Origin of the sequence: Pseudomonas sp. GD03903, assembly GCF_029840045.1 — a bacterium.
In the GTDB taxonomy this organism is placed as follows: Bacteria; Pseudomonadota; Gammaproteobacteria; order Pseudomonadales; family Pseudomonadaceae; genus Pseudomonas; species Pseudomonas pseudonitroreducens.
The window spans coordinates 55,918-153,779 of sequence record NZ_JAOCBT010000014.1; the positions used below are offsets into that span (position 1 = coordinate 55,918).

Annotated in this window: 81 protein-coding genes and 2 pseudogenes (1 of these 83 running past the window's edge); 35 read left to right on the forward strand and 48 right to left on the reverse strand. The window is 64.5% G+C overall.

Going from position 1 to position 97,862, the window contains the following annotated elements:
- A protein-coding gene (gene gcvA, locus N5C91_RS20930; protein WP_279831838.1) for a transcriptional regulator GcvA crosses the window boundary here: on the forward strand, positions 1 to 649 show its 3' portion. Its footprint begins 269 nt before the window's first position; 649 of the gene's 918 nt are visible here — the last part of the coding sequence; its start codon lies beyond the left edge, outside the window; it ends in the stop codon at positions 647 to 649.
- A gap of 218 nt (positions 650 to 867) precedes the next feature.
- Here gcvA and N5C91_RS20935 read toward each other — a convergent pair whose 3' ends face one another.
- The 3 genes from N5C91_RS20935 to N5C91_RS20945 all read right to left on the reverse strand — a co-directional run bounded on the left by N5C91_RS20935 (position 868) and on the right by N5C91_RS20945 (position 2,422).
- Positions 868 to 1,212 (reverse strand): bleomycin resistance family protein, encoded by a 345-nt coding sequence (locus N5C91_RS20935; RefSeq protein WP_279831738.1) that lies wholly within the window; start codon positions 1,210 to 1,212, stop codon positions 868 to 870.
- Positions 1,213 to 1,257: 45 nt separating this feature from the next.
- Complete coding sequence (locus N5C91_RS20940) at positions 1,258 to 1,668, reverse strand: hypothetical protein (RefSeq protein WP_236170674.1); 411 nt, start codon at positions 1,666 to 1,668, stop codon at positions 1,258 to 1,260.
- 94 nt (positions 1,669 to 1,762) lie between these two features.
- Positions 1,763 to 2,422 (reverse strand): hypothetical protein, encoded by a 660-nt coding sequence (locus tag N5C91_RS20945; RefSeq protein ID WP_279831742.1) that lies wholly within the window; start codon positions 2,420 to 2,422, stop codon positions 1,763 to 1,765.
- 274 nt (positions 2,423 to 2,696) lie between these two features.
- Between N5C91_RS20945 and N5C91_RS20950 the strand changes: the two genes are divergently transcribed.
- From N5C91_RS20950 to N5C91_RS20990, 9 genes and pseudogenes are all read left to right on the forward strand, one after another.
- On the forward strand, positions 2,697 to 4,625 hold the full coding sequence (locus tag N5C91_RS20950) for an LTA synthase family protein (protein WP_279831744.1): 1,929 nt from the start codon (positions 2,697 to 2,699) through the stop codon (positions 4,623 to 4,625).
- A gap of 91 nt (positions 4,626 to 4,716) precedes the next feature.
- Positions 4,717 to 5,295, forward strand: coding sequence for an NAD(P)H-dependent oxidoreductase (locus N5C91_RS20955; protein ID WP_279831745.1), 579 nt, complete (start codon positions 4,717 to 4,719; stop codon positions 5,293 to 5,295).
- A gap of 65 nt (positions 5,296 to 5,360) precedes the next feature.
- Positions 5,361 to 5,741 (forward strand): MerR family transcriptional regulator, encoded by a 381-nt coding sequence (locus tag N5C91_RS20960; RefSeq protein WP_279831747.1) that lies wholly within the window; start codon positions 5,361 to 5,363, stop codon positions 5,739 to 5,741.
- A gap of 84 nt (positions 5,742 to 5,825) precedes the next feature.
- Positions 5,826 to 6,170: a cupin gene (locus tag N5C91_RS20965; RefSeq protein WP_236170669.1), complete on the forward strand. Its 345-nt coding sequence runs from the start codon at positions 5,826 to 5,828 to the stop codon at positions 6,168 to 6,170.
- A gap of 219 nt (positions 6,171 to 6,389) precedes the next feature.
- Positions 6,390 to 7,484, forward strand: coding sequence for an NAD(P)-dependent alcohol dehydrogenase (locus N5C91_RS20970; RefSeq protein WP_236170668.1), 1,095 nt, complete (start codon positions 6,390 to 6,392; stop codon positions 7,482 to 7,484).
- 129 nt (positions 7,485 to 7,613) lie between these two features.
- A pseudogene (locus N5C91_RS20975) lies at positions 7,614 to 7,751 on the forward strand (sigma factor); the annotation flags it as partial.
- A gap of 18 nt (positions 7,752 to 7,769) precedes the next feature.
- A pseudogene (locus N5C91_RS20980) lies at positions 7,770 to 7,997 on the forward strand (hypothetical protein); the annotation flags it as partial.
- Between the two features lie 104 nt (positions 7,998 to 8,101).
- Positions 8,102 to 8,587: a DUF2165 family protein gene (locus N5C91_RS20985; RefSeq protein ID WP_279831749.1), complete on the forward strand. Its 486-nt coding sequence runs from the start codon at positions 8,102 to 8,104 to the stop codon at positions 8,585 to 8,587.
- 27 nt (positions 8,588 to 8,614) lie between these two features.
- Positions 8,615 to 9,331: an SDR family NAD(P)-dependent oxidoreductase gene (locus N5C91_RS20990; RefSeq protein WP_279831751.1), complete on the forward strand. Its 717-nt coding sequence runs from the start codon at positions 8,615 to 8,617 to the stop codon at positions 9,329 to 9,331.
- Between the two features lie 122 nt (positions 9,332 to 9,453).
- Here the strand turns inward: N5C91_RS20990 and N5C91_RS20995 are convergent, their stop codons facing one another.
- Positions 9,454 to 10,197, reverse strand: coding sequence for a class I SAM-dependent methyltransferase (locus tag N5C91_RS20995; protein WP_279831840.1), 744 nt, complete (start codon positions 10,195 to 10,197; stop codon positions 9,454 to 9,456).
- A gap of 619 nt (positions 10,198 to 10,816) precedes the next feature.
- Here N5C91_RS20995 and N5C91_RS21000 point away from each other — a divergent pair.
- Positions 10,817 to 12,202, forward strand: a complete 1,386-nt coding sequence (locus N5C91_RS21000) for an APC family permease (protein WP_236170665.1) — start codon at positions 10,817 to 10,819, stop codon at positions 12,200 to 12,202.
- Positions 12,203 to 12,384: 182 nt separating this feature from the next.
- Here N5C91_RS21000 and N5C91_RS21005 read toward each other — a convergent pair whose 3' ends face one another.
- Positions 12,385 to 13,287 (reverse strand): LysR substrate-binding domain-containing protein, encoded by a 903-nt coding sequence (locus N5C91_RS21005; RefSeq protein ID WP_236170664.1) that lies wholly within the window; start codon positions 13,285 to 13,287, stop codon positions 12,385 to 12,387.
- Between the two features lie 158 nt (positions 13,288 to 13,445).
- Here N5C91_RS21005 and N5C91_RS21010 point away from each other — a divergent pair, with 158 nt between their 5' ends.
- The 5 genes from N5C91_RS21010 to mrdA all read left to right on the forward strand — a co-directional run bounded on the left by N5C91_RS21010 (position 13,446) and on the right by mrdA (position 20,503).
- Entirely contained in the window at positions 13,446 to 14,744 is a 1,299-nt protein-coding gene (locus N5C91_RS21010; RefSeq protein ID WP_279831755.1) for an FAD-binding oxidoreductase, read from the forward strand.
- Positions 14,745 to 14,811: 67 nt separating this feature from the next.
- The gene (locus N5C91_RS21015) at positions 14,812 to 15,903 is read left to right on the forward strand and encodes a polyamine ABC transporter substrate-binding protein (protein ID WP_236170662.1); all 1,092 of its coding nucleotides are present in this window, start codon (positions 14,812 to 14,814) and stop codon (positions 15,901 to 15,903) included.
- Positions 15,900 to 17,168, forward strand: a complete 1,269-nt coding sequence (locus tag N5C91_RS21020; RefSeq protein ID WP_279831756.1) for an FAD-dependent oxidoreductase — start codon at positions 15,900 to 15,902, stop codon at positions 17,166 to 17,168. Before N5C91_RS21015 ends, N5C91_RS21020 begins: the two co-directional genes overlap by 4 nt.
- A 46-nt stretch (positions 17,169 to 17,214) precedes the next feature.
- On the forward strand, positions 17,215 to 18,114 hold the full coding sequence (locus N5C91_RS21025; protein ID WP_236170660.1) for a DMT family transporter: 900 nt from the start codon (positions 17,215 to 17,217) through the stop codon (positions 18,112 to 18,114).
- 496 nt (positions 18,115 to 18,610) lie between these two features.
- A complete protein-coding gene (gene mrdA / locus N5C91_RS21030) occupies positions 18,611 to 20,503 on the forward strand; it encodes a penicillin-binding protein 2 (RefSeq protein ID WP_279831757.1) in 1,893 nt (630 codons plus the stop codon).
- A gap of 48 nt (positions 20,504 to 20,551) precedes the next feature.
- Here mrdA and N5C91_RS21035 read toward each other — a convergent pair whose 3' ends face one another.
- Genes N5C91_RS21035 through N5C91_RS21050 form a run of 4 tightly spaced genes read right to left on the reverse strand, consistent with a single transcriptional unit; the run spans position 20,552 to position 25,699 of the window.
- A complete protein-coding gene (locus tag N5C91_RS21035; RefSeq protein ID WP_236198781.1) occupies positions 20,552 to 20,767 on the reverse strand; it encodes a formate dehydrogenase subunit delta in 216 nt (71 codons plus the stop codon).
- On the reverse strand, positions 20,764 to 23,667 hold the full coding sequence (gene fdhF, locus N5C91_RS21040; protein WP_279831759.1) for a formate dehydrogenase subunit alpha: 2,904 nt from the start codon (positions 23,665 to 23,667) through the stop codon (positions 20,764 to 20,766). The genes N5C91_RS21035 and fdhF overlap by 4 nt, the downstream gene beginning before the upstream one ends.
- Positions 23,664 to 25,223, reverse strand: coding sequence for an NADH-quinone oxidoreductase subunit NuoF (locus tag N5C91_RS21045; RefSeq protein ID WP_279831761.1), 1,560 nt, complete (start codon positions 25,221 to 25,223; stop codon positions 23,664 to 23,666). Before N5C91_RS21045 ends, fdhF begins: the two co-directional genes overlap by 4 nt.
- A complete protein-coding gene (locus tag N5C91_RS21050; protein ID WP_279831842.1) occupies positions 25,217 to 25,699 on the reverse strand; it encodes a formate dehydrogenase subunit gamma in 483 nt (160 codons plus the stop codon). Before N5C91_RS21050 ends, N5C91_RS21045 begins: the two co-directional genes overlap by 7 nt.
- 387 nt (positions 25,700 to 26,086) lie before the next feature.
- On the opposite strand from N5C91_RS21050, the gene N5C91_RS21055 reads away from it, so the two are divergent.
- The 4 genes from N5C91_RS21055 to N5C91_RS21070 all read left to right on the forward strand — a co-directional run bounded on the left by N5C91_RS21055 (position 26,087) and on the right by N5C91_RS21070 (position 30,917).
- On the forward strand, positions 26,087 to 26,455 hold the full coding sequence (locus N5C91_RS21055) for a c-type cytochrome (protein WP_279831762.1): 369 nt from the start codon (positions 26,087 to 26,089) through the stop codon (positions 26,453 to 26,455).
- 97 nt (positions 26,456 to 26,552) lie between these two features.
- Positions 26,553 to 27,866, forward strand: a complete 1,314-nt coding sequence (locus N5C91_RS21060) for a D-arabinono-1,4-lactone oxidase (protein WP_236171056.1) — start codon at positions 26,553 to 26,555, stop codon at positions 27,864 to 27,866.
- Between the two features lie 16 nt (positions 27,867 to 27,882).
- Positions 27,883 to 29,160 carry a DSD1 family PLP-dependent enzyme gene (locus N5C91_RS21065; RefSeq protein WP_279831763.1) on the forward strand — a complete coding sequence of 426 codons (1,278 nt, stop codon included), beginning with the start codon at positions 27,883 to 27,885 and terminating at the stop codon, positions 29,158 to 29,160.
- Positions 29,161 to 29,429: 269 nt separating this feature from the next.
- Positions 29,430 to 30,917 (forward strand): lytic transglycosylase F, encoded by a 1,488-nt coding sequence (locus N5C91_RS21070; protein WP_279831764.1) that lies wholly within the window; start codon positions 29,430 to 29,432, stop codon positions 30,915 to 30,917.
- Positions 30,918 to 31,504: 587 nt separating this feature from the next.
- On the opposite strand, the gene N5C91_RS21075 is transcribed toward N5C91_RS21070, so the two are convergent.
- The 13 genes from N5C91_RS21075 to N5C91_RS21135 form a co-directional block, all read right to left on the reverse strand.
- Positions 31,505 to 32,164: a hypothetical protein gene (locus tag N5C91_RS21075; protein WP_279831765.1), complete on the reverse strand. Its 660-nt coding sequence runs from the start codon at positions 32,162 to 32,164 to the stop codon at positions 31,505 to 31,507.
- Between the two features lie 118 nt (positions 32,165 to 32,282).
- Positions 32,283 to 33,392 (reverse strand): alpha/beta fold hydrolase, encoded by a 1,110-nt coding sequence (locus N5C91_RS21080; protein ID WP_279831766.1) that lies wholly within the window; start codon positions 33,390 to 33,392, stop codon positions 32,283 to 32,285.
- Positions 33,393 to 33,618: 226 nt separating this feature from the next.
- Entirely contained in the window at positions 33,619 to 34,899 is a 1,281-nt protein-coding gene (locus N5C91_RS21085) for an outer membrane protein transport protein (RefSeq protein ID WP_279831843.1), read from the reverse strand.
- 146 nt (positions 34,900 to 35,045) lie between these two features.
- Positions 35,046 to 35,939: an SDR family oxidoreductase gene (locus N5C91_RS21090; RefSeq protein ID WP_236225439.1), complete on the reverse strand. Its 894-nt coding sequence runs from the start codon at positions 35,937 to 35,939 to the stop codon at positions 35,046 to 35,048.
- Between the two features lie 25 nt (positions 35,940 to 35,964).
- On the reverse strand, positions 35,965 to 36,975 hold the full coding sequence (gene mhpE / locus N5C91_RS21095; RefSeq protein WP_279831767.1) for a 4-hydroxy-2-oxovalerate aldolase: 1,011 nt from the start codon (positions 36,973 to 36,975) through the stop codon (positions 35,965 to 35,967).
- Positions 36,972 to 37,913 carry an acetaldehyde dehydrogenase (acetylating) gene (locus N5C91_RS21100; RefSeq protein ID WP_279831768.1) on the reverse strand — a complete coding sequence of 314 codons (942 nt, stop codon included), beginning with the start codon at positions 37,911 to 37,913 and terminating at the stop codon, positions 36,972 to 36,974. Before N5C91_RS21100 ends, mhpE begins: the two co-directional genes overlap by 4 nt.
- 9 nt (positions 37,914 to 37,922) lie before the next feature.
- On the reverse strand, positions 37,923 to 38,744 hold the full coding sequence (gene mhpD, locus N5C91_RS21105) for a 2-keto-4-pentenoate hydratase (protein ID WP_279831770.1): 822 nt from the start codon (positions 38,742 to 38,744) through the stop codon (positions 37,923 to 37,925).
- Positions 38,741 to 40,495, reverse strand: a complete 1,755-nt coding sequence (locus N5C91_RS21110; protein WP_279831772.1) for a bifunctional 3-(3-hydroxy-phenyl)propionate/3-hydroxycinnamic acid hydroxylase — start codon at positions 40,493 to 40,495, stop codon at positions 38,741 to 38,743. Before N5C91_RS21110 ends, mhpD begins: the two co-directional genes overlap by 4 nt.
- Positions 40,496 to 40,510: 15 nt before the next feature.
- Positions 40,511 to 41,494: a VOC family protein gene (locus N5C91_RS21115; protein ID WP_279831774.1), complete on the reverse strand. Its 984-nt coding sequence runs from the start codon at positions 41,492 to 41,494 to the stop codon at positions 40,511 to 40,513.
- 13 nt (positions 41,495 to 41,507) lie between these two features.
- Positions 41,508 to 42,374, reverse strand: coding sequence for an alpha/beta fold hydrolase (locus N5C91_RS21120; protein WP_279831844.1), 867 nt, complete (start codon positions 42,372 to 42,374; stop codon positions 41,508 to 41,510).
- 151 nt (positions 42,375 to 42,525) lie between these two features.
- Complete coding sequence (locus tag N5C91_RS21125) at positions 42,526 to 43,887, reverse strand: DUF1329 domain-containing protein (RefSeq protein ID WP_279831777.1); 1,362 nt, start codon at positions 43,885 to 43,887, stop codon at positions 42,526 to 42,528.
- 12 nt (positions 43,888 to 43,899) lie between these two features.
- Entirely contained in the window at positions 43,900 to 45,759 is a 1,860-nt protein-coding gene (locus tag N5C91_RS21130) for a DUF1302 domain-containing protein (protein WP_279831779.1), read from the reverse strand.
- 261 nt (positions 45,760 to 46,020) lie between these two features.
- A complete protein-coding gene (locus N5C91_RS21135; RefSeq protein WP_236170643.1) occupies positions 46,021 to 46,626 on the reverse strand; it encodes a TetR/AcrR family transcriptional regulator in 606 nt (201 codons plus the stop codon).
- A 220-nt stretch (positions 46,627 to 46,846) separates the two neighbouring features.
- Between N5C91_RS21135 and N5C91_RS21140 the strand changes: the two genes are divergently transcribed.
- The gene (locus tag N5C91_RS21140; protein WP_236198796.1) at positions 46,847 to 47,920 is read left to right on the forward strand and encodes an amidohydrolase family protein; all 1,074 of its coding nucleotides are present in this window, start codon (positions 46,847 to 46,849) and stop codon (positions 47,918 to 47,920) included.
- Between the two features lie 38 nt (positions 47,921 to 47,958).
- Positions 47,959 to 49,161, forward strand: coding sequence for an amidohydrolase family protein (locus N5C91_RS21145; RefSeq protein WP_279831783.1), 1,203 nt, complete (start codon positions 47,959 to 47,961; stop codon positions 49,159 to 49,161).
- Positions 49,162 to 49,429: 268 nt separating this feature from the next.
- On the opposite strand, the gene N5C91_RS21150 is transcribed toward N5C91_RS21145, so the two are convergent.
- The 6 genes from N5C91_RS21150 to N5C91_RS21175 all read right to left on the reverse strand — a co-directional run bounded on the left by N5C91_RS21150 (position 49,430) and on the right by N5C91_RS21175 (position 56,234).
- Positions 49,430 to 51,901, reverse strand: coding sequence for a TonB-dependent siderophore receptor (locus N5C91_RS21150; protein WP_279831785.1), 2,472 nt, complete (start codon positions 51,899 to 51,901; stop codon positions 49,430 to 49,432).
- Between the two features lie 113 nt (positions 51,902 to 52,014).
- Complete coding sequence (locus N5C91_RS21155) at positions 52,015 to 52,971, reverse strand: FecR domain-containing protein (RefSeq protein ID WP_279831786.1); 957 nt, start codon at positions 52,969 to 52,971, stop codon at positions 52,015 to 52,017.
- Complete coding sequence (locus tag N5C91_RS21160) at positions 52,968 to 53,477, reverse strand: sigma-70 family RNA polymerase sigma factor (RefSeq protein WP_236170638.1); 510 nt, start codon at positions 53,475 to 53,477, stop codon at positions 52,968 to 52,970. Before N5C91_RS21160 ends, N5C91_RS21155 begins: the two co-directional genes overlap by 4 nt.
- A gap of 216 nt (positions 53,478 to 53,693) precedes the next feature.
- Positions 53,694 to 54,332, reverse strand: a complete 639-nt coding sequence (locus N5C91_RS21165) for an SDR family oxidoreductase (RefSeq protein ID WP_236200901.1) — start codon at positions 54,330 to 54,332, stop codon at positions 53,694 to 53,696.
- A gap of 30 nt (positions 54,333 to 54,362) precedes the next feature.
- Positions 54,363 to 55,292: an alpha/beta hydrolase gene (locus N5C91_RS21170; RefSeq protein WP_279831790.1), complete on the reverse strand. Its 930-nt coding sequence runs from the start codon at positions 55,290 to 55,292 to the stop codon at positions 54,363 to 54,365.
- A 27-nt stretch (positions 55,293 to 55,319) separates the two neighbouring features.
- Positions 55,320 to 56,234 (reverse strand): alpha/beta hydrolase, encoded by a 915-nt coding sequence (locus tag N5C91_RS21175; protein ID WP_279831792.1) that lies wholly within the window; start codon positions 56,232 to 56,234, stop codon positions 55,320 to 55,322.
- Between the two features lie 117 nt (positions 56,235 to 56,351).
- On the opposite strand from N5C91_RS21175, the gene N5C91_RS21180 reads away from it, so the two are divergent.
- Both N5C91_RS21180 and N5C91_RS21185 read left to right on the forward strand, forming a co-directional pair.
- Positions 56,352 to 57,272, forward strand: a complete 921-nt coding sequence (locus tag N5C91_RS21180) for a LysR family transcriptional regulator (protein ID WP_279831794.1) — start codon at positions 56,352 to 56,354, stop codon at positions 57,270 to 57,272.
- Positions 57,273 to 57,623: 351 nt separating this feature from the next.
- On the forward strand, positions 57,624 to 59,195 hold the full coding sequence (locus tag N5C91_RS21185; RefSeq protein ID WP_279831796.1) for a sensor domain-containing diguanylate cyclase: 1,572 nt from the start codon (positions 57,624 to 57,626) through the stop codon (positions 59,193 to 59,195).
- Positions 59,196 to 59,436: 241 nt separating this feature from the next.
- On the opposite strand, the gene N5C91_RS21190 is transcribed toward N5C91_RS21185, so the two are convergent.
- From N5C91_RS21190 to N5C91_RS21240, 11 genes are all read right to left on the reverse strand, one after another.
- On the reverse strand, positions 59,437 to 61,170 hold the full coding sequence (locus tag N5C91_RS21190; protein WP_279831798.1) for a ShlB/FhaC/HecB family hemolysin secretion/activation protein: 1,734 nt from the start codon (positions 61,168 to 61,170) through the stop codon (positions 59,437 to 59,439).
- 2 nt (positions 61,171 to 61,172) lie between these two features.
- Positions 61,173 to 65,216: an MBG domain-containing protein gene (locus tag N5C91_RS21195; RefSeq protein WP_279831799.1), complete on the reverse strand. Its 4,044-nt coding sequence runs from the start codon at positions 65,214 to 65,216 to the stop codon at positions 61,173 to 61,175.
- Positions 65,217 to 65,572: 356 nt separating this feature from the next.
- Positions 65,573 to 67,474, reverse strand: a complete 1,902-nt coding sequence (locus N5C91_RS21200; protein WP_279831800.1) for an acyl-CoA synthetase — start codon at positions 67,472 to 67,474, stop codon at positions 65,573 to 65,575.
- Positions 67,474 to 68,427: a fumarylacetoacetate hydrolase family protein gene (locus N5C91_RS21205; RefSeq protein ID WP_279831802.1), complete on the reverse strand. Its 954-nt coding sequence runs from the start codon at positions 68,425 to 68,427 to the stop codon at positions 67,474 to 67,476. The genes N5C91_RS21200 and N5C91_RS21205 overlap by 1 nt, the downstream gene beginning before the upstream one ends.
- Positions 68,428 to 68,493: 66 nt before the next feature.
- Complete coding sequence (locus tag N5C91_RS21210) at positions 68,494 to 69,585, reverse strand: VOC family protein (RefSeq protein WP_279831803.1); 1,092 nt, start codon at positions 69,583 to 69,585, stop codon at positions 68,494 to 68,496.
- Between the two features lie 96 nt (positions 69,586 to 69,681).
- Positions 69,682 to 70,296, reverse strand: a complete 615-nt coding sequence (locus N5C91_RS21215) for a helix-turn-helix domain containing protein (protein WP_279831804.1) — start codon at positions 70,294 to 70,296, stop codon at positions 69,682 to 69,684.
- A 496-nt stretch (positions 70,297 to 70,792) separates the two neighbouring features.
- Positions 70,793 to 71,338: an arsinothricin resistance N-acetyltransferase ArsN1 family B gene (locus tag N5C91_RS21220; RefSeq protein ID WP_279831805.1), complete on the reverse strand. Its 546-nt coding sequence runs from the start codon at positions 71,336 to 71,338 to the stop codon at positions 70,793 to 70,795.
- A gap of 7 nt (positions 71,339 to 71,345) precedes the next feature.
- Positions 71,346 to 72,047, reverse strand: coding sequence for an arsenical resistance protein ArsH (arsH, locus tag N5C91_RS21225; RefSeq protein ID WP_279831808.1), 702 nt, complete (start codon positions 72,045 to 72,047; stop codon positions 71,346 to 71,348).
- 13 nt (positions 72,048 to 72,060) lie between these two features.
- The gene (locus tag N5C91_RS21230) at positions 72,061 to 72,531 is read right to left on the reverse strand and encodes an arsenate reductase ArsC (RefSeq protein ID WP_279831810.1); all 471 of its coding nucleotides are present in this window, start codon (positions 72,529 to 72,531) and stop codon (positions 72,061 to 72,063) included.
- A gap of 27 nt (positions 72,532 to 72,558) precedes the next feature.
- Positions 72,559 to 73,842, reverse strand: coding sequence for an arsenic transporter (locus N5C91_RS21235; protein WP_279831811.1), 1,284 nt, complete (start codon positions 73,840 to 73,842; stop codon positions 72,559 to 72,561).
- 21 nt (positions 73,843 to 73,863) lie between these two features.
- A complete protein-coding gene (locus N5C91_RS21240) occupies positions 73,864 to 74,211 on the reverse strand; it encodes a metalloregulator ArsR/SmtB family transcription factor (RefSeq protein ID WP_279831812.1) in 348 nt (115 codons plus the stop codon).
- A gap of 201 nt (positions 74,212 to 74,412) precedes the next feature.
- Here N5C91_RS21240 and N5C91_RS21245 point away from each other — a divergent pair, with 201 nt between their 5' ends.
- Both N5C91_RS21245 and N5C91_RS21250 read left to right on the forward strand, forming a co-directional pair.
- Positions 74,413 to 75,078, forward strand: coding sequence for a TetR/AcrR family transcriptional regulator (locus N5C91_RS21245; RefSeq protein WP_279831815.1), 666 nt, complete (start codon positions 74,413 to 74,415; stop codon positions 75,076 to 75,078).
- A gap of 56 nt (positions 75,079 to 75,134) precedes the next feature.
- Positions 75,135 to 76,661, forward strand: a complete 1,527-nt coding sequence (locus tag N5C91_RS21250; RefSeq protein ID WP_236170620.1) for an MDR family MFS transporter — start codon at positions 75,135 to 75,137, stop codon at positions 76,659 to 76,661.
- Between the two features lie 49 nt (positions 76,662 to 76,710).
- On the opposite strand, the gene N5C91_RS21255 is transcribed toward N5C91_RS21250, so the two are convergent.
- The 9 genes from N5C91_RS21255 to N5C91_RS21295 form a co-directional block, all read right to left on the reverse strand.
- Positions 76,711 to 78,057, reverse strand: a complete 1,347-nt coding sequence (locus tag N5C91_RS21255; protein WP_279831818.1) for an ATP-binding protein — start codon at positions 78,055 to 78,057, stop codon at positions 76,711 to 76,713.
- Positions 78,033 to 78,698, reverse strand: coding sequence for a response regulator transcription factor (locus N5C91_RS21260; protein WP_279831819.1), 666 nt, complete (start codon positions 78,696 to 78,698; stop codon positions 78,033 to 78,035). Before N5C91_RS21260 ends, N5C91_RS21255 begins: the two co-directional genes overlap by 25 nt.
- A 102-nt stretch (positions 78,699 to 78,800) precedes the next feature.
- Positions 78,801 to 79,232: a hypothetical protein gene (locus N5C91_RS21265; protein ID WP_236170617.1), complete on the reverse strand. Its 432-nt coding sequence runs from the start codon at positions 79,230 to 79,232 to the stop codon at positions 78,801 to 78,803.
- 26 nt (positions 79,233 to 79,258) lie between these two features.
- Positions 79,259 to 80,026 carry a hypothetical protein gene (locus N5C91_RS21270; RefSeq protein WP_236198817.1) on the reverse strand — a complete coding sequence of 256 codons (768 nt, stop codon included), beginning with the start codon at positions 80,024 to 80,026 and terminating at the stop codon, positions 79,259 to 79,261.
- 396 nt (positions 80,027 to 80,422) lie between these two features.
- Positions 80,423 to 81,505: an ABC transporter ATP-binding protein gene (locus N5C91_RS21275; RefSeq protein ID WP_279831822.1), complete on the reverse strand. Its 1,083-nt coding sequence runs from the start codon at positions 81,503 to 81,505 to the stop codon at positions 80,423 to 80,425.
- Entirely contained in the window at positions 81,502 to 83,040 is a 1,539-nt protein-coding gene (locus N5C91_RS21280; protein ID WP_279831845.1) for an iron ABC transporter permease, read from the reverse strand. Before N5C91_RS21280 ends, N5C91_RS21275 begins: the two co-directional genes overlap by 4 nt.
- 78 nt (positions 83,041 to 83,118) lie before the next feature.
- The gene (locus tag N5C91_RS21285; protein ID WP_279831846.1) at positions 83,119 to 84,138 is read right to left on the reverse strand and encodes an iron ABC transporter substrate-binding protein; all 1,020 of its coding nucleotides are present in this window, start codon (positions 84,136 to 84,138) and stop codon (positions 83,119 to 83,121) included.
- 275 nt (positions 84,139 to 84,413) lie between these two features.
- A complete protein-coding gene (locus N5C91_RS21290; protein ID WP_236170614.1) occupies positions 84,414 to 85,079 on the reverse strand; it encodes a DUF3313 domain-containing protein in 666 nt (221 codons plus the stop codon).
- A 76-nt stretch (positions 85,080 to 85,155) separates the two neighbouring features.
- Complete coding sequence (locus tag N5C91_RS21295) at positions 85,156 to 86,457, reverse strand: OmpP1/FadL family transporter (protein WP_279831825.1); 1,302 nt, start codon at positions 86,455 to 86,457, stop codon at positions 85,156 to 85,158.
- A 627-nt stretch (positions 86,458 to 87,084) separates the two neighbouring features.
- Between N5C91_RS21295 and N5C91_RS21300 the strand changes: the two genes are divergently transcribed.
- The 9 genes from N5C91_RS21300 to N5C91_RS21340 form a co-directional block, all read left to right on the forward strand.
- Positions 87,085 to 88,578: an arylsulfatase gene (locus tag N5C91_RS21300; protein ID WP_279831826.1), complete on the forward strand. Its 1,494-nt coding sequence runs from the start codon at positions 87,085 to 87,087 to the stop codon at positions 88,576 to 88,578.
- Positions 88,579 to 88,851: 273 nt separating this feature from the next.
- Positions 88,852 to 89,832, forward strand: a complete 981-nt coding sequence (locus N5C91_RS21305; RefSeq protein WP_279831827.1) for a MoxR family ATPase — start codon at positions 88,852 to 88,854, stop codon at positions 89,830 to 89,832.
- A 13-nt stretch (positions 89,833 to 89,845) separates the two neighbouring features.
- Positions 89,846 to 90,787: a DUF58 domain-containing protein gene (locus tag N5C91_RS21310; protein WP_279831829.1), complete on the forward strand. Its 942-nt coding sequence runs from the start codon at positions 89,846 to 89,848 to the stop codon at positions 90,785 to 90,787.
- The gene (locus N5C91_RS21315) at positions 90,784 to 91,281 is read left to right on the forward strand and encodes a DUF4381 domain-containing protein (protein WP_279831830.1); all 498 of its coding nucleotides are present in this window, start codon (positions 90,784 to 90,786) and stop codon (positions 91,279 to 91,281) included. Before N5C91_RS21310 ends, N5C91_RS21315 begins: the two co-directional genes overlap by 4 nt.
- Entirely contained in the window at positions 91,268 to 92,272 is a 1,005-nt protein-coding gene (locus N5C91_RS21320; protein WP_279831831.1) for a VWA domain-containing protein, read from the forward strand. Before N5C91_RS21315 ends, N5C91_RS21320 begins: the two co-directional genes overlap by 14 nt.
- Complete coding sequence (locus tag N5C91_RS21325; RefSeq protein WP_279831833.1) at positions 92,272 to 93,846, forward strand: VWA domain-containing protein; 1,575 nt, start codon at positions 92,272 to 92,274, stop codon at positions 93,844 to 93,846. The genes N5C91_RS21320 and N5C91_RS21325 overlap by 1 nt, the downstream gene beginning before the upstream one ends.
- Positions 93,843 to 95,165 (forward strand): hypothetical protein, encoded by a 1,323-nt coding sequence (locus N5C91_RS21330; RefSeq protein ID WP_279831835.1) that lies wholly within the window; start codon positions 93,843 to 93,845, stop codon positions 95,163 to 95,165. Before N5C91_RS21325 ends, N5C91_RS21330 begins: the two co-directional genes overlap by 4 nt.
- Positions 95,166 to 95,179: 14 nt before the next feature.
- Entirely contained in the window at positions 95,180 to 96,175 is a 996-nt protein-coding gene (locus N5C91_RS21335) for an HAD family hydrolase (protein ID WP_279831836.1), read from the forward strand.
- A gap of 111 nt (positions 96,176 to 96,286) precedes the next feature.
- On the forward strand, positions 96,287 to 97,862 hold a 1,576-nt coding region (locus N5C91_RS21340; protein ID WP_236198828.1), incomplete at its 3' end, for an arylsulfatase.

The window sequence follows — 97,862 nt, forward strand, 5'->3', positions numbered from 1 at the left end:
CGACGCCAGTGTCAACACAGGACTGACGGTCGCTGTGAGCCCGGCCTTCGCGTCGAAATGGCTGCTGCCGCGAATCGAGGGTTTTCAGCAGGCGCATCCCGAACTGGACGTACTGCTGGACACCAATGCTCGAGCTGTCGACTTCCAGGTAGATCGCATCGACGTCGGCGTGCGCTACGGGCGCGGGCGATGGCCAGGGCTGACGGCAACGCGGCTGATGGAGGAGACGATCTTCCCGGTGTGCGCGCCGGACTTCGCGTTGCTCAGGAATGGCAAGCTGTCGGCTCTTGCGCTGGAGCGAGCCACGCTGATCCACGATCTGTCGATGGCCCACGACCCGGATTTCCCGACCTGGCGCCGCTGGCTGGATGCGGCGGGCTATGCGCAGGTGCAGGCGAGCCATGGCCTGCGCATCAACAATTCGGCGGCGGTGCTGCAGGCGGCGATGGAGGGGCAGGGGCTGGCGCTGGCGCGCAGCGTGATGGTGCGCGACGACCTGGCGGCCGGGCGGCTGATCCGCCCCTTCGCCGACCGGGGCCCGGCTTGCCCGCTGACCCAGGCGTATTACGTGGTCTATCGCCCGGAGTGTGCCGAATTGCCCAAGGTGAGGGCGTTCCGCGACTGGTTGCTGGCCGAGGCGGGGCAGTGAGGCGGAGCGGCCAGCTGGTGCCAGACTCCCCGGGCGCGCCAGCGACGAACTGCGCTTCGATCCAGGCCTTGAACACTTCGCTGGTGGCCGGGCTGTAGCGCGCCGACAGCAGGAGACGACACCACGCATGAGGCCGGATGGTACCGACTGTGACGACCAGCAGGACGTCCTGCACGCGCTGCTGGTGCTCCTCGGCGGTACTCGTATGCGCGCCCCGCTCAGTTGGTGGTGCGCTGGGCGAAGGCCAGGTGATAGCCGTTGCAGTCGCGCACGCCGAATTCCCTCGAGCCGTAGGGCATGTCCTGCAGGGGCCAGGCGATCTGTGCCCGGTCCTGCACGGCGGCGAAGTAGCCGGCAACGTCCGCGAGTTGCAGGTAGACCGTCCCCGAGCACGCCACTTCGCCGCCCCACAGATCCTGGGCGGTGAACAGCAGGCGGCAGTCCTCCAGTTGCACGCTGAGCGTACCCTGTGCGGAGTCGGTCACGCTGAAGCCGAGCGTGTCGCGGTAGTGCTCGCGGGTGAGATCGAGGTCGTGGCAGCGCAGCAGCAGGGTCAGCGGCATGGGAGCTCCGGAGTGGGCGGCGGAGCGGCGATCATGTCACAGGGTTCAGCGCAGAATCACCCGCAACAGCGAAACCAGCGCTGCGCCGATCACGGGCGACATCCAGATGCCGAAGGTCTGCAGGATGAATTGCCGGGCGTAGGTCAGCAGTCCCATGTCCGCAGAGGGTACTCCGAGCCGGTGCCGACAATAGCCGAGGACGGCCACGATGAAGCAGGCGCCCGCGAGTACCCCGAGCGCTCGCCAGAGCGGCCCGCGCTCGCTGGCATAGGAGAGCAGCGCGCCACAGAGCGCGCCGCTGAGTGCCACCAGAATCTCGAAGATGAACTCGGGTTCGACAAACCAGCGTTTGCCGTGCAGCCCGATCGCATCGCCGAGCTGCCAGCCGGCGACACTGCCCAGAACCAGCGCCAGGGTGAGCCACGGAAAGCGGCGCGAAGCCTTGCTGTTCTGCATCGGGGAGAACCCCTGAGAATCATCGGTGAAGGCGAACGAGCAGTATAGCGAGCGTGCCCGCGCCCACTGCTTCAGCGACGGATGGTGCAAGCGGTCACTTGCGCAGGATATAGACCCGCACCCCGTCCGCGCCGGGGATCACGTTGTAGTGGCGGATCTGCGCGAAGCCCAGGCGCTGGAACTCGCGCTCCAGGGTGTGGGCGCTCGGGAAGTCCGGGCCGTCGGAATGCGGCTCGGAGCCGCAGGGGCAGGGACCGGAGGCTGGGACGGTGGGGCTGCCCTGGCCGACTCGGGCGAAGAGGATCACGCTGTCGCGGGTGACCGGGATCCATTGGTTCAGCAGCCGGATGTTCTGTCTGTTGCAGGCAGTCTGGGGGATTTCCGGAAGCAGCAGGCAGTCGACCGAGCCCTTGCGCAGTTCGGCCTGCTCCTGCGGGGCGGGCAGGTCCCTGATCCGCCGCTTCATGGCCTCGGGCAACTTGTTGTGGGCTTGCTCCAGCGAGTCGACGGACGGGCAGGTCGCCACGATGATGCGATTGCTGTGCTCCAGCAGCACCGGCCAGGCGGCGCCCGGCGACCGCGATACCTCCAGCATCAGGATCGGCTCCTCGGCCATGCGCAGCGCCAGGCGCAGCAGGCGCTTCTGCCGCCACTGGCGAATCCGCTGGCAAAGACCGCCGCCGAGCGATCGGCCGGCAAGGGCATCGCGCTCGTGAGCGGGAGAGGGGGCGAACAGGCGTTGGGGTTCGTTCATGGGGTGCGGACTCGTCAGTTACCGCCATTGTCGAATCGCACGATCAAGGTCTCGTCAAGGACATGTGAAAAAGTCGTGGAGCGGGACTTTTCGTGCGCCAGTATCGTCGCCTGAACGTGATCGCCAGCGGATCATCGGCAATTCACGAAACCGGCAGCTCCATTTGACGATTTCTTTTCCTTTCGCCTTGTACTGTCACGCCCCGGTTGCCGGCACCGGCGCTGACCTGCGCCGCATCGTGTAGCGCAGGAAGAACCACTACAAGGGACACCCCATGCAACTTTTCCGCTCGGCACCGACGCGCTTCCTGGCGCTGGTCGCCTTGCTCTGGCTGACCGTCTTCTTCCTCACCCGATCGGCCCTGCTGATTGGCCACCTGCCCGAGGTGGGCTCGGCGCACCTGGCGGTCTTTGCCATCGGCCTGCTGTATGACCTGAGTTTCCTGGTCTATGCCCTGCTGCCGATGGGCCTGGTCCTGCTGCTGATGCCGGCGCGGGTCTGGCGCAGTGCTGCCTGGCGCTGGCTGCTGACGGCCACGCTGTTCGTCAGCGTCTACGTAATGCTCTTCACGGCGGTGGCCGAGTGGCTGTTCTGGGATGAGTTCGGCGTGCGCTTCAACTTCATCGCGGTCGATTACCTGGTGTACTCGGACGAGGTGCTCAACAACATCCTCGAGTCCTATCCCATCGGCCTGCTGCTGAGCATCCTGGCAGCGCTTTCCCTGGCCGTGACCCTCGTGCTGTTCAAGCCCCTGCGCCGCCTCGCTACGGCCGAAGTGCCGTCCCTGCCGCGGCGCCTGCTGGGCTGTGCCGCGTTGCTGGCACTGGCGCTGGTGGCCGGCCTGCTGGTCGACCAGGATTCCCCGCGCGGCCAGGACGGCAACACCTATGCCCGCGAGCTGGCGAGCAACGGGCCGTACCAGTTCTTCGCCGCATTCCGTAACAACGAGCTGGACTACCCGCAGTTCTACGCGACCCTGCCGGCCGGGGAAGTCACCCAGCAGATTCGCGCGGAGCTGGCCGAACCGGGCGTCCGTTTCACCGGCAGCGAACCGATGGATATTCGCCGCAGCATCGTCAGCGCCGGCGCGGCCAAGCGCTACAACATCGTCCTGGTGACCATCGAGAGCCTGAGCGCCAAGTACCTGGGCAGCAACGGCGACGAGCGCGACCTCACGCCGAACCTCGACGAGCTGCGCCGCAACAGCCTCTATTTCAACAACTTCTACGCCACCGGCACCCGCACCGACCGTGGCCTGGAAGCCATCACCCTGTCGATCCCGCCAACGCCGGGGCGCTCCATCGTCAAGCGCGTCGGCCGCGAAAGCGGCTTCGCCAGCCTGGGCCAGCAATTGAAGAACGTCGGCTACGACGCCGTGTTCCTGTATGGCGGCCGTGGCTACTTCGACAACATGAATGCCTTCTTCGGTGGCAACGGCTACCGCATCGTCGACCAGTCCAGCGTCCAGGAAGCGGATATCCACTTCAAGAACGCCTGGGGCATGAGCGACGAGGACCTCTACGCCCAGGCCATCAAGCTGGCGGATGAGGACCACGCTCGCCAGCAGCCGTTCCTGCTGCAACTGATGACCACCTCGAACCACCGCCCGTACACCTACCCGGACGGCCGCATCGACATCCCTTCGGGCGAGGGTCGCGACGGCGCGGTGAAGTACACCGACTACGCCATCGGCCAGTTCCTCAAGGCGGCCAGGAGCAAGCCCTGGTTCGACAACACCCTGTTCGTGTTCGTCGCCGACCACACCGCGGGCAGCGCCGGCAAGGAAGACCTGCCGGTGGCGAACTACCAGATCCCGCTGTTCATCTACGCGCCCAAGCTGCTGCCGAGCGGGGAGCGCGCGGAACTGGCCAGCCAGCTGGACCTGGCCCCCAGCCTGCTGTCGATCCTCAACCTGAGCTACACCTCGACCTTCTACGGTCGCAACCTGATGGCGCCGAGCGCTCTGCCACCGCGAGTGGTGATCGGCAACTACCAGCACCTGGGCCTGTTCGATGGCCAGGACCTGGCGATCCTCAGCCCGCGTGGCGAACTGCGCCGGCACAACCAGGCACTGGGGGCGAGCACGGAGGTGACGGCGAACACCGGCGACCCGCTGGTGGACCGGGCGATCAGCTACTACCAGTCGGCAAGCTACGGTTTCACCCATCACCTGCTGGACTGGCAGCCGACGAAGGGGCAGTGACTGCCCCCAGCCGATCAACGCTCGGCATGGTTGACTCTCCCCCCAGGGGGAGGCTTTAGGCTCGGCTCGCTTTCACCAGGAGTTGAGCACCATGCGACAAAAACGGATTCTGCTGATCCTCGGGCACCCCAGTGGCGACAGCTTCTGTGCCGCCCTCGCCGAACGCTACCGCGAGGCGGCCAGCGGAGCCGGGCATGAGGTGAGGTTGTTGTGCCTGGGCGAGCTGGCCTTCGACCCACTATTGCGCCACGGCTACAACGGCGCGCAAGCGCTGGAGCCGGACCTGCTCCAGGCGCAGCAGGCGATTGCCTGGGCCGATCACCTGGCCCTGGTGTTCCCTGTCTGGTGGGGCGGGGTACCCGCGCTGCTCAAGGGCTTTCTCGACCGGGTGTTACTGCCCGGTTTTGCCTTCCGTTATCGGAAGGGCTCGCCCTTCCCGGAAAAACTGCTCAAGGGCCGCACCGCGCACCTGCTGGTGACCATGGACACGCCGCCCTGGTACTTCCGCTGGTTGCAGCGCATGCCGGCGCTGCAGCAGATGCGCAGGGCTACCCTGGAGTTCTGCGGCATCCGGCCGACCCATACGCTGATGCTCGGTCCGCTCCTCCACTCACCGCCACAGCGGCGCGAGAGCTGGCTGCGACAAGTACAGGCGCTTGCCGCCGGATGAATCGCGGGCTGGGTTTTTCCCCGCCACTGCAGCATCCTTGCCGCGGTCTGCAGGGAGTGGCTCACATGTATATCGGGAAGGTCGCCGAGCTGTCCGGCACCACGGTCAAGTGCATTCGTCATTACGAGGACATCGGCCTGCTGCCCACGCCGCAGCGGCTGGGCAAGTACCGGGTCTACACGCAGGAGACGGTCGAGCTGCTGCTGTTCATCAAGTGCGCCCAGCAATTGGGCTTCCGCCTCAGGGAGATGCAGGAGATCTTCCGGCGCGGCGATGAGCTGTCGCGTGCGGACCTGGTGCGCCAGGCGATTGCCGCGAAGAAGGAGGAGTTGAGCTGTCGCATCGAGGAACTGCAGCGCCATTACAACGGCCTGGAAGACTTCGAGCAGAGCCTGCTGGGCTCCACCGCTCTCTGCGACCTGCAGCGTCTGCCGGCGGTGGGCTGACGACCCTCTGTCGCCTCGATTCGAGCAGCCCATGCCAGGGTCTTTACTGGCTCAGAGAGACTCTCGATCAGCGAGGCCGGCGCGATGAACAGCGAAGAGGTGGTGCCCGAGACCCGGGGTGTGACGGTGGAGCTGCTGTCCGCGGTCGACCTTGGTCCGGAGATCGAAGGCATGGCGGGCCGCCAGTTGCGGATGCGCCGGGTGACCATCGAGCCTGGCGGCGTCTTCGGGCCAGTGCATGACCACGTGGACCGACCTGGCACGGTGTTCATCCTGCAGGGCAGCATCACCGACCATCGCAACGGCGTCGCCACGGATTACGGACCAGGCCTCGGCTGGCCCGAAGACCACACCACCACGCACTGGCTGGAGAATCGCGGCAGCGTGACGGCCGTGGAAATCTCGGTTGATATCGTCCGGCATCGCTGAGTGCCACCTCGTAGCTGCGCTCCGTGGTGTCGGCCAGCCTGCGCTCGGCGCCGAGCGGTTGGTTGCCGCTGATTTCGCCCCTGGGCTGCCGGGTGGCTGCCCGCAGCGACAAGTCCTTCCCGACGATGACTCGCCCGGGCTTTCCCCCTGCTTGATATGCATCAACGGGATTTCACAGCGGCCAAGCACACTGGACCTTCCAAGCAAGGAGAAAGAACGATGGCAATGATGAAAGCGGCGATCTTCGTGGAGCCGGGTCGAATCGAACTGGCGGACAAACCCATTCCGGAGATAGGCCCCAACGACGCGCTGATCCGCATTACCACGACCACCATCTGTGGTACCGACGTGCACATCCTCAAGGGTGAATACCCGGTCGCCAGGGGGCTGACCGTCGGCCATGAGCCTGTTGGCGTCATCGAGAAACTCGGCAGTGCGGTCAAGGGCTACCGCGAAGGCCAGCGGGTCATCGCCGGGGCGATCTGCCCGAATTTCAATTCCTATGCCGCGCAGGATGGCGTGCCTTCGCAGGATGGCAGTTACCTGATCGAGAGTGGCCGCTGCGCCTGCCACGGCTACAAGGCCACCGCCGGCTGGCGCTTCGGCAACCTGATCGACGGCACCCAGGCTGAATACGTGCTGGTGCCGGACGCCGAAGGCAACCTCGCACCGATCCCGGACAGCCTCACCGACGAGCAGGTGCTGATGTGCCCCGACATCATGTCGACCGGCTTCAAGGGCGCCGAGAACGCCAATATCCGCATCGGCGATACCGTGGTCATCTTCGCCCAGGGGCCGATCGGCCTGTGCGCCACCGCCGGTGCCCGCCTGCTGGGTGCCTCGACCATCATCGCGGTGGACGGCAATGAGCACCGGCTGGACATCTCCCGCAGCATGGGCGCCGATGTCACGCTGGACTTCACGAAGTGCGACGTGGTGGAAGAGGTGATGAAGCTCACCGGCGGGCGCGGCGCCGATTCGTCCATCGAATGCCTGGGCCTGCCGAGTACCTTCGAGCAGGCGATGAAAGTGCTCAAGCCGGGCGGGACCTTGTCGAGCCTGGGCGTGTACTCCAAGGATGTGCAGATACCGCTTTCCGCCTTCGCGGCCGGCCTGGGTGACCACCGCATCAATACCGCCCTGTGCCCCGGCGGCAAGGAACGCATGCGCCGGCTGATGAGCATCATCGAATCGAACCGTGCCGACTTCGGCTCGCTGGTAACGCACCACTACGCACTCGATGACATCGTCAGCGCCTATGACCTGTTCGCCCATCAGCGCGACGGTGTGCTGAAGATCGCCATCAAGCCGTGAGGCAGGGCAGGGAATGATCTTGCGTCTCCGGAGGAAGGTCATTCCCTGCAGCGTTCGCCCAATTGCGCAGGGCAGGGCAAGTCCAGCATTGCTGAGAACGATTGTCATATTTAACAAGACTGGGCGTTCATGGACAGCGAGCGGGCATTCGAACGGGATGTCGAGTGGCTTTACCTTGCCCACCACGGCTGGCTGAAGGGCTGGCTGCGTCGCCGCCCGGGCGAACACGCCGATGCCGAGGACCTGGCGCAGGACACCTCCGTGCGCAGCCGCAACCTGACCTCGGAGCAGTCCGACTACGCCATCTACAGCGGCCGCGTGGGCTAGCGCATCGACGACCACTGGAGCCTTGCGCTGAACGGCAACAACCTGTTCGACAAGAAGTACTACCAGAGCGTCGGCGCCGTTTCCTGGGGCAACTTCTACGGTGAGCCACGCAACTTCATGGCCACCCTGCAGGAGCGTTCTGAGCGCGCGTTTCGGGAAGCAGTTTCCGCTTCTGCTGTGTGTTGACCTCAACCTAGGTTGAGGTCCTAGAGTCCGTCCGGGCCTGCCTGACGCCGCCGTTTCCGGCGGCGGGCGGGCGCATTCGGAACATGACCGCACAAGGACCCGGTATGGACACCCACGCTTCACTGATGATTTTCCAGGCCATCTGTTTCCTCGGTTTCAGCCTCTGGCTGAGCATCGCGCTGATCAACAATCTGCACGCCTTCTCCAGTTCGGTCGCGGCGGTCGGCGCGACCATGGCGATGGCGCCGCTGCGCCAGCCACCGGTGATCGACTTCCCCTTGCTCGCGCGCGCACTGTCCTCGCCGACGCTGCATCGCCTGGTGCTGGTCGTCATTGTCCTGCTGCAGGCCATGGCAGCGCTCGCGGCCTGGGCCGGCTGCTACGAGCTGCTGCTGGGCGGCGACCCCGACACGGCGCGCGCCTGGCTGAACCTGGCGCTGAGCGCGGCGCTGGCCTTCCTCTTCGGCATGCTCCTGGGCGGGCTCTGGTTCGGTTACTGGATTCGCCAGGAAGGGCTGCAGCTGACGCACCTGGTGCTGGTCATCTGGGTGTTGCTGAACTTCCTCGTCCTCAACCTTCGCTGGGATTGACGCGCCATGAATGCAGGGAGAGAACCGATGAACATGCTGATCGTGGGAGCGGGCAGGGGGCTGGGACGGGCCCTGCTCGAAGGGCTTGGCCGTCCGGGGGATTCGCTGATCGGCGTGTCGCGGCGGCGGCCGCAGTCCCTGGCGATGGCGCCGGGCGTCGATCTGCAGTGGATCGAAGCGGACCTCGCCCAGCCGGCTCCGGCGGTGGCGCAGATCGCGGCGCAGACGCCTGCCGCACTCGATGTGCTGATCTGCAACGTCGGTATCTGGGAGGAGCACGCCTTCAGCGAGCAGTACGCGTTCCTCGAGGAGAGCGACGCATCCATCGGCACGCTGGTCGAGGTCAACATCACGGCCACCTTGCTGCTGCTCAAGCACCTGGTCCCGCGCTTGCTTGGCTCGGCGCGGCCGCAACTGATCCTCACCGGCTCGACCTCGGCGCTGCGCCAGAGCGGCCGTCCGGAAGTGGCATTCGGCGCCAGCAAGTTCGCCCTCAATGGCATGGCCGATGCGCTGCGTGAAAGCTTTCGCGACGAGCGCCTGGCGGTGACCGTGCTGCAACTGGGCAACCTGAACACCGACGACCTGCTTTCCACGCCGCTCGACGATGCGGCGGCGCGTGGGGAAGGGCAACTGATCCCGGTGCACGACGTGGTTACCCTGGTCGATGCGCTGCTGCGCTTGTCCAGCGCCTCGTTCGTGCGCGAGCTGACGTTGCCTGCCATCGCCGACGCGCGCTTCTGAGCGCGACCAGGCTGCCCCGGCGCGGCCGCGGTGGTCGCTCGAGCGAAAGGGGCCGCGTGGTTACCCGAGCGTCCTGTCAGGGCGGCGCCGGTGCCGCCGGCCCGGGCCGTCGCCCAGTGCGCTCAGCGCTTCACGCAGACGAACAGGGCATTGCCCGAGCTGCCGGTCCAGGGCGTGATCCGCTGGTAGTCATGCTCGAAAATCTGCACCTCGAAGCGTGGCTCGAGCAGGCGCTGCAGCTCGACGAAGCTCAGGGCGACCATCGCGTGTTCGTCCTGCCAGGCCTGGGTCTCGCCAGCTGTGGTCTTCTCGATGCTCAGGCGCAGTGCCTGCTGCTCGCCCGTGCCGCTGTAGTACCAGCCCGAGCCGAAGGTGAACTGGCTGCCCTGGTGTTGCACCGAGTGGCGCACGAAGGAGCGGTTGTCGATCAGCCCCTTGTCCACGCTGTTGAAGCAGAACACACCGCCGTCGGCGAGTGCATCGTGCACGCTCGCCAGGCATGCCTGCAGCTGTTCCACGCCAGGGTTGTAGTGGATCGAGTAGAGGAAGCAGGTGATCAGGTCCAGCGGTTCCTCGACACCGAAGTTCGCCATGTCCTGCCGGCTGAAGTGCGCCTCCGGGCAGCGCTGGCGGGCGATGTCCAGCATTGGCTGATTGATGTCCAGGCCGGCGCTTTGATAGCCGAAGTCGAGGAAGTGGCGCACGTGCGGCCCGGTCCCGCAGGCCAGGTCCAGGTGCCGCCGTCCCGGGTTGCCGAACAACTGGTGCAGACGGCGCACACAGTGACTCTGCGCCTGGTAGTCGATGTCGGCGCACATCAGGTCGTAGTAGGAGGACAGGTCGGTGTACAGCGCGTTGGAGGACATAGGCAGCCAGACAGAGGTTCGCCGGAGGTTGAGGCGCGGCATGGTACATCAGCCCAGGTGATTTTCCGCTGGAATCGGACTGGCGCACAGGCTCCCCGAGGGCGCATCGAGCGCTGCGCCGGTACGCTCGGATGCAAGCCCGCGCAGCCACTCTCGACAGCGAAGCGCGGCCGGCAGTGCACCGTGCAGGGCCATTTTTTTCTTTGGCCGCGAAGATATTTTTACTAATTTTCCTCGGCGTCGAGCTGAAGCACCATGCGCCCCCATTCGAACAACAACGTCCTTCGAGGCGGCCCAGCAGGAGTGCCCAGGTGCAAGCGTTCAACGAGTGGCGGCAGTGTTTTGCAGCGCAGGTTTTCTTCGGTGACGCCATGAACGGCGGCCTTCGGGTCGCCGCGTGGGAGGGTGCGCTCTTCGCGCAACGCCTCCCTGCTCCTGCGGCCACGCCAGCGTGGCGGGCCGTCCCGATCGAGCTCCGCTGAATTCCCCCGACAGCGGCTGCCCGACACTTCGCCCCGGCTGAAAGCTCCGGGCATCCGACCGCTGCGCAGGAAGCCTCGACCGGCATCACGCCGTTCCAGTCCAACGAGCCCAGAGGCTCGCAGTCCAAGAGTCAGCCATGAAAAAAACAACAAGCGTGTCCGATACCTCCTTGCCTGCCCATCAACCCCATGAGCCGTCCGCGTCCTCACGGTCCTTCCGCAAATCGCTGGGCATCCCGGCGCTGGTGCTGTTCGGCCTGGCCTACATGGTTCCGCTGGCGGTCTTCACCACCTACGGCCTGGTCACCCGCATGAGCAAGGGCCACCTGCCGGCGGCTTACCTGTTCACCCTCGCGGCCATGCTGCTGACCGCCTACAGCTATGGGCGCATGGTGCAGGCACACCCGTTTTCGGGCTCCGTCTACAGCTACACACGCAAGACCTTCGGCGCCGCTTTCGGCTTCATGGCGGGCTGGACGCTGCTGCTGGACTACATCTTCCTGCCACTGCTGAGCTACCTGCTGATCGGCATCTACATGACCGACTACTTCCCTTCGGTCCCGCTGTCGGTGTGGATCCTCGGCTCCATTGCGCTGGTGACCCTGCTCAACCTCGTCGGCATCGAATCGATCACCCGGGTCAACTGGGTGCTGATCGTCGCGCAGATGGTGTTCGTGGTGGTGTTCATCGCCCTCTCGCTCAGCCACCTGGGCGCCCAGGCGGAGCCGGTGGCACTGGTCCAGCCCTTCTATGACGAGCATTTCAGCCTGCCGCTGGTGATGTCCGGCGCGGCGGTGCTGTGCCTGTCGTTCCTCGGCTTCGATGCCGTGTCGACCATGGCCGAGGAAACCCCGGAGCCGCGTCGGCAGATTCCTGCGGCGATCATGCTGGTGACCCTGATCGGCGGCCTGCTGTTCATCGTCATGGCCTACTTCGGCCAGCTGGTGTTCCCCGAGTGGCAGGCGCTCACCGATGCCGATTCCGCGTCGCTCGATGTGCTGCGCCGCATTGGCGGCGAGTGGCTGGTGACCTTCTTCACCGCGACCTATGTGGCGGGGTGCTTTGCCTCGGCAATGGTGTCCCAGGCGAGCGTCTCCCGCGTGCTCTTCGCCATGGGCCGCGACGGCGCGTTGCCTCGCGTGTTCGGCAAGCTGGTGACGAAGAAGCGCGTGCCGGCCACCGCGATCATGCTGATCAGCCTACTCTCGCTGATCGCGCTGTTCGTCACCCTGGATACCGTCGCCAACATGATCAGTTTCGGCGCGCTGTTCGCCTTCTCCGCGGTGAACCTGGCGGTGATCAAGCACTACCTGGTCGATGAGCGCCTGCGCGGCCGCGGCAACTACCTGCGCTACGGCGCGCTGCCGGCGGTGGGCTTCCTCAGCACCATCTGGCTCTGGTCGAGCCTGTCGGGGATGTCCTTCATGATCGGCTTCGCCTGGATGTGCCTGGGCTTCGTCTGCCTGGCCAGCGCGACGCGGATGTTCCAGCAGAAACTGCCGGACCTCAACATGGCCGAATGATCGCCGGCCGCGAGGGGTTCCCGCGCCGGGCGCGGGAACCCCTCGTCGTCAGTAGGTGCCGCGCGAGGTCGGCATTACATTGCGTGGCTCACCTTGGACGTTCGAGCCCCTGGCGATCCAGACGCCGAGCGTCGGCAAAGGGCGGCGAGCGTGGCGGATCCGGCTCTGCGAGGGACCGCCGATCAGAGCTCCAGCCGCTGCTCCTCGAACCAGTCGAGCACCGCCTGGCAGGCCGGGTGGGCGGCGCCGCTGTCGCGCAGCCACAGGGCGTAGCGGCCGCCGGTTTTCAGCGCTTCGCCGAAAGGCACGATGAGGTCGCCGCGCTGCAGGGCGTCGTGGGCCAGCAGGCGGTCGGTCATCGCCACGCCCAGGCCACGGGTGGCGGCGTCCAGCGCCAGGTCGTCGAGGTTGAACAGCATGTGCTTGAACTGCGTGGGCGGTGGCGCGGCCTGGGCGCGCAGCCACTGCGGCCATTCCAGGCCGCCGCTGGAGGCGTGGATCAGCGGGTGCCGGGCCAGCTCCTCCAGTGAGCGCGGCGGTTCCTGGCCGTCGTCCAGGCGCGGGGCGCACACGGGGATCAGGTATTCGTCGTACAGCGGCGTCAGTGCGCGGCCCTGCGGGTCGCTGCCGCTGGGCAGGTAGAGCACGTAGGCGTCGCAGTCGCCGCCATCGTCCACCACTTCGCCGCCCACCGTCTCGATGGACAGGCACAGCTCCGGGTGTCGCGAGTAGAAGGAGCTCAGGCGCGGCAACAGCCAGCGTACCGCCAGCGAGACGAAGATGCGGATGCGGAAGGGCCGCTCCGCCGAGGCCGGGGCCAGGCGCTCCTCCAGGCGCAGCAGTTGCTGCAGCATGCCCTCGGCCACCGTGTACACCTCGCGGCCGGCGTCGGTCAGCGCCACCTTGCGGCTGGTACGGTCGAACAGCGGCACGCGGTAGTACTCCTCCAACTGTTGGACCTGGCGGCTGATGGCGCTCTGGGTCAGGTGCAGCTGTTGCGCGGCCGCTGTGAAGCTGCCGGACTCGGCGACCTGCACCAGGGCCTGCAGTGCCTGCAGGGAGGGAACGCGCAGCAGTCTGTCCATCGGGCTTCTCTCTGCAATCTATGCGTTTTGCGAATACAAGGATGAAAAATGAGCGTTGGTGCGTCCAGCGCTACTGCCCGTAGATTCTGGCCATTACGCGCCATCGGGGAAATCGCTTGGATACGCCCGGCGCATGGATTGTGAAGGAGTGCCGGGCAATGAACAATCACTGCGGCTGGATCGCCCTGGCGGGCGAGTTGCCCGCGCGGCCGATGCTGAGCGGCACCCAGCAAGCGGACTGGCTGATCATCGGCGGCGGCATCACCGGGCTGTCCGCCGCCCACACGCTGGCAGCGCGTTTGCCGCAGCAGCGCGTGGTGTTGCTGGAGCGTCAGCGCATCGCCCAGGGGGCCTCCGCGCGCAACTCCGGCTTCGTCGTCGCCCACGAGTTGCCGGGGGCCAGCGAACGCCTCGGGCAACCCGGTCATGCTGCCTACCAGGTGGCCTCGCGTATCGGCATCGCGGCTGCGCAGGAGGTTCGCCAGCGCATCGCCGAACTGGCCATCGACTGCGAGCTGTACAACGACGGCTACCACTTCGCCGCGCACCGCGCCGAGCACCTGGGTGATGTCGACGGCATCCTCGCCACGCTGGCTTCGGTCGGCGCCAACGCTCGCTACTACGAAGGCGCAGCGCTGGAGCAACGGCTCGGCAGCGCTTTCTACGCGCGGGCCATTCACTGCGCGGGCGGCAACGCGCTGCTGCAACCGGCGCGTTATGTGAAGGGCTTGGCCGAGAGCCTGCCGGCATCGGTCGATGTCTTCGAGCAGAGTGGCGTGACCGACTTGCGCCGCACGGGCCAGGGCTGGGTCGCGCGTACCGCCCAGGGCGAAGTCCATGCGCCACAGGTGCTGGTCTGCCTGGGCGCTTTCATCGCCCGCGCCGGTCTGCACGAGAGCGGCGCCTTCCCGCTGGAACTCAGTGCCAGCATCACCCGCCCGCTGGAGGAGCCGCGCTGGCAGTCGCTGTTCAGCGAGAACCAATGGGGCGTGCTTGCGCCATTGCCCGGCGGCGGCACCGTGCGCCTGCTGCCAGGGCGTCGGCTGCTCATTCGCAACACCGTCGAGTACCGCCATCGCGACCTCGACAACAACGCGCTGGCCGAGCGTCGCCGCCGTCATCTGGTCGGCTTGCAGAAGCGCTTCCCCGGCATCGTCGACGCCGACATTGCCTACAGCTGGACCGGCCACCTGAGTGGCACGCGCTCCGGCGAGCCGTATTTCGCCCGCGTCGATCAGGGCCTGCATGCCGTGGCCGGCTGCAACGGCTCGGGCGTGGCGCGCGGCACCCTGTGGGGCCGCCTGCTGGTGGAGATGGCGATGGGGGACAGCTCGCCGGTGCTGGCCGATGTGCTGGCGCAGTCCACTCCAGGCTACCTGCCGCCCAGCCCGTTCTTCGATATCGGCGCTTCGCTGCGCATGGCCTGGGAAGTGCGCCGCGCCCGCGCCGAGGCCTGATCCAGCGCTTTACCCACGCATGACCATCCATACCGACCATCTCCAAAAACAAAAAACCGAGGGCAGCATGATCAACCGTCCCATGACCCTGGCAGGCCTGGCCCTGTCGCTGTTGGCTGGCACCACCCAGGCGGCGCCGACCGTCACCATCGCCAACTGGAGCAGCTACATCGCCGACGACACCCTGGCGAACTTCACGAAGCAGACCGGCATCCAGACCACCTACGACCTGGTGGACAGCAACGAGACCACCGAAGCCAAGCTGATGACCGGCGCCAGCGGCTACGACCTGGCCAGCCCGTCCAACCACTTCCTGCCGCGGCTGATCAAGGCCGGCGCCATCCAGGAGCTGGACAAGAGCAAGCTGCCCAACTGGAACAACCTCGACCCCAAGCTGATGAAGATCCTCGAGGTCAGCGATCCGGGTAACCGCTACGCCATTCCCTACCTCTGGGTGACCGTGGGCATCGGCTACAACGAGGACAAGATCAAGGCCATCTTCGGCAACACCGACGTCACCCGCAGCTGGCAGCTGCTGTTCGATCCGAAGAACGCGGAGAAGCTCGCCCAGTGCGGCATCGCAGTGATCGACAACGCTACCCAGATGGTGCCCATCACCCTCAAGGTGCTCGGCCGCGACCCGGCCAGCCAGAACCCGGACGACTTCAAGGCGGCCGAGGCGGCGCTGCAGGCGATCCGTCCGTCGATCCGCTACTTCCACCAGTCCAAGTACGTCAGCGACCTGGCCAACGGCAACATCTGCGTCGCCATCGGCTTCAGCGGCGACGTGCTGCAGGCCATGACCACTGCCCAGCAGGCCGGCAACGGCGTGAAGATCGGCTACAGCCTGCCGCGCGAAGGCAGCACCATCGCGGTGGACACCGTGGTGATTCCCAAGGGCGCGCCGCACCTGGACAACGCCTACGCCTACATGAACTACCTGCTGCAGCCCGAGGTGATCGCCAATATCACCAACGCCGTGCAGTACCCCAACGGCAACGCCGCCGCGAGCCAGTATGTGAAGCCGGAACTGCGCGCCAACCCGGCCGTCTACCCGCCGCAGGAAGTGCTCGATACCCTGTTCCCGATCAAGACCCTGTCGCCCTCCGGGATGCGCATGAGCACCCGCCTGTGGACCCGAGTGATGAGCGGCAAATGACCCAGCCCAACGACCTGCGCCGCCACGCCCTGGTGGTCGGCGCCGGCGTGGTCGGCCTGGCCACCGCGCTGCAACTGCAACGCCGCGACTTCCGCGTGACCTTGCTGGACCGCAATCCGCCGGGCCTGGCCACCTCGTTCGGCAACGCCTGCACCTTCGCCACCTATTCGGTGGAGCCGGTGGCCACGCCCGGCATCTGGCGCAAGGCGCCGGGCATGCTGCTGCGCCCGGACAGCCCGCTGGCGATCCGCCCGGCCTACCTGCCGCGCATCGCGCCGTGGCTGCTACGGTTCCTGGCGGCTTCGCGGCGTGATCGCGTCGAGGCCATCGGCCACGATCTCAATACCCTGCTGCGACCGTGCATGGAGGCGTGGCAGGGGTTGTTCGATGCGGCCGGCGCCAATGACCTGATCCGCCACGATGGCGCGCTGTACATCTTCGAACAGCACGAACGCGGCGACGCCCAGGCCATGGTGGATTACCACCGGCGCTTCGAGGTACCGATCCGCTTCGTCGACGGCGGTGAATTACGCGAGCTGGAACCGGCGCTCAATGCCCGGGCGAGCTGCGCCGTGGAGCTGCCGGGGGTGAGCCGCACGCTCGACCCGTATGCGCTGAGCCTGCGCCTGTTCGAGCGCTTCCAGGCCATGGGCGGCGAATTCCGCCGTGGCGAGTTGCTGGGCATCGAACCGGCCGGGCAGGGCAGGGACGCGGTGCAGGCGCAACTGGCGAGCGGCGAGCGGCTGGCCGCCGACCGCGTGGCGCTGTGCACCGGCGCCTGGTCGCGGACCCTGGTGGAGCAGTTGGGCGATGCCGTGCCGCAGGACACCGAACGTGGTTACCACGTGCTCTTCGGCCATGCCGGCGAGGTGCTCAATCGCCCGGTGTGCTGGGGTGCTGGCGGCTTCTACATGACGCCCATGGCCCAGGGCCTGCGGGTTGCCGGCACGGTGGAGTTCGCCGGGCTGGAGGCGCTGCCGAGCCCGGCGCGCTACCGCTACCTGACCCGTGGCGCGCGGCGCTTCCTGCGCTTGCAGCACGAGCCGGTATCGCAGTGGATGGGCTTCCGCTCCTCGGTGCCGGACAGCATGCCGGTGCTCGGTCCGTCGCGACGCTTGCCGCAGGTGTTCTACAACTTCGGCCACGGTCATATCGGCCTGACCCTGGGCGCCATCACCGGCCAGCTGCTCGCCGAACAGGCCAGCGACGTGGTCACCAGCGTGCCGGTGTCGCCCTTCCTCGCCAACCGCTTCAGCTCGCGCTGAAGCCTTGACGGCGCATCCACCCACCCACGAAACAGGAGAACACGACATGCCCCAGCTGACCCTCGTCGCCCCACGCAGCCATGCCATGCGCAGCGTGGGCCTGATGCTGATGTCGATGTTCTGCTTCGCCGTGGTGGATGCGCTGGCCAAGGTGGTGGCGCTGAAATACCCGGCCAACGAGGTGACCTTCTTCCGCATGGCCTTCGGCGTGCTGCCGGCGTTCCTGCTCTGCCTGCGCGGCCGACCGCTGGCTGAGCGCTGGCGGCAGCTGGACGTGCGCGGGCAGAGCATCCGCGCGGTGACGCTGCTGGGTTCCTCGGCGCTGTTCTTCGCCGGGTTGCCCTACGTGCCGCTGAGCGAAGCCATCTCCATCGCCTATTCCGAGGCGCTGCTGGTGATCGTGCTGGCGCCGCTGCTGCTGGGGGAGCGCCTGCTGCCGCGCAACGCCCTGGCGGCGGTGCTGGGCTTCATCGGTGTGCTGATGGTGGTCAAGCCGGACAACGCCGAGGCCAGCCTGCTCGGGCCGGGCCTGCTGGTGGCCAGCGCGTTCTTCGGCGCGTTGTCGATGATCCAGATTCGTCGCATCCGCGCGACCGACGACTCCACCACCACGGTGCTGTATTTCACCGTGCTCGGCACGCTGGTCACCGGCGCCACGCTGCCGTTTTCCTGGAGCACGCCGAGCCTGCCGGACCTTGGCTTCATGCTCGCGCTCGGGCTGCTCGCGACCCTCGGGCAACTGCTCTTCACCATCGCCGTGCGCCGTGCCCACGCCGCCACGCTGGCGCCGTACACCTACACCAGCATCATATGGGCAAGCCTGCTGGGCTACCTGATCTGGGGCGAGGTGCTCAGCCTGCTGTCGCTGGTCGGCATCGTGCTGATCGTCGGCAGCGCGGTGGTCGTGGCGGTACTGGAACAGCCGCCGGAAGGCTCGGTGGTCTGACTTTTCAGCAACGAACACACTCCGTAGCGTCCGGCGCCATGGCTTCAGGTGCCGCGAATCCTGTCCGCAATCCTGGGTAGGCCGGGTGCGAGGGTAGGCCAATCGCGGACGGAGTCCGCTCCTACGCGAGGGCATGCTGTTGGCGTTTTCCGCAGGGTCGGCAGATATCGCGGGCAAGGCCCTTTCCTGCAAAGGCGTCAGGCTTCGTAGGAGCGGACTCCGTCCGCGATTGGCATCGCCCGGCAGAGGACTACCGGAAACTGCAGGGAGGCCTGGCAAGAGGGCGATGCCGCGACTACCGGTCAGAATCCGGCCTGTCGGTCTGGTACCATGCCGCGCCGGTATGCCATGTGACGCGTGAATACGCCGCGCTGGGCGGTGCCGGCTTCTTCCGTCCAACTGCGCTGCAAACAGGCCGCATCGATCGGAAAGCCCCCACGCGAGGCGTGGCTGAATCGCTTTTCCGCAGGATCGATGGGGACCTTCTGGAATCCCGATGCACGATCCGATCAAACTCAAGGACCACCAGCAGGAGTCGACCCTGGTCAACCGCCGCCTGATTGCCTGCGGCGCGCTGGTGGCCCTGATGAGCGTTACCCTGGTGGCGCGGATGTACTTCCTCCAGGTCACCGACTACGCGACCAACGCCACCGTCTCCGAGAGCAACCGCATCCATGTGCTGCCGATTCCTCCGGAACGCGGGCTGATCTTTGACCGCAACGGCAAGGTGCTGGCCGAGAACCTGCCCAGCTTCAACCTCACCCTGACCCGCGAGCGCGCCGGCAATTCCCAGGCGGTGCTCGATCAGGTCAGCGATATTCTTCACCTGAGTCCCGAACAGCGCCTGCAGTGCGACAAGGCCCTGAAGAAGAGTCGTCATCCCTTCGAGCCGGTGACCCTGCTGCATGAGTTGAGCGAGGAGCAGATCGCCCTCATCGAGGTTAATCGCTACAAGCTGCCGGGCATCGACGTGGACGCCGAGTTCGTCCGCCATTATCCGTATGGCGAGCATTTCGCCCATTCGGTCGGCTTCGTCGGGCGGATCAACGAGCGCGAGGCCGCGCGCCTGGACAACACCGAGTACCGCGGCACCGAGTACGTCGGCAAGACCGGCGTCGAGCACTTCTACGAGCCGCAACTGCACGGCCACGTCGGCTACGAGGAAGTCGAAACCAACGCCCAGGGCCGCGTCATGCGGGTGCTGAAGAAGGTGCCGCCGGTGGCCGGCGAGAACATCGTGCTGGGCCTGGACGTGGACCTGCAGGTCGCCGCCGAGAAGGCCCTGGGCGATCGCCGCGGCTCGGTGGTGGCGCTGGACCCGAACACCGGCCAGGTACTGGCGATGGTCAGCAACCCGAGCTTCGACCCGAACCTGTTCGTCAACGGCATCAGCTCGACGCAGTACGCCGAGTTGCGCGACTCCATCGACCGGCCGCTGTTCAACCGGGCCCTGCGCGGACTGTACTCGCCGGGCTCGACCATCAAGCCGGTGGTGGCCATCGCCGGGCTGGATACCGGCACCATCACGCCGGCGTCGCGGGTTTTCGATCCGGGCTACTTCCAGTTGCCCAACTACGACCACAAGTACCGCAACTGGAACCACAGCGGCGATGGCTGGGTCGACCTGGACACGGCCATCAAGCGCTCCAACGACACCTACTTCTACGACGTCGCGCACAAGCTCGGCATCGACCGCATGCATGACTACCTGAGCCGCTTCGGGCTCGGCAGCAAGGTCTCCATCGACATGGCGGAGGAATCCCCGGGGCTGATGCCGTCCCGCGAGTGGAAGCGTGCCACCCGGCGCCAGGCCTGGTTCCCCGGCGAGACGGTGATCCTCGGCATCGGCCAGGGCTATATGCAGGTCACGCCGCTGCAGCTCGCCGAAGCGACCTCGCTGATCGCCAGCAAGGGTGCCTGGCATCGGCCGCGCCTGGCCGAGTCGGTGGGCGGCGAGGACGTCGTCGACAGCCACCCGATGCCCGACATCCACCTGAGCAATCCCCACGACTGGGATGCAGTGAACTACGGCATGCAGCTGGTCATGCACGACCCGGGCGGTGGCGCGCGGGCCGCGGGGCAGGGCGCGCAGTACCGTATCGCCGGCAAGAGCGGTACCGCGCAGATCGTCGCGATTCGCCAGGGCGAGCGCTACAACCGCCTGAAGACCCAGGAACGCCACCGCGACAATGCACTGTTCGTTGGATTCGCCCCGGCCAGCGCGCCTTCCATCGTGGTCTCGGTGACCATCGAGAACGGTGAGGCCGGCGGCCGCGTGGCCGGGCCGGTGGTGCGCGAGATCATGGACGCCTGGCTGCTCGACCAGGACGGCAAGCTCAAGCCGCAGTACGCCGCGCCGGCCGAGACGGCATCGGGCAAGCACGCCTGAGGCCTGCCAGTGCCCGGCCCGCCTGTCGGGCTGGGCACTGGCAGCCGGCTAGGCCATCTGCTCCAGCAGCGCCGCCCGCACCAGGGTATGCAATTCGTCGCCCTGATTCTGCTCCTGCCAGTCCTTCAGCTCGCGGCGCATGGCCGGCGTCCAGAAGTTCTGCAGGTGCTGCTGCACGCCATGCACCGCCAGCTCGTGGTCCGATTCGGTGGCGAAGTACTGGCCGATCTGGTTGGCCATTTTGATCAGGTTCTCGACGCTCATCGACGCACCTCGGCTTTCTCGGCTTTCTCGGCTTTGGCGTGGCGCCGTTCCTTGAGCAAACGCCGTTGTTCGTCGCTGAACGCCTGGTAGCGCTTCTGCCATTCCGAGGGCTGGAACACGCGCACCACTTCCACCGCCGTGACCTTGTATTCCGGGCAGTTGGTGGCCCAGTCGGAGTTGTCGGTGGTGATCACGTTGGCGCCCGATTCGGGGAAGTGGAAGGTGGTGTAGACCACCCCCGGCGCCACCCGCTCGCTGACCTTGGCGCGCAGCACGGTCTGCCCGGCGCGGCTGCCGACGCCGACCCAGTCGCCGTCGTTGATGCCCCGGCTTTCGGCATCGCTGGCGTGGATTTCCAGGCGATCCTCCTCGTGCCAGGCGACGTTGTCGGTGCGCCGGGTCTGCGCGCCGACGTTGTACTGGCTGAGGATGCGCCCGGTGGTGAGCAGCAGTGGGTAGCGAGAGTTGACCTTCTCCTCGGTGGGTACGTAGCCGGTGAGCATGAAGCGCCCCTTGCCGCGCACGAACTGCTCGATGTGCATGGTCGGCGTGCCGTCCGGCGCGGCGTCGTTGCACGGCCACTGCAGGCTGCCGTGGCGGTCCAGTTCGGCGTAGCTGACGCGGGTGAAGGTCGGTGTCAGGCGGGCGATCTCGTCCATGATCTGCGACGGGTGCTGGTAGCCCATCGGGTAACCCAGGGCGTTGGCCAGGGCGACCGTGGCTTCCCAGTCGGCCTTGCCGCCCAGCGGTTCCATCACCTTGCGCACCCGCGAGATGCGTCGCTCGGCGTTGGTGAAGGTGCCGTCCTTCTCCAGGAAGGAGCTGCCCGGCAGGAACACGTGGGCGAACTTGGCGGTTTCGTTGAGGAAGATGTCCTGCACCACCACGCATTCCATGGCGGAAAGGGCGGCGGTGACGTGCTGGGTATTCGGGTCGCTCTGGGCGATGTCCTCGCCCTGGCAGTACAGCGCCTTGAAGGTGCCGCCCAGCGCCGCTTCGAACATGTTGGGAATGCGCAGGCCGGGATCGGGCTGCAGGGTCACGCCCCAGGCCTGTTCGAACTGGCTGCGCACCGTTGCGTTGGAAATGTGCCGGTAGCCGGGCAGCTCGTGGGGGAAGGAGCCCATGTCGCAGGAGCCCTGCACATTGTTCTGGCCGCGCAGCGGGTTGACCCCGACGCCCTCGCGGCCGACGTTGCCGGTGGCCATGGCGAGGTTGGCGATGCCCATCACTGCGGTGCTGCCCTGGCTGTGTTCGGTGACGCCCAGGCCGTAGTAGATCGCCGCGTTGCCGCCGGTGGCGTAGAGGCGGGCGGCGGCGCGGATTTCCTCGGCGGGCACGCCGCACACCGGGCCGAGTACTTCCGGTGAGTTCTCCGGCAGGCTGACGAAATCACGCCAGCGGATGAAGTCGCTGGCCTCGCAGCGTGCGTCGACGAAGTCCTGCTTGACCAGCCCCTCGCTGACGATGACGTGGGCCAGCGCGTTGAGCATGGCGACGTTGGTGCCGGGGCGCAGCTGCAGGTGCAGCTCGGCGCGGGCGTGGGGCGAATCGACCAGGTCGATGCGCCGCGGGTCGATGACGATCAACTGCGCGCCCTGGCGCAGGCGGCGCTTGAGCTGCGAGCCGAATACCGGGTGTGCGTCGGTGGGGTTGGCGCCCATCACCAGTACCACGTCGGAGTGCATGACCGAGTCGAAGCTCTGGGTGCCCGCAGACTCGCCCAGGGTCTGCTTCAGGCCGTAGCCGGTGGGCGAGTGGCAGACCCGCGCGCAGGTGTCGACGTTGTTGTTGCCGAAGGCCGCGCGCACCAGCTTCTGTACCAGGTAGGTCTCTTCGTTGGTGCAGCGGCTGGAGGTGATGCCGCCGATGGAGTCGCGCCCGTATTTCGCCTGGATGCGCCTGAATTCGCTGGCGGCGTAGGTGACGGCCTCGTCCCAGCTGACCTCCTGCCATGGGTCGCTGATGTGCTTGCGGATCATCGGTTTGCTGATGCGGTCCGGGTGCGTGGCATAGCCCCAGGCGAAGCGGCCCTTGACGCAGGAGTGGCCGTGGTTGGCCTGGCCGTTCTTGTCCGGGACCATGCGTACCAGCTGGTTGCCCTTCATTTCCGCGCGGAAGGAGCAGCCCACGCCGCAGTAGGCGCAGGTGGTGATGACCGCGCGCTCCGGCTGGCCGATCTCGACCACGCTCTTTTCCATCAGTGTGGCGGTGGGGCAGGCCTGCACGCAGGCACCGCAGGAGACGCATTCGGAATCGAGGAAATTCTCCCCGCCGGCCGCTGCCACGCGGGACTCGAAGCCGCGCCCCTCGATGGTCAGGGCGAAGGTGCCCTGGGTTTCCTCGCAGGCGCGCACGCAGCGGTTGCAGACGATGCACTTGCTCGGGTCGTAGTCGAAGTAGGGGTTGGAGACGTCTTTCGCATCACTCAGGTGGTTGGCGCCGTCGTAGCCGTAGCGCACCTCGCGCAGGCCGACCTGGCCGGCCACGGTCTGCAGTTCGCAGTTGCCATTGGCCGAGCAGGTCAGGCAGTCCAGCGGGTGGTCGGAGATGTACAGTTCCATCACGTTGCGCCGCAGGCCCGCCAGCTTCGGCGTCTGCGTGCGCACCACCATGCCCTCGCTGACCGGCGTGGTGCAGGAGGCCGGGTAGCCGCGCATGCCGTCGATCTCCACCAGGCACATGCGGCAGGAGCCGAAGGCTTCCAGGCTGTCGGTGGCGCAGAGTCTGGGAATGCTGGTGCCCAGCAGCGCAGCGGCGCGCATCACCGAAGTACCGGCAGGGACGCTGATTTCGCGGCTGTCGATGCTCAGACTGACCTGCACGTCGCTCTCGCGGGCGGGGGTGCCGAGGTCGATCTCACTCGTGCTGGACGTGGCAGGGTCGAAGAAATTGATCACGAGTCGGCCTCCGAAGTCGCCAGACCGAAGTCGGCGGGGAAGTGCTTGAGGGCGCTGGCCACGGGGAAGGCGGTCATCCCGCCGAGGGCGCAGAGCGAGCCGTATTGCATCGTGTCGCAGAGGTCGGTGAGCAGCCGCGCCTGTTCCTCGCGGGCGCCCAGGTCGGTGGCGGCGATCAGCCGGTCGACCACTTCGACGCCACGGGTTGAACCGATGCGGCAGGGCGTGCACTTGCCGCAGGATTCCTCGGCACAGAACTGCAGGGCGAAGCGCGCCATGTGGGCCATGTCCAGGCTGTCGTCGGCGACCACCACGCCGCCGTGGCCGAGCATCGCGCCAACGGCGGCGAAGGCTTCGTAGTCCAGCGGGGTGTCGAACTGCGACGGCGGCAGCCAGGCGCCCAGCGGTCCGCCAACCTGTGCGGCTTTCAGCGGGCGGCCGCTGGCAGTGCCGCCGCCATAGCCCTCCACCAGCTCGCGCAGGGTCAGGCCGAAGGCGCGTTCCACCAGGCCGCCGTGGCGAATGTTGCCGGCCAGCTGGAAGGGCATGGTGCCCAGCGAGCGGCCCATGCCGAAGTCGCGGTAGTACTGCGCGCCCCTGGCCAGGATGATCGGCACCGAGGCCAGGGTGAGCACGTTGTGCACCAGCGTCGGCTGGCCGAAAAGCCCCTGCAGCGCCGGTAGCGGCGGCTTGGCGCGGACCACGCCGCGCTTGCCTTCCAGCGACTCGAGCAGGGCGGTTTCCTCGCCGCAGATGTAGGCGCCGGCGCCGACTCGCACTTCCAGGTCGAAGGCGCGGCCACTGCCGCAGACGTCGTCGCCGAGATAACCGGCTTCGCGGGCGATCGTCAGGGCCAGGTTGAGCGTGACGATGGCGTCCGGGTACTCCGAGCGCACGTAGAGGTAACCCATGCTCGCACCGACCGCGAGGCCGGCGATGGCCATGCCCTCGATCAGCAGGAAGGGGTCGCCTTCCATCAGCATGCGGTCGGCGAAGGTGCCGGAGTCGCCTTCGTCGGCGTTGCACACCACGTACTTCTGGCTGCCGGCTGCGTCGCGTACGGTGCGCCACTTGATGCCGGCGGGGAAGGCTGCGCCGCCTCGCCCGCGCAGCCCGGAGTCGAGCACGGCGGCGACGACATCGGCGCCGTCCATGCCGATGGCGCGGCTCAGCCCTGCGAAGCCGCCATGGGCGCGATAGTCGTCCAGCGACAGCGGCCGGGTGATGCCGGCGCGGGCGAAGAGCAGGCGCTGCTGGGTCTTCAGGTAGGCGATCTGTTCCACCAGCCCCAGGGCCAGCGGGTGGCGTGCAGGGTCGTCGGCGAGCGCGTCGAAGAGGGCAGGGACATCGGTTGCCGCCAGCGGGCCGAAGCCCAGCCGGCCTTCGTCGCTGTCCACTTCCACCAGCGGTTCCAGCCAGTACAGGCCGCGCGAGCTGGTGCGCTGGATCTCCAGCGGAATCTGCCGTCGCTCGGCTTCGGCGACCAGCGCATCGGTCAACTCATCGGCACCCACCGCGCGGGCCAGCGAGTCGCAGGGGATGAACAGCTTCAACATGCGGCGTCCTCCCGGCAACCGTTCACCAGCTCGCGCAGGCGTTCGGCGGTGAGGCGGGCGTGTACGCGGCCGTCCAGTTCCAGTGCCGGCGAACAGGCGCAGGCGCCCAGGCAATAGACCGGGCGCAGGGCGATGCGGCCGTCGGCGCTGGTGCCGTGATCGTCCAGCCCGAGCTGCTCGCGCAGTTGCGCAGCAAGTGCCTCGGCGCCGCGGCTCTGGCACGACTCGGCCCGACACAGGCGCAGCGTATGGCGGGCCGGCGGCGCGGTACGGAAGTCGTGGTAGAAGCTGATTACCCCGCGCACCTCGGCAACGCTGAGATTCAGGGCGTGGGCGATTTCCGGCAGGGCCGCGTCGGGGATGTAGCCGACACAGTCCTGGATGCCGTGTAGCACCGGCAGCAGGGCGCCGGGCGTGGCTTTCAGGCGTTCCAGCAGCGCGTGGATCAGGGGCAGGTGAAGCGAATCATCAGGCATACAGCGCACCTCGATATCGCGGATGCCCGCCAGGGGCGGCGCTCCGGAATCCTTCGGCTGCGGCGTACCGGCCACGTCACGGTTGGCGTGGCTGTTCGGGGCGCCATTGTTATTATCCGGCCAGGCATCTGGGCGCACCTGGTCCTCGACAGTATGGAAGCTTGCCATTGCTGCTGCCCAAGGATTGCACCGCAGCGACCCTCCGCATCCTGAAACCGACAGGCCCTTAAACCGACAGACTGCCGAAACGGCCACGCTGTCCGCTCAAAGCCCCCTTGTTGGCCGGCAAAGCCCTCGGGGACGAACGGTCAGCGACTTAACCTGCCCGCTACCCATGACAACAAGAATCCGCGCTGCCGGTCCGCGCGGGAAGAATAGGGGAGCACCATGCACAAACCCGCAACACCCTGGCTGCAGATTGCCTTGCTGGCCCTGGCTGGCCTGCTCGGCGGCTGTGGTGACGACGCCGCGCCGACACCCTCCCGCAACGCCGCCGCCCTGGCGCCTGCCGACCCCGCCCTGGCGAAGATCTACGACAGCAGCTGCAAGCTCTGCCACGCCAACCCGGCCTCCGGGGCGCCGCAGAGTGGTGACGGGAAAGCCTGGCAACCGCGCGTCGCCCAGGGTTCCGACAGCCTGCTGGACCACAGCATCAACGGCTACAAGGGCATGCCGCCGATGGGCATGTGCATGCAGTGCTCGGAGGAGCAGTTCCTTGCGCTGATCTCATTCATGTCCGGCCAGCAAGTCCAATAGGCGAGGGGAGCATTCGATGACCATTCATCTCACCCGGCGCCAGCTGCTGCGCAGCGCAGGCGTTGCCGGCGCGTTCGCGGCGCTTTCCAGCAGCCCGATGGCCGCCGAGCTGGCCCGTGCGCCGCGACTGATTCCCTGGCGCAACTGGTCCGGCGGGCAGAGCTGCCTGCCGGCGGCACGCCTGGCGCCGCAGAGCCTGGACGAACTGGTGCAGGTCATTCGCCAGGCCCAGGGCAAGGTACGCCCGGTAGGCTCGGCGCATTCCTTCAGCGCCCTGGTACCCACCGATGGCACGCTGGTGTCGCTGGCCTACTTCAACGGCCTGCTCGGCCATGACGCCGACACGCTGCAGGCAGAATTCGCCGCAGGTACGCCCATGTCGCTCATGGGACCGGCGTTGAAGGAGATCGGCCAGGCCCTGCCGAACATGTCGGATATCGACTACCAGACACTGGCCGGGGCGATCTCCACCTCGACCCATGGCACCGGCGTCGGCTTCGGCTCCTACTCCACCGGCGTGACCGGCCTGCAACTGGTGACCGCCAGCGGCGACGTGCTGGACTGCGACGCCCAGCGCCATCCCGAGGTGTTCAACGCCGCGCGGGTATCCCTTGGCGCCTTCGGCATCGCCACCCGCGTGCGCCTGCAGAATCGCCAGGCGTTCCGCCTGCACGAACGGCAGTGGATCGCCAGCACCGAGGAGCTGCTGGAGGACGTGGAGAAGAACACACGCGAGAACCAGCACTGGGAAATGCAGGTGCTGACCCACTCCGACTACGCGCTGTCCATCGCCCTCAACGAGACCAGCGACCCGGCCACGCCGCCGCTGGACCCGGCCAAGGAGGGTGGCAACGAGTACGTCAGCATCATCGAGAACCTCGACAAGTACGGCAGCGACTTCCCCGCCGCGCGGCGCTTCCTGCTCAACAGCCTGCGCCATGTCGCCAGCTTCGACGACCGCATCGGCGACTCCTACGACATCTTCGCCAACGTGCGTAACGTGCGTTTCAACGAGATGGAGTATTCGGTCCCCGCCGAGCACGGCCCGGCCTGCCTGCGCGAGATACTCAAGCTGATCAACGACAAGGACCTGCGCACCTGGTTCCCCATCGAGTACCGCTACGTGAAGGCCGACGACATTCCCCTGAGCATGTTCGAGGGGCGCGACAGCTGCTCGATCTCCGTGCACCAGCACTACAGCATGGACCACCACAACTTCTTCGCCGCCGTCGAACCGATCTTCTGGAAGTACGCCGGCCGCCCGCACTGGGGCAAGCTGCACACGCTGAATGCGCGCACGCTGCAACCGCTGTATCCGCGCTGGAAGGAATTCACCGAGGTGCGCCGCGAGCTGGACCCGCAGGGCAAGTTCCTCAATGCCCACCTGTCATCGATCCTGGGCGTGGCCTGACAAGGAAGAACAACCCATGAAACGACGCAATTTCATCGTCGGCGCGGCGGGCGCGGGCGTTCTGCTCGCCGGTGCCGGCGCCTGGCTGCGACCGGGTGACCACGGCGCCCCCTACGACGACTACTTTGCCCGGCTGAACCGCGAGTTGCGCGAGCACGGGCCGATGCGCCCGGTGATGCTGATCGATCTCGACCGGCTGGACCACAACGTCGATGCAGTGATGCAGTCGGTGGCGCGCACCGGCAAGCACTTGCGCGTGGTGGAGAAGTCCCTGCCGTCGCCGCACCTGCTCGACTACATCGCCAAGCGCGCCGGCACGCGGCGGATGATGTCGTTCCACCAGCCTTTCCTCAATCATGATGCCGAGCGCTTCCCCGACTCCGACCTGCTGCTGGGCAAGCCGCTGCCGGTCGGTTCGGCGCAGCAGTTCTACGAGAATCTGCGTGGTCCCTTCGACCCGACCAGCCAACTGCAGTGGCTGCTCGATACTCCCGAGCGCCTGCAGCAGTACCTGGCGCTGGCACAAGGGCGCAATACCCGGCTGCGGATCAACATCGAGCTGGACGTCGGCTTGCACCGGGGCGGGGTGGCCGACCATGAGACCCTGGACAGGATGCTCACGATCATCGGCGCCAACCCGCAACACCTGGAGTTCGCCGGCTTCATGGGTTACGACCCCTTCGTCGGCATGGGCGTGCCCGAGATCCTCGGCTCGCCGGAGGATCTGTTCGCCAAGGTGATGACCCTGTATGACGGCTTCGTCGACTACGCCCGTACCCGCCATGCGCCGCTGTGGAAGCCGGGCCTGACGCTGAACACCGCCGGCAGCCCGAGCTTCCGCATGCACGAGAACGAACGCACCAGCAGCGAAGTGTCGGTGGGCTCGGCGCTGGTCAAGCCCACGCACTACGACCTGCCGTCGCTGGTGGAGCACCAGCCGGCCGCCTTTATCGCCACACCGGTTATCAAGAGCACCGGCCCGGTGCGGATTCCGGCGCTGGACGACAAGTCGAAACTGTTCTCCTGGTGGGACCCGAACCAGCGCGAGACCTTCTTCGTCTACGGCGGCAACTGGCTGGCCGAGCCCGAGTCACCCAGGGGATTGCAGTTCAACGGCCTGTACGGACGCAGCTCGAACCAGGAAATGCTCAACGGCTCCAGCGCCGTCGGGCTGAAGGTGGACGACCAGATATTCCTGCGCCCGACCCAGTCCGAGTCGATCCTCCTGCAGTTCGGTGACCTCCTGGCTGTGCGTGGGGGGCGTATCGTCGAGCAGTGGCCGGTTTACAGCTGAACCTGGCTAGCGGCGGAGAAACCCCCAGGCCAGCGGCCTGAGGTTTTTTCGCTGCGCGGTCGGAGCGTGAGCAGCCGGCCCTCCTGTCGTCGCCAGGCGTGCATGCGCAGACGCCGAGCGGCACTGCACCCGGCCGGGTTTGAACTAGTCTTGGAAAACGGCGGGACAGCCCCGGTCCCGCCCGTGGCTTTCGCCTGCGACGCGCACCGGCAGCGCGCCACGGGCTTGTCCGTCAGCCGGTCATCCAGCTCAGCAGGAAGGTTCGCATCATGGGACGCCGCACTCTCGCTTCCGTGTGCCTGTTGTTCGCGTTTCTGTTCTCCCTGGCTGCCCATGCCGCGCAGCCCGCATTGCCCGAGGCCAGGTTGACCCAGCAGGAAGAGGCGGAGGTCCGGGCGATGGTGCTGCCGGTGCCGCCAGCCTGGAAAGGCGATCTGGACGGCATGCGCGAGCGCCGCCTGGTGCGCATCCTCGTTCCCTACAGCCGGACCTTCTTTGCCGTGGACCGCGGCCGCCAAGGCGGCATCAGCTACGAGCTGGGCAAGGCCCTGGAGGCCTGGCTGAACAAGCAGTACCCCTACGCGGAGAAATCCCTGCAATGGCGCGTCCTGTTCATTCCCACCCCCCGGGACCAGTTGATGCCGCAGTTGCAGGCCGGCGTCGGCGACATTGCCGCCGGGGGCCTGACCATCACCGATAGCCGCCTGCAGTCGGTGGACTTCGCCGCGCCGTTCGCCATCGGCGTCAAGGAGGTGGTGGTGACCGCGCCGGGCCACAAGCCGCTGGGCAGCCTGGAGGAACTGGCCGGGCAGGAGCTCATGGTGCGCCCATCGAGCAGCTACTACGAACACCTGCAGTCGCTCAACGAGTCCTTCAACGGGAAAGGCCTGGCACCGATAGCGGTCAAGGCGGCCGACGAAAACCTCGAGTCTGAAGACCTGCTGGAGATGGTCAATGCCGGGCTGATTCCCGCTACAGTGGTGGACCTGTACATCGCCCGGGCCTGGAGCGCGTTGTACCAGCAGATGCAGGTGCACCAGGACCTCGTGATCAATGCCCAGGGCTCCGAGTTCGCCTGGGCGGTTCGCAAGAACAGCCCGCAGCTGCTGAAGGCGCTGGACGCCTTCGTGCAGACCCACAAGGTCGGCACGACCTTCGGCAACTCCCTGCGCAACAAGTACGTGAAGAACAGCAAGCGCCTGTTCGACGCGACCTCGGAAGCCGAGATGAAGAACTTCCGCGACATGGTCGGGCTGTTCCAGAAACACGCCGGGACCTACGACTTCGACTACCTGATGCTGGTCGCCCAGGGCTTCCAGGAGTCGCAGCTGAACCAGAAGGCGCGCAGCTCGCGTGGCGCGGTCGGGGTCATGCAGATGAAACCCAGTACCGCGGCGGACCGCTCGGTGGCCATCCGCGGCATCGACAAGAGTGCGGACAAGAACATCGAGGCCGGCACCAAGTACATGCGCCTGTTGGCCGACAAATACCTCAACGACCCGCAGCTGACGCCGCTGAACAAGACGCTGATGACATTCGCCGCCTACAACGCCGGGCCCGGCAACCTGATGAAGTTCCGCCGCCTGGCTCAGGAATCCGGGCTCGACCCGAACATCTGGTTCGGCAACGTCGAGCACGCCGCCGCACGCGTGGTAGGGCGTGAAACCGTCGACTACGTCGGCAACATCTACAAGTACTACGTGGCTTACAAACTGGCGGAAGACAACAATCAACGGCGACAGGCAGAGCAGCAGTAAGCGTCCGGCAGGAAAGCTGAGGAACGCTCGCCATTGCCGGCGCCTGGTGGTTGTGTTGCTGAGAAGATGTTAGCTCCGGCCGATTGCAACGCCCGGCTAGGGGCGGAGAGTGGAGCGGAGGGGACCTACGATGGACGGCTCCCCAGATTCGACATTGAATAACTGACTGCTACATCATCACTTGTCACCAGATTGGCTGCTGCTCTAGTGCATGGATCTTCAGCATCTTTACTCGACAGGTCTGTCGGCCAGAGCTTTTCACCTGGCCCCCTGTTGCTCCGCCTACTTGTTATTGAGAGCAGCTTGCATAGCTGGCACAGCTTCCTTTTTGTAAAGGAGCTTTGCGAGCTAATTTATTTCTGCAGCGTAGCTATTGATATGGTCGTTTTGTACGCCCATGGCAGTAGAGAGAAATTCTCTTGTGGCGTCAGCTGACTCAAGATTGAATCCAATACTGATTGATGCGTACCCTGCGTTATCGTAATGTGCTTCCGTCTTGTATTCCCGGCAAAATGCAAGAGTCTAGCAGTGTAATCCTTGTATTGCTCCTTGCTTATTGGCGTAGCTTTCATGACTGAGACCCTTGTTTAGATTATTTTAATTGTGCAAATCTCGCCTGCTCCCAGAGGTATAATCTTGGGTGCTTCATTAAGTGGCACTGGTTTGTATATTGCAATGGATGTCAGAAGCGTTGAGCTAGTCGCGGACTCGAAGCGATAATCTAGCTGATAGGTTTGATTATGATAAATTACACTCCTTCCATTTATAATTATCGGCCGCCCGAGTTCGTCGCTGAATTCAGTGTCAGGGAGGTGATTTGCATCAACTACATAAGCTGATTCGTCATTGAACGGATACTCACCATTGTATATTATCACTTGCTCTTTTTGCTTATCATTATTTATGTCTAATTCCGAGATTCTAAATTTTATTTTCCCTGCATAAATCGCATCTATTACTGGCTTTAGCGTTTCCCATGTTATCTTTCTTAACTTGCCTCCTTTTCCGTATGTTGCAAGATATAATCCGGCAGAGAGTTCTGGAGATAATGGTTCACCTGTAGGTCTTGTCATCCTTGCAAGGTTCTCTTGGAACCTGCTTTTTGGTACTCCATGCTGATTTCCATTGATTTGGAATTCTTTGCAAAGCTCTATGCCGTCGTCACTCGCTGGAGCTGCTATCAATGTTGTTGATATGAGGGTTGTATATATTCCGCAAAGTATCCGACTTGCTTTTTGTTTGGTCATTTTGACTTATTCTCTTTTCAGCTCGGTTTGTCAGCGTTCCGATATGCTTTCGTCTGCATGCTTCTTGAGTGGGCTCATGCGGGTGTTGATTGAGCGTATCCAGTGCCGACGTGTGGAGCTATTCCGGGGAGGACTCAAGGTGCACAGCTTGCAGAAATTCGGCCGCCAGCTCATGTGCCCAGGAACGTCCATTCAGACCTGAGAGATAGGCGCAATGGCTGCCGCGTGCGGTAACCACCAGCAGGGTTCTTGGCATACGCGCCATAGCCTGTTGGTGATCTCTGACGTTGCCTACCACGCACACCGGGTCATCTTCAGCGTTGAGAACCAGCAGCGGAATGCTCACGTTCGCCATCACGCCCATCGGGTTGCAGTTGTCGAGGAATGACTGCTGGCTGGGATAACCCGCGCACTCATACAAGTGCCGATGAAATTCGTCCAGGCTCTGCGCGCCTTCCAGCGATTCGAGGCTGGGCAAATGCGCCAATGCCTCTCGATGGGGGGTAACGAACTGGCGCACAAGTTTCCTTGCCATCAGACGGGTGTATGGGGCTTTGGCCCGCGCGAAGGCCACCCGAATGTCGTAACCCGGACAGTAAGCGAAAGCGCCGCGCAGGGGAGTATTCACTCCCATCTCGCCCAGATAGCGAGTTAGCAGGCCGGAGCCGGCCGAGATGCCCGCCGCGTAGAGGGGGGATTGCGGATAGCGTTCGCTGATCAGCTGGAGTTGTTCACGCAGATCGCCGGTATCGCCCATGGTATTGAACCTCGGGGTGGTCAGCGGTAATCCGCCGTGGCCACGACGCTCGCACAGCACGACTCGCCATCCCGTCAGACGCTGCAGGTCGCGAACGAAGGCCCGCATACTCTGGGGTGATCCGGTGATCGTGTGCAGTACTACCAGAGTCGGCTTCTGCTTCGGCAATTCACTCCCCATCCAGTGAAGTGCCGTCGTGCCTCCGTCGGCCATGCGCAAGGTATCGACCCGATCGTAGTTCAGCCTGGGCGCGAAAGCCTTCTTCAGGCCCAGCCCGAGGAGTTGCAGATGCCCGTTGAACAGCCAGGGGGTGGCCCAGAATCTCCTGGTGAGACGCGGTATCCGGGCGACCAGATTCTGGTTCTCGATGTTGGCCTGATAGATCAGCTGTGGCTTGCGCGCCGCCGTGCGGAAATAGTGAGTGGCAAAGCCAGCGGCGAGCAAAGCTGGGATAGCGAACCAGATATTCATTAGGTGTCCTCAGGCAACCAACAGGCTATTCGATATCCGCAGAGGCTGATCGCAGCTGCGGATATCGAATAGCCCCCACATCGCGGGCAGTCCACGCGTAGTTTGCCGGCGCCTTGCCGTGGATGGCCATGCCCCAGCAGACGGAATCACGCATTTTTCCGGCCTGGCCCTGGATGCAGAGCGGCCCGACCCGTTGGAGTAGCGGTCAGGCCGGGTAAAGCTTGAATCAGTACCGATAAGTGAACTGGGTAACCAGGCCCTGCCCGGAGTTTTTGTAGCTCGCGCTGTACGAAGGCTTCAGAGCGCTCTCATCCGATTGGGAAACCGATGCCCTCGACTCCCGGATATAGCCGTAGGCCAGGTCCACGGTGAAGTCTGCCGAGGGGCTATAGCCCACGCCCAAGGCGATGCTCTTCCGATTTCCGGTCGGGATCCGCACGTTCCTGTTCTGGTTATCGGTCGGGGAAGGGTCGTACGCAAAGCCGGCACGCAGCGTCACCTCAGGTGACATCTGGTAGGCACCGCCCACGGCGAACGACCAGGTGTTGTGCCAATTCAGCGGTTCGGTGATCTGCGCAAGCCGCGAGCCCACTGCGGAGGACGGCACGCCGCTGTTATTGACCTCGATTTTCTCCAGACGCTCCCAGCGACTCCAGACGGTGCCGAGATAGCCCGTCCAGCGATCATCGAAGTGGTGAGTAATGGAGGTGTCGATTGTTTCGGGGAGCGTGATATCCAGACGCCCATCGTACTTGCCGTTGACCCCAAGAAAGGCGGGGGCGTCGGTGACTTTCGTGGTGCCTTCAAGGTGGTAATCCACCTTCGAGTGATAGGTCAGCCCCCAGGTGGTGTTATCAGTGATATCCGCCAGAATGCCAACGTTGTAGCCGATAGCAGTGTCGTCGCCGGACACTGAAATCCGCGTGTCGGTGCCGTTGTTCAGCGCTCCGGTGGCCAGGTAGTTCTGCAGCTTTCCATCGATGCGGTTGAAGGTAGGGCCCGCGCCAATCGAAATGCGATCGTTGATCCGCAGGGCAAGGGTTGGCTGTAGCGTGATGACCTTGGCCGCACTGTAGGAACCGAAGTAGCGACCCTGGTAACTGTCCTCATAGTCGTTGGTCAGGCCCGCCGGGACATAGAGACCGATGCCTGCAGTGAACCTGTCATTCACCGGGGTGGAGAAAAAGCCAAACGGTATGGCAGCCGAAGGCACCGAATCTCCCTTGTTGGTGCCATTCGCGGCGCCATGGGCATCGTTGATATCGACATTGGCCTCTACCAACGCGAAGCCACCGCTTATCTCGGTCCGGGAGATTTTGCTCAGCCCGGCCGGATTGCTGTAAAGGGTGCTGGCATCCAGCGCAGAGGACGAGCGCCCCGCGTAGGCAGTGCCTGCGGCGCTCGCACTTTGTTCGTTGAGATAGACGCCATTGGCAAGAGCCGAGGTTGACAGCCCGAGCGAGCAGGCAATGAGACGGCGAATGGCGAGAAGGGCACAGGAGGGCATATGGCGCGCAGGCGCCGACAACTGAAGCAATTTCATCGATAAACCTTGTTCTTGTAATCTGGCTGCGCGGGCAACTGTCCTGTTCATTCGCGCAGCAGGCACGGGGCACGTAGCTGTCGAGCGGCGCCGGGCTGGCGCCGAGTTGGCTAGATCGCGAGTTGTTGCTCGCTGAAATCCCATAGCGCCCGGGATAGCGAGTCGTTTTGAGCAAGCGGGGAAGGAGACTGGGTTCGGCAGTTTTCGTAGTACAGCCCCGATTGAGTGGAGGCTTCGAATGACGTCGCGCAGTACAGGCTGGTTTTTGCCCCCTCTTCGGGCGACTTGAACACTCGCTTCAACAACCACTGCAAGGGGCGGGGCAGGGTGCGCCATACGTCGGTGCCAACCACGCCTGGATGCAATGAGTAAGTCGTCACACCAGTCCCTTCCAGGCGTTTGCCGAGTTCTCTTGCAAACAGCAGGTTGGCCAGCTTGGCGACCCCATACTCCCTCAGCCCATTGCTGGAAACGGTTGGCCTGCGGACTGCTTCGAAGTCGATGGATTTCACATGTCGGTGAGCTTTGCTGGAGACGACTACGACCCGTGCCGGTGCCGACTCCTGCAGGCGTGGCAACAGCAACCTGGTCAGCAGGAAATGGCCCATGTGGCAGGTGCCGAAAGCCAGTTCGAAGCCGTCTCGAGTCTGCCCTTTCTGGCCGGCCAGGCCTGCGTTTGCGACGAGCAGATGCAGCGGCAGATTTCGCTCCAGGAATGACTGGGCGCAGCGTCGTACCGACGCCAGATCAGCAAGGTCCAACTCCAGGAATTCAACTTGCGCTCGCCCGGCGCAAGCAGCCTCGATTTCCCGTAGCACCGGTTCGGTTCGCTCCCTGGAGCGGCACGCCAGGAAAACCTGGTAGCCGTTCTTCGCCAAGGCACTGGCGGTCGCTTTTCCGATGCCAGTATTGGCACCTGTTACCAACGCGACCCTTGTGGCCGGAGACACTGATTGCATGGCAGCCTCGTCACGATGAAGGTTGGGCGCAGAACGCTGCACCATTGCTCTGGTATTCCGTTTGCGCGGGTTAATGGCGCTTGAGCAGGTCCAGCGCGACGTCGACGATCATGTCTTCCTGGCCGCCGACCATGCGGCGCTTGCCCAGCTCGACGAGGATGTCCACGGCCTTGATGCCGTACTTGGCCGAGGCCACTTCGGCATGGCGCAGGAAGCTGGAGTAGACCCCGGCGTAGCCCAGGGCGAGGGTTTCGCGATCCACGCGCACTGGTCGATCCTGCAGCGGACGCACCAGGTCATCGGCCGCATCCATCAGCGCATAGAGATCCGTGCCGTGGTTCCAGCCCAGCTTGTCCGCGGCAGCGATGAACACCTCCAGCGGTGCATTGCCCGCCCCGGCGCCCATGCCGGCCAGGCTGGCATCGATGCGATCACAGCCTTCCTCGACGGCAGCGATGGAGTTGGCCACGCCAAGGCTGAGGTTGTGGTGGGCGTGGATGCCGGTCTCGGTTTCGGGTTTGAGTACGGCCTTCACCGCTCGGAAGCGCGCACGGATGTCGTCCATGTTCATCGCCCCGCCGGAGTCGACGACGTAGATGCAGGTGGCGCCGTAGCTTTCCATCAGCCTGGCCTGGCCAGCCAGGTCCTCGGGAGTCTGCATGTGGCTCATCATCAGGAAGCCCACGGTGTCCATGCCCAGTTCGCGGGCGTACTCGATGTGCTGCCTGGAGACGTCCGCCTCGGTGCAGTGAGTCGCGACGCGGACCACTCGGGCGCCGGCGTCATAGGCCGCCTTCAGGTCGTGAAGGGTGCCAATCCCTGGCAGTAGCAGCGTGGCGATCCTGGCGTGGTTGACCACATCCGCTGCCGCTTCAATCCATTCCAGATCGGTGTGTGCGCCGAAGCCGTAGTTGAACGAGGAGCCCTGCAGGCCATCGCCGTGGGCCACTTCGATGGAGTCGACCTTGGCCTTGTCGAGGGCGGCGGCAATCGCGCGAACATCGTCCAGCGAATACTGGTGACGGATCGCGTGCATGCCGTCACGCAGGGTTACATCGGAGATATAGAGTTTCTTGCTCATGCCGAAGCTCCCAGCGCCTGGGCCATGCGCTCGGCGGTGGCCAGCGCGGCGGAGGTCATGATGTCGAGGTTGCCGGCATAGGCCGGGAGGTAATGGGCAGCGCCTTCGACTTCGAGGAACACCGAAGTCTTCAGGCCGGAGAACTTGCCGTGGCCGGGGATGTGCAGCGGCGCGGACTCGGGAATGACGTCGAACTGCACCTTCTGCTTGAGGCGGTAACCCGGCACGTAGGCCTGCACTGCCGCCGCCATCTCCTCGATGCTCGCCTCGACCTTTGCCTGGTCAACCGCCTCGCTGAGCACATACACGGTGTCGCGCATGATCAGCGGCGGTTCGGCCGGGTTCATGATGATGATCGCCTTGCCCCTGGCAGCGCCGCCGATGACTTCGATGGCCTTGCTGGTGGTCTCGGTGAATTCGTCGATGTTGGCGCGGGTGCCGGGGCCTGCGGACTTCGAAGCGATGGAGGCGATGATCTCGGCGTAGTGCACCTTCGCCACACGCGATACCGCGGCAACCATCGGGATGGTCGCCTGGCCACCGCAGGTCACCATGTTCACGTTCAGAGCCTTGAGGTGTTGCTCCAGATTGACCACCGGCACGCAGTAGGAACCTATTGCGGCCGGGGTCAGGTCGATCACGCGAAGATCGGGCTTGTGGCCCCGAAGGAATGCATCGTTCTTCACGTGGGCGCCGGCGGAGGTGGCATCGAAGACGAAGTCGATCTCCTTGAAGATCGGCAGGTGGATCAGTCCTTCTACGCCTGCGTGGGTGGTTGCGACGCCCAGTCGTGCTGCGCGTGCCAATCCATCGGAAGCCTGGTCGATACCGACCATGGCAGCCATTTCCAGGTGCTGCGCATTGCGCAGGATCTTGATCATCAGATCGGTGCCGATGTTGCCCGAGCCGATAATCGCGGCTTTGCGTTTAGTGGCCATGGTCTGCTCTCAAGTGGGAAGAAATACGCCGTCGGGCGTCGAACTGAAGAAGTGTGTCGAGACGCTGCCGACTCCCTCGATGGTGGCGGTAAAGCGGTCCCCGACCTTGACGGGCACCATGGGGCCGAGAGCGCCGGTCAGAATCAGATCCCCCGCCAGCAGCGGCGTCCCCAGCGAAGCCATCTTGCGGGCTAACCAGACCGCAGCATTGAGCGGGTGGCCAAGGCACTCGCGGCCACGGCCGCTTGAGACTTCCTGGCCGTTCAGCGTCATCCGCATCTGACAGTCGAGCAGGTCCAGCCCCTCCAGCCGTCGAAGCGGCCCGCCCAGCACATAGGCGCCACAGGAGGCGTTGTCAGCGACCGTGTCGACGTAGCGAATGTCCCAGTTGCGAATGCGGCTGCCGACGATCTCCAGAGCAGGAAGTACCCATTGCACTGCGGCGCAGAGCTCATCGAACGTGGTATCTGCCTGTGGCAGGTCGTGCCCCAGCACCAGAGCGATCTCTGCCTCGATCTTCGGTTGCATGACTCGCTCGATTGCGACCCCCTGTTGTTCGCCGTAGCACATGTCGGCAAACAGGGTTCCAAAGTCAGGCTGATCCACACCCAACTGGGCTTGCACCTTGGGGTTGGTCAGGCCGATTTTCCGCCCCACGATGCGGCGGCCGGTGCTTTGCCAGTGCTCCACGTTGATGCGCTGGATGGCGTATGCCGCGTCACCATTGTCCAGGCCCAGTTCGGTTCGCAGCGGTGCAAGGGCTTCTCCCTGCTGCTCTGCATGGCGCAGGTCGGCGGCAAGCCGTTCGAGCATTTCGCAGGTCAGGCTCATGCGGACTTCCTCATGGGCCGTGGTTCGGTGGTGGAGCCGATAAGCGCGGCAGACCAGCCGATCTGGCGACCGAGTTCTTCGATGGCGGCATTCAGCTTGTCGCCCGAGACGACGGCAAAGGCGAACTTGTCCGGCCGGATGATGGCGACCGCATTGTGTTTCGCGCCGGAGCGCTTGAACCACTTGAGCATTTCCTCGCCGACTTCCTCGACTTCAACCAGGCCGGCGGGAGTGCGGCATTGAATGTCCTTGCCCTGAGGCCGGCCACCGAAGGGGAACAGGCTCAGGTAGTTGACCCCCTGTGCCGCGAGCACCGCGCGGGACTGTCCGTTGAGGAAGTCCTGGGGGTTCACGCCAAGGCCAATCAGCGCAAAGTCGTCACCCAGGAGGCTGTCGAGCAGCACTCTCTTGCCCTTGAAGGTTCGGACATGAGGCTGGGGGATCATCTTGCCTTCGACGGATCGACGATTACGGCGCGCAATCCCCAGGTAGGTATCGCTCTTGTAGGTCGGCGTCGGCTTGAATCCGCCTTCGCGGATCCACTTGCCAATGATCGGTGTGGCCTGGAGCGTCCTGGCCGTAAAGTTTCTCAGCGTGGCCTTCAGCGGGTGGGCCATCGACACGAAGTCCTTCATCACAACCGAGATGTCGATCATCGCTTTGGCATGGTGGTAGCGCTCCCGCCCATAGGTATCCAGAAGCGCTTCTGCCGCTCTGCCTCTGAGGACCGAATCGAGCTTCCAGGCCAGGTTGTAAGCGTCTCGAACGCCAGAGCTCATGCCTTGCCCCATGAACTGCGGGGTCATGTGCGCCGCGTCACCCGCGAGCAGTACTCGCCCTCGGCGCCACTCCTGTGCGACCAGGGCATTGAAGGTATAAACGAGGCGACGTTTGATTTCGAACTTGTCCGGGTCGACGTGTCGACTGATCAGTTTGCGGACGGTCGCCGGGTCCTCCATGTACTCCTTGGTCTGGCCGGGCATGAGCATGAACTCGAAGCGGTGGAACCGGCCTGGCTGCGGACAACTGACGGTCGGACAAACCGGATCACAGACGAAGTTGAAGTAGGGGATGTGGCGCAGCGCTTCCTCGCCATCCTTCAGCTCTAGGTCAACCACCAGCCAAGGTTCCGGGAAGTTCTTGCCGTCCATCTTGATACCGAGCGATTCGCGGACGGTGCTCCGGCCACCGTCCGCGCCGACCAGGTAACGGGCGCGAATTGCCTGAGGATCGAGGTCGATATCGTGCTCGCTACGCGCGTCGCTGCTTTCGCTGAAGCGGAAGGTGCGGGTGGCCTGGTGAGTAATGGTCACCCAATCGCTGTTCTGCTCGAAGGCGATGAGCTCGCGCCCCCGACGAATCTGGACGTTGGGATAGCGCTGGAGCAGTTCCGTCAGGCGGGTTTCCAGCCAGGGTTGGTAGAGGAAGTTGATCACCGGCCAGCCGAACGGACGTTTCAGTTGCCAGTACTGGCCCAGCACGCGGCCGTCTGCGAAGGTCCACTGTGCCGGCGTGTCGATCTGCATGTCGGCCGCAAGTTCGTCGGCGACGCCGGCGGACTGCATGATTCGCATGCATTCATCGTCGGTGTATACGGCACGAGCGTTCCCGTAGAAGGTGGGCTCGCGCTCCAGCACGATGACCGACAGGCCGCGCTTCCCTAGCAGGTGCGCCAGAGTGGCACCGGTTGGACCCAGGCCCGAAATCACGACATCAACGGTTTCGCTGTGCAGCTTGTTGTTATTGTCCATCTCCAGCGTGTCTCCCTAGAGCGGTGAAAATTCAGTGTTGAAAAGCGAGCGGATGCCGCGGCCGAAGTTGCCCAGGTTGGTCGTCAGCTTTTTCCAGCGGGTTTGCTTTTCAGGCTTGTGTCCCCACAGGCTGATGCCTTTGTAGGACGTCGTGAGCCAGGTTTCTTCAACGACTTCCAGGGCATTCCAGCCGAGCTCCATCTCGAAGCCCGACGGGGTCATGACGTAGAAGGACTGCTCGCGATCATTGGGGTGCTCGCCGATCTCATGGGCCATTTCGAAGCCCAGCTTGCGGCAGCGAAGGAAGGCATCGGTGAGCCCGCTGACAGATGTCGTCAGCAGATTCATGTGCTGGACTCGAGTGCGAATCGGATCCATGGGCAGGTCTTTGACGACAGCGATCGCAATCGAGTGATGACGCGGATTGACTCGGAAGAAATCAATGTCCAGCGTGACGCCGGCAATGCGCTCAACGATGTGATCGCTATGCCGTGCATCGAACACCTCCTGCCAGAAGCGGCGCATCTGCTCGGGCTTTCGCGAGGTAATGGCCAGGTGTCCCATGCCCATTTCCCCGGTTATGAATCCGGGGCTGAGCATCTCGAGAGGGCGGTCGTCAGTGAGTGGCTCGGTAAATAGCTCGATCGCGAGCCGTTTCGGCCCAATGACCCTCCAGAACTCACGGACACCCCGCTCGGCGGCCTGGTGTGGCGACCCTTTGGTTGCCACGATCCCAAGCTTCTTCAGCCGTTGAAGCACCTCATCCAGGGTGCTCCGGTCACGCAGCTGCCAACCAACAGCAACCAGGTCCTCGGTTGCGCCGCGCTTAACAATGATCCGCCGCTGGTGTTCATCCATGCGGTAGGCCAATACCTCCGAGTCGGCCTGCGCTTCGTGCAAGCCGATGCCAGCCTTGAGCAATGCACGCCAGCGATCCATCCGTTCGGATTCGATAACCGCGTACCCCATGCTACTGGCGCCGAAGATGTCCCGAGCCATATCGATATCCTCCTCAGGACTTGGGCGTATTTACCGCCAGGAAGGAGGCGCTGATGGCGTTGAACTGCTCGGCACGCTCCCATTGCACCCAGTGGCCGGTCTTGGCGAACAGGTACAAATCGCAGTTGGGCATGCGCTTGAGGAGGGTGGTGCCACCGCTCGGGCGGTTCACCAGGTCTTCCGTTCCCCAGAGAACCAGGGTGGGGACCTGGCAGAGCTTCAGGCGATGATCGCGAGTGAAGTCCATGCGGATCGCCGCACCGAGGCTTGGTGGGCGCCGCAGCGGAGGTTGTTTCACGACTTCCGGATCGATGCTTGAGCGATAGCGCTCCTCGATCATGGCGTCCGATACCTGGCTGCCGTCGTAAACCAGATAGTCACGGATGAAGTGCGTGAGCTTTTCCAGGGATGGACCATCGCCGTTGTAATAGTCCAGCAACAGCTTGAGCCCGGGAGTAGGGAGGCCTCGCGTGGTGTTGATACCACCAGGCCCCATGAGAATCAGCCCCGATACTCGGCCAGGTGCCTCCAGAGCCATCCGCAGGCCACAGGCGCCGCCCAGCGAGTTGCCGATGATGTGCGCGCTCTTGATGCCAAGCACGTCCAGCAGAGCAAGCATGGAGCTGGCAAGGTCGCCAAACGGATCGTCACGGTTCACGCCCTTGGACGACTTGCCGTATCCGGGCATATCCACGACCAGCACGCGGAATTGCTCGGCCAGTGCGTCGATGTTGCGCGAGTAGTTGGAGAGGCCGGAGGCACCCGGGCCGCCACCGTGAAGCATGAGCAGCGGATGCCCGGTGCCCTTCTCCGCGACGAAGATCTGACGCTTGCCGACCACGACACTGCGGGTCTGCAGCTCGGAAATGGTTTCTTTCATGTTCACTGCGTTGCTCCTGTTGTTATGGGGCCTGGCGGCGCGTGCGAAGCATGGAGCTACTTTAAGTCATTATTGTCTCCATGTGAACAGTAGTGTTCACATGGAGGGCGAATTAATGCCACGCGCCGGGTGTTCAGAGCGAAAGGGAGGGTTAGCGGACGCCGGCGTTGCGCAGGGCGGTGGGGGTGTAGTCGGCCCCGCTGGCCTTGAATCCGAACTCCACCGCGGATTTCTCTTCGTTGGTCATGCCGGAGACGAGGTAGCGTCCGTTGATCAGGTCGTAGAGCGCCTCGACGCCCAGCCAGGGAATCTGCCTGTCATACAGCGGCGTCATGAAGCTTTCGCCAACTCGCCAGAGGGTGCCACGACCGTCGTAATGCTCGGCGACCATCGCCTGCCAGGTGTCTTCATCAATGAACAGGACGCGCTTGGCATAGATGTGCCGTTCGCCAGGCTTGAGCGATGCCTCCAAGGCCCAGACCCTGTGCTTTTCATAGCGAACCAGGTCCTGGTTCATGTGGCCGGGTTGAAGGATTTCGGCGTATTTGTGCGCCGGCGATTCCAGTTCGAAATTGTTGTAGGGAATGTAGAGCTCGCGCTTGCCAAGCAGCTTCCACTCGTAGCGATCCGGGGCGCCGTTGAACATGTCGAGGTTGTCTGCGACGCGCTGCCCATCGGAGGCGGGGTAGGGACCGTCATAGGCGATCTGCGGGGCACGGCGGACGCGACGCTGCCCGGCGTTATAGATCCATGCCATGCGAGGCTCTTTCACCTGATCCAGCGTCTCGTGAACGAGCACAACGTCGCCGGCCAGGCGGGCAGGCGCGGTTACCAGTTGCTTGTAGTAGAAGAGTACGTTGCTCTCCTTGCCCGGGTCGAAGTCACTGAGCTGATCCCGATAGGTGAATTGCTGCTTGAAGTAAACCGGAGTGAAGGTGCCGTTGGAGGTGGGGACAGCCTGCACATGGTTGCGCTGCGCACTGCCTCCGCGGTACCGGGTGATGTGGTTCCAGAGAACCTCGATGCCACTCTGTGGAATAGGGAAGGGGATTGCGGTCTGGAAATCCTGCAGACCGTTACCGCCGCCTACCAGGCTTGCCTTGCGGGCGTTGGCTGCCACAGCCTTGAAGACCGCTTCGGGATAGGTCGCTGAACGATGGCTCGGATAGATGTTCATGCGGTAATCCGGGTAGCGCTTGAACATTGCCTGCTGCCCGCTGGAGAGATTGGCGGCGTACTGCGCCAGGTTCTGCGCCGTGATGGTGAAAAGCGGCTTCTCGCCGGCAAAGGGGTTGCTGAGGCGGCCATCGGCGCCACGTTGCCCCGCATTGGTCGGCAGCCCGCCAGTCCACGGCGGAATGCTTGCGTCGGCGTTGCCGGCTTTCTCTGCTCCCATGGGCGTCAGGCTGGTGCCGAGCTTCTGGGCTTCCACTTCAGAGACTGCAGCGAAGGCATGCAGCGGGACAGTCAAGGCTGCGCCGAGCAGCGCGATACGCAAGGAGGAATTTTTCATTGTTGTTCTCCGTTAGAAGGAAACGCCGACGCTGAGCGCGACGAAGTCTCTGTCGACGTTGACGTTGTAATCACCGCCAAAGAAGTTGGTGTACGAAAGGCTCGCGTTATAGGTGTTGAGGTAGGTGGCATCGAGTCCGACGCTGGCGGCCTTGGAGCCCTCGTTGAATCCTGGTTCGGGGCCGTATCCGTCTACGTCGTGCGACCAGGCCAGGTTCGGTTTGAGCTCCAGCCCCTGGATGACGTTGGAGTACTCCCAGATGGCGCGCGCGCGGTATCCCCACGCATCCGACGTGGTGAATCCATCGTTGCTGCAGTACTCCGGCGTTGCGCTGGTGGAGGTGCACACGCTGTTATCCGGATAGATCGCGCCACCGCCATAGGCCGTGCTGCGTCCATATCGCAGGCCACCTCTACCTTCGAGTCCGCCAACGTGCACGTATCCGACTTCGCCGATCAGAGTCAGGCGATCGGCCCCCATGACCTGGTCAAAGAAATGCGTGGCAGTGACCTGGGCCTGGGTAACCTCTTTGCGCCGATAGCCAGCGATGGCGGTTGAGTTCTGAAGGTCGATTGCGCCTGAGGACAGCAGTGGCGAGAGCGCTGTGATCCCCGTTCCTGCTGTGATCAGGTCGTACGGGTTGATCTGCAGCGGCATGTTGGGGCGATAGCTGACCTCCCCGGCGAGCGTGGTTCCGGTGGGCAGGCTGGTGCTGAAGCTCAGGCCGTACAGGCGGACATCTTCGGGGTAGTCGACGTAGTACTTTGAGGTTCCGAGCCGGTAGGCCTGCGCCAGGCTCTGGCCAGCCGCCGAACCCAGCACTGCCGAGCAGGCTGCAGCCGGAACGCCCAGGTTTCCGCAGAGTTCCGGGGCGAAACCCATATCCGCGGCATGCGGGCTGGTCACAGCGCTGATGTAAGGCATGCGGCTGTGATAGTTCATGAAGTAGGCGCCGAATTCGCTGTCCCACTGCGGGGCGAACCAGCGCAACGCCATGCCCCATTGGCCGCTATCACGCGGGTCGTTGTCATGCGCCCGCGGAATCTCGATCCCTTCGCTGGTCAACTTGATCCCGAACGGAGACAGCGCCTGCTGGGCAAGCGGGTTCTGGTAGATCACCGGCCCTACGGGCAAGCCACCACAGCCATCGGCAACGACATCGTTACCGGAGAAGAAGGTCCCGCAGTTATCGATGACGGTCTTGTCCCATCCGAACTGGTAGAACATCTCCGTGGAGAAGCTCTCGCTCAGGCTTTGAGAGAGATAAAACATGTTGACCGGCACCAGGCCTTCCTTGATCTCGGAGCCGGGGCGGCGGAAGGAAGAGACGTCTACCGGGTTGATGGCGTTGATGCCGCCCTGGATGAAGGTGCTTTCCCCCCAGTTCACGACTTGCTTGCCGAGCTTCACGACGCCGGGCAGTTCGTGAATCTCGTAGTTGTGGTAGACGAACGCGTCGAGAAACTCCGCGCCAGCGGATTTCGCTGCCTCCTCGCGCCCGCTGTCGCTGATGTTTTTGTAGCGCCGGTCTTCATCCTTGAGGACGAAGTCATACCAGTACTTGCCGCGGACAAACACGCCGCTGTCCGCATACTTCAGCTCAAGGTCGTGGATGCCTTTGAAGACCCTCGAGATGCTGTCGCCCTCGCGGAAGTTGAGCTTCCCGTCATCAACGCTGCGGCTGTGCAGCAACTTGGCCTTGGGGTTCTGAGTTGACCAGGATGAGCCTATGGACAGTGAGGAGTCGAACTGCCCCTCGATCTCTCCAATATTGAAGGTCACCGCATGAGTGGCCGGGATGTACAGGGCGTACAGGCTGAGTGCAGCGGTAATGCGCAAGGGTCGGAAGAGCGAGGGACTTGCCCGTTTCATGTCAAAGCCTCTTTTTGTTGTTTTCGACTTTCCAGGGGGTGCACGCTGCCCCTGCGCCCTTGACGGGGCACAGCGGGATCGATCGGTGGTGTTAGCGGCGTGTCGCCGCGACTGTCAGGGGCTCGGCGCTCGGCAGGAAAGCGCCCGGAGGGGGAGGGGGTGAAGGAGGTCTTTCATTGTTGTTCTCTCCTTTTTTTGGCAATAAGCGTCCCCGCGGCGCGCAATCGCGCGCCGTTCAGGCAGTGGGACGTTCTGCGGGTTTCAGTCGATGCTGGGCAAGGCCGGTAGTGGCGTGTTGGCAAAGGCGCGCGCCTGTTCAGCCTCGACGCCCAAGGCGCGCAGCACCAGTTCGGCCGTATCGGCGCTGACGTCTCTCCAGGTCTTGTGACCTTCAAGAACCAGCGTGATGGCAATCAATACCGAGCCGGCAATCATGCCGATGACCGAGATCATCTGCTCCGGACGGAAGCTGTAGCGGTGTTTGGCCAAGCCATCGAGAACGTCACGAACGGGAGGGCCGTCCCACATTTTCTGCAGCGAGACGCTGGTCGCCGAGTAGCGCACCAGGAACGCTCCCCAATGGGGCTCTTCGTGAGCGCGACGAATGTAGAAACGAATGCCATTGGCCAGACGCTGCGCGGGATCCAGATCGGGTGCAGCACTCTGCCCGACGCGTTCGTTCATCTCTGCTGCCAGCTGGCTCGCGACATCCTCGAGCAGCGTGTCGATCGACTCGAGTTTCTTGTAGATCGTGCCGCGCGCTACCCCGGCTGTCTGGGCCAGCTCGCTCACGTTGATATCGTCCATGCGGCGTTCAGCGAAGATGCGAATGGCCGCTTCATGGATGCGTTTTTCGATCGAACTCATAGTGGAATCCTGTCTTTGCTGGTCACGAGTGAACAATTGTGTTCACGGGGAGTCAAGGGATTTTTTGAAGCTTCGCCATGCTTATGGGCCATTATGCGCTCGATGATCGATATTGACACTCTGTGAACAGTGGTGTTCATATCGATATGGTTGTGTTCTCACTGCCTGCCGTGCAGGAGCCTCCCGCTCCGCTAACCCAAATTCCCGCAAGAGGATCCACATGTCCATTCAGCAAGGGCGCATAGACGTCCACCACCACATCATCCCGCCGGCTTTTGTGGCCACCATGGACAAGATGGGGCTGACCAAGGTGGCCGGTGCTCCGCTGCCGAAATGGTCTCCCGAGAAATCCATAGAAGTCATGGATCTCAACGGCATTCAAACTGCGATCACCTCACTGTCCGCTCCCGGTGTGCATTTCGGCGGAGGGGTCGAGCAAGCGACTGACCTGGCCAGGCGCTGTAACGATTTCGCGGCTCAGATGGCGCATGATTACCCGGGCCGGTTCGGCAATTTTGCAGTGCTCCCCACGCCTTTTACCGAAGCGGCGTGCAAGGAGGCCATTCGCGCGCTCGACGAGCTGAAGGCTAATGGCGTGGTGCTGCTGGGCAGCACCGACGGCCACTTCCTGGGTGACCCGCGATTTGAAGAACTGATGGCAGAGCTCGATCGTCGCCAAGCCATAGTTTTTGTCCACCCGAACATCCACAAGACCAGCGATGAGATCGGCCTTCAGACCCCCGGTTTCCTGCTGGAATTTCTCTGCGATACCACGCGCGCCTCGGTAAATCTGATTCTGACCGGGACAATGGAGCGATATCCGCGCATCCGCTGGATTCTCTCGCATGCCGGTGGCTTCCTGCCTTACGTAGCGTGGCGCATCTCGTTGGCGAATGCCCTTCCCGAATTCCAGGAGAAGGCGCCGCAGGGCGTCCTTACCTACGTAAAGCGCTTCTATTTCGATACGGCGCTTTCGCCGTCCCGCTACTCGATGGTTGCCCTGAAGGAGCTCGTGGAGCCATCGCACATTCTGTTTGGCAGCGACTTCCCGTTTGCTCCTGCTCCTGTCACGACCCTGGTGTGCCAGACACTGGCAGAGAACAGCCCGTGGAATGAGGAGCAGCAATACGGAATCAACCGTGGCCACGCGTTGAGCCTGTTCCCACAGTACCGGTTGGCCAATGAGCAGGTGACTCCTGCGCCGATTTATGAAGGCGAGACCTTCTCCAATCGCATGCGGCGGCGGATGACAAAACCTGTGGCGGCGTTCGCGGAGCGCATTCGCAATCGCTGATCAGCCCACATTACGCAGAAGAACAATAAGAGGGTGTCATGAAACGTCGTGAGTTTGTCGCGGCGTCCGGGGTTGTTCTGGGCGCCTCTATCCTTTCCGCCACAGACAGCATCGCCGCCACGGGCGCATCTGGTTTGCCATCGGAAGCTCCACCTCCAGTCGACATGGGTTCGGAGTTCCGTCGCAGTGAAGGTGTGGTCGATGTCCATCAGCATGTGATCCCGGACTTCTACGCAGCCGAGTTGACGCGTCGCGGGCTGAATGTTTTCGCAGGTGAGTCGTTGCCCACCTGGAGCGCTCAGTCTGCATTGGCGTACATGGACGACCAGGGAATCTCCTCGGCAATCCTGTCCCTGCCGGCGCCCGCCGTTTGCTTTGACGAACCCAGGGAGGCGTCTTTACTGGCCAGGCGCTGCAATGAGTTCATGGCCAGGGCGAAGGCGTCCGAACCTGGGCGTTTCGGCAGTTTCGCAGCCATTCCCCAGCGGGAGCCGGGGAGTGCCTGTGCGGAGGCCATCCATGCCCTGGATCAACTCGGCGCGGATGGCGTCCAACTGCTTGCCAGTGATGGGCAGCACTTCCTTGGAGAGCCCCGATTCGAAGAGCTGATGGCGGAGCTCGACAAGCGCCAGGCGAAGGTATTCGTGCATCCCAATATGCACGCCACTAGCCAGTCACTCGCTCTCGGGACGCCCGGCTACCTGGTGGAGTTTGCCTGTGACACCACCCGCGCGGCCGTCAACCTGATCCTCAGCGGCACCATGGAGCGATACCCGAATATCTCCTGGATTCTCGCGGAGGGGGGAGGGTGCCTGCCTTACGTTGCCTGGCGAATCTCTTTGGCAAACGCACTTCCCGAGTTCGATGATGCTGCTCCCCAAGGGGTACTGCACTATCTCCGGCGCTTCTACTTCGATACGGCGTTGTGCGCCTCGCCCAGCGTTCTTGCAACGCTCAATGAACTTGTTGAACCGTCTCGTCTTCTGTACGGCTCCGACTGGCCCTATCTGCCCCATGTTGGGGAAAGAGATTTCCAGTTCATCCAGACCACAGACCTGCTCACCTCAACCGGGCGGGGTCAGCTTCAACGGGGGAATGCCTTGAGCCTTTTCCCGCGGCTGGCGCGGCAGGGCGAGGCGGTTGCAGCGCTGCCGGTCTATGACGTCGAAAGCAGTTCCCATTGGGCGTTGCGCCAGATGAAAAAGCCGCTATCGGCGCTTGCACAGTCGCTCAAGGACTAGCGCCTGAAAGACCTTCGGGCGTGTGGCAGTAGTGATTCATCTCACCCCCGTGGTGCTCCACTGGTAACTCGCTTCGGTGGTTTTCTGGGGGACTGCAACCTATTGGAGGTTAGCTGCCGACCTTTCGCAGACTGTGGTTACGGTCGCCTGGGTCGGGTGGATATTCGCGCTGGATACGGCGTTGTTCGATCTGATCGTGCCGGGCGCCAGGTGAGCGGCAATCCTCTTGAGCAGAGTCGTCAGGAGGGACTGCCGCCACCCACTCACCTCAGAAGTCGGCCTTCAGGGTGACGGTGTAGTTGCGTGGGTCGCCATACTGGTTGCTCGCGTTCAACCAGCCGATGGAGGAGTAGTACTTCTTGTCGAACAGGTTGTTGCCGTTCAGTGCGACGCTGAAGTTCTTGTTGATCTGGTAGGCCAGGCGGGCGTTCCAGATGGCATAGCCGGACTGCTTGATATCGCCGACGCCGCCGGTCCCTCCGAAGTTGCTGTTGTAGTTTTCGCTCTGGATGCTGGCGCCCGCGCCTGCGGTCCACTGGCTCAGTTCACCGGGCAGGTTGTAGTCACCCCAGAATCGCAGCAGGTGGCGCGGCGTGTAGCTGTTGAAAGTGGAGCCGGATGATGAGGTGCCGTCGCCCGGATCGTTGAGGAACTTGGTCGAGGTGTAGGTATAGCCGGCGAACAGTTGCAGGCCCTTGAGTACTTCGCCGCTGATCTCCGCATCGAAACCTTCGGCGCGAACCTTGCCGCCATCCACGTAGCAGTTGTCTTCGCCGTTCTGCCCGCACTCCGAGGCGTAGTCATACTGCGCTCGGTTCTCCTGGTCCACGCGGAAGATCGCGAAGCTGGTGTTCACGCGGCCATCCATCAGTTCGCCCTTCAGGCCGATCTCGTAGTTCGAGCCTTCGATGGGCTTGAGCGGGGCGCTGTCCTGGGTCAGCTCGGTCTGCGGCTTGAAGATGTCGGTGTAGCTGGCATAGACCGACCACTGGTTGTTCAGCTCGTAGATGAGGCCGCCATAGGGGGTGAACTCACCGGTCTCCCGCGAATGGGCGGGGGCGGGCGACGAGGTAGTGAAGCGGCGCAGCTCATAGTCGTACTGGTAGTTGCTGGTTCGCCCGCCGACGACCAGGGTCAGCGGCTCGGCCAGCTTGTAGCGCACGACACCGTAGAGCCCGTTCTGGCGGATCCTGCCTTCGGAGGCGCCGGCGTAGGTCGTGCTCAGCATCTCTTCTTCGGTCGGTTTGCGCGGGGAGACCGGGTCGTAGATGTTGATCGGCCCGAGATTGAGCAGACCTCCCTGCACATCGTCGGTCTTCAGGTCGCTGGCGTTGGCGCCGACCACTACCTGGTGTTCCAGGTCGAAGGCGCGCCACTTGCCGGCGAGGTTGATGTCGGCGCCCTTGTTGACGTTCTCGAAGTCGTAGAGGTAGGCGCGCGACTGCATGCCGTCGCCGGTGGCGGGGTCGACCGCACCGCGGCCGAAGCTGTAGAGGATGTCGTTGGTCTCGCGGATGTAGCTGCCCGAGGCATTCAGGCGCCAGTCTTCGTTGAAGTCATGGGTGACGTCGGCGAACCAGGTGGTCTGCTTGTTGTTCCACTTGTTCCAGTCCGCGCCGGTGAAGGTGGAGCGGCCCGCTTGCACCGCGCTGCCATCCTTGTTGCGCGGCAGGCCGCCGAAGGACGGTGTCGAGTGCAGGTCCTCGACACTGGCGCCCGCGGCTACCCGGGTGTCGTCGGTCAGGTCGTACTCGAGAATCCCGTAGAGCACGTTCTTGCGGCTATCCGCCGTGTCGTAGAAGTAATCCCGATCCTCGTGGGCGGCGACCACGCGCCCGCGCAGCCTGCCGTCGGCAGTGAGCGGAGCGCTGCCATCGAGTGTCTGCCGGTAGGTGTCCCAGGAGCCGGCGCTGGCGGTGAGCGAGAGCGAGGGCTCGGCCTTCGGGCGCTTGCGCACGAGGTTGATCGCCGCGCCGGGGTTGCCGCTGCCCTGCAGCAGGCCGTTGGCGCCACGCAGCACTTCCACGCGGTCGTACAGCAGCGTGTCGGAGGTGAAGCTGCTGCCGATGGCGTAGTAGCGGCGGTCGAGCGGGACGCCATCGTACTGGATGGTTTCCACCTCGAAGCCGCGCGAGTAGATGTACTTGCCGCCGGATGGGCTCTGGTAGGTGGTGATGCCGGTGGTCTTCTCCAGCACCTGGTCCAGAGTGTCGAGACGCTGGTCGTCCATCGCCTTGCGTGTGATGACGGTAACCGACTGCGGGATGTCCTTCAGGCGCTGGGTCGATTTGCCGATGGTGGCTTCGTTGGAGGTGTACGAGCCGGAGCCCTCCGTCGTTGGCCCCAGCCCCTGGCCGGTAACGACCGTATCGCTCATTTCCAGGGCCGCCGGGATTTCCTCCAGCACGTAGCTGCCACCCTGGTCGATCGCACGCAGGCCGGTGCCGGAGAGGAGGGCGGCGAAGCCGGCCTCCCTCGAATAGCTGCCGTGCAGGCCACTCGACTGGCGGTTGGCGGTCTTGCTGGCATCGAACGAGAGCGCAACCCCTGCCTCGCTGGCAAAGCGGCTGAGCACTTCGGTCAGCGAGCCGGCGGCGATGTCGTACTGACGGATGCTTTGCACCGCGCCGGACGGTACCGACTCTGCGGCCTGTACGGCAGGTACACCGACGACGGCGACGCTGAAGAGGGCGGCCTGCACATGGATGGCGAGCCGATGGCGAACGAACGGATACAGCATGGTCTCTCCCCGGTAATGGTGACCAAGTGGGTCACTGATGCCGGGAAAGCCGAACCAGGGACGAAGAAAGTGCACGGTGGTCAGAATTTTTTTTCGGCGGCATCCGCAAGGCGTCAGCTGCGCGGAATCACAGTCACCCAATACCCTGTTCGATACACCGCCGTGACCGCGAAGCTGCGCTCCAGGGCTCGCAGCGCAAGGTCCGTGTCATCCAGTGGGAAGGCCCCGGAAATGCGCAGGCCGCTGATGCGTGGATCGCACCTCAGCCAGCCATGGCGGTAACGACCGAGCTCCTCCAGCAACTCGCCGAGTGGGCGGTCAATCGCGATCAGGCTGCCCTGTTCCCAGGCGCCCACAGAGGCATCGTTGGCTCGCGCGGGGCCGATGATTCCAGAGGCGATGCGGGCGTATTGGCCCGCCTCCAGGCGCAGGGCCGTGCGCTGGCCCGGCACGCTCACTTCGACGGCTTTCTCCAGTACCGCTACCTCGGTGCCGCCAGTCCAGCTGCGCACAGTGAAGCGAGTCCCCAGTGCGTGCACGCTGGCATCGGGGCTCTGTACGCGGAATGGCCTGCCGAGCGCATCGCTGGCGGTGCTTACCAGTACCTCCCCGGCACGCAGAATGATCAGGCGCTGGTTCGCGTCGAAACGCACATCCACCGCGCTGTCGGTGTTGAGCAGCAACTGGCTGCCGTCGGCCAGGGTGAAGCTACGGCGCTCGCCCACGGCAGTCCTGTAACCGGCAGTGAGGCGTTGGCGTGCATCGCTGCGCCAACCCAGGGTGGCCAGTCCGCCCAGCGAGGCCAGCACCACGACGCTACGCAGTACCTGGCGTCGAGATTCTCCGGCCGAGGCCAGGGTTGCCGCAGCCAGCCGACCCGGTACCCGGGCCATCTGCAGGTTCACCGATTCGATACGCTGCCAGGCGCGCTGATTGATCGGATCGGCCGCCAGCCAGCGCTGCCAGGCCTGCTGGTCGCTGGCGGCAGGCGATTCATTGGCGAGCCGCGCATACCATTGCGCCGCTTCGCTGATGGCCTCGCGTTCACTCGGCTTGAGGACATCGTTCACGAGATGCCCGCCATGGCCAGGCAGCAGTGCTCCATGGCCTTGGCCATGTACTTGTTGACGGTGCGGATCGAGATACCCAGCCGCTCGGCAATCTGGCTGTAGGTCAGCCCTTCGAGCTGGGACAGGATGAAGGCCTGCCGGGTCTTCTGCCCGAGGCCATCCAGCATCCGGTCGATCTCTGTCAGCGCCTCGAGGAGCAGGGCCTGCTCTTCGAGGGACGGCTGGACAGCCTCGGGAAGCAGGGCGAGCGCGTCCAGATAGGCGCGCTCCAGTGAGCGCCGCCGGTACAGGTCGATCACCAGTCCGCGGGCGATGGTTTGCAGGTAGTGCCTGGGTTCGCGAATGCTCCCGGCGCTCTTCGCCATGAGGACGCGCACGAAGGTGTCCTGCGCCAGATCGGCCGCATCGGCAGAGTCGTTGAGGCGTTTGCGCAGCCAGCCACGAAGCCAGCCGTGATGGTCGCGGTAAAGCATCCCTACCGCCTGCAGCGACGAATCTCCCTGCATTGCAATCCCCTAAGAACAATTTGCAAACGACAATCGTTATCAAATATACGGGATGTTGCAATGCTTGAAAACTGCTGGCTGGCGAGCGTCCGGTCCTGGCCGATTTCGCCGCTGGTGAGAGGCAGCTACCGACCCAAATCGGACGTTCAGGTAGGACGCCATCCGGGCTCCATGTCGTCCCCACCACTTGGCTGGCGGGAACGCTCCCGTCAGGGACTACATGAAGTAGGGCTTGTCGCCATCGCTCCCGGGTTTATTCACGCCCAGATTCGCGCCAATATGCAGGCCGGGGTTTCGGATCAGATGAATGATCAGGTCACCCACGCTCCTGCGCGACACCACCGTGCCCTTGAATGGCTCACCCTTGCCGGTGGTTTCGTAGTCCACTTCGTCCTCGTCGGTCAGCCACGCTGGGCGCAGGATGGTGAAATCCAGCCCTGAGGCTTCGATGGCATCGGCGGCGCGCCGGTAGTACTTGAGCGGCTCGCCGATGACTTCGTGATTCCACTGGCCAAACTTGCCGGGGATTTCGTCGTAGATGCCCAGTGAAAGGACAAAGATCAGGCGCTTGACCTTACTGGTCTGCATGGCATCGATCACGCTGCGTGCCTGCTCTTCCAGATCGTCGCCGCTGAGGTTCGCGTAGACGATGTCCTGGCCATCCATGACCTCGCGCAGCAGTTCCTGATCCAGAACGTTGCCGATAACCACTCGAGCATTATCAGGCTCCGCTCCGGAAAGCTTCCTGGGGTCGCGCAGCAGTAAGGTCTGCTGCACTCCGCTCAGTTGCCCAAGCCCTCGTACGACCCACGAGGCGATCTGCCCAGTGGCGCCGAGGATGAGTACATTTTTCATGAGGCGCTCCGTGTCTGCGATTTGTGCGGGCTACAGGTATTCCTTGAAGAAGGGCGCGACCTGAGCCATGGCCAGGGCCACCGGCTCCGGCTTGTCGTAGAGGTCGTAGTGCGACCAGCCTTCGGCGACGAAAATCTGCTTGGCTGCGGACGCCGCCCGGCCATAAATCTCCCAGCCGTCGCGGTAGGCGCCAAAGGCGCCGGGCTTGTCGCCGATCACCACCAGCAGCGGTTGGGTCAGCAGCGTTTCGGCATGGGCGAATGCATCCCAGGCCATCGCTGCACTGTTGAAGGAGAACAGGCCACTGGTGGCACCATTGGGTTGCTGGCCGCGTGCGGATTTGTAGTACTCGGTGGCCTCCAGTACGTCGATGTCCGTCAGGCCGGCCTGTTTCCCGGCTTCCACCGACTCCGGCAGGTAGTTGATCACATGGCGTGCCGCGCCCTGGGCTTCGGCGGTGCGCTGGGCGGCCATCGCTTTCAGGGCGCCGAGCGGATCGAACTGGCTGAAACCTTCGCGGATCAGCCGTCCAAAGTTGACGCCGGTAATCGAGGCGAGGGCTTTGATGCGGTGATCAGTGATCGCTGCGTTGATGGTGTAGGCACCGCCACCGCAGATGCCGATGGCGCCAATGCGTTGCGCATCCACATAGGGCTGGGCGACCAGAAAGTCGATAGCGAAGCGGATGTCGGAAACTCGGATGGCCGGGTCTTCGATGAAGCGCGGTTCTCCACCGCTGGCGCCCTGGAAGCTGGCATCGAAGGCGAGCACCACGAAGCCCTGTTCGGCCAGTTGCTGGCCGTAGATGTTGCCTGATGTCTGCTCCTTGCAGCTGCCAATGGGATGGGTGCTGACAATCGCGGGGTATTTCCTGCTCTCATCGAAGCCCGGCGGCAGGTACAGGTCGGCGGCCGAGTCCCAGCCCAGGTTGCGGTAGGTGACGTGCTGGATGGTGGTCATGCTGCTTGCTCCGAGTAGATGAAGGGCTTACAGGCGGCTCTGGAAGAACCCGGCCAACACCGACACGGCTTCGTCGACATAGGGTTGCTTGTCATAGAGCGACATGTGGTTGGCGCCCTCGATCAGGTGCAGGTGCTTGTCGCCGGAGGCCGCACGGGCGAGCAGGTCATCACTCATCCATTTGCTGCCGGCCTGGGTGCCCGCGACGATCTGCAAAGGTTGAGTCAGGAAGGCTTCGGCCTTGTGGTAGGCGTCGTAGGTGATGATCTGCGGCAGGCTGCGGGCAGTCATGAAGCCCGGTGCATTGGGGTGTTCGCAGCGTGGGGTGTGGTAGTACTCCCAGGCTTCGCGCAGTTCTTCGTTGGGGGCATCTTCTTCGCGCATCGGAGCCAGGGGCAGGGTGGCCAGCTCCTTGCCTTGTGCATCCTGGGTGCGGGCCTGGGAGCCGTGCTCGATGTACGGCAGGGCCTCGGCGTCCTTGACGGTGTTCTCCCAGCCGTTGCGGAACATCTGGCCGATGTTTACGGCGCTGACCGTACCGACTGCCTTGATGCGGCGGTCATTGATTGCGGCATTGGCGGTGTAGCCGGCGCCTGCGCAGATGCCCATCGCGCCGATTCGGTTGACGTCGACATACGAAAGGGTCGTCAGGTAGTCGATTACGGCGCTGATGTCTTCGGTACGGATGTAGGGGTTCTCCAGCTGGCGCGGCAAGCCGGTGCTTTCACCCTGGAAGGACGCATCGAAGGCGATTGCCAGGAAGCCCTGTTCGGCCAGCTTGCGGGCATACAGGCCGGAAGCCTGTTCCTTGACGCCACCGCCCGGGTGGGCAACGACGATGGTGGGGTACTGTTTGTTCTGGTCGAAACCGGCAGGCAGATGGAGATCAGCGGCGAGTGTGATGCCATGACCATCGAGGGTTTGAATGCGGATGTGTTGCATGAGCCTGGCTCCTGGGAGTGAGCAACAAGGCGTTGCTCGATGGATTCATGCTAGGCCCAGTTTTGTTTTGGAAAAACGTGCCAAAATCGACATGACTCGTAAGCAAGGCTAAACAATATGTCGATCAATCCTGCGCTGCTTCCCGGCCTGGCCTGGTTTGTCCACATCGCCCGCCATCGCAGTTTCACCAAGGCCGCGACGGAGATGGAAATTTCCCGGGCGGCACTCTCACAGCACCTCAAAGGCCTTGAGCAGCAGCTCAACGTCCGGTTGTTGCATCGCACGACACGGGACATGTCGCTGACTGAGGAGGGGCGGCGCCTGTTCGAGGCGGTAGCGCCCGTGTTGAAGATGATCGACACAGCCGTTGCCGAGCTCAGTGAGGTGACGTCTGCGCCAACGGGTCTGATTCGAGTCAACTCCTCTCGCATCGCCGCACGAACACTGCTGGAGCCTCACCTGGGGGAATTCCTTTCCCGCTATCCCGGATTGCGGCTGGAACTAGTGCTCAACGATGGCTTCGCCAACATCATTGCCGACGGAGCCGATGTCGGGATTCGGCTGGGCGAGAGCCTGGACGAGCACATGGTGGCCGTGCCGATCACACCGCGAATCGAGATGGCGATCGTCGGATCACCGGCGTATTTCAAGCGCCATGGCATCCCGCAGACACCGGCCGATCTGGTCCAGCACAATTGCCTCGCCTACCGCTTCACCAGCAGTGGGACGCTGGATCGCTGGGCTTTCACGTCGCCGGAGGATGAGACAATCACTCAGGTGTTCGAGCCAAGGGGCAGCGTCGTCTTCAACGACGACGAGAGCATGCTCAAGGCCGCCGTCCAGGGCGTCGGGCTGATCAAGTACCTGGACGTCTGCGTCCGCAAGCAACTCGCATCCGGAGAACTGGTGCGCGTGTTGCAGCCCTGGTGCCAGTCCTTCCCCGGCTTCTACCTTTATGCCCCAACGCGCGCCCAGATGCCGGCCAAGGTTCGGGCGCTGATCGACTTCCTCGTGGAAAAGCGTGGGGCCTTGGGCTGAATCGGGCAGGGCTGCTCAATGTCCGCTAATGGCCGCTTGCTGCCGTTCCTGCGAGGCAACTACCGAGCCATGGCGAGCTTGCCAACGCTTGCCGCGGGCCAAGCTGCGGGGCGTGAGAGTCAGCCATGCTGATCTTCGTGTAATCACTTTCCTACAAAGTCCGACTGCTTTTCATATCCCTTGCTTCACGACATACGAAGAGAATGCCTTTGTCGGTAGCTTTTTGTCGTGCGGCGGAGGCTGATTCACTGAACTCGTGTCCTCCTGGTTCCGGGACGCTCCGGCCCGGTAAGCACGAGGCTCGTGGCGACGTCGGGGCGCTTGTCGATGCGTTGGAGCAAGGTGATTCGCATGAAGCAGAAAACTGCCTGGCCACTGGATCTGCGTTGGCTGATTCTCGGGCTGGTCCTGCTGTCAGTTCTGGCCACGCTGGCCAATAGTCTGACGATGGCATACAGAGTCCAGCGTGATGCGCTGATCGAGCATGCACTGGCGGCCAACAGCGCCTATGCATCAAAGGTCGCTTCGAGCATCAGTGAGTTCCTGCGTTCGACTCAAAGCCACCTGCGCTTCAGCGCTGGCGAGCTGAGCAAGCATTGGGGCGATGCTTCACGCCTGCGAGACGAAGCGGTGCGCTTGCAGACGCAGGACATCGACTTCAACTCCATCGCCATTGTCGATGCTGACGGCAAGGTCTTGCAGGCCTATCCGGATGCATTGCAGATCATTGGCACCACGCTGCGCTCGGAAAGTATCCAGCAAGCGCTGCAGACTCGTCGCCCGCAAATCAGCCCAGCCTATGTTTCCGTGGCCGGCAACCTGGTGGTGTTCATCTCGCAGCCGATCTTCGATTCCTCCGGAAACTTCCTCGGAACCGTTGGCGGGTCTGTCTATCTGCGCAAGCAGAGTGCGCTGCATACCGTGATCAGCAGTCATTTCCACCATGAAGGGACTTTTGCTTTCGTTGCCGACGGAAACCGTCGTCTGCTATTCTACCCGGAGCAGAATCGCATCGGCGAAAAACTCGGCTGGAGCAAGACCGTCGATGCTGCGTTGCGAGGTGCGAGCGGGTCGATGGAAGTACCGAACTACCTGGGGATCCCGATGCTCGCCGGGTACGCCTACGTGGAAAGCGCCAACTGGGCGGTAGTCGCTCAGCAACCCCGTGAGATCGCGCTGGCACCGCTCGGGCGGCTGATGCGCGACATGATCCTGGAGATGGTTCCGGCTGGACTCGTCGGGCTGATCCTGGTCTGGTACGGTACTGCGCTGATTGCCCGTCCGCTGCATGAGCTCGCGTCGATCGCCGAGCAATTGTCGGCGTCGCAGACAGCGGAGCGGTTAAAGGCGGTGAATGCCTGGTACCCCGATGCTTCGGCGATTCGCCAGGCCATGCTGGCTGGCGTGCAGTTGCTGCAGCAGAAACTGGGACGGCTGAGCCATGAGGCGCAAAGTGACTGCCTGACCGGTCTTGCCAATCGCCGTGCCATGGGCGAGCTCCTTCAGTTGCTGGAGCAAACAGGCCAGGAATTCTCGGTGCTGGCGCTGGATATCGACTACTTCAAGCGTGTCAACGACACCTATGGCCATGATGCGGGAGACGTAGCGCTGCAACAGGTAGCGGTAGTGCTCCAGGAATACACCCGCGCTGGTGACCTGGCATGCCGGGCTGGTGGGGAGGAGTTCACCCTGATCTTGCCGGACGCGTCGTTGGCGACGGCGCAAGCGATTGCCGAGCGCATTCGCGAAACAATCGCTGCTCGTGAGATTCCACCGATCGGTCACGTCACCGTGTCCATTGGAGTGGCGAGTTGCGGCAGTGAAGGTGAGTCGGCAGAGGCAATACTCAAGCGGGCAGATCAGTGTCTGTATCAGGCCAAAAAAGGTGGGCGCAATCGAGTTGAATCGATCAGCGCAGGGTAGCCACTATCCTGCGCGGCCATCGCGTTGATGGACGCCTCCAGCCCGCAAGAGCGAACCTTGGCAGGCGCTTCTTACGGGGCAGCTGCCAACTCAGGGTGACCGATTTCAGTTGCCTGGGCGGCACCGGCCCGGCGACAGCCTGGAGTCAGCATAAGGCGAACCCGGAAGCAGCCTGCTCAGCACCGGCCGGAATCGCTCGAAGAACAGGCGATGCTGGGGCCGCGAGGCCCCAGCTGCGGGGTCAGAACAGCTTGAGGAAATTGATGTAGAGCCTTGGCGCTTTCCCATTGTCGTCATCGAGCTCTTTCGCCGAAACGGAGCGGGTGAGCGGGAAGGCGACTTCCGGCGAAACATAGGTGTCCTTGAAGATGTTCAGGTGCGCGCCAATGCCGGTGGAGGAGAGGCTTTCCCTGCTCACCCAGCTGGGGTCTTCGCTCCAGACCTTGCCGAAATCCCAGAACGCGTAGTACTGCGTCGGCACGGCATAGCTCTTGAAGGTATGGATGCGGTTGTACTGCAGCTCGGTCTTCAGTGCGAAGCCGCTATCGCCGGTAATCTCCGACGGGTCGTAGCCGCGGCCGAACTCGCTGCCGCCCACGCCGAACTGCTCGGGGCTGAGCAGTGCCTGGCCGAACGATGTCTGTGCCGTGGCGGCGAGGTACAGGTTGAGCCCATCCATCAGCTTCGACAGGTCCTGCAGGCGCTGTGCGTCCATCTGCAGCTTGCTGAAGTCGGTCTGGCCGCCTGCGCGCGAGGGGTTGGGGCGACTCTCGTTGCTCGCCCCCATGATGGCCAGGCCTTTGCTGATCTCGGCTTTTACCAGGTTCTTGCCGCCGTAGGCGTCGAACCAGTCGTAGCTGGCGCCCAGGCGAACAGCGCGGATTCGGTCCTCGCTCGAGGGCGGCAACTTCTTGTCGTCCAGGTACTCGGAGGTACCGTTGTAGTAGGTGAAGGCGGCGGAGGTCTTGAGTGTCTCGTCGCGCTGGCGAATCCAGGGACGGGTGATGCGTACGGCGAAGGTGTCCCCCGAGCTGTTGGCGTTGAGGAAGGAGTAGGTGTCGGCGTGGCCGTCGTTGTGCTGGGCGAGGAAGCTGACGACGTCCCCTTGGCTGCCGACTGGCACTTCGTACTGCCCTTCGAAGAAGGTCATCTTGTTGCCTTCGACCGACTTGCCGGCGCGGATGCCAAGGTGGTCTCCATGGCCGCTGAGGTCGTTCACGCCGACCCCGCCATACACCTGCCAGGGGCCGAAGTAGCGGCTGTCGCGGTTGTCGAAGCCAAAGAAACCTTCGTACTTGCGCAAGGCGTTCTCGACCAGCAGATCAGTACCGCTTTCCACCGGCGATGCCTGCAGGGTGCCGCGGCTGTCGTTGCCGGATACGTCGTTCATCAGCAGCAGGTTGCGTTCGATGGTCTTGCTGGTCGGCGGGGTTTCCTGGCGGATGTTGTCCGCGTAGCGCTCCAGTGCCTTGTTGCTGGGGCCGGTGAAGCTGACCTGATTGACCTTGCCTTCGAAGACCTGGAGCACCAGGTTGCCTCCCTCCAGCCGTTGCGCCGGCACAATGGTCCTGGCCAGCAGGAAGCCGGCCTGGCGATAGCGAGCGGTGATGGTGTCGGCAACGGCATGCACCTCGGCCAGGTTGACCGTGTGGCCTTCCAGGCGTTTGAGCACTGCGTCGAAGGTGCCGGGTGGGTAACTGCTGGCACCGACCAGGGTCACTCTGCCCACCGGGAAGCGCGTACTGGGCAAGGCTTCCAGCTCCGGCGGTGTGGGTTCGGGCGTGACCACGCTATCAGGCAACTCGAGGGTGCCGGGCATCTCGGTGGGCAAGGTGCGCGCACCAGCCTTGTCCGGCATCTCCACCCGACCGGGGTTGAGTTGCCCCAGGGGGGCAGCTTGCACCTGAGCGGCCAGCAGGAAGGCCGAGACCACCGCTACGGCCAGATGGCTGAGAGAAGAGGGATGCGATTTCATGATCATTTACCTCCCTTGCCGGGTGCCGGCAGGTCATGCGGGATCACGCTGCGGTTCCAGTCGGGAACGATCAGCTTGCCGTCCTTGAACAGGCTGTTGGCGTAGGTGAGGACGTCGCGCAGGTCCGCCGTGGTGCTCTGTTGGTTGCCGTAGGAACGCGGCTTGCAGATCAGCTGGACGGAATAGGTGCGTGCGACGGCGGGCGAGACGGTGTAGTTGGCGGAGACGGCGCTGGGCGATTCCAGCGCGTCGCAGCGGGTGTTGCCGGGCGACTGCGCGGTAACCGGCAGGGCAGTCGGTGTGCTGCCCGGCACCACCGGATTCAACGGCTCCAGTGGAGCCAGCGGGCCGCTGATGGTCAGGGTGCCGTCGCGGAAAACCACGGTGTAGTTGCTGCCTGCGTTGAATGGCGTGCCCTGGCCGATGGCATAGCTGCCGGTTTCCTCGCCGGGGGCTCGGCTCAAACTGCCCCGGGCGATATCGGCACTGTCGCCATTCTTCAGGCCGCTGACCTGATGGGTCAGCTGCGGGTCGGCCTGCCCCTGCACCTTCGACTTGTCGTCCGCACTCACCACCAGCCGGGCCGGAGTGATCTGCAGGGTGCCGTCCTTGAACAGCAGCGTGTAGTTCGCACTGGACAGCGCCAGACTGCCCTGGCCGATGGCGTAACCCTGCGGGCGGACGTTCTCCCCGGACTCCCGTTGCAGGTCGCCGCCGTTGAGTACAGCGTCTGCCTTGTCGCCGTTCTTCAGCCCGATGACTGAGAAGGCGAGAGCGGGATCACGGTCGCCGTAAACCCGGGTCTGGTCCTGGGCAGTGACCTCCAGCTGGGCCGGAGTGATGTGCAGCAGATTGCCTTCGTAGCTGAGACGGTAGTTCCCCGAAAGGCTGGCGACTGCGCCCTGGTGGATGCCGTAGTCGCCGACATTTTCGCCGGCGCTGCGGGCGAGGTTGCCGGCGACCAGGTTGGCGGCGTCTTCGCCGAGCTTCTGGCCGCTGACCTGGTAGGTCAGGGCCGGGTCGTGGTCGCCATAGACCTTCGAGTGCTCGTCGGCCTTGACCTTCAGTTCCGCCTGCCGGACCGTCAGCGTGCCCTGGTTGTCCTCGATGCGATAGCGCCCCTGGGAGCGCTCATCCGCGCTGATCTGGTTGGTGATGTCGTAACCGCCAGGTTTTACATCGCTGGTTGCCGTGGCGGTGGTACTCGGTGCGCCGGCCTGGATGCCGCTGCGTCCCAGTTGCTGGTTCACGTAATCGTCGACACCCCTGACGGCCTGGGCGCTGCTGTCACGGGCAGTGGTCTGGGTAAGCGTCGGATTGGCCTCGCCATACTCGCGGGACTGGTCATCGGCGGTGACGCTGACCGTGGCCTGGGCGGCGTGGTTGAGGATCACGCCCGGCTCGGCGGTCTTGTCGACGGTCTCGTAGAAGTGCACCCGCCCGCGCTCCAGGGCCTGTTCGCCGGGAGCGAGCGAGGGGCCGCTGGTGTCGGCTTTCTGCAGCCAGGGCGTGTCGTTGATCAGGTTCGAGATCAGCGCATCGAGGGAGTCGACCTTGGTGCCGAGATCGACGATGAGCTGCTGGCTTCTGCCATCCTGGGCGTTGTGCTGGATTTCCTTCTGGTCGCTCGCGCCCTGGATCGCCGAATACGACTCCACGCCCCAGCCGTGCTCATGCAGTGTGGACACCACCTGCAGGCCACCGTTGGCGCTGAACGAGAACCCCACGGGCAGTGACGCGCTGCTGCGGTTTCCATCGGTATCGATACGAATGACGCTGGAGAGGGTGGGCTGGTTGGCGTCCGGGGTGATCCGCCAGGTGATACCCGCCGAGTCCTTGAAGGTCAGGCCGCTGACCAGGTAATCGGAGCTGTCGAGGTAGTTCAGCAGCACGGCCGGGTCGATTTCCCGGTAGCCGCCCTTGCCGTCGGGTGTGACATAGCCGGTGGCTTCGAACACCAGGTAGTCGAACGACGAGCCTTCCTGGGTTTGCAGTGTGACCTGGCGGGTATTCGCGCCCCAGGTCTGGGATGGGTCTGCCACGACGTCCTGATAACCGCGATAGACCAGTTGCTGGGCGGTCACGCCGGTCAGGGTTTCGCCGGAGTAGGGCGCGGTGACGGTGCCGGTGGTGGTGGTGCCGCTGGCATTGGTCTGGTTGAAGCGGAACACGCCATTGCTGGCCTTGCCGGCCAACCTGCCGGCGTAGTTGAGGTCGCTGTCCATGCGCACGCTGGCGCCCTCGAGGGCGACCTGCCCGCCCATCAGTGCGGTGCCGTCCTGCTGGATGATCGAGGCGACGTTGGAGGTGCGCAGCCAGGCGATGCCGTTGCCGACATCGATGATTGCCCGCTGGCCGTAATCCGCGCCGGCATTGTTCAGGCGGATGTCGCCGGTGGCGGCGATGAACAGGTTGCCGTCCTTGAGCAGGATCGGCGCGTTGATATGCACCGAGCCGCTGTCGCTGCTCAGGTCGGCGCCTTCGTAGGATCTGCCCTGCACCGGATTGCCGGTGGCGATCAGCGCCAGGGTGGCCGGCTGGCCGTTGCCATCCTGACCGATGTTGGTGGCCACGATCGCGCTGTTGACGTTGATGCGCTGGCTGGCCGAGACCTCGACATTGCCGTTGGCGAGGCCGTTGACGATGGCGCTGGCAGCGACGTTCCACAGGTCGGCAGTGCTCGGCCCGGTGGCGGAGCCGCTGCTCACGCCGGTTGCGGCATCGGCCTGGGCGTCGCTGACGATATTGACCGTCTCCGGATCGAGCAGCCAGGTGCCTTTGACGGCGCCGCGGGTATCGACAGTGGCGTCGCTGGTGACCCGCAGCTGCCTGCCGGAGGTTTCCACCACGCCGCCTTGCTGCTGGCCCCTGGCGCTGGCATGGCCGGCGAAGTGGGTCTGGCCATCGCTCCAGACCACTACCTGCCCGCCCTGGGTCTGGCCATCGGCACGCAGCTCGGCGCCCTTGGCAACGCTGGTGCTGCGGGCGCGCTGTTCGCTGCCCTTGCCCTGGAAGCTGCCGCCGACCAGCACCTTGCCGCCGGCACCGCGGGTGCCCGAGGCGTCGATCCGCGCCGTGCCGGCGACATTCACTTCATCACCCAGCACTTTCACTGTGCCGCCGCTGGCGCCCTTGGCACTGAGTGAGCCGCTGACCTGGGTTCGCGCCGCATTGCCGAGGACGATGGTGCCGCCGTCACTGCTGACTGAATTGGCGGCGACGCTGCCCGAGACGTTGATCACCGAGTCGAGGTGCTTTGCTGCGCGGGCGGCGCTCATGGCGACGACGCCGTTGCCGACGTCGATCTCGCCGCTGTGAGTGACGCCACCACTGACGTCGCCGTTGACGCTGGAAGCCTCGCCGGGCTCGCCATTGATGCCAATGCTCAGCAGGCCGTCACCGTGGAAGTCCAGCGTGGCCCTGGGCCCGGTGGCCAACTGCACGAAACCCTTCTTCGCCTGGATGACACCGGCGTTGTTCACCTGGGCACCGAGCAGGGCGACCATGCCGTTGTCGTGGACGGTGATCCGGCCCTGGTGGGTGACGTTGCCGGTCAGCTGGACATCCAGCTTGCCGGTCTGGGCGAACAGTCTGGCCTGCTCGTCGGTGAGGAAGCCGGCGCTGGCCACCAGGGCGCTGGAGGAAAGGTGCGCATTGGGTCCGATCATCAGGCCATTGGGGTTGACCAGGATCAGTTGGCCATTGGAGGTGACTGCCCCGTAGATCTTCGACGGATCGGTGCCGGTCACCCGGTTCAGCGTCACCGATTTTCCATCCGGCTGGTTGAAGGTGATGCGGTGATCCGGGCCGACGTTGAAGCTCTTCCAGTCGATGGCGGTGCGAGGGCTGGACGTGTTGACGTCCATGCCCTTGCCCTGGCTGGAGATGGTGGCCTGGCCACCGATGACCGTACCGCCCTGGGGCAGGTTGTCAGCGATGCCGGCGAGGGGAAAGCAGGCCCCGAGGGACGCCAGCGCCACGGCAATGGCGAGGCGTTTGAGGCGAAGGGGCGAGTGCGCGCTGGCGTGCAGCGGACTGTGGTTCATGGCGAATCTCCTGGAGTTCTGCTTCAGGAACGATCATTCGCCGTGGACCGATGGCGGGTAATAGTGCGTCTGCGCGATGCGTTGTAGTGCGTCCCTGATTTTCCTCGGCACCGAGGCCGTCGCCGTGGCCGGAATTGCCGATGCTGTTGGCGTCGGCCGTGGTCAGTTACCCTTGCCGGCGTTCTGCAGGGGCCAGTTGGTGCACAGCGGCAGGGTGGTGTTGCTGGTCAGGCTCCAGTCGTCGTTGCGCTGCCAGGTGGCTGCTGGGCTTTGGTCGCAGCGATGGCGAGGGCGAGCACGCTCAGCCGCTCCTGTTATGGGCAACGTGCGCGCAAGGCGGGGAGGGGGTGGGTCACTCAGCCCGACCAGTCGGTCTGGAAGCTGTAGCGGCCAAGGGCGCGGGCCAATGGTGAGCGATCCGCGCTGCCGGCGATCCGCGCGACCAGGCCGCGGCGGGCGTCCTGGACGACTTCCACGGCCGGCTCCGGCAGGCCCAGGGCCAGGGCTTCCTCGCGGATCACACGGGCGATCTCACGCTGCTGCAGGGCCGGTTTGAAGATCTTGCCCACTGCCGTCAGCGGCAGGGCGTCGAGGACTTCGATGCGCTTGGGCACGGCGGCGCGCTCGCTGATGTGCTGGTGGGCGAAGCTCAGCAGCGCAGTGGCGTCGCAGGCCTGGCCGGGATGCAGTTGCACGTAGGCCACCGGCAGTTCGCCGGCGTGCGCGTCGGGGCTGCCGACCGCCGCCACCAGGGCAATCGCCGGGTGTGCCTGGAGCGCCTCCTCGATGATCTTCGGGTCGATGTTGTGGCCGCCGCGGATGATCAGTTCCTTCTTGCGCCCGGTGAGCCAGAAGTAGCCGTCGCCATCCTGGCGCCCCAGGTCGCCGGTGTTGAGCCAGCGTTGGCCGTCGATCTGCAGCCAGATGCCCTGGTTGTGCTGCGGCTCCAGGTAGCCGTCGAACAGATTGGGGCCGTGCACTGCGATGACGCCGACCTCGTCGGTGCCGGCGTCGCGCTCGTAGCGGCCCTCGGCGTCGAGGATCACCGCGCGCATGGCCTGGTAGGCCAGGCGCAGGCCAATCGAGCCGATGCGCCTTTCGCCTTCGGGCGGGTTGCTGGATGACACGCAGGCCGCTTCGGTCAGGCCATAGCCTTCGAGCAGGCGCACGCCGGTCTGCCGTTCGAAGTCGCGGAACAGCTCCTGGGGCAGCGGTGCTGCGCCGCACAGGGCGTACTGCAGGCTCGACAGGTCGTGGCGTTCGGGGTGCTGGCGGAGCAGGGCGGCGTAAACGGTCGGCACGCCGGAAAAGAAGTTGATGCCGAAGTGCTCGACCAGCGCCCAGAACTTCGCCACCACGCCGTCGCCGCGATAGCCCTGGGGTGTGCCGAGGATGACCCGGTCGCCGTGGGTCCAGGGCATCAGCCCGGTCACCAGTTGGCCGTTGACGTGGAACAGCGGCAGGCCGCAGAAGATGGTCTGGCCGGCATCGCGCGGTTGCATGTTGGCGGCCATGGCCCAGGCGTTGAATACCTCCGAGCCGTGGGTGCGCGCGGCGATCTTCGGCAGGCCGGTGGTGCCGCCGGTGCAGAAGTACGAGGAGCGCTCGCCGGCCTGGATGCAGCGGCCACTGTCCAGGCGCTCGGCGTTCTGGCGCTTCATCAGCGTACGCAGATCGTGGATCGGCAGGCGCGGGTGGCGGGTCTTCTCGCGCCGCGCCAGCCAGCGCAACAGCAGCGCTTTGGGCAGACTGACATAGGGCGCCATGCTGACCCAGACGATCTGCCGCAGGTCGGGCAGCGCGTGCAGCTGTGTGGCGAGCCTGGGCCACAGGTCACTGCCCGGGGTCGGCGCCAGGGTCACCAGCACCTTCACTTTCGCAGCCCGCAGCAACTCGGCCATCTGCGCGGCGTCCAGCAGCGGGTTGATCGCCATGACGATCCCGGCGGCCTCGCCACCCCAGATGGTGAAATGGGTCTCCGGCAGGTTCGGCAAGACGAAGCCGACAACTTCCTGCGGCCCGACGCCCAGTTGCTGGAAAGCGTTCGCCGCCCGGGTGATGTCGGCGAACAGCTCGCGATAGCTCCAGTCATGGGTGCGGGTGAAGTCGCCGGCATCGAGGAAGAAGCTCAGCGCCGTGGCGTCGCGGTGCTGCGCGGCACCGCGGCGCAGTGCCTCGTAGGTGTTCTCGGGCAGGTCGCGTGCGGCCAGTGGCGTGGCTTCCAGGGCATGAATGTCGGCGAGGCTGCGCACGCCCATCAGGCTTGCTCCACGACGCGGTTGCGCTGCGTGCCGAGGTCGATGGCGCCATCGGCGCTGCGGATGCTTGCCTCGACCACGTCGCCAGCCTTGAGGTATTGGCGGCGGGCCGCCTGAGCCTTGAGGAAGGCCTTCCACTTGATCTGCTCGGGCAGCAGCGCGGCGATGCGCTGCTTGGCCGGCGACGGGATCGACAGCGCGCAGCCAGCGGGCGTGCCGGTGGCGATCAGGTCGCCGACGGCGAAATCCTGCACGCCGGAGAGTTCGCTGAGGGTTGCCGCCGGGCCGTGCACCAGGTTGGCGGTACTGTCGCTCTGGCGCACCTCGCCGTTGACCGTCAGGCGCAGCTGCAACTGCCTGACGTAGTGCATGTCCTCGCGGCGCAACAGGCACAGGTACGGGCCGACCGGGCCGAAAGTACGGAAGCTCTTGCCCTTGTAAAACTGCATCTGCGGAATCTGGATATCCCGCGCGGAGTAATCGTTGACGATCACCACGCCGGCGATGAACTCGTGCAGGTTGGCTTCGTTCACCGCGACCTTGCCGGTGATTGCGCGGCGCAGCACCAGGCCCAGTTCGATCTCGTAGTCGAGAAAGCGCACCTGGCGCGGTTTGATCAGGTCACTGTCGGCGGCGACGATGCAGCTCTGCGCCTTGGTGAAGATCATGTTGAAGTGCTTGGCGTCCGGGTCCATGCCGGACTCGAGCATGTGCTGCCGGTAGTTCGCGCCCTGGCAGACGAACTGCTGGTTGCGCGTCACCGGGCTGAGCAGCGTTACCGCCTCCAGCGCCATCTCGTCACCTTGCAGCGTCTCCAGTTCCCCGGCACTGGTGTGCTGGATCAGCTCGCCAGTGGTTGCGTATTCGCCCGCAATCGGCGTGATGCGCCCCTGGCGGAGCACGCCCCAGCGGACGGTGTTCTGGTGTTGGTAGCGGACGAGGTGCACGGGCATGGCAACGACTCCTGGTACTGCGGTGGGCCGCCTCGGGGCGGCGTTGGTCTTGTTGTGGTCGGGAACTCAGCCGAACATTCGCGCCAGCGTCAGCAGCTTGCGCAGCGTCAGATCCGGGCTGTGCCGCAGGTTGTGCAGCAGGGCGCGCAGGGCGGCGATATTCATCACCGGTTTGGTGAAACTGCGTGGCATGCGCTGGCCCCACTGCGACATGGCTTCGGGGCTGACCGCGTGCAGCCCGGTGGGGCGTTCGGCGGTGAACAGGTCGCCGTCGCAGTAGTGTTCGTGCTTGTGGCCCCAGGGGTCCTGCCAGTAATCGAAGATCTGGCTGCCGAGGATGTGCCGGCCGATGCCCCAGGCATGTTTCCAGCCACGTTCGCGCAGCACGCGCTGGCCGATGCCGACGGCGTCGGCGTCGATCACTTCATAGGCGCTGTGGCTGTAGGCGGGCATGAAGCCCTGGGCGAGCGCCAGGGTATGGTGGTCGGCGGGCGTATCGCCCAGGTCCAGGCGCAGGAAGGTCACCGCCGGCGAGCCGTCGGGCAGCACCTGCACGTCGCTAGGAATGAAGCCGAAGTGTTCGGTGTACCAGGCGCAGGTGGCCTGGTAGTCGGCGACTTCCAGCACCACGTGGCCGAGCTTGATGATCTCCGGCGGCGCGATGGGGGGACGCTGGGTGGCGTTGATGCGCGACGCCGCATCGACCTGGTTGAGTGGCAGTGCCGGGCGGTGGGGCAGCGCCGCTGCCGGCTGCTGGCCGTGGATCGCTTCGACGAGGAAGCCGGAAGGATCATGCAGGCGCACACGCTGGCCGCCCCCGGGGGCGTCGTGGTTCTCGATGGCCGAGGCACCGGGAAGTCGTGCGACGCGCTGCAGGTCCTCGCGGCTACCCAGCGCCAGGCCGAAACCGACAAAGCGCGCGGTGTCGCCCCGTTGTACCCGGTAGCAGCAGGGCGCCGCGCCGGTGCCGCGAAAGTACAGGCAGTCGCGATCGCGACGCGCCAGGAGCAGGCCGAAGTCGCCGAGGAAGCGCTCGGCCAGCTCCAGGTCCGGGCGTTCGAAGATCAGCCAGGCCAGCTCACGGGCCTTCACTGTCGGCTGCGGATGCCGCGCCGGCTGGGGCGTTGCCAGCGCGGGCAGGTCGGTGGCTCGAGTCATTGTTGTTGTTCTCCGTAGCCTTTTCGCGGGCAAGGCCGGGCCCGCACCTCCGGCGAGCGGAGGTGTTGTCGGTTGGCGGAAATCAGTCCGTCGTGGTCAGTCGCGCGCGGCCAGCGGCGGCAGGTCGAGTGTCGCCAGGCGTCGTGCTTCGGCTTCTTCCACACCCAGTGCGCGCAGCACCAGTTCAGCGGTATCGCTACCAGCGTCACGCCAGGTCTTCAGGCCCTCGATGACCAGGAACATGGCGCCGAGGGTGGCGCTGGCCAGTAGCGAGATCACTGTCACCAACTGCTCCTGGCGGAAGCGGTAACGGCCGCCCTGCAGGCCGCTGAGCAGGTCGGTGGTGGCCTGGCTGTAGAACATTTCCCGCAACGCGCTATCACTCATCGCGAATCGATTGAGGAAGGCGCCCCACTGCGGTTCCTCGTGAGTGCGCCGAATGAAGAAGCGAATGCCGTTGGCCAGGCGCTCGGCCGGGTCCTGCAGCTCGGCGAAGCTCCTGCTCACGCGCTGGTGCATCTCCTTGCTCAACTGGCTGGCAACCTGGCGGAACAGCTGCTCGATGTTCTCCACGTTGTTGTAGACGGTGCCGCGCGCCACGCCGGCTTCCTGGGCCAGGTCACTGATATTGACCTGGCTGATGCCCTTTTCGGCGAACAGACGCAGGGCTGCCTGGTGAATGCGGCGTTGCACGGGGTTGAGATCTTCCATTGGCCTGGGTTCCAGAATCGAACTGGAAATGATTGAACACTCGTGTTCAATTTGAGTCAATGATCAAATATCCGGAAACGCTCACGAGACTCACCGTTTTCTGAGATATATGATTGTTTTTTAATGTTTTTGTAGGATGTAAAGAATTTTCAGTTCTTGTCGGTGCTGGGCATTGGCTTATAAATTTGAACACTGATGTTCAATCTTTTATCTCCAGGTCATGGCCAGCCGCAGGAGAGGCAGAACAACAATGAGCATCCAACAAGGCCACATTGACGTGCAGCACCACATCGTTCCGCCGGTCTGCGCCGAGGCGATGCTCTGGTGGCGCAGGCAACCACCAGGTCCAGCGCCAGGTCTTCGGCTGCGCAGCGGAATACGCCTTCCTCTTTCTCATCGCTGCCTGAAGAGGAGCGGCAGCCTGAACAGGCCAACGTTGCAGGTCGGGTACCGGTCTTTGCGGCAGTGCATCCACCTGCCGTTGCCGGATGAGGGCTCAGCCGGCGATCTCCGGGTATCGACGGGGTTCGTCAGGCGAGTTGCTCTGCACGCCGAGCGCCAGGCGCCAGTAACCCACATCGTGCCACTGGCCGAGCTTGAAGCCGACTTGTGGGAAGGTGCCTAAGTGCCTGAAGCCCATTTGCTCATGCAGGCCGACACTGGCCGCATTGGGCAGGGCGATACCGGCATAGGCGGCGTTGAATCCCTGCCGTGCGAGCAGGGTCAGCAGCTCGGCGTAAAGGCGGCGGCCAATGCCGGTGCGGGGTTCGCCCTGGGCAACGTAGAGCGTGACATCCACCGCCCATCGGTAGGCGGCGCGCGCCCGATGCTGGCTCGCGTAGGCGTAGCCGGCCAGGCGCCCGTCGCGCAGCGCGACCAGGTAGGGATAAGCCTGCAGGGTCGTGACGATCCGCTGGCGCATCTCCTCGATGGTCGGCGGCACTTCCTCGAAGGAGATTGCCGTAGTGGTCACGATCGGCGCGTAGATGGCCAGGATTGCCGGGGCGTCCTCGGCGCGTGCTGGTCTGATTTCAATGGGCATGGCGACCTCAGATCGAACGCTGGTTCATGCGCGCGGACAGCTGTTCGGCGCTTTCCTTGCGTTCCGAGTAACGGTCCACCAGGAACTCCTGGCGATCACGTAGCAGCAGGGTGAACTTCAGCAGTTCTTCCATGACGTCGACCACCCGATCGTAGTAGGGCGAGGGCTTCATGCGGCCCGCTTCGTCGAACTCCAGGTAGGCCTTGGGCACCGAGGACTGGTTGGGGGTGGTGAACATGCGCATCCAGCGGCCGAGCACGCGCAGCTGGTTGACCACGTTGAAGGATTGCGAGCCGCCGCAAACCTGCATGACCGCCAGTGTCTTGCCCTGGGTGGGGCGCATGGCGCCAAGCGCCAGGGGAATCCAGTCGATCTGCGCCTTGAACACCGCCGACATTGCTCCGTGACGCTCCGGCGAGCACCACACCTGGCCTTCCGACCACTGCACCAGCTCACGCAGCTCCAGTACCTTGGGGTGCTCCACGGGCACGTCGTCAGGCAGCGGCAGGCCGGAAGGGTGGAAGACTCGGGTTTCGGCGCCAAAGTGCTCCAGCAGGCGTGCGGCTTCTTCCACCAGCAGGCGGCTGAAGGAGCGCTCGCGGGTCGATCCGTAGAGCAGCAGGATGCGCGGTTTGTGCTCGCTGGTACGGTTTGCCGCCGGCGGCTGGTCGAACAGCGAAAGGTCAAGGTTGGGCAGTTGTTCCGACATGTCTTGCTCCTGCTCAGAGAGCGCCAATGCGATCCAGCTCGCGCTTGAGTTCGTCGCGGCCGAGGGTGTCGAAGGGCAGGGCCAGGAAGGCCCGACAGCGCAGCTCGATGCGCGCCAGCGTGGCGCGGAAGGCCGCGTCGACGGTTGCCTCATCACCCTGCACATCCGAAGGGTCTTCCAGGCCCCAGTGGGATTTCAGCGCGGGGCCGAAGTACACCGGGCAGGCTTCGCCGGCGGCCTTGTCGCAGACGGTGATGACGATGTCCGGTGGGTTGCCTTCGAAGGCATCGTTGCCCTTGCTGCTCAGCCCCTCGATCGAGATGCCGGCCTGTTGCAGGGTGGTGAGGCTGCGCGGCAGCACCTGGCCCCTGGGGAAGCTGCCTGCGCTGATCGCCGCGAAGCCTTGCGGCGCCAGGTGGTTGAACAGCGCTTCGGAGAGGATGCTGCGGCAGCTGTTGGCCGTGCACATGAACAGGACTCGCATGGAAAGCTCCTCCGCTCAGGGCGGACGTCAGAGGCTCAGGCGCAGCGCCAGGGCCGAAAGAGTGATCAGCAGGACGGGCAGGGTCAGCAGGATGCCGACCCTGAAGTAGTAACCCCAGGTGATGCGCACGCCCTTGCGCTCCAGCACATGCAGCCAGAGCAGCGTGGCGAGGCTGCCGATGGGAGTGATCTTCGGGCCGAGGTCGCAGCCGATGACGTTGGCGTAGATCATCGCCTCGCGCACCAGGCCTTCCGCGCCGCTGGCCTGGATCGACAGGGCGCCGACCAGCACGCTGGGCATGTTGTTCATCACCGAGGAAAGCAGCGCCGCGAGCAGCCCGGTACCGATGGCGGCGCTCCACAGGCCCTGTTCGGCAAGGCGGTCGAGCAACTGGGCAAGAAAGTCCGTGAGGCCGGCGTTCTTCAGGCCGTAGATCACCAGGTACATGCCGAGGGAGAAGATCACCACCTGCCAGGGCGCTTCACGCAGCACACGCCGGGTGGAAATGCGCTGGCCACGCGCGGCGACGGCAAACAGCAGCGCTGCGCAGACAGCGGCCACGGCACTGACCGGGACGCCAAGCGGCTCCAGGGCGAACAGGCCGACCAGCAACAGCAGCAGCGTCCAGCCGCCGACGATGAACGTGGCACGGTCATGGATCGCCGACCTTGGCTCCTTCAGCGCCTCGCGTGCGTACTGCCTGGGGATATCGCGGCGGAAGAACAGCAGGAGCACCAGCAGGGTGGCCGCGACGCTGGCAAGGTTCACCGGCAGCATCACCGAGGCGTATTCGGCGAAGCCCAGGCCGAAGTAATCCGCCGAGACGATGTTCACCAGGTTGGACACCACCAGCGGCAGGCTTGCGGTATCGGCGATGAAGCCGGCGGCCATGACGAACGCCAGCGTCGCGGCGGGAGGGAAGCGCAGCGCGAGCAGCATCGACATGACGATGGGGGTGAGGATCAGCGCTGCGCCGTCGTTGGCGAACAGTGCCGAGACGGCGGCGCCGAGCAATATGCAGAAGGCGAACAGGCGATAGCCGCTGCCATTCGCCCAGCGCGCTATGTGCAGTGCGGCCCATTCGAAGAAACCGGCCTCATCCAGCAGCAGGCTGATGATGATGACGGCGACGAAGGTGGCGGTGGCGTTCCAGACGATGGCCCACACGGTGGGGATGTCGTGCAGGGAAACCGCGCCCGCGGCGAGGGCAATCAACGCCCCCAGGGCGGCGCTCCAACCAACGCCAAGCCCCTTGGGCTGCCAGATGACCAGAACCAGGGTGAAGACGAAGACAGCAATGGCGACCAGCATGGATGACTCGCTCGAATGGGCTCAGCAGCAGGCGGCGTCACGGACGGGGCGGCCGTCCATGTTCTGCAGGCGCAGGCTGTTGTCGGCCAGCCATTGCGTGTTGGCTCGCAGGGTGACCTGCAGCATCTCGTGGACCCAGGCAGGCAGCTCGGGGTTGAGGCGGTAATACACCCACTGGCCCTGGCGGCGATCCAGCAGCAGGCCACTGCTGCGCAATTGCGCCAGGTGGCGACTGATCTTCGGCTGGCTGTCGCCCAGGGCGCACATCAGCTCGCAGACGCAGAGCTCGCCCAAGCTGGCGATCAGCAGGGTGGCGCGAGCGCGGGTTTCGTCAGCCAGGCTCTTGAAGACTTCGGGTGGGGTGATCATGGCTTCATCTTCATATATGGATAATCGAATATACGGCTATCCATATGTTTTAGGCAAGCCTGGTGTTTTGCGCATCCCACCAACCTGAGTCCGCCATTTCTGCCGGGTGTCGCCCTTCGTCGCTAAAATCTAAATTTAAATTGAATTTAGATTTAACCTGGGCCAGGCTTGCCGACATTGCCAGATTGTTCAGGAGTCACCATGGCCTCCCGCGAATCCCGAAAAGACGGTGAAGCGACGCGCATCCGCATCCTGGAGGCGGCCGGCGAGCTGTTCTCCAACCTCGGCTTTGGCGAAACCAGCAACAAGGCGGTGGCGGCCAAGGCTGAAGTCGACCTGGCCTCGATCAACTACCACTTCGGCAACCGCAATGGTCTCTACCAGGCGGTACTGGGGGAGGCCCGCCGGCGCTTTCTGGATATCGCCGACCTGCAACGGATCATCCAGAGCGAGCAGCCGGCGCCGGACAAATTGCGCGCATTGACCGAACTGGTCGTGCGCAAGGCCGCACGCGGGCGGGAGAGCTGGCATCTGCGAGTGCTGGCGGCCGAGGCCCTGGCACCCAGCAGCCATGCCCAGGAAGTCCTGCACCCGGAGAAGGCGCTGAAGCTGACATTGCTCAAGCAGTTGTTCAGCGAGATCACCGGCATAGCGGCCGATGATCCCGCGCTGGTGCCCTGCATTCTCAGCGTGACCGCGCCCTGGGCAATGTTGCTGATCGGCCCGCGCGGGGGCCATGGCGCCTTGCGCGACATTCTCGACATGCCCGCGGACATGGTTGTCGCCCAGCTTTACAGCTTCACCCTGGCGGGCCTGCAGGAAGTCGGCCGGCAGTACCACCAGCGCGCCACGCCAGCGAAGTCCTGAGCGCGGCCGCCACACGATTGATACCCAACGACGTCCCATCTCATCAGGTCAGCCCCATGCAATCGGCTTCCAATCAATCCCTGGGCACCAGCGCCGGTCCTGCACACGACGGCGAGGCGACCCGGCCATCCATTCCACTGCTGCTGGCAGCACTGCTGCTGGTGATGTTTCTCGCGGCGCTGGACCAGACCATCGTATCCACCGCTCTGCCCACGATCGTTGGCGAGCTGGGCGGGTTGCACCTGTTGTCATGGGTGGTGACCGCCTACCTGCTGGCATCCACCGTGGTGGTGCCGCTGTACGGCAAATTCGGCGACTTGTATGGCCGCAAGCTGGTGCTGCAGACCGCCATCGTGCTGTTCCTGCTGGGCTCGGCACTCTGCGGGCTGGCACAGAACATGACCCAGCTGATTGTCCTGCGGGCTCTCCAGGGGCTGGGTGGCGGGGGGCTGATGGTGGTGGCGATGGCGGCGATCGGCGATGTCATCCCGCCGGCCGAGCGTGGTCGCTACCAGGGGCTGTTCGGTGGCGTGTTCGGCCTCGCCACGGTGGTCGGTCCATTGGTGGGCGGCTTCCTGGTCGAGCACCTGTCGTGGCGCTGGATCTTCTACATCAACCTGCCGCTGGGCTTGCTCGCGTTGCTGGTAATCGGCAGCGCGTTCCGCCCCCACGTTGCCCGGGTGAAACACGTCATCGACTACTTCGGCGCCTTTTTCCTCACCTTGGCGCTCGCCTCGCTGGTGCTGATCACCAGCCTGGGCGGCAGCACTCTGCCGTGGACGTCGATCGACATCATGTGCCTTGCGCTCTTCGCCATTGTCGGAGTGGTCGGCTTCGTCCACGAGCAGCGAATCGCCGCGGAGCCGATCATGCCGTTGCACCTGTTCCGCCACCGCACCTTCGTGCTGGCCGGGCTGATCGGGTTCACCGTGGGGGTCTCGCTGTTTGGTTCGGTGACCTTCCTGCCGCTCTACATGCAGGTGGTCAAGGACGCCACGCCCACCAGCGCGGGATTGCAGATGCTGCCCCTGATGGGGGCGATGCTGGTGGTGTCGGCGATCACCGGTCGCCTGATCAGCCGGTGGGGGCGCTACCGGGTATTCCCCATCCTCGGCACCCTGCTGCAGGTCATTGCCCTGGCACTGCTGAGTCGACTCGACCTGCAGTCGTCCATGCTGCAGATGAATCTCTACATGGCGTTGCTGGGGGCAGGGCTGGGAATGGTGATGCAGGTGCTGATCCTGGCGGTGCAGAACAGCGTCGAGTTCCGCCATATGGGCGTGGCCACCTCCGGCGCGACGCTGTTCCGCTCCATCGGTGGCTCGATTGGCGTCTCGGTGTTCGGCGCACTCTTTTCCCATGAACTGATGAGCCGGCTCACCAGCAGCTTCCCGGCAAGTGCCGGGTCGCCCGCCAACCTCTCACCGGCTGCCGTGCATGCGTTGCCCGCCGCATTGCAGCAGACCTATCTGGAGGCATTCTCCGGGTCGATGCACTGGGTATTCCTGGTGGCATGCGTGGTCAGCGGCGTGGCCTTCATGCTGTCCTGGCTGCTGCAGGAAGTGCCGCTGCGCAGAGCCTGACGTACCCCTCCAGCTCGAATTTCCCGCCTGGCTTGCCGTTGCAGCAGCCTCAGGCGGGAAATTCGAGCTGGACGCACAGGCCGCTCCTGCTGTCGGGGTCCGAGTAATCCAGCGTTATCCTCGCGCCGAGTCGGTGGGCTATCGCACTGACGATCGACAGGCCCAGGCCTGAGCCAATTTCTTCGCTGCCCGCGATGCGGTAGAAGGCGTCGAAAACCCGCTCCCGCTCCGCTTCGGGGATACCGGGGCCGGTGTCCCGGACCTGGAGAACGATGACGGCGCCGCGACGCTGCACCAGGAGATCGACCTTGCCGCCGGGAGGCGTGTAGCGCACCGCATTGTCAGCCAGATTCCTGATCAGCATCTGCAGGTCGAATTCGTTGACCACCACTTCGCAGTCATCCCCCTCGACGCCCAGGTCGATCTGCTTCCTGTCTGCGACCGGCAGGAGTTCCTCCAGCACCGCCCGGTAGACCTTGTGCACCGACACCTGCTGCTCGGGCGCAGCCGTCGAGGACTGCGCACTGGCGAGCGCCAGTAGCTGGTCGATCAGGTTGCGGCCACGCTCGATGCCTTGCCGGAGTTTGCTCAAGCGCTCCCTGGCCGGCTCGGGCATTGGCGTGGCTGCAAGCCGCTCCGCCTGCAGGGACAGTGCGGTCAGGGGGGAGCGCAGTTCGTGCGCGGCATCTGCCACGAAGCGCCGCTGCGATTCCATTGACCGTGCAACGCGCCCCAGCAGGCGGTTGATCGCGAGGACGAACGAGCGCACCTCGGTGGGCAGATGGCGCGTCTCGATGGGCGCCATGTCCTGCTCGTCGCGGCGATCCAGCTCGCTGGAGAGCGTGGCAATCGGTCGGAACAACTTGCGAACCAGGTCCGCCACGACGAGCAGCAGGACCGGGATCAGGATCACCAGGGGAAGCAGCCCCCGCCAGGCGCTCTCGCGCGCGTCGCGGTCGCGGCTGCCGGTCTCCTGGGCGACGGCGATACGCTGCCCGCCGGCGGTGGTACGCACCAGCACGCGGAACTCCTCGCCGGCAACGGCCACGGTGGAAAAACCCTCCTGCAGCGTGCTCGGTATCGGCAGCGGCAGGCTGTTGTCGCCCGTGCCGGGCGCATTGGCGCTGTCTGCCAGATACTGCACAACGACCCGGGTTTCTTCGTTGTCTCCCGCGATGGCGGGGGCAGCCGCCGGGTATTGCAGGGTCATCTGCTGCCGTTCGAACAGCGCGGCAACCTGCTTCAGGGTGTTGTCCTGCATCTCCAGCGCTTCGTCGTAGGCCGATACGAAAGCGAAGATGCCCGCGAGCATGGCGACAATCAGGATGGTCACGCAGAGCGCCAGGGAGAGGCGGAACTGCACGGAATCCCTCAGTCGCTTTTGCAGACCATCCATCCCATTCCCCTGACATTCTTGATGACGTGAGTGCCCAGTTTCTTGCGCAGCGAGTGGATCAGGAACTCGACCGCGTTGCTTTCAACCTCGTGCCCCCAGCCGTAGATGCGGTCCTCCAGTTCGCTGCGCGAGAGGATCGCTCCAGGTCGTATCAGCAACGCCTGCAGCAGGCTGAACTCCCGGTTGGAGAGCAGGACGCCCTGGGTTTCCGAGCTGCTGGCGTGCTTTGAAACAGGGTCGAGCGTCACCACGCCATTGCTGAGCGCGGGGGAGGCATTTCCTCCCTTGCGGCGCATCACCGCCCTCATCCGTGCGAGTAGCTCAGCCATCGCGAAGGGTTTCAGCAGATAGTCGTCCGCGCCACCGTCCAGCCCTTTCAGGCGGTCGTCGAGGCTGTCTCGTGCGGTGATGATGACCAGGGGGACGGGGTTGTCCTGCGAGCGGATATCGGCGAGTACGCTCAACCCATCGCGCCCGGGCAGGCCGAGGTCGAGCAGGATCTGGTCATATGCCTGCGCGCGCAGGGCTGAAAGTGCGCTGGGGCCGTTGTTCACCCAGTCGACGGCATAGCCGGCATCCTCCAGCGCGCCTTCGATGGCCTCAGCGATCATGGCGTCGTCTTCGACAAGCAGTACCCGCATACGTCGGCCTCTGGATTGCAAATGCGCGATGCACGGTCGCCAGTGAGGCGGCCGTGCATCGACCCCGGACGTTTGTCCCGGGAAGGATAGTCTTGTCGAACGTTACGATTGGCGCTGGCCCTGGAGTTTATCGAATACCTTCATCAGGTCGTCCATGGCCGCTTTGCAGTTCGCCTGCTGCGGATTGCTGTCGCGCAGCGCATCCAGCGCCCGGTCGATGGCCTTGTCGAGTGTATGCCAGTCGCTGACGGCGCGAGGTTTGATGCCGGCCTCGGCTTCGTCCCACGCCAGTTCGAGGTCCTTGATGCGCGCCTTGCCTTTTTCCAGCTGGTTCTGCTCGACGAGTGCGCTCACGTCTGCGGCGATGTTGCGGAACTCGGACAGATCGCCAAGCTGGGTAGCCTGGGCGGAGCTGGTCTGCTGGCTGGCGCCGACCTTGGGCTCGTCCGGCTTCGAGCAGCCCGCGGCGAGGCCCAGCAGGGCGATGGCAGAGGCGAGGGCGAGCTTGCAGATGATTTTCTTGAAGTAGGGCATTGGTAAAACCTCGGAAGAAGTCAGCATTACTGAGTGAGACGTTTGCTATTGCCGATGCCGAGCTGGGCTACCGTCACCAGCATCAGGATCACGCAAAGGAAGATGGCGCTGGTCCAGGTGGCGCCCATGCCGAGGCCGCCGTAGGTCTTGGCCTGGGTGAGCAGGTCGCCCAGGGAGGCGCCGAACGGGCGAGTCAGGATGTAGGCGGTCCAGAAGGCCAGGACGACATCCGCGCCGAGCTTCCAGGCCACGAAGGTCGCCGCGATCAGCGCACCGAACAGCACGACGCCGACGGTGAAGCCCATGCTCAGGGCCTCGGTCGCCAGGTCGCCGGCGGCAGTGCCCAGGGCGAAGGTGCACAGCACCGTGGTCCAGTAGAAGATCTCGCGCCGCGGGGTCACGATTTCCTTGATGGAAAGATTCCGCTCGATCGCGTACCAGAAGCCGAAATTGACCGCCAGGAGTACGGAGAACACTGCCGTGCTGACATACAGGCTGACGTTGAGCTCGTCGGTGAGAATGTCGGTCAACTGCGTACCGAGGATGCTCACCACGACGACCGTCAGCCAGTAGATCCAGGGCGTGTAGGCGCGGGTGCGCAATTGCCAGGCCAGTGCAGCCGCGAGCAACAGCGCCATGGCCGCGGTGGTGATGCCCAGGCCGAGCCCTGCATCCACCGCGAGAAAGTCGGCGAACGTCTCTCCCACGGTGGTGGACATGATCTTGATGATCCAGAAGGACAACGTCACTTCCGGGACCTTGTTGAGCCAGTGGCTTGTGCTGGTTGGGTTCATTCGAGGCGTCTCTCCGGCTACGCATCAGTTGGCGTGGAGGAGAGCCTACCGGCCAATACTTAGCTGAGACTGAGGCCGCTCGAAGAGCTGCGGGAGGTCTTCCTGCTCGTTGCAGGGTCAGCTCAAGCGCGGCGTGCAGAGCGATCGGTCGGCCAGGAGCGCGATCCGCGCCGCGCGGATTTCGCGGTGAGCGGCCGCGATCTCTATAGCCTTGGGAATACATGAGCGCAGGGCCGCTTGGCGAGTGATCTGGCGCGCCCACGCCTCCAGGTCGCGCTTGCGCGCGGAAGGTGACGCACGATTGCCGCGCGTTACCCTTGCGGAGCCTGCTGGGCGGTGAAGTAGTCGCCGGTTCGCCACGCTATGTCGGCAACTCGCGCACCCACAGGAAACGAGCTAGGCCGGTGTTGCGAAGAGATGGGCAGTGCCGCTGACGAACAGGTGCACTCGCGTGCCGATAGCAGGGCAATCCATCGCCGGCACTCTGACCGCAATCGTCAGGGCGGCCGGGCTGGCCTGCGCCCCGGCAGATGGCGCTTCGAGCTGGACCATCGCGGTGCACTTGTCGCCGCCGAAGTCGCTGCCGACGACCACGGCGTAGCAGCCGTCCGGGCTGGTCGGGAACATGGCCTGCGGGCTCAGGTGCAGCTGCTCGGGGCGAAGGAGTATCTGCGCGTGTCCATTGGCGGCGTCCGCGCCGGCCCTGACCTTGCCCAGCGGGCATTCTGCCCAGCCGTCGTGAATGCGGGCTGGAAACACCAGGGCGTCACCGAGGAACGCAGCCGTCTCCTCGTCAGTCGGGCGCAGGTACAGCTCTTTCGGTGCCCCGGCCTGGATCAGGCGCCCCTGGCGAATGACCGCCAACTGGTCGCCGAAGGAAAGCGCTTCCTCCTGGTCATGGGTCACCAGGATGGCCGTCACGCCTGCGTCGTTCAGTACCTTCGAAACGGCCTTGCGCATGGTCACGCGCAAGCCACTGTCCAGGGCCGAGAACGGCTCGTCGAGCAGCATCAGTCTGGGGCTCTGGGCGAGCGCCCTGGCCAAGGCAACGCGCTGCTGCTGGCCGCCCGACAGTTCGTGTGGCCAACGTGTCGCCATGGAGGCATTCAGCGAGACCATGTCCAGCAGCTCATGAATGCGTTGCGTGCGGCTCGCCATGCCTTTGGGCAGACCGAAGCCGATGTTCTCGGCCACTGACAGGTGTGGGAAGAGTGCACCGTCCTGTGGAACGTAGCCGATGACCCGGCGGTGCGCCGGAACGAAGCTCTCGTCATCGGCCAGCGTGGTTTCGCCCAGCGTGATCGTGCCCAGATCGGGCACCTCGAAGCCGGCGATCAGGCGCAGCAGGGTAGTCTTGCCCGAGCCGGAGGGACCGACGATGGCGGCGCGACTGCCTGCCGGTACCGACAAGCTGAAGTTCTCGATCGCTGCATAGGGGCCGAAGAACCGGGACACGGACTTCAGTTCGAGCGTACTCATCGACCTGCTACTCGCTTGGATTGGTGGTAGAGAATCCCGGTCAGGGGCAGTGAAAGGAGGATCATCAGCAAGGCATACGGCGCGGCTGCGGCGTAATCGATCTCGCTGGTTTTTGACCAGAACGCGGTGGCGAGGGTGGCGGTGCCGCTCGGCGAAAGCAGCAAGGTCGCCGTCAGCTCATTGACGATGGCGAGGAACACCAGGGCGACGCCCGCTGCCGCACCTGGCGCGGCAAACCGCAGGGTGACGCCGCAGAGGGCCTGCAGGGGAGTGCGACCCAGGCTGCGGGCGATGTTCTCCAGCTCGACCGGAGCCTGGGCAAGACCGGCTCGCAGGCTCACCAGCGCACGTGGCAGGAACATCAAGACGTAGGCCAGCAGCACGGTGAACAGGGTCTGGTACAGCGGTTGCGCAAAGCGGATCGTCACGCTCACCAGCGCCAGCGCAATGACGATGCCGGGGAGCGCGCTGGCAATGTAGTTGCTGCCTTCGAGCAGGCGCTGGAAGCGGCTCGGTGCGCGCACCGAAATCCAGGCCATTGGCACCGCGGCAATGGTTGTGAGCAGCGCCCCGGCGGCGCCCAGCAGCACCGTCTGGCCAAGGCAGACCAGCAGTTCGCTCGAGCTCCAGACGGCAACGCCGCCCGCCCCGAGCCATTTCCCCAGCGTCACCAGCGGGACGCCCAGGGAGGCGGCGGTGAACCCCGCGCACAGCACCAGGACCAGCACCGAGCAGCGCCGCGAAAGTCGGGTCAGCGGCGCAGAGCGTGGGCTGCCGGAGCCGATCCGGGCGTAGCGCGCCGAGCCGCGGGTGGTGGATTCCAGGCTCAGCAGCAGCAGGCAGCCCAGGGCCAATACGCCTGCCAGCAGGTTGGCCGAAGGGCCGCTGAAGGACGACTGGAACTGGTCGAAGATTGCCGTCGTGAATGTGTCGAAGCGGATCAGCGCAAACAGGCCGTACTCGGCCAGCAGGTGCAGGGCGACCAGGAGTGATCCGCCCCAGATCGCCACCCGCAGCTGTGGCAGCACGACTCGCCAGAAGACCCTGGCAGGCGGATTGCCAAGTGACTCGGCGACATCCTCCAGGACCGGATCAAGCCGCCGCAGTGCTGCCGCCGCAGGCAGGTAGATGAACGGGGAATAGGCGATCAGCGAAACCAGCACTGCCGGAAACAGCCCGTGAATCGAGGGTGCCAGACTGATCCACGCGTAACTGTGGACGAACGCCGGGATAGCCAGCGGGGCCACCACCAGCAAGGACAGCAGGCGCCTGCCGGGAAGAGTGCTGCGCTCTGTCAGCCAGGCCATCGCGACGCCATGCAACACGCAAAGCGGCACGGTCAACGCAACCAGGATCACCGTGTTGTACAGCAGCTCCGCAACCCGTGGGCGGAACACCAGCTTGGAGATGAGCGGGAGCCCGCCCTGAAAGCCCGCGGCAACCACGAAGAACAGCGGCAGCAAGGCGGCGGCGGAAACCACCAGGGCGGCTCCCAGCACCCAGGGGTGAGCCGATCGCTGGCGCCAGCGCCGCATCAGCCGGGTGGGCTGCCGCAATACCTTGCCCCGGCCGCCATGCAGGCGTGCATCGGGTTCGAATTGTTGCGCCGTCACTTAGAGCAGGCCTGCCTGGATCATCAGGTCCACGACCTTCTGGCTGTCCAGCCTGGATACGTCGATGACAGGGGCGTCCAGCTGGTCCAGCGGGACCAGCTGCGGGTTCGACGGTTCACCTTCACCCACGGCATATTCGAACGAGGTGCCCTCCCGCAGGATGGCTTGCCCCTTCTTCCCGGTAATCCACTTGAGGAATGCCTGGGCTTGCTGAGGGTGCTTGCTGGAAGCCAATACGCCGCCGCCCGACAGGCTGATGAAGGCGCCGGGGTCCTGGTTCCTGAAGTAGTGCAATGCCGTGTGGTTGCTGTTCTCCCCGGTCCTGGCCTGATCCCCGAAGAAGTAGTAGTGGTAGATCACCCCGGAATCGATCTGGCCGGCGTTGACGGCCTTCAGAACCGCATTGTTGCCTCGATAGTTCCTGGCGCCTGCCTTGAGCGAGTCGAGCCAGTCGAGCGTGGCTTGTTCGCCTTTCAGTTCGAGGAGCGCACCGACGATCGCCTGGAAGTCCGCACCTGCCGCGGACGCGGACCAGCGGCCGATCCATTGCGGCTCGGCCAGCTCCAGCAGCGACTTCGGCAGTTCGGACTCTTTCACCCGGTCCTTGTTGTAGACGAACACAGTCGAGCGGGCCGCGATACCGACCCAGCGACCTTGCGCTGTCCTGAACGGCGCCGCGACCTGGGCAATCGTGCTCGGGTCGACGGGGGCAAAGAGCCCGGCATGATCGACCAGCATCATGGCTGGGGAGTTTTCGGTCAGGAAAACATCGGCAGGGGAGGCTTTGCCCTCCTGGACGATCTGGTTGCCCAGTTCGATGTCGTCACCCTTGCGCAGGGTGACCTTGATTCCGGTATCGCGAGTGAAGCCCTCGCTCCAGGCTTTGGTCAGCGATTCGTGCTGGGCGTCGTAGACCACGATGCCCTCGTCGTCGGATGCCGCGTATGCCGTGCCGATGCCCAGCAACGCTGCAGTTCCGACTGCTATCAGGATCACTAACGAGGCACCGTGCACTTTCATCAATCGCCGCTCCAATGGGTTCTTGTCGACGACGAGCAGGGCCATGCAGTGCCCGGGTCGTCGCTCGCGAATGGCGGCGATATTGGCGTTATGGCTGTTAAGAAATTGTCATTCTCATTTGAAGCCTGCGTGATGAAAGCGCTGCCAACGCCCCCGGGGCACGCGGTCGAGTGAACGGCGCGAGGGCAACCTGCAGGTTGCTGCGTCCGTCACGCCAATGGCGGCGTTCGAACCTCGGGAGGCCTGGCTCCTGAAGGCGAGCCAGGCTCCGGGCATCACTTGCGCTTGAGTTGCTCGTAGGACTTGACCATGTCCCGCGCCCAGGTATCGAGCAGGGCCTTGGCATCGTTGGCGGACATGACCTGGGAGGAGTTTTCCAGTTCGGTGCCGGCGCCCTTGCGCACCACTTCGGCGACCACCTTGCCGTCGCTGCCGTCGAGGAAGGCCGCTTCGGTGGCGATGCTGGTGTCCTGGTCGCGGATGCCCGTCGCGGTGCTGACGCCAGCGGCGATCAAGGCGATGGGAATCACCTCGTAAGGCTGCAGGCCCTTGGTGGCGGCGCTCACGGCGGTGATTGCCGGGCGCACGATCAGCACACCCTGGCCAGGACCGTCAGCCAGCGGCAGGACCTTGGAGAATTGCGTCTTCAGCGTCTGGTCGTAGTACTGGGTGATGCCGCTCAGGGTACTCTGCGGGATCTTCTCGCTGGGTTGGGGTTGCGGGTAGAGCTGGCTGGGTTCGACATAAACGCTGGTGAACTGGCTGACGTCGATACCAGGCTTGATCCAGCGCATCACCGGGGCGCCGGAGGGCGATTTTTCTTCCTTGAGGACGCTGTAGTCCTTGAGGAAGCCGGAGTATTTCTCGGGCTCGACGTACTTGCTTGCGCAGCCGGCGAGGGTGAGGGAAGCCAGGCACAGGGCCAGGATTTTGCTGTGCATCGAGTCGCTCCTTATAGGTACTGCAGGTGTTGGGTCGCGTTCTTCGTCGCGTGAGTGCTGCTTCTGCCGCGGAATATCAGAAGCGCCAGGTCGCACCGCCGCCAAGGATGTGCAGGGCGGCGTTGCGATAGGTACCGGAAAGGGTTTCGCCGGAGCGTGACTTGGTCTGCTCGTCGTCCATGTCGCCGAGCCACACCAGGGTATAGGCCAGGTGCAGGTCGAGCCCTTCGTCAAGCTGGTAGTTCACCCCGGTCGCCAGGCGCCAGGCTTCGCCCATGGGGTTGTCCACGGTGCGGTCCTTGTCGTCCACCGCCGAGCTGTCGTAGCCCAGCCCCATGCTCCAGCGCAGGCGTGGATTGGCCTGGTACTGGGCGCCGAGCGAGGCGTGCCAGGTGTCCTTGTACTGGCGGTCGACGGTGCGGTCGACGCCGCCGGCGTTGGCATCGACCTCCACGCCGATCTGGCCGAAGTCGCTCCAGTCCTGCCAGCCCAGGCTGCCCAGCAGCTTCCATTGCGGGTCGAGCTGGTGGGCGATGCTCAGGGTCGCTGTCTGCGGGATGTTCATGTCCAGCTCGAGGGAGTCGACGTCCAGGCGATTCAGCGCGGCATTGATGATCGGGTTGCTGACCTTGCGTACATCGGGGCTGTCCTTGAACTCCAGCTTGACCTTGCTGGTGTAGGCGAAACCGATCTGCGTACTGTCGCTCAGGTGGTAGAGCAGGCCGAGGTTGACCCCGGTGCCGACGTCGGTGTCCTTGTATTCCAGCTGGCCGTCGGGGCGGTCGCGCAACCCGAGCAGGTTGTTGTTGATCGCCATCTCGGTGCGGTAGTAGCCATAGACGATGCGCGGGCCGATGCCGACCGTGAGCTGGTCGGTGAACTTGTGCGCCAGGGTCGGCTGGAAGGACACACCGATGATCGCCGCTTCCTGAGTGAAATAGCGCCCGGCCCAGTCGTCGTCATAGTCCAGCGCCAGGCCGAAGTTGCCGTACATGCCGAAGCCGATGGCCGAGCGGTCGTCGATCTGGTGGCTGATGAACAGGCTGGAGCCGGGCAGCCATTGCAGGGCATTGCCGCCTTCGTTGCCATCGAACTGGTTGTTGCTGTCGCGGGAGAAGCGGATGTCGCCGAGGATCACCTGCGCGTTGGCGTTGATCTGCGTGCCCTTGAGCTCGGCGATGCCGGCCGGGTTGCTCATCAGCACGCTGGGGTCGTTGGCCAATGCCGCGGAGCCGGCGTTGGCGAGGCCGTTGCCTTCCTGCCCGGTTTCGTAGATCAGGATGCCGCCCGCCAGTGCAGGGCTGCTCAGGCAAGCCAGGAAAACTGTCGACAACAGATAAACAGAAGCAGGCTTGATTCGTGGGTGATCCGCGTTCATCTGGCGCTCCGAGTGCATACCGTTACCAACCGCCACGAATGCAGGCCTGTGGCGGCTCAATGCTCCGAATGCTGTCTGGAGTCGACTGCTGCTTCCCCATCGAGAGGGGACTGTGGAATCAGCCTAGATAGCCAAATGCGATGTGCAAGCCGACTTTAGGTTCCGGGTGAAATTAATGCGCAGCGCATGGCCTCTCCGGGTGCATGCCATTTGCTCGGCTACGCCGGGCAGTGCGTAGGCCAGGAGGCGTCTCGCTGACGTGAAATGAAAAAAACCTGACGTGAAAAGCCAAGAAAACAGGTGCGCTTCTTCCGAACACTTGCAGGCAATAACAACGCTGCAGCGGCCGGTGCCGAATGTAGGAGATCGCCATGCGCTTATTGGCTTGCCTGTTCCTTGTCGCGGCAGTGGGGCTTTCCTGTGCCGCCACTCAGGACCATGTGCCGACACCCAGGGCCGATACGGCAGGGCTCGGGGGAATCCCGGCCAGCGTAGGTGACATCTTCAATCGATTCTGAGCGCTGCGCCGAAACCAGCCCAACTCCCTGCAACAAGGCTATAACAACAATGAAATCGGGTTCTCGTCTGGCTCATTGGTGTGGCATCGCCACGCTCATGCTTGCATGCATGTCCTTGCCGACAGCGCTACTGGCTGCGGACAAGCCGAATATCCTGGTCATCTTCGGCGACGACATCGGCATCACCAACATCAGCAAGTACAGCTACGGAATGATGGGCTACAAGACGCCCAACATAGATCGCCTGGCCAACGAGGGCGTGATGTTCACCGACTACTACGGTGAGCAGAGCTGCACCGCCGGACGTGCGGCCTTCATCACCGGCCAGCACCCGGTGCGCACCGGCCTGACCAAGGTCGGAATCCCCGGCTCGCCGATCGGCATCCAGAAAGAGGACCCGACGCTGGCCGAGCTGCTCAAGCCGCTGGGCTACATGACCGGCCAGTTCGGCAAGAACCACCTGGGCGACCGCGACGAGTTCCTTCCCACCAACCACGGCTTCGACGAGTTCTTCGGCAATCTCTACCACCTCAATGCCGAAGAGGGGCCGGAAGACCCCGACTGGACGAAGAACCCGGCCATCGACAAGCTGATCCACCCGCGCGGCGTCATCCACAGCACCGCCGATGGCAAGATCGAGGACCTTGGCGCGCTCAACAGCAAGCGCATGGAAACGATCGACGAAGAATTCCTGCAAGCCTCGAAGAACTTCATCGACAAGGCGGTCAAGGCCGACAAACCCTTCTTCGTCTGGTTCAACTCCAGCCGCATGCACTACTACACGCACATCAGCGACAAGGTGGCGGGCAAGTCCGGGCAGGATTTCTACAACGACGGCATGCTCGAGCACGATGGCCACGTCGGCCAGTTGCTCAAGCAACTCGACGACCTGGGCGTGAGCGAAAACACCATCGTGCTCTATACCACCGACAACGGCGTGCACTTCAACCAGTGGCCGGATGCGGGTATCACGCCGTTCCGCGGCGAGAAGAACACCAACTGGGAGGGCGGCTTCCGGGTGCCGGCCATCGTCCGCTGGCCGAATCACTTCAACGCCGGTGAGGTGTCCAACGACATCATGTCCGCCCAGGACTGGCTGCCGACGCTGATGGCCGCCGCGGGCGTCAGCGACGTCAAGGAGCAGTTGCTCAAGGGCTACCAGGCCGGGCCGAAGCAGTTCAAGGTCCACCTGGACGGCTACAACTTCCTGCCCTACCTGGAGGGCAGAAGCGAGAAGGGCCCGCGCACCGACTTCTACTATTTCAGCGATGATGGCAAGTTGCTCGGCATGCGCGATGGCGACTGGAAGGTGGTGTTCTCCGAGCAGCGCGCGAAGCGCTTCGACGTGTGGCGCGACCCCTTCGTCGACCTGCGGATTCCCAAGGTCTTCAACCTGCGGCGCGATCCGTTCGAGCGCGCCGACACCGACTCCAACAGCTACAACGTCTGGTGGGACAAGAAGGTGGCAGTGGTGGCCTTGCCGGCGATGATCCGTGTCCAGCAGTTCCTCACCACGTTCAAGGAGTTCCCGCCGCGCCAGCGCCCGGCCACTTTCACCGTGGACCAGATGCTCGAGAAGTTCATGCACTACCAGGAGCAGTGAGCGTTTCCCGGCGCCGCTGCACGTGGCCCGCGCGCATTGCTGCGCGGGCCTCGCACTGCTCGAAGTGGCGATGGCGCAAGCCAGGAACGCCAGGCACGCTGCCGCCAGCGGCTGTGGTTCTGCCGGTTCGCAGTATGGCAACGCGCTTCCATAGCGAAGTGTTGCAAGCGGGCTACTGTTATCCAACAGGCCGTGGCACGGCAGTGTGTCTGGAGGGCAGCTCCAGTACGCCAGCGGCAAGGACCCCGAACCCACGGTACAAGGATCATCCCCGTGTCCACGCGTGAACAGATTGCTGGCCTGGAAGCCGCCGTATCGGCGCAGGTCCTCGGCCAGGAAGAAACCGTCCGGCACATCCTGCTGGGCCTGCTGGCCAATGGTCACGTCCTGCTGGAGAGTCTGCCCGGCCTGGCCAAGACCCGCACCGTCAAGGCGCTGTCGCGCCACCTCGATGCGCGCATGAGCCGCGTGCAGTTCACCCCCGACCTTCTGCCGTCGGATATCACCGGCGCCGAGATCCTCCAGCAGACCGAGCAGGGCAACCAGCTGAAGTTCCAGCCCGGCCCGCTGTTCGGCAACGTCATCCTCGCCGACGAGATCAACCGCGCGCCGGCCAAGGTCCAGGCGGCGCTGCTCGAGGCCATGGAAGAGCGCCAGATCACCGTGGCCGGGCAGACGCACCGCATGCCGGGGTTGTTCATGGTGCTGGCGACGCAGAACCCCATCGAGCAGGAGGGCACCTACCCGCTGCCCGAAGCGCAGATGGACCGCTTCCTGATGAAGCTGCTGATCGACTACCCCAAGGTCGAGGACGAGTCGCGCGTGTTGCAACTGGTGCGTACCGAGGAGCGCCGCCAGCAGTCCGCCGAGGCGCCCGCCGAGATCACCCCGCTCGCCCAGGAGACGCTGTTCGCCGCACGCCGGGAGGTGGGAGATGTGCACGTCGCCGCCGCCATCGACCGCTACCTGATCGACCTGATCAATGCCACGCGCCGCCCGGCCGATTACGACACTGACTTGGCCCGCTGGCTGAAGGTCGGCGCCAGTCCGCGCGGCGGCATCAGCCTGGACCGGGTCGCCCGCGCGCACGCCTGGATGGCCGGCAACGACTATGTGACGCCCGACGATGTGCGCGCTGTCGTGCATCCCGTGCTGCGCCATCGCCTGCTGCTGTCCTATGACGCAGTGGCCGATGGCGTCGGCGCCGATCAGGTGATCGACCGGCTGCTCGACAAAGTCGCGATTCCAGCCTGAGGAGAATGCGCCGATGGCGGATCAGCAGCCGGTCGCCGATGGCTTCGTCTACGCCTCGCTGGAGCAGTTGATGCTGCTGGAACATCGCGTTCGCGGCCTGAGCTTCCTGTCGCGGCAGCCGCTGTCCAGCATCCTCTCCGGCAGCCATGCCGCGCGCCTGCGCGGCCGGGGGCTGAGCTTCGACGAGCTGCGCCAGTACAACCCCGGCGATGACCTGCGGCACCTGGACTGGCGCGCCTCCCAGCGCTACGGCAAACCGTTCGTGCGCAGCTACACCGAGGAGCGCGATCGGCCGACGCTGCTGCTGGTGGACCAGCGCATGAGCATGTATTTCGGTTCCAGGCGCAGCTTCAAGTCGGTGCTGGCCGCGGAGCTTGCCGCCATCGGCGCATGGATGGCCCTGCAGGCGGGCGACCGGGTTGGCGGGCTGGTGTTCGGTGACCGCCAGATCGACTACATCCGCCCACTGCGCAGCCGCGCCAGGGTCGAGGCGCTGTGCGCGGCCATCGTCCGCCACAACCATGCGCTGCACGCCACGCGCAGCGAAGACGATGCGCCCGGGCAGCTTGACCGGGTGTTGCGCCAATGCCTGGGCCTGGCCGGGCACGACAGCCTGGTGGTGATCATCAGCGACTTTGCCGGCGTGACCGAGCAGACGCTGCAGCTGTTGCGGCAGCTGAGTGCGCACAACGACGTGCTGGCCTTGCAGGTGTTCGATCCGATCGCCTTGCGCCTGCCGGACCGCGGCCGGGTGACCGTCACCCAGGGCGAGCTGCAGGTGGAACTGGAGGTCGGCCGGCGCCAGGTGCGGCGGCCGCTGGGCGAGTTCCTCAGTGGCCGGCTGAAGGACGTGGCGACGCTGCTGCGCCGTAGCCAGGTGCCGCTGATGATGTTCAGCAGCGGGCGCGACAGCCTGGAGCAGTTGCGCGGTGAACTCGGGCGCCTGGCGCGATGAGCGTTCCGCGCATCGACCAGTTGCAGGAGCTCCCGGCCCCCCCTCCGGTGGTCAGCTACTGGCCGCAGACCTGGGCCTGGGCGGTGCTCGCCGCACTGCTCGTGGTCGCCATCACCGCCTGGGCGCTGTGGCGCTATCGCCGCTGGCGGCGCGAGCGTTATCGACGCGAGGCGCTGGCCCTGCTGGATGACCTCGGCAAGGCCCTGGCGGACCCGGCCCGCAGGCTGCCAGCGCTGCGCCAGCTGCCGGCGCTGATCAAGCGCGTGGCGCTGTCGATGCCTGCTGGCGACGTCGCGGCGCCGCTGGCCGGCAGCGCCTGGCAGGCCTATCTGCAACGCTGCAGCCCGCTACCGTTGCCGGCGGGGCTGGATCAGCGCCTGGCGCTGCTGGCCTACGCGCCGGACGCCCGGCTCCAGCAGTTGCCCGAGCAGGAGGTACAGGCCTTGCTGGTGGCCTGCCGGAAATGGGTCGAGGTGCATCATGTGGCAGCTTGACTACCCCTGGGTGTTGCTCCTGCTGCCCTTGCCCTGGCTCGCCTGGCGCTACCTGCCGGCCTACCGCGAATCGCGCAGCGCCCTGCGGGTGCCGTTCTTCGCCGCCATGAGCCGCGCCGCCGGCCAGGATGCCAGCCGCGGCGGCGCTGGAGGGCGCTGGCAACTGCCGCTCAACCTGCTGGTCTGGGGGCTGCTGCTCATCGCTTGTGCGCGCCCGGTGCTGGTGGAAAAGCCCATCGAGCGCGTGCAGCCGATCCGCGACCTGATGCTGGCCATCGATATCTCGCAGTCCATGGAAACCAACGATTACCGCGACGCCAATGGCCAGCGGGTGGACCGCCTGAGCATCGTCAAGGACGTGGTGCGCGAGTTCATCGGCGAGCGCAAGGACGACCGCATCGGCCTGATCGTCTTCGGCACCGCGGCCTTCGCCCAGGCGCCGCCGACGCTGGATCATGCCAGCCTGCTGCTCCTGCTGGATGAAGTCGGCATCGGCATGGCCGGGCCGAACACTGCCCTGGGCGATGCCATCGGCCTGACCCTCAAGCTGCTCAAGGACGCGCCGGAGCAGGAAAAGCTGCTGATCCTGCTCACCGACGGCAACGACACCGCCAGCGCCATCACGCCCAGCCACGCCGCGAGCATGGCCCGCGAGCGCGGGGTGGTGGTGCACACCATCGGTATTGGCGACCCCGAGGCCAGTGGCGAATCGAAGGTGGACCTGAAGACCTTGCAGGAAATTGCCCGGACCACGGGTGGGCGTTACTTCCGCGCCGATGACCGCGAGGCGCTGAAAGCCGTGTACGCCACCCTGGACCAGATCACCCCGCATCAGGTCAAGACCCTCAGCCACCAGCCCAAGCGCGACCTGTTCTGGCTGCCGCTGGGGGCTGCGCTGCTGTTGCTGCTGGCCGCCCATGGCCTGGCGGTCATCGCCACGCGCCTGGCCGCGCCGCGCGCTACCCGCGCGAGCCGGGAAGTGGAGGGCTGATGGACATCGACCTCAGCGCCTTCCATCTGCTGCGGCCATTCTGGCTGCTGCTCCTGCTGCCGGGCGTGCTGCTGCCTCTGTTGTGGAGCCGACGGCATGATCTGGCGCGGCTGCTCGACGGCATCATTGCGCCGCATCTGCTGCAGCACCTGGTGATCACCCCCGCCGAGCGGCAGCGCGTGCGCCCGGTGCATCTGCTGGGCGCCGTGCTGGCGATCGGCGGCGTGGCCGCTTCCGGGCCGACCTGGGAGCAGGATCGCCCGGCCTTCCTGGAGAACCGCGCGCCGCTGATCCTCGCCCTGGACCTGTCGCCCTCCATGGCTGCCAGCGATGTCCCGCCATCGCGCAGCGAGGCGGCCAGGCACAAGCTGCAGGACCTGATCGCGCGCCGGCCGGGCAGCCCGACGGCGCTCATCGCCTATGCCGGCAGCGCGCACCTGGTGCTGCCAGCGACCCGCGATGCCGCGCTGCTCGACAGCTTCCTGCAGGCGCTGGCGCCCGGCCTGATCCAGCGCAGCGGCAAGGACGCGCTGGGCGCCATCGAGATCGCCAAGCGCCTGCTGGCCGCCGAGCATTCGCCGGGCACCCTGGTGTTGCTGACCGATGGCGCCGACAAACAGCAGTTCGACGCCATCGACAAGGCCCTGCGCGGCAGTGATCTGCAAGTGCTGGTGCTGGCGGTTGGCAGCCAGGACGGTGGCTTGCTCGACGGTGGCCAGCAGGACGCCGCCGGCCGCCCCCTGCTGGCCAGCTTTGACGCGGACGGCCTGAAGGGCCTCGCGGATGCGGCGGATGCCCCACTGGGCAGCCTGACCCTCAACGACGATGACCTGGACTGGATCGAACTGCATGCCCAGCAACACTTCCAGGCCGCCCAGGGGGATGAGCGGCAGTTGCATTGGAAGGATGCCGGCTATTGGCTGTGCTGGCCGTTGCTGCTGCTGGCGCTGGTGAGTGTGCGCAAGGGCTGGAAGGTGCACTGGATGAGTGTGCTGCTGCTGGCTGTTGGGCTGAGCGGTATGCCGCAACCGGCGCGTGCCGGGGTGTTGGCCGAGGCCTTCTTCACGGCGGATCAGCAGGGGCGCTGGGCTTTCGAGCACGGCGATTATCCGCAGGCGGCTGCGCATTTCCGTGATCCCTTCTGGAAGGGACTGGCGGCTTATCGCGCGGCAGATTATCCGCTTGCCCTGAGCAGTTTCGCCCGGCTGGATTCGGCCCAGGCCTACTTCTACCTGGGCAATACCTATGTGCGCCTGTCGAAGTTCGATCAGGCCATCGACGCGTATCGTCAGGCGCTGCAACGCCAGGCGGAGTTTCCTGCCGCTACCGCCAACCTCGCGCTGGCCCAGGCCCTGCAGAAGGACCGCGAAGACCAGCAGGAGGCCGGGCCGCCCGACGAGAAACCCGACCAGGAGGTGTTCGACAACACCGCCGGCAAGGGCCGAAGCGTACCCCGCGCACGCGCCAAGGCCGACTCGGACGAGCAGTGGCTGAACAACCTGAGTACCTCGCCGGCACAGTTCCTGCGCCGCAAGTTCCTGCTGCAGGACGCGGCGGTGGGGGCCGGTTCATGAGGCGTGCGCTGCTCCTGTTGCTGTTGTGCTGGCCCTGGCTGGGCTTCGCCGCCGAGCCGGAGGTAAAGGTGCGTAGCCAACTGCTGCCGGGTGATTCGGTGCTGGTCGGCGGCACGCTCACGCTGCAGGTCGATCTGCTGGTGGACACCTGGTTCGCCCAGCCGCCGCAACTGCCTGCGCTGAAGATCGCCGGCGCGGTGGTCTCCGAGCCGAGCAGCGAGGCGACCCATCTCAACGAGAAGATTGCCGGAAAGCCGTTCTTCGGCCTGCGCTACGGCTACCAGATCACCCCGCAGAATGCCGGGCAGTTCACGCTGCCTGCGCTGGTTATCCAGGTGCAGCCAGGGCAGGGCAGTGGTCCGCTGCAGGTCACCAGCCAGCCGCTGCACTTCACCGCCAGAGCCCCCGCGGGGGCCGCGAGTGAAGGCGGTCAGCGCCTGGTCGCCAGCCAGGTACGGATCACCCAGGAACTCAAGGCTTCCCACCAGCCACTGCGGGTCGGCGACAGCGTGACGCGCACCCTTCACATCACGGCTGAGGGCGCCCAGGCCATGCTTATCCCCGCGCCGGACTTCGCCACGCTGCAGGGGCTGCGGCGCTATGTGCAGTCGCCGACGGTGCAGGCGTTGAGCGACGGCCGTGGCGGCAGCAGCGGCGGTGAGCGCATGGACGCGGTGACCTATGTGATCGACCGGGCCGGGGATTTCCAATTGCCGGCCATCGAGTTGCACTGGTGGGCAGCGGAGAGCGGCGAGCAGCGCTCGGTCACGGCTCCTGCGCTGGAGTTCGCGGCCCAGGCCGCGGCGGCATACCAGGCCCCGTTCTCCATCAGCGACGATCTGCGCGAACTCGGGCGCCGAGCCCAGCTGCGCCTCGCCGGTCACTGGTTGCTGCTGGCTGGCGCAGCGGCGCTGCTGGCGGCGCTGGGCTATGCGCTGCATCGGTGGGGAGCGCCGCTGCGGGCCCTGCTGCTGGCCGCTGCCGAACGTCGGCGCGAGGCCTGGCGCGAGTCGCCCGGGCATGCCTGGCGCCAGGTTCGCCGCCAGCTCAAAGCGCAGCCGCCGCAACTGGGTGCGCTGTACCTGTGGCTGCGCCGGTCAACCGATTGTCGCCAAATAAGCAGCGCAGTGGCTGATCGCGCCAGCCAGTCCGGCAATCCTTTGCTAGCGTTTCTCAGGGCCCGCTATGCGCGGGCTGACGCGCCCTCGGCCACTGCGTCCGCTGAACTGCTCCAGGCGTTGCCGCAACTTCATCGAGAGATTGGCCGGGGCAGGCAGAAGAGTCTGCCGGCCCATGCCCTTAAACCCTTGAACCCGTGATCCAGGGACGTGACATGACCTCGTACCGTGCTCGACCGCTTGCCCGCTGGATGCTCCTGCTGCTCTGCCTGCCGCTGCTGGTGCAGGCAGCGGAGCAATTGCCATCGTGGAATGACGGAGCTTCGCGCCAGGCGATCATCGCTTTCGTCGAAGCCGTGACCCGCGAGGGCGGCAAGGACTTCGTGCCGCCGGCTGAGCGCATCGCCGTGTTCGATAACGACGGTACCTTGTGGAGCGAGCAGCCGATGTACTTCCAGGTGCTCTTCGCCCTGGACGAGCTGAAGCGCCTGGCGCCGCAGCATCCGCAGTGGAAGCAGCAGCAACCGTTCAAGGCGGTGCTCGAAGGCGATCGCAAGACCCTCGCCGCCAGCGGCATGAACGGCATCCTGGAGATAGTCGCCGCCACCCATGCCGGCGTGAGCACCGAGGAGTTCATCGGCAATGCCCGCCGCTGGCTCGCCACGGCGAAGCATCCGCGCAGCCAGCGGCCCTACACCGAGATGGTGTTCCAGCCGATGCTGGAGCTGCTGGGCTACCTGCGGGCCAATGGCTTCCGCACCTACATCGTCTCCGGCGGCGAAGTGGCGTTCATGCGCGCCTTCGCCGAAGAGGTGTACGGCATCCCGCCGGAACAGGTGATCGGCACCACCCTGGGCAGCCGCTTCGAGGACCGCGACGGCGTGCTGTCGATCCAGCGCCTGCCCAAGCTGGTGCACAACGACGACGGCCCCGGCAAGCCGGAAAGCATCGACAGCATCATCGGCCGCCGGCCCATCCTGGCTTTCGGCAACTCCGACGGCGACCTGCAGATGCTGCAGTGGACCATGGCCGGCAAGGGCCTGCGCTTCGCCGGCCTGGTGCACCACACCGATGCCCAGCGTGAATGGGCCTATGACCGGCAGAGTGAAGTCGGGCGGCTGGACAAGGCGCTCGATGAGGCAACGAGCAAGGACTGGGTGGTAGTGGACATGCAGAAGGAGTGGAAGCGGATCTATCCGTTCGACCAATAGCACAGCCAACCAAGACAAACCGCAGGGACACGGGGATTTCCAGTCGAGCAGTCGGCATCTCCAGTGACGCAGTCGTGGCAAACGATGAGTAACTGGAATGGAGAGACAGCAATGAAGCGTACGGGAAGATGGTTATCGCAGTTCGCCCTCGCGGCGACCGCGATAATGGGCTGTACGGTTGCCAGCGCTGCTGACAAGCCGAATATCCTGGTGATCTTCGGCGACGATATCGGCCAGACCAATATCAGCGCCTATTCGTTCGGGGTGGTCGGCTACCAGACGCCGAACATCGATCGTATCGCCAAGGAAGGCATGATGTTCACCGACTACTACGCGGAGAACAGCTGCACGGCGGGACGCTCGACCTTCATCACCGGGCAGTCGATCCTGCGCACCGGGTTGTCCAAGGTCGGCATGCCCGGCGTCCCGGTCGGCCTGCAGGACCGTGACGTGACCATCGCCCAGGCGCTCAAGGCCCACGGTTATGCCACCGGGCAGTTCGGCAAGAACCACCTGGGCGATCGCGATGAGTACCTGCCGACCAAGCACGGCTTCGACGAGTTCTTCGGCAACCTCTACCACCTCAACGCCGAGGAGGAGCCGGAGCGGCCGTACTGGCCGAAGGATGACGAAGCCTTCACCAAGGCTGCGTCGCCCCGTGGCGTGCTGAAAGCCACCGCCGACGGCAAGATCGAGGACACCGGCGCGCTGACCAGCAAGCGCATGGAAACCATCGACGACGATACCACCCAGGCCGCCATCAACTTCATCGACAAGCAGGTCAAGGCCGACAAGCCGTTCTTCGTCTGGATGAACACCACGCGCATGCACGCCTTCACCCACGTGCGTGATTCGATGAAAGGCCAGAGCGGCATGCCGGGCAACGACTATGCCGACGGCATGCTCGAGCACGACGGTGACGTCGGCAAGCTGCTCAAGACTGTCGATGACCTGAAGATCGGCGACAACACCATCGTCATCTACACCACCGACAACGGACCGAACCAGTGGTCCTGGCCGGATGCGGCGACCACCCCGTTCCGCAACGAGAAGAACTCCAACTGGGAAGGCGCCTACCGCGTGCCGGCAATGATCCGCTGGCCGAACCATGTGAAGCCGGGCAGCGTGTCCACCCAGATGTTCTCCGGGCTGGACTGGTTCCCGACCTTGCTGGCTGCCATCGGTGACACCGACATCAAGGAGCGTCTGCTCAAGGGCGCCGATATCGGCGGCAAGAACTTCAAGGTGCACCTGGATGGCTACAACCAGCTGGACTACCTGACCGGCAAGACCGACAAGAGCGCGCGCAGCGAGTTCTACTACTTCAACGATGATGCGGAGCTGGTGGGCATGCGCTTTGGCGACTGGAAGATCGTCTGGTGCGAACAGCGTGCACCGGGCGGCCTGAAGGTCTGGAGCGAACCCTTCACCTGTCTGCGGGTGCCCAAGCTGTTCAACCTGCGCATGGACCCCTACGAGCGCGCGGACGTGGTCTCCGACCAGTACTACGACTGGCTGACCAAGAACGACTATCTGATCTTCCAAGGAACGCGCAAGGCGGCGGCCTTCCTGCAGACCTTCGTCGACTACCCGCCGAGCCAGCGCCCGGCGAGCTTCAGCATCGACCAGATTCGCAAGGATGTGGACGCGAAGATCGACGCGAAGATGAAGCAGAGCGGCAAGCAGT

Excerpts from the sequence above, each read along its gene's own strand:
- N5C91_RS20935 (WP_279831738.1), bottom strand. The coding sequence starts at position 1,212 with ATGCCGCTGACCCTGCTGCTGCGCTGCCACGACCTCGATCTCACCCGC.
- N5C91_RS20940 (WP_236170674.1), bottom strand. The coding sequence starts at position 1,668 with ATGCAGAACAGCAAGGCTTCGCGCCGCTTTCCGTGGCTCACCCTGGCG.
- N5C91_RS20945 (WP_279831742.1), bottom strand. The coding sequence starts at position 2,422 with ATGAACGAACCCCAACGCCTGTTCGCCCCCTCTCCCGCTCACGAGCGC.
- N5C91_RS20950 (WP_279831744.1), top strand. The coding sequence starts at position 2,697 with ATGCAACTTTTCCGCTCGGCACCGACGCGCTTCCTGGCGCTGGTCGCC.
- N5C91_RS20955 (WP_279831745.1), top strand. The coding sequence starts at position 4,717 with ATGCGACAAAAACGGATTCTGCTGATCCTCGGGCACCCCAGTGGCGAC.
- N5C91_RS20960 (WP_279831747.1), top strand. The coding sequence starts at position 5,361 with ATGTATATCGGGAAGGTCGCCGAGCTGTCCGGCACCACGGTCAAGTGC.
- N5C91_RS20965 (WP_236170669.1), top strand. The coding sequence starts at position 5,826 with ATGAACAGCGAAGAGGTGGTGCCCGAGACCCGGGGTGTGACGGTGGAG.
- N5C91_RS20970 (WP_236170668.1), top strand. The coding sequence starts at position 6,390 with ATGGCAATGATGAAAGCGGCGATCTTCGTGGAGCCGGGTCGAATCGAA.
- N5C91_RS20985 (WP_279831749.1), top strand. The coding sequence starts at position 8,102 with ATGGACACCCACGCTTCACTGATGATTTTCCAGGCCATCTGTTTCCTC.
- N5C91_RS20990 (WP_279831751.1), top strand. The coding sequence starts at position 8,615 with ATGAACATGCTGATCGTGGGAGCGGGCAGGGGGCTGGGACGGGCCCTG.
- N5C91_RS20995 (WP_279831840.1), bottom strand. The coding sequence starts at position 10,197 with ATGTCCTCCAACGCGCTGTACACCGACCTGTCCTCCTACTACGACCTG.
- N5C91_RS21000 (WP_236170665.1), top strand. The coding sequence starts at position 10,817 with ATGAAAAAAACAACAAGCGTGTCCGATACCTCCTTGCCTGCCCATCAA.
- N5C91_RS21005 (WP_236170664.1), bottom strand. The coding sequence starts at position 13,287 with ATGGACAGACTGCTGCGCGTTCCCTCCCTGCAGGCACTGCAGGCCCTG.
- N5C91_RS21010 (WP_279831755.1), top strand. The coding sequence starts at position 13,446 with ATGAACAATCACTGCGGCTGGATCGCCCTGGCGGGCGAGTTGCCCGCG.
- N5C91_RS21015 (WP_236170662.1), top strand. The coding sequence starts at position 14,812 with ATGATCAACCGTCCCATGACCCTGGCAGGCCTGGCCCTGTCGCTGTTG.
- N5C91_RS21020 (WP_279831756.1), top strand. The coding sequence starts at position 15,900 with ATGACCCAGCCCAACGACCTGCGCCGCCACGCCCTGGTGGTCGGCGCC.
- N5C91_RS21025 (WP_236170660.1), top strand. The coding sequence starts at position 17,215 with ATGCCCCAGCTGACCCTCGTCGCCCCACGCAGCCATGCCATGCGCAGC.
- mrdA (WP_279831757.1), top strand. The coding sequence starts at position 18,611 with ATGCACGATCCGATCAAACTCAAGGACCACCAGCAGGAGTCGACCCTG.
- N5C91_RS21035 (WP_236198781.1), bottom strand. The coding sequence starts at position 20,767 with ATGAGCGTCGAGAACCTGATCAAAATGGCCAACCAGATCGGCCAGTAC.
- N5C91_RS21045 (WP_279831761.1), bottom strand. The coding sequence starts at position 25,223 with ATGTTGAAGCTGTTCATCCCCTGCGACTCGCTGGCCCGCGCGGTGGGT.
- N5C91_RS21050 (WP_279831842.1), bottom strand. The coding sequence starts at position 25,699 with ATGCCTGATGATTCGCTTCACCTGCCCCTGATCCACGCGCTGCTGGAA.
- N5C91_RS21055 (WP_279831762.1), top strand. The coding sequence starts at position 26,087 with ATGCACAAACCCGCAACACCCTGGCTGCAGATTGCCTTGCTGGCCCTG.
- N5C91_RS21060 (WP_236171056.1), top strand. The coding sequence starts at position 26,553 with ATGGCCGCCGAGCTGGCCCGTGCGCCGCGACTGATTCCCTGGCGCAAC.
- N5C91_RS21065 (WP_279831763.1), top strand. The coding sequence starts at position 27,883 with ATGAAACGACGCAATTTCATCGTCGGCGCGGCGGGCGCGGGCGTTCTG.
- N5C91_RS21070 (WP_279831764.1), top strand. The coding sequence starts at position 29,430 with ATGGGACGCCGCACTCTCGCTTCCGTGTGCCTGTTGTTCGCGTTTCTG.
- N5C91_RS21075 (WP_279831765.1), bottom strand. The coding sequence starts at position 32,164 with ATGACCAAACAAAAAGCAAGTCGGATACTTTGCGGAATATATACAACC.
- N5C91_RS21080 (WP_279831766.1), bottom strand. The coding sequence starts at position 33,392 with ATGAATATCTGGTTCGCTATCCCAGCTTTGCTCGCCGCTGGCTTTGCC.
- N5C91_RS21085 (WP_279831843.1), bottom strand. The coding sequence starts at position 34,899 with ATGCCCTCCTGTGCCCTTCTCGCCATTCGCCGTCTCATTGCCTGCTCG.
- N5C91_RS21090 (WP_236225439.1), bottom strand. The coding sequence starts at position 35,939 with ATGGTGCAGCGTTCTGCGCCCAACCTTCATCGTGACGAGGCTGCCATG.
- mhpE (WP_279831767.1), bottom strand. The coding sequence starts at position 36,975 with ATGAGCAAGAAACTCTATATCTCCGATGTAACCCTGCGTGACGGCATG.
- N5C91_RS21100 (WP_279831768.1), bottom strand. The coding sequence starts at position 37,913 with ATGGCCACTAAACGCAAAGCCGCGATTATCGGCTCGGGCAACATCGGC.
- mhpD (WP_279831770.1), bottom strand. The coding sequence starts at position 38,744 with ATGAGCCTGACCTGCGAAATGCTCGAACGGCTTGCCGCCGACCTGCGC.
- N5C91_RS21110 (WP_279831772.1), bottom strand. The coding sequence starts at position 40,495 with ATGGACAATAACAACAAGCTGCACAGCGAAACCGTTGATGTCGTGATT.
- N5C91_RS21115 (WP_279831774.1), bottom strand. The coding sequence starts at position 41,494 with ATGGCTCGGGACATCTTCGGCGCCAGTAGCATGGGGTACGCGGTTATC.
- N5C91_RS21120 (WP_279831844.1), bottom strand. The coding sequence starts at position 42,374 with ATGAAAGAAACCATTTCCGAGCTGCAGACCCGCAGTGTCGTGGTCGGC.
- N5C91_RS21125 (WP_279831777.1), bottom strand. The coding sequence starts at position 43,887 with ATGAAAAATTCCTCCTTGCGTATCGCGCTGCTCGGCGCAGCCTTGACT.
- N5C91_RS21130 (WP_279831779.1), bottom strand. The coding sequence starts at position 45,759 with ATGAAACGGGCAAGTCCCTCGCTCTTCCGACCCTTGCGCATTACCGCT.
- N5C91_RS21135 (WP_236170643.1), bottom strand. The coding sequence starts at position 46,626 with ATGAGTTCGATCGAAAAACGCATCCATGAAGCGGCCATTCGCATCTTC.
- N5C91_RS21140 (WP_236198796.1), top strand. The coding sequence starts at position 46,847 with ATGTCCATTCAGCAAGGGCGCATAGACGTCCACCACCACATCATCCCG.
- N5C91_RS21145 (WP_279831783.1), top strand. The coding sequence starts at position 47,959 with ATGAAACGTCGTGAGTTTGTCGCGGCGTCCGGGGTTGTTCTGGGCGCC.
- N5C91_RS21150 (WP_279831785.1), bottom strand. The coding sequence starts at position 51,901 with ATGCTGTATCCGTTCGTTCGCCATCGGCTCGCCATCCATGTGCAGGCC.
- N5C91_RS21160 (WP_236170638.1), bottom strand. The coding sequence starts at position 53,477 with ATGCAGGGAGATTCGTCGCTGCAGGCGGTAGGGATGCTTTACCGCGAC.
- N5C91_RS21165 (WP_236200901.1), bottom strand. The coding sequence starts at position 54,332 with ATGAAAAATGTACTCATCCTCGGCGCCACTGGGCAGATCGCCTCGTGG.
- N5C91_RS21170 (WP_279831790.1), bottom strand. The coding sequence starts at position 55,292 with ATGACCACCATCCAGCACGTCACCTACCGCAACCTGGGCTGGGACTCG.
- N5C91_RS21175 (WP_279831792.1), bottom strand. The coding sequence starts at position 56,234 with ATGCAACACATCCGCATTCAAACCCTCGATGGTCATGGCATCACACTC.
- N5C91_RS21180 (WP_279831794.1), top strand. The coding sequence starts at position 56,352 with ATGTCGATCAATCCTGCGCTGCTTCCCGGCCTGGCCTGGTTTGTCCAC.
- N5C91_RS21185 (WP_279831796.1), top strand. The coding sequence starts at position 57,624 with ATGAAGCAGAAAACTGCCTGGCCACTGGATCTGCGTTGGCTGATTCTC.
- N5C91_RS21190 (WP_279831798.1), bottom strand. The coding sequence starts at position 61,170 with ATGAAATCGCATCCCTCTTCTCTCAGCCATCTGGCCGTAGCGGTGGTC.
- N5C91_RS21195 (WP_279831799.1), bottom strand. The coding sequence starts at position 65,216 with ATGAACCACAGTCCGCTGCACGCCAGCGCGCACTCGCCCCTTCGCCTC.
- N5C91_RS21200 (WP_279831800.1), bottom strand. The coding sequence starts at position 67,474 with ATGGGCGTGCGCAGCCTCGCCGACATTCATGCCCTGGAAGCCACGCCA.
- N5C91_RS21205 (WP_279831802.1), bottom strand. The coding sequence starts at position 68,427 with ATGCCCGTGCACCTCGTCCGCTACCAACACCAGAACACCGTCCGCTGG.
- N5C91_RS21210 (WP_279831803.1), bottom strand. The coding sequence starts at position 69,585 with ATGACTCGAGCCACCGACCTGCCCGCGCTGGCAACGCCCCAGCCGGCG.
- N5C91_RS21215 (WP_279831804.1), bottom strand. The coding sequence starts at position 70,296 with ATGGAAGATCTCAACCCCGTGCAACGCCGCATTCACCAGGCAGCCCTG.
- N5C91_RS21220 (WP_279831805.1), bottom strand. The coding sequence starts at position 71,338 with ATGCCCATTGAAATCAGACCAGCACGCGCCGAGGACGCCCCGGCAATC.
- arsH (WP_279831808.1), bottom strand. The coding sequence starts at position 72,047 with ATGTCGGAACAACTGCCCAACCTTGACCTTTCGCTGTTCGACCAGCCG.
- N5C91_RS21230 (WP_279831810.1), bottom strand. The coding sequence starts at position 72,531 with ATGCGAGTCCTGTTCATGTGCACGGCCAACAGCTGCCGCAGCATCCTC.
- N5C91_RS21235 (WP_279831811.1), bottom strand. The coding sequence starts at position 73,842 with ATGCTGGTCGCCATTGCTGTCTTCGTCTTCACCCTGGTTCTGGTCATC.
- N5C91_RS21240 (WP_279831812.1), bottom strand. The coding sequence starts at position 74,211 with ATGATCACCCCACCCGAAGTCTTCAAGAGCCTGGCTGACGAAACCCGC.
- N5C91_RS21245 (WP_279831815.1), top strand. The coding sequence starts at position 74,413 with ATGGCCTCCCGCGAATCCCGAAAAGACGGTGAAGCGACGCGCATCCGC.
- N5C91_RS21250 (WP_236170620.1), top strand. The coding sequence starts at position 75,135 with ATGCAATCGGCTTCCAATCAATCCCTGGGCACCAGCGCCGGTCCTGCA.
- N5C91_RS21255 (WP_279831818.1), bottom strand. The coding sequence starts at position 78,057 with ATGGATGGTCTGCAAAAGCGACTGAGGGATTCCGTGCAGTTCCGCCTC.
- N5C91_RS21260 (WP_279831819.1), bottom strand. The coding sequence starts at position 78,698 with ATGCGGGTACTGCTTGTCGAAGACGACGCCATGATCGCTGAGGCCATC.
- N5C91_RS21265 (WP_236170617.1), bottom strand. The coding sequence starts at position 79,232 with ATGCCCTACTTCAAGAAAATCATCTGCAAGCTCGCCCTCGCCTCTGCC.
- N5C91_RS21270 (WP_236198817.1), bottom strand. The coding sequence starts at position 80,026 with ATGAACCCAACCAGCACAAGCCACTGGCTCAACAAGGTCCCGGAAGTG.
- N5C91_RS21275 (WP_279831822.1), bottom strand. The coding sequence starts at position 81,505 with ATGAGTACGCTCGAACTGAAGTCCGTGTCCCGGTTCTTCGGCCCCTAT.
- N5C91_RS21280 (WP_279831845.1), bottom strand. The coding sequence starts at position 83,040 with ATGCGGCGCTGGCGCCAGCGATCGGCTCACCCCTGGGTGCTGGGAGCC.
- N5C91_RS21285 (WP_279831846.1), bottom strand. The coding sequence starts at position 84,138 with ATGAAAGTGCACGGTGCCTCGTTAGTGATCCTGATAGCAGTCGGAACT.
- N5C91_RS21290 (WP_236170614.1), bottom strand. The coding sequence starts at position 85,079 with ATGCACAGCAAAATCCTGGCCCTGTGCCTGGCTTCCCTCACCCTCGCC.
- N5C91_RS21295 (WP_279831825.1), bottom strand. The coding sequence starts at position 86,457 with ATGAACGCGGATCACCCACGAATCAAGCCTGCTTCTGTTTATCTGTTG.
- N5C91_RS21300 (WP_279831826.1), top strand. The coding sequence starts at position 87,085 with ATGTCCTTGCCGACAGCGCTACTGGCTGCGGACAAGCCGAATATCCTG.
- N5C91_RS21310 (WP_279831829.1), top strand. The coding sequence starts at position 89,846 with ATGGCGGATCAGCAGCCGGTCGCCGATGGCTTCGTCTACGCCTCGCTG.
- N5C91_RS21315 (WP_279831830.1), top strand. The coding sequence starts at position 90,784 with ATGAGCGTTCCGCGCATCGACCAGTTGCAGGAGCTCCCGGCCCCCCCT.
- N5C91_RS21320 (WP_279831831.1), top strand. The coding sequence starts at position 91,268 with ATGTGGCAGCTTGACTACCCCTGGGTGTTGCTCCTGCTGCCCTTGCCC.
- N5C91_RS21325 (WP_279831833.1), top strand. The coding sequence starts at position 92,272 with ATGGACATCGACCTCAGCGCCTTCCATCTGCTGCGGCCATTCTGGCTG.
- N5C91_RS21330 (WP_279831835.1), top strand. The coding sequence starts at position 93,843 with ATGAGGCGTGCGCTGCTCCTGTTGCTGTTGTGCTGGCCCTGGCTGGGC.
- N5C91_RS21335 (WP_279831836.1), top strand. The coding sequence starts at position 95,180 with ATGACCTCGTACCGTGCTCGACCGCTTGCCCGCTGGATGCTCCTGCTG.